This window comes from Nocardia uniformis NBRC 13702, assembly GCF_001613345.1.
In the GTDB taxonomy this organism is placed as follows: Bacteria; Actinomycetota; Actinomycetes; order Mycobacteriales; family Mycobacteriaceae; genus Nocardia; species Nocardia uniformis.
Map to the genome: position 1 here is coordinate 1 of NZ_BDCE01000033.1, position 115,343 is coordinate 115,343.

72 protein-coding genes and 3 pseudogenes (1 of these 75 running past the window's edge) are annotated in these 115,343 nt (G+C 66.0%); 14 read left to right on the forward strand and 61 right to left on the reverse strand.

Annotated elements, in window-relative coordinates; all coding sequences use genetic code 11:
- Window positions 1–11 precede the first annotated feature (11 nt).
- Window positions 12–4,037: a type VII secretion protein EccCa gene (gene eccCa / locus NU1_RS09005; RefSeq protein ID WP_067519316.1), complete on the reverse strand. Its 4,026-nt coding sequence runs from the start codon at window positions 4,035–4,037 to the stop codon at window positions 12–14.
- Between the two features lie 172 nt (window positions 4,038–4,209).
- Here eccCa (NU1_RS09005) and eccD (NU1_RS09010) point away from each other — a divergent pair, with 172 nt between their 5' ends.
- Together eccD (NU1_RS09010) and mycP (NU1_RS09015) are read left to right on the forward strand one after the other, a co-directional pair.
- On the forward strand, window positions 4,210–5,670 hold the full coding sequence (eccD, locus tag NU1_RS09010) for a type VII secretion integral membrane protein EccD (protein ID WP_067519317.1): 1,461 nt from the start codon (window positions 4,210–4,212) through the stop codon (window positions 5,668–5,670).
- A gap of 13 nt (window positions 5,671–5,683) precedes the next feature.
- On the forward strand, window positions 5,684–7,096 hold the full coding sequence (gene mycP / locus NU1_RS09015) for a type VII secretion-associated serine protease mycosin (RefSeq protein ID WP_067519319.1): 1,413 nt from the start codon (window positions 5,684–5,686) through the stop codon (window positions 7,094–7,096).
- Window positions 7,097–7,236: 140 nt separating this feature from the next.
- Here mycP (NU1_RS09015) and eccB (NU1_RS09020) read toward each other — a convergent pair whose 3' ends face one another.
- Window positions 7,237–8,718, reverse strand: a complete 1,482-nt coding sequence (gene eccB, locus NU1_RS09020; protein WP_067519321.1) for a type VII secretion protein EccB — start codon at window positions 8,716–8,718, stop codon at window positions 7,237–7,239.
- Between the two features lie 147 nt (window positions 8,719–8,865).
- Here eccB (NU1_RS09020) and eccE (NU1_RS09025) point away from each other — a divergent pair, with 147 nt between their 5' ends.
- Entirely contained in the window at window positions 8,866–10,521 is a 1,656-nt protein-coding gene (gene eccE / locus NU1_RS09025; protein WP_245720017.1) for a type VII secretion protein EccE, read from the forward strand.
- Here the strand turns inward: eccE (NU1_RS09025) and NU1_RS09030 are convergent.
- From NU1_RS09030 to NU1_RS09040, 4 genes and pseudogenes are all read right to left on the reverse strand, one after another.
- Complete coding sequence (locus tag NU1_RS09030; protein ID WP_067519323.1) at window positions 10,509–11,069, reverse strand: NADPH-dependent FMN reductase; 561 nt, start codon at window positions 11,067–11,069, stop codon at window positions 10,509–10,511. The two genes, eccE (NU1_RS09025) and NU1_RS09030, sit on opposite strands and share 13 nt — an antisense overlap.
- Window positions 11,070–11,099: 30 nt before the next feature.
- Window positions 11,100–11,897, reverse strand: coding sequence for an NAD-dependent epimerase/dehydratase family protein (locus NU1_RS44460; protein WP_157552068.1), 798 nt, complete (start codon window positions 11,895–11,897; stop codon window positions 11,100–11,102).
- Window positions 11,898–12,302: 405 nt separating this feature from the next.
- Window positions 12,303–12,566, reverse strand: a pseudogene (locus NU1_RS44465) (NAD-dependent epimerase/dehydratase family protein); the annotation flags it as partial.
- A 181-nt stretch (window positions 12,567–12,747) separates the two neighbouring features.
- A complete protein-coding gene (locus NU1_RS09040; protein WP_067519326.1) occupies window positions 12,748–13,563 on the reverse strand; it encodes an S-methyl-5'-thioadenosine phosphorylase in 816 nt (271 codons plus the stop codon).
- Window positions 13,564–13,691: 128 nt separating this feature from the next.
- Here NU1_RS09040 and NU1_RS09045 point away from each other — a divergent pair, with 128 nt between their 5' ends.
- On the forward strand, window positions 13,692–14,030 hold the full coding sequence (locus NU1_RS09045) for a metal-sensitive transcriptional regulator (RefSeq protein WP_067519328.1): 339 nt from the start codon (window positions 13,692–13,694) through the stop codon (window positions 14,028–14,030).
- A gap of 51 nt (window positions 14,031–14,081) precedes the next feature.
- Here the strand turns inward: NU1_RS09045 and NU1_RS09050 are convergent, their stop codons facing one another.
- The 16 genes from NU1_RS09050 to infA form a co-directional block, all read right to left on the reverse strand.
- The gene (locus tag NU1_RS09050) at window positions 14,082–15,056 is read right to left on the reverse strand and encodes a nitrilase-related carbon-nitrogen hydrolase (protein WP_169815025.1); all 975 of its coding nucleotides are present in this window, start codon (window positions 15,054–15,056) and stop codon (window positions 14,082–14,084) included.
- Between the two features lie 89 nt (window positions 15,057–15,145).
- Complete coding sequence (locus NU1_RS09055) at window positions 15,146–16,138, reverse strand: AraC-like ligand-binding domain-containing protein (protein WP_067519332.1); 993 nt, start codon at window positions 16,136–16,138, stop codon at window positions 15,146–15,148.
- An 89-nt stretch (window positions 16,139–16,227) separates the two neighbouring features.
- Window positions 16,228–16,545 (reverse strand): LLM class oxidoreductase, encoded by a 318-nt coding sequence (locus NU1_RS44470; protein ID WP_443093778.1) that lies wholly within the window; start codon window positions 16,543–16,545, stop codon window positions 16,228–16,230.
- A gap of 88 nt (window positions 16,546–16,633) precedes the next feature.
- A complete protein-coding gene (locus NU1_RS44475; RefSeq protein ID WP_443093779.1) occupies window positions 16,634–16,918 on the reverse strand; it encodes an LLM class flavin-dependent oxidoreductase in 285 nt (94 codons plus the stop codon).
- Window positions 16,919–17,037: 119 nt separating this feature from the next.
- Window positions 17,038–17,892, reverse strand: coding sequence for a nitrilase-related carbon-nitrogen hydrolase (locus NU1_RS09065; RefSeq protein ID WP_169815026.1), 855 nt, complete (start codon window positions 17,890–17,892; stop codon window positions 17,038–17,040).
- Window positions 17,893–17,998: 106 nt separating this feature from the next.
- Window positions 17,999–18,985: an AraC family transcriptional regulator gene (locus tag NU1_RS09070; protein ID WP_157552060.1), complete on the reverse strand. Its 987-nt coding sequence runs from the start codon at window positions 18,983–18,985 to the stop codon at window positions 17,999–18,001.
- 229 nt (window positions 18,986–19,214) lie between these two features.
- Window positions 19,215–20,105 (reverse strand): AraC family transcriptional regulator, encoded by an 891-nt coding sequence (locus tag NU1_RS09075; protein WP_169815027.1) that lies wholly within the window; start codon window positions 20,103–20,105, stop codon window positions 19,215–19,217.
- A 96-nt stretch (window positions 20,106–20,201) separates the two neighbouring features.
- Entirely contained in the window at window positions 20,202–20,501 is a 300-nt protein-coding gene (locus NU1_RS09080) for a hypothetical protein (protein WP_067519339.1), read from the reverse strand.
- A gap of 30 nt (window positions 20,502–20,531) precedes the next feature.
- Entirely contained in the window at window positions 20,532–21,446 is a 915-nt protein-coding gene (gene truA / locus NU1_RS09085) for a tRNA pseudouridine(38-40) synthase TruA (RefSeq protein ID WP_084521118.1), read from the reverse strand.
- Between the two features lie 23 nt (window positions 21,447–21,469).
- A complete protein-coding gene (gene rplQ, locus NU1_RS09090) occupies window positions 21,470–21,967 on the reverse strand; it encodes a 50S ribosomal protein L17 (RefSeq protein ID WP_067519343.1) in 498 nt (165 codons plus the stop codon).
- A 52-nt stretch (window positions 21,968–22,019) separates the two neighbouring features.
- Window positions 22,020–23,078 (reverse strand): DNA-directed RNA polymerase subunit alpha, encoded by a 1,059-nt coding sequence (locus tag NU1_RS09095; protein ID WP_067519345.1) that lies wholly within the window; start codon window positions 23,076–23,078, stop codon window positions 22,020–22,022.
- A gap of 116 nt (window positions 23,079–23,194) precedes the next feature.
- On the reverse strand, window positions 23,195–23,800 hold the full coding sequence (rpsD, locus tag NU1_RS09100; RefSeq protein ID WP_067519346.1) for a 30S ribosomal protein S4: 606 nt from the start codon (window positions 23,798–23,800) through the stop codon (window positions 23,195–23,197).
- A gap of 24 nt (window positions 23,801–23,824) precedes the next feature.
- Window positions 23,825–24,238: a 30S ribosomal protein S11 gene (rpsK, locus tag NU1_RS09105; protein WP_067519348.1), complete on the reverse strand. Its 414-nt coding sequence runs from the start codon at window positions 24,236–24,238 to the stop codon at window positions 23,825–23,827.
- A gap of 9 nt (window positions 24,239–24,247) precedes the next feature.
- On the reverse strand, window positions 24,248–24,619 hold the full coding sequence (gene rpsM / locus NU1_RS09110) for a 30S ribosomal protein S13 (protein WP_067519350.1): 372 nt from the start codon (window positions 24,617–24,619) through the stop codon (window positions 24,248–24,250).
- A gap of 211 nt (window positions 24,620–24,830) precedes the next feature.
- The gene (rpmJ, locus tag NU1_RS40150) at window positions 24,831–24,944 is read right to left on the reverse strand and encodes a 50S ribosomal protein L36 (protein WP_084521119.1); all 114 of its coding nucleotides are present in this window, start codon (window positions 24,942–24,944) and stop codon (window positions 24,831–24,833) included.
- 96 nt (window positions 24,945–25,040) lie between these two features.
- Complete coding sequence (infA, locus tag NU1_RS09115; RefSeq protein ID WP_040804562.1) at window positions 25,041–25,262, reverse strand: translation initiation factor IF-1; 222 nt, start codon at window positions 25,260–25,262, stop codon at window positions 25,041–25,043.
- Between the two features lie 2,282 nt (window positions 25,263–27,544).
- Here infA and NU1_RS40155 point away from each other — a divergent pair.
- The 4 genes from NU1_RS40155 to NU1_RS09145 all read left to right on the forward strand — a co-directional run bounded on the left by NU1_RS40155 (window position 27,545) and on the right by NU1_RS09145 (window position 34,220).
- Window positions 27,545–29,026: a MinD/ParA family ATP-binding protein gene (locus tag NU1_RS40155; RefSeq protein ID WP_245720029.1), complete on the forward strand. Its 1,482-nt coding sequence runs from the start codon at window positions 27,545–27,547 to the stop codon at window positions 29,024–29,026.
- Window positions 29,027–29,218: 192 nt separating this feature from the next.
- Window positions 29,219–30,418: a DUF7373 family lipoprotein gene (locus NU1_RS09135; protein ID WP_067519356.1), complete on the forward strand. Its 1,200-nt coding sequence runs from the start codon at window positions 29,219–29,221 to the stop codon at window positions 30,416–30,418.
- Between the two features lie 2 nt (window positions 30,419–30,420).
- Window positions 30,421–32,301: a serine/threonine-protein kinase gene (locus NU1_RS09140; RefSeq protein ID WP_067519357.1), complete on the forward strand. Its 1,881-nt coding sequence runs from the start codon at window positions 30,421–30,423 to the stop codon at window positions 32,299–32,301.
- Complete coding sequence (locus NU1_RS09145) at window positions 32,298–34,220, forward strand: serine/threonine-protein kinase (RefSeq protein WP_067519359.1); 1,923 nt, start codon at window positions 32,298–32,300, stop codon at window positions 34,218–34,220. The genes NU1_RS09140 and NU1_RS09145 overlap by 4 nt, the downstream gene beginning before the upstream one ends.
- A gap of 42 nt (window positions 34,221–34,262) precedes the next feature.
- Here NU1_RS09145 and NU1_RS09150 read toward each other — a convergent pair whose 3' ends face one another.
- Entirely contained in the window at window positions 34,263–34,820 is a 558-nt protein-coding gene (locus tag NU1_RS09150) for a DUF4254 domain-containing protein (RefSeq protein ID WP_245720018.1), read from the reverse strand.
- Between the two features lie 141 nt (window positions 34,821–34,961).
- On the opposite strand from NU1_RS09150, the gene NU1_RS09155 reads away from it, so the two are divergent.
- Both NU1_RS09155 and NU1_RS09160 read left to right on the forward strand, forming a co-directional pair.
- Window positions 34,962–35,801 carry a GntR family transcriptional regulator gene (locus tag NU1_RS09155; protein WP_067519361.1) on the forward strand — a complete coding sequence of 280 codons (840 nt, stop codon included), beginning with the start codon at window positions 34,962–34,964 and terminating at the stop codon, window positions 35,799–35,801.
- Between the two features lie 119 nt (window positions 35,802–35,920).
- Window positions 35,921–36,376: a GNAT family N-acetyltransferase gene (locus tag NU1_RS09160; RefSeq protein ID WP_245720019.1), complete on the forward strand. Its 456-nt coding sequence runs from the start codon at window positions 35,921–35,923 to the stop codon at window positions 36,374–36,376.
- A 30-nt stretch (window positions 36,377–36,406) separates the two neighbouring features.
- Here the strand turns inward: NU1_RS09160 and eccCa (NU1_RS09165) are convergent, their stop codons facing one another.
- The 3 genes from eccCa (NU1_RS09165) to eccD (NU1_RS09175) are packed head-to-tail and all read right to left on the reverse strand — an operon-like array spanning window position 36,407 to window position 43,301.
- Entirely contained in the window at window positions 36,407–40,441 is a 4,035-nt protein-coding gene (gene eccCa, locus NU1_RS09165; protein WP_067519364.1) for a type VII secretion protein EccCa, read from the reverse strand.
- Window positions 40,442–40,458: 17 nt separating this feature from the next.
- A complete protein-coding gene (gene mycP, locus NU1_RS09170) occupies window positions 40,459–41,883 on the reverse strand; it encodes a type VII secretion-associated serine protease mycosin (protein WP_084521122.1) in 1,425 nt (474 codons plus the stop codon).
- Complete coding sequence (eccD, locus tag NU1_RS09175) at window positions 41,880–43,301, reverse strand: type VII secretion integral membrane protein EccD (protein ID WP_245720020.1); 1,422 nt, start codon at window positions 43,299–43,301, stop codon at window positions 41,880–41,882. Before eccD (NU1_RS09175) ends, mycP (NU1_RS09170) begins: the two co-directional genes overlap by 4 nt.
- A 207-nt stretch (window positions 43,302–43,508) precedes the next feature.
- Here eccD (NU1_RS09175) and eccA point away from each other — a divergent pair, with 207 nt between their 5' ends.
- Together eccA and eccE (NU1_RS09185) are read left to right on the forward strand one after the other, a co-directional pair.
- Window positions 43,509–45,347, forward strand: a complete 1,839-nt coding sequence (eccA, locus tag NU1_RS09180) for a type VII secretion AAA-ATPase EccA (RefSeq protein WP_067519368.1) — start codon at window positions 43,509–43,511, stop codon at window positions 45,345–45,347.
- A 23-nt stretch (window positions 45,348–45,370) separates the two neighbouring features.
- A complete protein-coding gene (gene eccE / locus NU1_RS09185; RefSeq protein WP_245720021.1) occupies window positions 45,371–47,188 on the forward strand; it encodes a type VII secretion protein EccE in 1,818 nt (605 codons plus the stop codon).
- 106 nt (window positions 47,189–47,294) lie between these two features.
- On the opposite strand, the gene eccB (NU1_RS09190) is transcribed toward eccE (NU1_RS09185), so the two are convergent.
- The 13 genes from eccB (NU1_RS09190) to NU1_RS09250 form a co-directional block, all read right to left on the reverse strand.
- The gene (eccB, locus tag NU1_RS09190; protein ID WP_067519369.1) at window positions 47,295–48,803 is read right to left on the reverse strand and encodes a type VII secretion protein EccB; all 1,509 of its coding nucleotides are present in this window, start codon (window positions 48,801–48,803) and stop codon (window positions 47,295–47,297) included.
- 34 nt (window positions 48,804–48,837) lie between these two features.
- Window positions 48,838–49,626 (reverse strand): ESX secretion-associated protein EspG, encoded by a 789-nt coding sequence (locus NU1_RS09195; RefSeq protein ID WP_067519371.1) that lies wholly within the window; start codon window positions 49,624–49,626, stop codon window positions 48,838–48,840.
- Window positions 49,623–50,648 (reverse strand): PPE domain-containing protein, encoded by a 1,026-nt coding sequence (locus NU1_RS09200; protein WP_067519373.1) that lies wholly within the window; start codon window positions 50,646–50,648, stop codon window positions 49,623–49,625. The genes NU1_RS09195 and NU1_RS09200 overlap by 4 nt, the downstream gene beginning before the upstream one ends.
- Before the next feature lie 6 nt (window positions 50,649–50,654).
- Window positions 50,655–50,969, reverse strand: a complete 315-nt coding sequence (locus tag NU1_RS09205) for a PE family protein (RefSeq protein WP_067519374.1) — start codon at window positions 50,967–50,969, stop codon at window positions 50,655–50,657.
- Between the two features lie 27 nt (window positions 50,970–50,996).
- Window positions 50,997–52,340 (reverse strand): hypothetical protein, encoded by a 1,344-nt coding sequence (locus NU1_RS09210; protein WP_067519376.1) that lies wholly within the window; start codon window positions 52,338–52,340, stop codon window positions 50,997–50,999.
- A complete protein-coding gene (locus NU1_RS09215; RefSeq protein ID WP_067519377.1) occupies window positions 52,337–52,651 on the reverse strand; it encodes a hypothetical protein in 315 nt (104 codons plus the stop codon). Before NU1_RS09215 ends, NU1_RS09210 begins: the two co-directional genes overlap by 4 nt.
- Window positions 52,652–52,757: 106 nt before the next feature.
- A complete protein-coding gene (locus NU1_RS09220; RefSeq protein WP_245720022.1) occupies window positions 52,758–53,045 on the reverse strand; it encodes a YbaB/EbfC family nucleoid-associated protein in 288 nt (95 codons plus the stop codon).
- A gap of 24 nt (window positions 53,046–53,069) precedes the next feature.
- Window positions 53,070–53,435, reverse strand: a complete 366-nt coding sequence (locus NU1_RS09225) for a hypothetical protein (RefSeq protein WP_084521123.1) — start codon at window positions 53,433–53,435, stop codon at window positions 53,070–53,072.
- 72 nt (window positions 53,436–53,507) lie between these two features.
- On the reverse strand, window positions 53,508–54,296 hold the full coding sequence (locus NU1_RS09230; RefSeq protein WP_067519381.1) for an ESX secretion-associated protein EspG: 789 nt from the start codon (window positions 54,294–54,296) through the stop codon (window positions 53,508–53,510).
- On the reverse strand, window positions 54,293–56,050 hold the full coding sequence (locus tag NU1_RS09235; protein ID WP_157552061.1) for a hypothetical protein: 1,758 nt from the start codon (window positions 56,048–56,050) through the stop codon (window positions 54,293–54,295). Before NU1_RS09235 ends, NU1_RS09230 begins: the two co-directional genes overlap by 4 nt.
- A 368-nt stretch (window positions 56,051–56,418) precedes the next feature.
- Window positions 56,419–58,362 carry an HNH endonuclease signature motif containing protein gene (locus NU1_RS09240; RefSeq protein ID WP_067519385.1) on the reverse strand — a complete coding sequence of 648 codons (1,944 nt, stop codon included), beginning with the start codon at window positions 58,360–58,362 and terminating at the stop codon, window positions 56,419–56,421.
- A gap of 162 nt (window positions 58,363–58,524) precedes the next feature.
- A complete protein-coding gene (locus NU1_RS09245; RefSeq protein WP_067519386.1) occupies window positions 58,525–58,863 on the reverse strand; it encodes a DUF397 domain-containing protein in 339 nt (112 codons plus the stop codon).
- Between the two features lie 6 nt (window positions 58,864–58,869).
- On the reverse strand, window positions 58,870–59,736 hold the full coding sequence (locus NU1_RS09250; RefSeq protein WP_067519388.1) for a DUF5753 domain-containing protein: 867 nt from the start codon (window positions 59,734–59,736) through the stop codon (window positions 58,870–58,872).
- Window positions 59,737–59,963: 227 nt separating this feature from the next.
- Here NU1_RS09250 and NU1_RS09255 point away from each other — a divergent pair, with 227 nt between their 5' ends.
- Together NU1_RS09255 and NU1_RS41230 are read left to right on the forward strand one after the other, a co-directional pair.
- Window positions 59,964–60,167, forward strand: coding sequence for a hypothetical protein (locus NU1_RS09255; RefSeq protein WP_067519390.1), 204 nt, complete (start codon window positions 59,964–59,966; stop codon window positions 60,165–60,167).
- Between the two features lie 39 nt (window positions 60,168–60,206).
- Window positions 60,207–60,377, forward strand: a complete 171-nt coding sequence (locus NU1_RS41230; RefSeq protein ID WP_157552062.1) for a hypothetical protein — start codon at window positions 60,207–60,209, stop codon at window positions 60,375–60,377.
- A gap of 61 nt (window positions 60,378–60,438) precedes the next feature.
- Here the strand turns inward: NU1_RS41230 and NU1_RS09260 are convergent, their stop codons facing one another.
- The 22 genes and pseudogenes from NU1_RS09260 to NU1_RS09355 all read right to left on the reverse strand — a co-directional run.
- On the reverse strand, window positions 60,439–62,343 hold the full coding sequence (locus NU1_RS09260) for a serine/threonine-protein kinase (RefSeq protein ID WP_067519391.1): 1,905 nt from the start codon (window positions 62,341–62,343) through the stop codon (window positions 60,439–60,441).
- Window positions 62,340–64,217 carry a serine/threonine-protein kinase gene (locus tag NU1_RS09265; protein ID WP_067519393.1) on the reverse strand — a complete coding sequence of 626 codons (1,878 nt, stop codon included), beginning with the start codon at window positions 64,215–64,217 and terminating at the stop codon, window positions 62,340–62,342. Before NU1_RS09265 ends, NU1_RS09260 begins: the two co-directional genes overlap by 4 nt.
- A gap of 55 nt (window positions 64,218–64,272) precedes the next feature.
- Complete coding sequence (locus NU1_RS09270; protein WP_067519395.1) at window positions 64,273–65,448, reverse strand: DUF7373 family lipoprotein; 1,176 nt, start codon at window positions 65,446–65,448, stop codon at window positions 64,273–64,275.
- Between the two features lie 230 nt (window positions 65,449–65,678).
- The gene (locus NU1_RS09275) at window positions 65,679–65,990 is read right to left on the reverse strand and encodes a hypothetical protein (protein WP_067519397.1); all 312 of its coding nucleotides are present in this window, start codon (window positions 65,988–65,990) and stop codon (window positions 65,679–65,681) included.
- Between the two features lie 37 nt (window positions 65,991–66,027).
- The gene (locus NU1_RS09280; protein ID WP_157552063.1) at window positions 66,028–66,369 is read right to left on the reverse strand and encodes a WXG100 family type VII secretion target; all 342 of its coding nucleotides are present in this window, start codon (window positions 66,367–66,369) and stop codon (window positions 66,028–66,030) included.
- Window positions 66,370–66,435: 66 nt separating this feature from the next.
- The gene (locus NU1_RS41235) at window positions 66,436–66,651 is read right to left on the reverse strand and encodes a hypothetical protein (RefSeq protein ID WP_157552064.1); all 216 of its coding nucleotides are present in this window, start codon (window positions 66,649–66,651) and stop codon (window positions 66,436–66,438) included.
- 38 nt (window positions 66,652–66,689) lie between these two features.
- Window positions 66,690–68,021, reverse strand: coding sequence for a hypothetical protein (locus tag NU1_RS09285; protein ID WP_157552065.1), 1,332 nt, complete (start codon window positions 68,019–68,021; stop codon window positions 66,690–66,692).
- Complete coding sequence (locus NU1_RS09290) at window positions 68,018–68,332, reverse strand: hypothetical protein (protein ID WP_067519401.1); 315 nt, start codon at window positions 68,330–68,332, stop codon at window positions 68,018–68,020. Before NU1_RS09290 ends, NU1_RS09285 begins: the two co-directional genes overlap by 4 nt.
- Window positions 68,333–68,460: 128 nt before the next feature.
- Entirely contained in the window at window positions 68,461–68,775 is a 315-nt protein-coding gene (locus NU1_RS09295) for a YbaB/EbfC family nucleoid-associated protein (protein ID WP_245720023.1), read from the reverse strand.
- An 8-nt stretch (window positions 68,776–68,783) separates the two neighbouring features.
- On the reverse strand, window positions 68,784–69,098 hold the full coding sequence (locus NU1_RS09300) for a hypothetical protein (RefSeq protein WP_067519476.1): 315 nt from the start codon (window positions 69,096–69,098) through the stop codon (window positions 68,784–68,786).
- A 55-nt stretch (window positions 69,099–69,153) separates the two neighbouring features.
- Complete coding sequence (locus NU1_RS09305) at window positions 69,154–69,948, reverse strand: ESX secretion-associated protein EspG (protein ID WP_067519403.1); 795 nt, start codon at window positions 69,946–69,948, stop codon at window positions 69,154–69,156.
- Window positions 69,945–71,609 (reverse strand): hypothetical protein, encoded by a 1,665-nt coding sequence (locus NU1_RS09310; protein WP_067519405.1) that lies wholly within the window; start codon window positions 71,607–71,609, stop codon window positions 69,945–69,947. Before NU1_RS09310 ends, NU1_RS09305 begins: the two co-directional genes overlap by 4 nt.
- Before the next feature lie 18 nt (window positions 71,610–71,627).
- Window positions 71,628–72,416, reverse strand: coding sequence for an ESX secretion-associated protein EspG (locus tag NU1_RS09315; RefSeq protein WP_067519407.1), 789 nt, complete (start codon window positions 72,414–72,416; stop codon window positions 71,628–71,630).
- A complete protein-coding gene (locus NU1_RS09320) occupies window positions 72,416–74,359 on the reverse strand; it encodes a hypothetical protein (RefSeq protein WP_067519408.1) in 1,944 nt (647 codons plus the stop codon). Before NU1_RS09320 ends, NU1_RS09315 begins: the two co-directional genes overlap by 1 nt.
- A 232-nt stretch (window positions 74,360–74,591) precedes the next feature.
- The gene (locus NU1_RS09325; RefSeq protein WP_067519410.1) at window positions 74,592–75,320 is read right to left on the reverse strand and encodes a hypothetical protein; all 729 of its coding nucleotides are present in this window, start codon (window positions 75,318–75,320) and stop codon (window positions 74,592–74,594) included.
- Window positions 75,321–77,698: 2,378 nt separating this feature from the next.
- Window positions 77,699–78,406 (reverse strand): annotated as a pseudogene (locus tag NU1_RS44170) (4'-phosphopantetheinyl transferase family protein); the annotation flags it as partial.
- 2,517 nt (window positions 78,407–80,923) lie between these two features.
- A pseudogene (locus NU1_RS42705) lies at window positions 80,924–93,889 on the reverse strand (alpha/beta hydrolase); the annotation flags it as partial.
- 18 nt (window positions 93,890–93,907) lie between these two features.
- Window positions 93,908–94,426 carry a YbaB/EbfC family nucleoid-associated protein gene (locus tag NU1_RS09335; protein WP_245720024.1) on the reverse strand — a complete coding sequence of 173 codons (519 nt, stop codon included), beginning with the start codon at window positions 94,424–94,426 and terminating at the stop codon, window positions 93,908–93,910.
- Window positions 94,427–94,520: 94 nt separating this feature from the next.
- Window positions 94,521–94,835 (reverse strand): hypothetical protein, encoded by a 315-nt coding sequence (locus tag NU1_RS09340; RefSeq protein ID WP_067519413.1) that lies wholly within the window; start codon window positions 94,833–94,835, stop codon window positions 94,521–94,523.
- Between the two features lie 116 nt (window positions 94,836–94,951).
- Window positions 94,952–96,538: a hypothetical protein gene (locus tag NU1_RS09345; RefSeq protein WP_307643396.1), complete on the reverse strand. Its 1,587-nt coding sequence runs from the start codon at window positions 96,536–96,538 to the stop codon at window positions 94,952–94,954.
- 144 nt (window positions 96,539–96,682) lie between these two features.
- Complete coding sequence (locus tag NU1_RS09350; RefSeq protein WP_067519415.1) at window positions 96,683–96,964, reverse strand: hypothetical protein; 282 nt, start codon at window positions 96,962–96,964, stop codon at window positions 96,683–96,685.
- A gap of 93 nt (window positions 96,965–97,057) precedes the next feature.
- Window positions 97,058–115,343 carry the 3' portion of a WXG100-like domain-containing protein gene (locus NU1_RS09355; RefSeq protein ID WP_067519417.1) on the reverse strand. Its footprint extends 530 nt past the window's final position, so the window shows 18,286 of its 18,816 coding nt (coding positions 531–18,816); its start codon lies beyond the right edge, outside the window; the stop codon is at window positions 97,058–97,060.

The following is a 115,343-nucleotide window of genomic DNA, read 5'->3' on the forward strand; positions in this document are numbered from 1 at the left end:
AAGCCCGAAACCTACACAGCCGAAAGCCAACCGAGCTGAACAAGCTCTTCACTGCCGCGAGTCACATAGGTCCCACGGCCCGGAGGTTGTGGCGACGGACGCACAGAACCCATCAACACACCCTCGTCTCGGCTGCAGCTCATGATCAAGGCGGCAGAATTGAGTTCCTTCATACGGTTGAGGGTGGCCTCGTACATGGCGCGGCCCGCCCCGCCGGAGCGGCGGGCGATGATCAGGTGGAAACCGAGGTCGCGGGCGTGGGCCAGGTGGTCGACGAGGGCGTGCAGGGGGTTGCCCGCGGAGGTGGCGACCAGGTCGTAGTCGTCGACGATGACATACAGTTCGGGGCCGCTCCACCAGGAGCGGTCCCTGAGCTGCTGCGGGGTGACATCGGGGCCGGGCATGCGCTGGGTGACATAGGCTGCCAGGTCGGCCATATTCTGAGTGAATTGTGGTGCGGTGGAACCGTATCCGGCCTGATATCCCTGCGGAATGATGCCGAGCATGGTGCGGCGGTAGTCGCCCATGATGATGCGCGCCTGATCGGGCGTATTGGCCGCGCAGATGTGCTGCACGAGGGCGCGCAGCAGCGTGGTCTTACCGCATTCCGAGTCACCGACGATCAGGAAGTGCGGGCTGGCGTTGAAGTCCGCGTACACGGGGGCCAGCTCGGATTCATTGATGCCGATCGGGAAGCGCAGGCACTTCTCCGCCGGATCCGTTGCGGCGGGCCAATTGTCGGCCATCCGGAGCAACGCATCGACGGGCAGCCGGTCCGGCAGCATGCGCACTCGTGGCGCGGGGCGGCCGGGCGTGTGCTGGGCGATCGTCGCAACCGCTTCCGCCACACCGGTTCCCAGCGTCACCGGATCGGCGACGCCGTCGATGCGCGGCAGCGCGGTGAGCATATGCAGGCAGTCGGGCGTCATACCGCGACCCGGACGCCCCATGGGTACCAGGGCAGCGAATTTGCGGCCGAGGTCGGAGTCCATCGGATCGCCCAGCCGCAATTCGATGCGGGTGCCGATCTGATCCTTCAGGGCGGGACGGGCCTCGGGCCAGCGCGCCAGGGTGATCACCACGTGCACGCCGTAGGAAAGTCCTTGCCCCGCCAGATTCATGACGGTTTGCTCGAGCGCCTCGAACTCCTGCCGGAAGGTGCCGTAGCCGTCGATGACGAGGAAGACATCGCCGAAGGGATCGGAGTGCGCACCGGTCGCGGCGGGGCTCGCCGACGGATCCATGGCGCGAACGCGCCGGAACTCGGTCATGGATTCGATGCCGAGCTGCCGGAAGCTGGCCTCGCGCTGTCGCACTATGGTCACCATCTCCGCGATGGTGCGGCGCACCTTGTCCGCATCGAGGCGGCTGGCCACCGCACCCACATGCGGCAGCCCTTCGAGCCCGATCAGGGTGCCGCCACCGAAGTCCAAACAGTAGAACTGCACCTGTTCGGCGGTGTGCGTCAACGACATCGCCATCACCAGTGAGCGAATCGCCGTGGACTTCCCCGATTGCGGGCCGCCGACCACCGCCACGTGGCCGCGTGAACCGGACAGGTCCATCACCATGGGATCGCGGCGCTGATCGTAGGGCCGGTCCACAATGCCGATGGGTGCCCGCAGCGTCGCCACCTCGCTGTAGTCGCCGGTCAGCAGCGAGCGCGGAATAAGCTGATCCAGGGTCGGCGGCTCATCGAGCGGCGGCAGCCAGATCTCGTGCGCGGCGCGGCCCTGCCCGCGCACCCGGGAGACCAGCATCTGCAGATTGGAGATCTGTTCGGCATCCGGCGCGGGCTCATCGATCACCGGTTCGGGCGGAGCCGGAATATGGTCGATGGCACGGAAATCGACGTGGGTGGCGGTGAACGGGCGCGCGGTGGTGTCCACCGCTGTGGACGGTCCGCCGACGGTGGACTCACGGTGCGAACCGACGCCCGCATACGGCCCGGACACATACGCCGATTGGAAGCGCACAATCTCCCCGGAGTCGGACTTCAGGTAACCGCCCCCGGGATTATTGGGCAGGTTGTAAGCGTCCGGCACCCCCAGGACCTGTCGGGATTCATTGGCGGAGAAGGTCTTCAAACCGATCCGATAGGACAGGTGACTCTCCAGCCCCTTGAGCCGCCCCTCCTCCAGCCGCTGCGAGGCCAACAGCAGATGCACGTGCAGGGACCGGCCCAATCGACCGATCATGGTGAAGAGCTCCGCGAAATCCGGGTGCTGTGAGAGCAGTTCGGAGAATTCGTCGAGTACCACGAACAGCGCGGGCATGGGATCGAGATCCGCCCCGGCGGCCCGCGCCTTCTCATATTCGGACACATTGGCGAAATTGCCCGCGGCACGCAATACTTCCTGCCGACGATTCATTTCACCGGCCAGCGCATCGCGCATACGGTCGACCAGATCGGCCTCCTCCTCCAGATTGGTAATGATGGCCGCGACGTGTGCGACCCCCTCCAATCCGAGGAATGTCGCGCCGCCCTTGAAGTCGACCAGCACAAAATTCAACTGATCTGGTGAATGGGTAGCAATCAGCGAAAGTACCAGCGTGCGAAGAAATTCCGATTTGCCCGATCCGGTCGCGCCAATGCACAAACCATGCGGCCCCATTCCAGCTTCGGCCGCCTCTTTGATATCGAGCACCACCGGCAACCCGTCGGCCCCCACACCGAATGGCACCCGCAGTCGTTCCCGCCCATAGCGAGGCTTCCATGCCTGCTCCGGATTGAAGCCGCCGATATCGCCGAGTCCCAGCAGTTGCGCCCACGACGAGATGACCTCGCCCTCTTCACCCGCCTGTTCACCACCGCGCTGGACCACGGGCCGATAGGGGGCCAGCCGCCGCGCCGCCCGCTCCGCTTCCCTGGCGGTAATCCGGTCGATCAGCGCGAAGCGCTCCATGGTTCCGGCCGCCCCGCGACCGGAGCACTCACCGTTCTCCACCACCATCTGGATGCCACGCGAGGCGGCCAGGCGGGGCGCGTAATTGCACAGGTCGATCACGGTGACACCCTCGAAACCGGTCTCCCGCAAGGGATCCTCTTCGGCTTCCAGCAGCCCCCCGTCGACCACGATCACCAGCTGCACCAGATTCGGATCCGGCGGCTGATTGCGCGAGTATCGAACTCGGTTGTGCAGCAGGGGATACAGACTCGCGTGCGCCTGGCGAATCGACCCGTACACCATCCGTTCCGCGCCCACGCCGTCGCGCGCCTCCGGGTGCTGGGTATGCGGCAGCCACTTCACCCACTCCCATTCACGGGCGGTATCGGGACCACAGACGACGGCGACCAGCACCTGGTCCGGTCCCTGGAACATGGCCAGCTGCAATAACATCGAGCGCGTCATATCGCGGGCCTCGGCACGGTCGCCGCCCAACTGCACACTGGCGAAACCCTTGACGGCAATGGCGGTCGGCAGATCCGGCACGGTGGAGTGGGTACGCACGAAGCGTCGCAACGAGACCGCGGCAATGGGCTCCAATTCCTCCACCGGCCCGGTCTCCGGCGCGACCAGTCGGGTCGCCAGCCGCTGACTGCCCAGGCCGATACGGGCATGGCAGAAATCCTTATCCCCCGCCCGGCGCTCCCACATGCGGGTGGTGCCGGCCAACATCCAGATCAGGCCCGGCTCGGGATGGCTCCACTGGACCGCGGCGCGCTGCTGGGCGGCGGTTTCGCCGACATCCTTGCGCACCTGGTCCAGGTAGCGCAGGTAGTCCTTGCGATCCTCGTCCGCCTCGGCCGACTTCTGGCCCTTGCCACCCTGACCGGCGTACATGCCGACCATGGAGACCACCATCATCATCGGGAACATCAGGGCCATCGGATTGGACGCGATACCGCTGCCCGAGGTGAACAGCAGGACGACCATGCCGAGCATGCCGACCACCATGACGACCGGCATGAGTTTGGTGAACAAATTGGCCGGTATGTTCCGGGGGATTTCCGGCGGCGATTGCAATGTCACCTCACCACCGGGAGAACGCGGAATCTCCCGGCGCGGGCGGCGCTGAAACCGGACGGTGCTCATTCTTTTCGCCAACCCCCATTAAGGTTGTGACCAGCCTTGGAGTGCGGGCCTCAGTGTACGACCAGCATCCGATATGCCGTACGCTGCGGTCAGCAATTCTGCACATCACGGCGTCGCCGATGAATCGGCGTGTTCGCCGAAAAGAGGGTGAAACCGAAAGTTGGCTCCCGTCGTGACCAATGCGCGAATGGATCAGATCGACGACGCTCGCGGAACCGTCCGCGCGCCCGACCTCGCGCGTGTCACCATCCTGGCCAAACATACCCAGGTCGATATGGCCATTCCGCTCGATGTGCCGGTCGCACTCGTCATTCCCAGCGTTGTCGACATGGTCGCGCAGCACAATCGCACCAATGACTTCGACCATGACGATGAGGACTTCGAACCCCACGAGTGGGTACTCGCCCGCATCGGCGAACCGCCCCTCGCCAACTCGCTCAGCCTCGCCGAACACGGGGTGCGCGACGGTGAGCTGCTCATGTTGGAGAGCGCCGAACACACCGCTCCCACACCATTGTTCGACGACATCATGTACAACGTCGCCATTGCCGACGCCGACCACTATCGCGGGTGGACGCCGCGCACCGCGCGCCTGACCGGGTCGATTCTCGCGGTGCTCACCATGGGGATCGGCTGTCTCGGGCTGCTCGCCGCGCCCGATGCGGTACCGGGCTGGGTCAGCGGCGCGGTGGCGCTGTTCGTCGCCGTACTGCTGGTCGCGGCGGGCATGGTACTCAGCCGGATGTACCGCGATATCGATTCGGCGCTGGTGCTCGGCGGCTGCGCGCTACCGGCGGCATTCAGTGCGGGCATGCTCTTCGTGCCCGATCACTACGGCTGGCCGAATCTGCTGCTCGGCGCGGCGCTGACCGGTGCCACCGCCATCCTGGCCTGGCGGGTATCGGGCGTCGGCCCCGGACTGTTCATCGGCGTCACCACGGTGGCCGCCTATGCGGTGCCGGCGACGCTGATCGGACTGCTCACCGACCTCCCGATGCGGGCTATCGGCGCGGGCGTGGCCGGACTCGGTCTGGTCGGCCTGTCCCTCGCCCCGCGGTTGTCCATGCTGCTGGCCAAGCTGCCGCTGCCCCCGGTACCGGCCCCCGGCACGCCGATCGACCCGACCGAGGACGACCCCGACGACCATCGCGCGCTCCCATCCCTCGACGCGCTCCGCGCCAAATCGGAGCGGGCGCGAAAGTACCTGGCCGGACTGGTGGCCGCGACCGCCCTCGTCACCGCCGCCGGTGCGCTCACGGCCACCGATCCGACCAGCGACAGCAGCTACTGGCCCGGTCTGGCGCTGGCACTGGTGTGCGCGGCCGTGCTCATGTTCCGCAGCCGCACCTACGCGGGCGCGGAGCAGGCGGTCATACTCCTCGTCGGCGGCGCGGCCATTGTGCTGTCATTGCTGGTGGGCGCGGCATTCACCCGGCACCAGCCACTCGCCGTCTTCGGTGCCGCCGTACTCATTCTGGTGATCGCCCTGGTGCTCGGGATGATCGTTCCCAACCATCAGGCCACCCCGCCCATGCGACGCGCGATGGAACTGCTGGAGTACGCGTTCGTCGCGGCGGTGATCCCGCTGGTGTTCTGGGTGACCGCGCTCTTCGCACTCGTTCGCGGCCTCTGATTCGAGTTTCGATATGCCTCGCAATGCCTTTCGAACCCTCCGCCTGGTGGCGGCGACTTCGGTGATGGCATTGAGTGTTTCGCTCGGCACCGGAACCGCATACGCCGAACGGCCGCCCGTCGTGGATCCCGGCCTGCTGCCCGCCGGTGGCCCCGCGGCACCGCCCACCGAAACCGAACATCCCGCTAACGCACCGTGTATCAGCACCCAGACCGGCGGTGACGGCCCGACCATTCCACCGGCGCAGCGTTCCCTCGATCTGGAGCACGCGTGGCAGTTCTCCCGGGGCGCAGGACAATTGGTTGCGGTTATCGACACCGGTGTGGCCCACCACCCACGGCTGCCCGGGCTCATCCCCGACGGCGACTATGTGGCGGCCGGTGGTGACGGCACCGAGGATTGCGATGCGCACGGCACCCTGGTCGCCGGGCTCATTGCCGCCAGCCGGGTGAACGGTCAGGGTTTCGCCGGGGTGGCACCGGAGGCGCGGATCATGACCATCCGCCAGACCAGCTCCCAGTACCAGGCCAAGGGCGCGGGCCACGATAAGGGCCCCGACGATATGCCCGACGGCTACGGCAAGATCTCCGCCCTGGCCTCGGCCGTCCGCCGGGCCGCCGACGCCGGAGCCCGCGTCATCAATATTTCCCTGGTGGCCTGCCCCACCACCAGACCCGAGAGCCGTGAATTCGGAATGCTCGGTGCGGCAGTGCAGTACGCGGCCACGGTGAAGGATGCCGTGATCGTCGCCTCGGCGGGCAATACCGATTCCTGTCAGGCGAGCAATCCCGGTCTGGACCCGCTGCACCCCAACCGCGACCTCTGGGACAACGTCGTCTCCTACGTGGCCCCGGCGCTCTGGGACGACTACGTACTGTCCGTCGGCTCCGTCGATTCCTTCGGCCGGCCTTCGGAATTCACTGTCCCCGGCCCCTGGGTCGGGGTGGCCGCACCGGGCGAGAACATCATCTCGCTCGACCCACGTGACTCGGGCCTGACCACCGCGAAGTTCACCAAACAGGGACAGCGGGTCCCCTACAGCGGCACCAGCTTCGCCGCCCCCTACGTCGCCGGAGTAGCAGCACTCGTCCGCGCCCGCTTCCCGGAACTGAGCGCCCAGGACGTCATCGAACGTATCGAGGCCACCGCCCATGCCCCGGCCGAGGGCTGGAACCCCTACATCGGCTACGGCGCGGTCGATCCCGTCGCCGCCCTGACCGCCGAGGTCCCGAACCTGTTGCCCCCGAAGAGCCCCAGCGCCGCCGTGAGCGAGCAACTGCCCATTCCCACTCCCCCGCCGCCACCCGACCACACCGCCCGCAATGTGGCGCTCATCGGCACCGGGGTGATCGGCCTGCTGCTGGCGCTGGGTTGGCTGGCGTCATTCCCGCTGCGCCGCAAGCTGGGCATGCGCGACGATCACTGAGGCCGGGCGTACACGGACCGCGAAACCACCCCGCGACCCCGCACCGCACCCCATCACCCCGCCCCGTCACAACACCACCCCGCCACTCCACACACCACCCCGTCATCCCCGCGTGACGACACCACGAAGGGGACCAGCGCTCAGTTCTGGCTCCGCACCGGCTCTTTCGCCGGATTCGGGTCCGGGGCGACACCGTCGTGGGCGACCATGGCCGCTTCCCGGCTCAGGGCCGGTCCGGGTGCGAGCAGGCCGATGATCGGCCAGGGCGCGGGTTCGGGCTGCACCCGCTCCGCGTCCATACCGAGGGCCTTCGCTGCCTCCAAGCTCGAAATGCCGTAGCGCACACCGAAATCGGAGATGTAGAAGAGACTGTCACGGCGCTGGCTATCGGGCTCGATACCGGTGGCCTGGACGTAGGCGCCCGCGCCGGGCTTCATATAGAAGTAGTCCTCATTCGGGCCGGAGCCGTCGGCCTGGGCCGAGGGCACCAGGCGGGCATTGTTCGGGATCGGAACGGTGTGGCCGGTGAGGACGGTCAGTTCGGCCCGCATACTGCCGTCGGATTTATCCTTGGCGACCGGAATCGGTTGCCAGGACAGGCAATCCACGGGCTGGTCCTTGCCGTCGACAATAGTCGGGGCGGTCGCGGGATATTTCGACACCGGCAGGGCCGAGGAGACCGGGGCGGCGGTGCGGTCGGCCTGGGCGATAACCGTCTCGGTGGAAGTCGACCGGTAGGTGTTGCGAATAATGTCGGCGGTCAGCTGCGAAACGGGTTGCAGGCCGTCGGCCAGCACCACGTAGTACTTATCGTCGGTGCGCACCTGCACCACATCGCCGATGCGGTGATCTCCCAGCGGATAGCCGGGCACGCCACCCACGTCCGCGATGGGTGGCGGCACGATCGGCAGCACCTCGGGGATGGCATTGAGCAGGCCCGCGCTGATCGGGCGCGGGATCAGGCCGCGAATCTCGAGGGCATCTGCCACCGCACGATCGTCGGTATCCACGCGGGCGCGCTGATTGTCGTAGACCAGGAAGGTGGCATCGCGGCCCTGGACGAGCAGCGCTTCGCCGGACCCCAACGCGGAGGCTTTCTCTCCCAATTCCGGAGCACCGGCGAGGACCGACGTGGTGAGTTCGCGGCTGCCGTCATTGGACAGCGCATCGCAGACCGTCCAGGTGCGACCACGACCGCTGTCGTCGAAGTTCAGTGAGGCGGGTGCGCCCGGAATACCGATGAGCTGGCCGCGCGGTTTCTTGGCCAGCTCGGTTTCCTTCACCGTGGCCGGTTTCGCGGCCTCCCCCGCCGCCAGTCTCGCCGACGCCAGATTCAGCGCCGGATGCACCGTGCCGTCGATGACCACGTAGACGGCTCCGGTGTCCTTGCCGATGAGGATTTTGCTGCCGCCCATTTTGTCCTGCGGACGCAAGAGAGCTAATACTCCGCAACCAGCCAGGATCACCAGCGCGAGGACCAGTCCGACCGTAAACGCGCGCGTCTGTGAGCGCATCGGGTCGTGCAGCATTCGCACATCCCGGCGCACCAGAGCGTGTTCCATACGGCGGACCAGGAAGCGGTAACCGCTCACCTGCCAACGCGTAGTGGGTTTTGAAGGCATGAAAACTCCCCCGACCAGTCATCGAGTTCGTGCGAAACAGTACAGTTCCCGTGAAAGCCGATTCCTATCGCACCTGGTTATACCTGCACACTCGGCCACGCTATCTCGATCACCTCGGGGCGGCGGGCCCACTTTCGGTAGTTGGGGATGACGATGGCCGCATTCGGCGGGGCCGCAGCGCGCCCGCTCTTCGGATGGATCACGCTGCCGAGCCTGGTGGCCGCACAGCTGGTGGGCGCACTGCTCGGACTTGCCGCATGGGCGGCCGACGCGCCGGGGTGGGCAGCGCTGACGATCGGCGTGGTGACCGGGTTGCTACTACTCACCGCATTAGGCAAACGTCCAGTTTCGTCTTGGATCGGGACCTGGTGGCGGTATCGCCGCAATCGCGACTACGGCCTCGGCGATACCCTCGACTTTCCCGCCGCCGACGGCCGCACCATCGGCCTGTACCGCGACGGCAGCCGCGTGGTCGCGGTGGTGGAGGCGCTGCCGCCCAAGGGCGGACTGACCCGGCTCTCCTCCGATACCGTGCGGGCCTCGCATCTGCTGCCGCTGTCGGAACTCGCGCACTGCCTCGAACAGCACGACATACTGCTGGCCGGAATCGACATCATCTCGCACGGATACCGCAGCCGCTCCGGCACACCCGCCGGAGCCAGCTACGAGAAACTACTGGGACCGCTGCCCGCGACGGCGCACCGCACGGTGTGGTTGGCCATCGCGTTCGACGCGCGGCGCTGCCCGGATGCGGTGGCGCGCCGCGGCGGCGGACTCGACGGAGCGTGCCGGGTGGTGACCATCGCTACCGAGCGCATTGTGCGCACCCTCGACGATGCCGACTGTGCGGCGCGCATTCTCACCACACCGGAGACCCGGCAGGCGGCGGCACAGATCACCGGCGGAATCGATCCACGCGAACTGACCCAGCGGTGGGGCGGCGTCGAGGTCGGCAATGGCGTGAATATCGGTGCGGCGGTGGATCCGAAGCGGCTCGGCTCCGAGGTACTGGCGCGACTGTGGGTGCCACCGACGCGTGGCACCACGGTGGCGGTACGACTGCGACCCGGGCGATCGGCGGAGACGGTGCGGGTCGGTGCCGCCTGGCGGCTCACCATGCGGGAGCTGCCGCAGGAGCCATTACAGCGGCGGATGATCTCCATGAACGGCCGCCACCGCGATGGCCTGCTCGCGCAGCTGCCGCTGGCCACACCCGTCGTCGATGCCACGGTGCCAACCGACGAATTCCCCATCGAAGCCATCGGCGCACTGCAATTGCCGTCCGCGGGCTGCGGGCAGCTCCTCGGCTCCGATGCCGATGGTAGCGGTGTGGCGGTTCGCCTTGTCGGCCAGGGCATTTCGAGCGTGTACGTGGCCGGGGAGCTGTGGTTGGCGCAGCAGCTGGTCTTCCGTGCGCTGGCCGTCGGCGAACGCGTACTCATTCGCACCGATCGCCCGCACGCCTGGGAGCACCTCGCCACCACCATCGGCAATCCGGAGCGCCTCACCATTGCCGCCGAAACCCACCAGTCCGACGCCGATTTCACGGCCACCGTCGTCGACGGCGTACTGGCGCCCGCACCGCACGCGGGCATCACCACCCTCTACCTGACCGGCGATCCACTCGGCTGGCCCGGCTCCCGCCCCGACCTGTCCATTCGGCAACCCGGCGCTTCCGGCAACCGAATCACGCTGCGCACCGGCACCACCCGGGTGGAACTCACGCTGGTCACCATCCCCAGCGAGGCCACCTATATCGGCCGCCCGCGCGGGGCGCACGCGCTGACGCGTCAGCCGGGATAGGGATCAGCGGCCCGGGCCGCCCGCAATGTGCGTCCCCACCAAGCCAATTGACGCAACAACCGGTCGGCGGCATCGACGGCCGCACCGTCCTGTGTCTCCCCCGCGGTATCGAATTTCCGCTTGGCCTCGTGAAAGCTGACGGTCTCGCGCACCGAGACCATATGAATCTCCGCCACCACCTGCCGCAACTGCTCGACGGCGCGCAACCCACCCGACAGTCCGCCGTAGCTGACGAATCCGATTGGCTTGCCCCGCCATTCCCGCTTCGCGGTATCGAGTGCGGTCTTCAACGAGGCCGGGTACCCATGGTTGTACTCCGACGTTATCGCCACGAAAGCGTCCGCCGCCGCCACCCGCTCCCGATAGGCCGCCACCACCGCGGTCTCGGTCAGATCCACCGGCAAGGGCGTATCGGCGAGATCGATAACCCCGATATCGAACCGCGCATCCGCCCCCGCCACCCGCAGGAACCACTCCGCCACCACCGGCGCGAACCGCCCCGGTCGCGTACTGGCCACCATCACCTCGAGCCGCAGCGGATCATCCATGGCGCGAGCCTAACCCAGCGGTCAGCGGTATCAGCGGCGGTCGGCGGTGCTGGTGGCGTACGCGGCCAGGCCCTGGGCGGGGAGAATTCGGGGGGTGAAATTCAGGGCGTGGCGGGCGCGTTCGGGGTCGGCCACCAGGTGACGGACGTCGGTGAGGCGGTATTGGCCGGTGACTATGGGCTCCGGACCGGCGAGGGCCTTGGACATGATGGAGGCGACCTCCCAGACGGTGATGGGGCGTCCGGAGGCGATATTGAGCGGGACGAATCCGGGTAGGGCCCGCTCGACGGCAGCCACCGTCGCGGCGGCGATATCGCGGACGTGTACGAAATCGCGCACCTGTCCACCGTCTTCGAGAATGTGCGGCGCGCGACCGGCCAGCAGTTCGGCTCGAAACTTGGCCGCCACACCGGATTCCGCCGTACGCACGGCACCGCCCGCCGGATCGCCGTACACGTGGTGATACCGCAGCACGGTCGCCGACCCTCCCGCATTGGCCGCCCACGCCATCGCGTAGTTCTCCTGCGCCGCTTTGCTTGCCGCATACGCGCTTCGAGGCCGGAGCGGGGCGTCCTCCCCGATCGGCTCCCAGGTCAATACCTCCCCGGTGCGGGGCGCCCGATGGTCGAACATCGCCCGATCCAGATCCCGGCGCCGCCGCATCACCGGAAAGAACACCCCACCACGCACGCCGCGATACCGACCCTCGCCGTAAACCACCACCGACGAGGCCAGCACCAATCGCCGCACCCGGGCCCGCTCCATGGCCGCCAGCAGTAGCGCTGTCCCGACATCGTTGTGCGCCACGAAGACCGGTGCGCTCTGCATCCCCGGCGCGGACACTCCGGCCCATTCCGACCGGGTTACCCGCACCCCTGCGACCGGACGCTCCGTCCCGCCCTCCCCCCGGCCGCAACCACCCGCACCGTGGCTCTCGTCGCGACGCTCAGCACCGGGTCGCCCCGATACCTCGGCCGAATCCTGCTCTCCGGCAACTCCTTCACAATGATGCGCGACCCCGTGGGGCGCCGGTCCGACAGGTGACACATTCCGCCCACCCGATCGACTCGCCCCCTCCTGACCGTCCGCTCGGCGGACAATCGGCTGCGATTCGGGATCGGTGGTGTCCTGGGCCGCCCGATCTTCCGCTCCCGCGCCTTGCCCGTCCGACCGCAGCGCACCTTCCTGCTCGACCACCTTCTCATCGCGCCTGCCGAGTTCCGCAAGCCCGGGCGCGGGCACGGCCGCGGCGAGATGGCAGACCACGTCGACACCGCGCAGCAACTGTTCGAGCGCACCCGCGTCACGAATATCGACGACCGAAACCCCCTGCGGCGGTGACGCATCCGCCCCATGCACCGGCTCCGCCATAAGGTCGATCGCGATCACCTCATGCCCGGCCGCCCGCAGTGCCCGATGCACATGGGCCCCGATATACCCGGCCGCACCGGTCAACAACACCCGCGACCGCTCGGCCCGCACTCCACCCGCGCTCATAGCGTCCAGCCTAAGCGTCCGCGTCCGGGTGAACAGGGGACGAATGATGAGCAGCGCTCCGGCAAGCCGCCCCGCGTCGGGTCCAGAACTCCATCGCGGGATGACGTGTTTCGCCGCCGCCGACAGCAACAGCCCGGCTCGACCAATAAGTCAGACGGCCCCTAACGAATCGTGCAGCGCGCTACGGCAGTTCGAACGGCAGTGTCACACCGGTACCGGAGTGCACCCGGCAGCGGTCGCAGGTGTCGTCACCGTCGACGGCGGCCACGGCACCACGGACGAGGGCCTTGAAAGGCACCAGATTTCGCTCGAACTCGGCGAAAACGTTCGCGGCGCTCACGCCCTCGCCGGATTCCAGACCGGCATCCAGATCGGTAACGAGAGCAATTGCGCTGTAGCACATTTCGAGTTCACGGGCGAGCACAGCCTCCGGATGGCCCGTCATATTGACCAGTTCCCACCCCTGTCCGGCGAACCAGCGGCTCTCCGCGCGAGTGGAGAAGCGCGGTCCCTGGACCACGACCATGGTGCCGAAATCCTTGAGCGGAAGCTCCGGCACCGCGGCGGAGATGGCGGCGGTGCGCAGTTGCTCGCAGTACGGGTCGGCGAAGGCGACATGCACGCCGCCGGCGTCGAAAAAGGTCTGGTCGCGACCGGAGGTGCGGTCCACCAGCTGATCGGGGACGGCCACGGTGCCCGGGCCCCAATCGGCGCGCAGACTGCCGACCGCGCACGGCCCGAGGATGCGCCGCACACCGAGCGAGCGCAGCGCCCACATATTGGCGCGGTACGGCACGGTGTGCGGGGAATACTCGTGCTTGCGCCCGTGCCGCGGCAGGAACGCCACCGCCCGCCCCGCCACCTCGCCGATGGTGATCGGCGCACTGGGCGCGCCGAACGGGGTCTGCGACTCCACCGTGATCGCGTCGTCGCCGAAGAAGTCGTAGAACCCACTGCCACCGATAATGGCCAGCGTGGCCCGAGGATCCGAACTCATGCCCCGATTCTCGCGTACCCGCGCACGAGCGCCGGTGGCAGGGCACGGGTGGTGAGCCCGGAGGCACCGGTGTACCCTAGGGGGGTATTAATGGGCGAGGGCCGACGCGGCCGGGAACGAGGGCATCGATGGCCGACGACAAGACCACCACGACGGATGCGGCGGAGTCCTGCCACGACCACAGCACCCACGGCTACATCACCGCCAAGGACGACTACCTCAAGCGCCTGCGCCGCATCGAGGGCCAGTCTCGCGGCCTGCAACGCATGGTCGAGGAGGAGAAGTACTGCATCGACATACTCACCCAGGTCTCGGCGATGACCAAGGCCCTCCAGGCCGTCGCCATGGGCCTGCTCGAGGATCACATCAGCCACTGCGTCGTGGACGCCGCCGTCAAGGGCGGCCCCGAGGCCGAGGCCAAGATCAAGGAAGCCACCGACGCCATCGCGCGCCTGGTTCGTTCCTGAACAGCATTCCGGTCGTTACGGCAGGATTCGCATCGAGCCCTGCCGGACACGTCAGGCGCTCTCGCGACCGACGAGCCGCATCCGTCCACGTTCCGGCGCTACAGCCGCCGCCACATCCCGCCCCGCGCGGTGTCGGCGCACCGACACCTCTTCGGTCCGCTCCACAATCGGCCGATCGGGCCGCAATGATTCCCTGATCAGCTGGTCGGTCGGATCAATCTGCGATACACCGAGATTCAGGTCGGCGTAGAGGAAGCCCTCTTCATCCTCGGCGAGCGGCGTCGCCAATTCGGCTCCGTCCGAGCCGAAGATGCGCGCGAATCCGCCCCCGCGCCCCATTCGCGCGCCTATCCCGAGCACCGGCAGACCGGTGGCCCCCACCACCGCGCACGGCGCGAGGACGAATGCCCCGCCTTCGATCGCGTACAGGCGGCTCGCCGTGGTCGGGGCCGCGATCCCGGCCTCACCACCGGCGGCCAGAAACCCCGGCCAGGCGGCAATATGAATCTGCTGACCGTCGGCGCGCATGGCGCGAGTGAACAGCGGCCGCACATTCTCCTGCCCGGACAACGCGCCCAAACGTCCGATACGGCTGCGATGGACAGTGGGCAATCCCGGTGTGCCCGCACTGAATACGCGCCGCTCCTGACTGTTGAGCCCGGGTTTACGCCGCAGCGACAGCACCACACCGCTATCGTCGATCACAGCCTGCGTCATAAAAACGCGGCGGTCACTACGCTCGACGAATCCGAGCACCACGTGTAATCGATGCTCACGCGCGGCCGCGGCAACAGCGCGCATTTCCGCGCCGTCACGAGTCATCGCGTTGGCCCGGTAGTGCGCGGCGGATTCCGCGGCACCGCGCCCATCGGCCGATACCCACCACGGATAGCCGGGTACGAATGCTTCGGGGAATGCGATGAGATCCGCCCCCGCGGCGGCAGCCGCCCCGATGGATTCGACAACCTGTTCGATTCCGGCACGCAATTGCCATTTCGGCTCTGCTTGAACTACAGCAACCCGCACTTTCTCTCCCTCGGCAACGACAGCAACCCCCTGTCTGAATGCAATCCTTTTGCCTGGAGCCTTGTTACGCAATGCCTATCCGTGCCGACTTACCGACCGTCCGTGCCAGTGGCCCCAACGACACGGAATGCTGCTGGTGTAGTGCCCTTTTCAAGCCGGAAGGCCCGATAGAAATGCCGTTCGGTGAGGAAACCCGAGGCCGAGGCAACCAGCGATATGGGAAGCATAGGGTCTCGACCCAGCATTTCACAGGCGTTTTCGACCCGCATTCGCCGCAATACCGCCGCCGGACCCTCCTCGAAATCATCGAACACCCGGTAGAGGGTGCGTCGAGACATCAGACAGCCGTCAGCTATTCGATCCACAGTGAGGCCCGGATCGGTGCAGCGAACACGCATATAGTCCAGGACGCGTTGCCGGGCCAGCGCGTCGGAGGACTGTTCCGGGATTCGATTCGCCGCCGCGAGAGTGATGGCGGACGCCAGCAGATCCAGGGCGGGAACCGCCAGCAACGACACCTGCTCGGGTGCGCGGTTCTGCAATTCGGTCAGTTCCCGGAAGTAGCGCGCTACCACTCCAGCGGGACTGTCGCGGGAAATCGCGGTCGCCGTAGGCAGTTCCTCATCAGCGAGGCCGGTGAGTTCCCGGAGCCGACTCAGCGGCGCCTGCACGACCGCCATTTCCCACTCATCGGGAATTTCCCAGCGATAGGGCCGGGTGCTGTCGTAGAACACCATCGTGCCCGGCCCTACCTCGGCAACCCGACCGTCCTGATGCAGTCGCCCACGCCCCCGGAGCTGAATGGTCGCGAGTAGATATTCATCATTCGCGCGCGCTATCAATCCGTTGGTGCGACGCACCTCCTGTGGCGTCGATCCGATGGTGGACATATCCACATCGTCGTAGTGCCCCAGGGTGATCCATCCACGGAAATCTTCAGCGGGCAGCGGCGTAGAAGCGAGCGGCACATAACTCTCACTGAGTCGTGCATCCCACTGTTCGAAAACCTCCGCCGCCGAACCATCGGCGCCGGATTGCAGCTCGATCCGATCGAGCGCTGACCGCTCCAATTCCGCACTCACCTTGCACCGTATGTACTTCGATGATTGCGGAGAAGTCTGTCAGATCCCCGACTTCTCGCCTAACGGCCGCTCTTGCGATCCACTTCCGTTCACGGCTTTTCCCACAGAAGGGGCGCGAGCGCACGCAGCGTCGGCAACGAATCATCACCGAGAATCTGCAATGCCACATGGTCGGCACCGGCTGTTATGTGGTGAATGAGCTGTTCCACAACGGCTTCCGCGGCACCGTGCGCCACCACGCCGTCATAGAACCGATCACTACCCGGCGCGACCAGATCGGCGTCATCGAAACCGAGACGCCGCAGCGTCGCGACATAGTTCCGCAGACCCAGATAGAACTCCACCCCCGGTCGCGCGGTGGCCCGAGCGCGTACCGGATCGGCGTCGAGAACCACCTTGTGCTCCACCGCGAGCAACCGATCCGGGCCGAGAACGCCCCGGGCTTCGCGGGTGTGGTCCGGGGTGACCAGATACGGCAGCGCCCCGGCGGTACGGTCACCGGCCGCCGATACCGAGCAGGAAACGACCCGGATAGCGAGAGTCGATGCGGTGGAACGATTCCGCTACTTCCTTCGCCGGGGACGCCCAGACGTTCACGATGCTGGTCGCCACGGTGAGGCTGGTGGTGGCCGCGAGCAAATCTTCTACATTGGGTAGCTCCGCGCCGGGGGAACCACCCAGCCATAACGTGCCGTAACCCAATTCCTCGAGTTCATGCGCACCATCCGGAGTGAACTCGCCATAGCCGCGCCATACTCCGAATCGTCCAAGCTGTGTCATATCCGAACCGAACCCGCTTGCGCTCGCCCGTATTCCACCCAGCCTTATTCCACCCGAGAGTATTTCACTCAGCACCATTCATGTGCTGTCCCAATCTGTCCCACTCCCACCCGCCACCCTCATGCCGCGTTCTCCGCGGAGAGATCGAGTTCCAGCTCCGCGTAGAGAATGCCCTCCGTCCCGCCGGATAGGGGCGCGGCCAGTTCTTGCCCACCGGGCGCGTAGATCCGGGTATGTCCACCGGGCCCACGTACCAGACGCCGTGTCGGCTCCGATCCGCGTCGCTTCTCACTGCCCGCGACATCCATCACCGCGCACGGCGCGACCACGAACATGCGGCCCACTACCGCGTACCAGAGCGTGGCGGCGGTATTCACCCGCACGCCCCAGCGCACATCCTTGGCGACAATGAATCCGGGCCAGGACACCACGTGAATCTGTGCCCCGGCGCGTTGGAGGTCCTGTCGCGCGGGAAGCCGCAGTTGTTCGGAGCCGCCGTGCACACCGATCCGACCGATATCGGTGCGGAACACATACGGCTGCGCCCGATCGCCGCCGCGGAATACCGTGGCCTCCAGCGCGGTCTGCTCCGGTTTCCGCCGAATGCCGATCACGGTTCCGCGATCGTCGATCAGCGCCTGTGACATGTACAGCGCCGTGCCGCTGCGTTCACTGAACCCCAGCACCACGTGAATCCGATTGCGCCGGGCGGCGTCGGTAATGCGCTGGAACTCAGCGCGGCCCACAATCATCGAATTGGTTCGGTAGCGGGCGAAGAATCCGGGCCCCCAACTGACCGAGTCGAGCCACAGCCACCAGGGATAGCCGGGCAGGAAGGTCTCCGGAAAAGCGACCAGTCGTGCTCCACCGGCGGCCGCCTCCGCGATCAGTTCAACTACCTGTTCCACACCGGCTCGCAGGTCCAGCCACCGCGGCTCGGCCTGCACCGCCGCGATACGCACTTTCGAAAGCACCTCGCCTCCCCTCGCCACACCGTTGTTGACGGTGCCATCACCCTTCGCCAGGTGAGTGCCGAGGCACACCGACATCTCGTGCCGGGTTAGGGACGGTGCGTGCCGATCACTGTGGAGCCGCTGGGTTTCGAATATCCAGCCCAGACCGGAATTCGCCCGGAGTCATTCCGGTTTCCTCGCGAAATGCCCGGTAGAAATGTCGTTCGGTGCCGAAGCCGGAGGAAAACGCGATGGCCGACAGCGGACGAGTGGGATCGGAGCGCAACAGTTTGCGCGCGTGCTCGATCCGCATGCGCCGCACCAGCGCGGCGGGCCCGCCGAATCCGGCGCACACCCGATAGAGGGTGCGACGCGACACCAGACAGGCGTGTGCGACCTCGTCCATGGTGAGGTCCGGATCGGTGAACCGACTGCGCAGATAGGCGAGCACCTGCCGCCGCGTGAATACCGAATCCGTGGGCGCGGGCGAATTCTCCCCCGTCGCCAGCAGTACCGCCGACGCCACCATCTCTACGCATTGGGCACCGAGAACGCTTGCGGCCCGCGCGCTTTCCGCTGGCGCCAGTTCGGCCAGCCCGCGGAAGAATCCGGTCACCACCCCGAGCGCGCCCGTGGTCGGCATGGCGGTGGCGATGGGCAGATCGTCCCGGGCCAGCCCGGAATGCTCGAGCACCTGGTCCATCGGGGTCCGGACGATTACCGATAGCGCATTGTCGGTGGTCACGCTGGTGATCGGGCGACCACTTTCGAAGAAGGCCACCGATCCGGAATCGGTTTGCGCGCGACGGCCCTTCTGATCAGTCCAGTTGACGCCGTCCACGACGAAATTCACGAGGAAGTACTCCTCGCCGGACGCCTCGACCTGTCGTCGCGACCGCGCCACCCGCTGCGCGCTGGCCCGCATCAGGGTCACGCTCGACCGATCGAACTGGCTGTAGGACACCTTCCCCTGCCAGTGCCCCGTCACCGGCGGCTCGACCATCGCCGGAACCACAGTGTCGGCGACAATCGCCTCCCACTGCTCGAACGCCTGGCGCGGCGAAACGTCCGAGGTCGATACGACCTCGGCGGTGGCGGCAATCGGTTGGCCCACACCGGTATCTTCCCACCGAGTGGCCGTCAACTCCCACGAATCGGTCCGACGCTATGAGTTCGCTCGCAGCTTCGCACCCGTGTTCGGTAGGCATCGGGCGCAATAACGACATTCGAGGCATTTCCGACATAGGCCGAAAACTGATGGCAACTGCTTCCGCTTTCGCGCACGTCCGATTGCCCGCGACGCACCCCGACGGTCCCGCACCTCCGATACCAGAGGACGCTTTTCAGTCCGGTCGACGTCCGAACGGGACGGTATCGGTCACCCGGAACGCGGCCGGAGTCATACCCCGCTCGGTCCGGAACGCCCGATAGAAGTGCCGGTCGGTCAGGAATCCGGCAGCATTGGCCACGGCCGCGATCGACAGCGTCGTACGCGCGAGCAGTTCACACGCGCGCTCCACGCGCATTCGCCGCAGCACCGCCGCGGGGCCGCCCTCGAAGTCGTCGAAGACCCGGTACAGCGTGCGCCGAGACATCATGCAGCCCTCTGCTATTCGATGGACAGTGAGACCCGGATCGGCGCAGTGCGCGCGCATGTAGTCCAGCACCTGCTCGCGCACAAAGGCATCTGGGGTCGGCGGCGCGCTACCGGCGGCGAGGGTTACCGCCGAGACCAGCAGATCCATTGCCGGGGAGGCCAGTACGGCCGCCTGCTCCGGATCGGTGCGCTGCAGATCGGCCAGCCCGCAGAAGAATCGCGACACCACGCCGGTGGCGCTGGTACCCGGTAGTGCGAGGACGGTCGGCACATCATCGAGGGTGAGCCCGCTGTGGTCACGCAACCGGTCGAGCGGAATCTGCACGACGGCCTTCTGCCAGTCCCCGTCGAGGTCCCAGTGGTACTTGCGACCACTGCTGTAGAGCACCATCATGCCCGGGCCGAGCGCGGCGACCTGATCGCCCACATGCAGGCGCCCGTGCCCCTTGACGAAAATGCCCGCCAGCAGATGTTCGTCCTCGGCATCCGCGATCGCCCGATCGGTGCGCCGCACCCGCTGCGATGTCGAGCCGACCGCGGACAGTTCGACCCCGCTGTAGCTCCCATGACTGATCCACCCGTGGAACTCGTCCGGGTCCGACGGCGAAACGGCAAGGGGGAAGTACGTTTCGCTCATATGCGCTTCCCAGCGCTCGAACGCCTCAGTCGGCGATAGCTCCGCACTCGATCGAATCTCGACCTGGCGAATACTCGGCACGCACATGATCGCGCCCTACAGTTCCCCTCGCACCGTTGTCGCTCTGCGAGCGGTAACCGCGGCCGCAGTCAAAACCGCTGCGGCCAGAACCAATTCACTGATTATGAACAGCAGGAAATTGCCACCGCTGATACCACCGATGAGAATCGGCCCCACCAGCACCGGAATGAGCAGTACCCCGTAGGCACGCCAGATCTCGGCCCGCCGGGTGGCCGCGGGCATATCGACGGTGCGGCGCAGGGTCACGTAGACGACGACCACCCCGACGATCAGATAGATGATCACCGGAATGGCGTACAGAACGGCATGCAGCACGAACTACTCCTCATCCATCGGATACGAATATCAACTGCCACAACAACCTTCGGGACTCGGCACGGTCCGCATCTCACGGGTCTGCAGATTGCGAGCGGCCAGTTCCGAATCGGCCGGATAGTCGACCGCGATAAGACTCAAACCATGTGCGGGAGCGACGGTTACCGCACTGGCGCGCTCGCGCTCGTCGAGCAGTCCGGCCACCCACTCCGGGGTACGACGCCCCTCCCCCACCGCGAGAATCGCACCGACCAGGCTGCGAACCATGGACCAGCAGAAGGCATCGGCACTGACGTAGGCGGTGAGCAGATCACCCTCGCGCTCCCAGTCGAAGCGCTGTAGTTCACGCACCGTCGTCGCACCCTCGCGGCGACGACAGAAGGCGGCGAAATCGTGTAACCCCAACAGTTTTCGGGAGGCGATGCGCATGGCGTCGAGATCGACGCCGGACCGGCAGGGCACAACACCGCGCGCTTGCAGGGGCTCCGCCCCGTACGGCGCAGTGGTGAGCCGATAGGCGTAGTGACGGCGAATCGCCGAGAATCGCGCATCGAATTCGGGCGGGGCGGAGCGAACTTGCTTGACCCGCACGTCTTTCGGCAGAAACCGCGCCAGGCGGTGCACCAGTCTCGGTCCATCCACCTCGGCGTGCGTATCGAAGTGCGCGACCTGCCCCTCGGCATGCACACCGGCATCGGTACGCCCGGCGACGGTCAGCGCGATGGGCTCACGCAGCACCTTGCTCAGCGACTCCTCGAGCACGCCCTGCACGGTGCGCAGCCCGGGCTGCCGGGCCCACCCGGTGAAGTCGGTGCCGTCGTAGCTGATGTCCAGTCGTACCCGAACCGCAATGGGTTGCGGGGCCGCATCCTCCACACTCACAGCGATCTCCTGGTTAATATGAAAAAAGCCCGCCGACCCGGAGGGGACGGCGGGCTCTCTCATGGATTCGGAGAGGAAGCCTGAAATCAGGCGTCCTTCTTCTCCTCCGCGGCGTCCTCGGCCGGAGCCTCGGCGACAGCCTCGTCGGCCTTCTCCTCGACCTTGGCCTCGGCCGGCTTCTGCGAAGCGGCAACGCGGCGGGCACGATCGGCCTCGTTGGTCACGGTCTTCTCGCGAACCAGCTCGATGATCGCCATCGGCGCATTGTCACCCTTGCGGGGGATGGTCTTGATGATGCGGGTGTAGCCACCCTCACGACCATCGAACGACGGGCCGATCTCCGCGAAAAGGGAGTGGACGACGTCCTTGTTGCGGATCACCTTCATCACCTCGCGACGGTCGGCAAGGGTGCCGCCCTTCGCCTTGGTGACAAGCTTCTCGGCGTACGGGCGCAGCGCCTTGGCCTTGGACTCGGTGGTCGTGATCCGACCGTGCTCGAAGAGCGCCGTCGCCAGGTTGGCGAAGATCGCCTTCTGGTGCGACGCCGACCCGCCGAAGCGGGCACCCTTCTTGGGCTTGGGCATTGTGGGAATCTCCTGTGTCTAAGACCGATTCGGGGCGCCAACCCCGTACGGCCTAAAGCTGTTCGGTCTCGGCGTAGTCCTGCTCGCCGCTGTCGGTGTCGCTGAACGAGCCGCTATCGCTCCAAGTGCCGCTGGCGGCGTCGTAGCCGACGACGCTGGACGGATCGAAGGAAGCCGGGCTGTCCTTGAGGGACAGGCCCAGCGAATGCAGCTTGACCTTCACCTCATCGATGGACTTCTGCCCGAAGTTGCGAATGTCCAGCAGATCCGACTCGGTGCGGGCAACCAGCTCGCCGACGGTGTGCACACCCTCGCGCTTGAGGCAGTTGTAGGACCGCACGGTCAGATCCAGATCCTCGATCGGCAGACCGAAGGACGCGATGTGATCCGCCTCCGCCGGGCTGGGGCCGATCTCGATGCCCTCCGCCTCGACATTGAGCTCACGAGCCAGACCGAACAGCTCGACCAGAGTCTTACCCGCCGACGCCAGCGCATCCCGCGCGGAGATCGAGTTCTTGGTCTCGACATCCAGGATGAGCCGGTCGAAGTCGGTGCGCTGCTCGACACGAGTCGCCTCGACCTTGTAGGTCACCTTCAGAACCGGCGAGTAGATCGAGTCGACCGGAATCCGGCCGATCTCGGCACCCGAAGCCTTGTTCTGCACGGCCGGGACATAGCCGCGACCGCGCTCGACAACGAGCTCGATCTCCAGCTTGCCCTTGTCGTTCAGGGTGGCGATGTGCATGTCCGGGTTGTGCACGGTCACGCCGGCCGGGGGGACGATGTCACCGGCGGTGACGGTGCCCGGGCCCTGCTTGCGGACGTACATGGTGACCGGCTCGTCCTCTTCGGACGACACGACCAGGCCCTTGAGGTTCAAGATGACGTCGGTGACGTCTTCCTTCACACCCGGGACGGTGGTGAACTCGTGCAGCACGCCATCGATGCGGATGCTGGTAACAGCGGCACCCGGGATCGAGGACAGCAGCGTGCGGCGCAGCGAGTTGCCGAGGGTGTAACCGAAACCCGGCTCCAGCGGTTCGATGGTGAACCGCGACCGGTTCTCGGACACGACCTCTTCGGTCAGCGTCGGTCGCTGTGAAATCAGCATGGACTTTCCTCCTTCAGAGCACCCACCATTTGATGCTCACGACTTGGATTGCAGGAGGCCGCGGTTCTGAACTGAATACAGCACGGCGACCTCCTACCGACAGCGGCGTGAACCGCTTACTTCGAGTAGAACTCGACGATCAGCTGTTCCTGCAGCGGAACATCGATCTGCGCACGCTCGGGGAGCTGGTGCACCAGGATCCGCAGACGGCCCGGCACAACCTGCAGCCAGCCCGGGATCGGACGATCGCCGACGGTCTCACGCGCGACCTGGAACGGCAGCATGCCCAGCGACTTCTCCTTGACATCGATGATGTCGTACTGAGAAACCTGGAAGCTGGGGACGTCGACCTTCTGGCCGTTCACGATGAAGTGACCGTGGCTGACCAGCTGGCGAGCCGCACGACGGGTACGGGCCAGACCGGCGCGGTACACGACGTTGTCGAGACGGGTCTCGAGCAGACGAAGCAGGTTGTCGCCGGTCTTACCGGTCTGACGGTTGGCCTCCGCGTAGTAGCGGCGGAACTGCTTCTCCATGACGCCGTAGGAGAAGCGAGCCTTCTGCTTCTCCTGCAGCTGCATGAGGTACTCGGATTCCTTGATCCGCGCGCGGCCGTGCTGGCCGGGCGGGTAAGGACGACGCTCGAACGCCTGGTCGCCTCCAACGAGGTCGACACGCAGACGACGCGACTTGCGGGTAATGGGGCCTGTATAACGAGCCATTGTTCTGTACCTTTTCCTTCCCGCTTAGACGCGACGCCGCTTGGGCGGACGGCAGCCGTTGTGCGGCTGCGGAGTGACATCGGAGATCGTGCCGACCTCGAGGCCAGCGGCCTGGAGGGAACGGATCGCGGTCTCGCGGCCCGAACCCGGGCCCTTCACGAAGACGTCGACCTTCTTGACGCCGTGCTCCTGCGCCTTACGCGCGGCGTTCTCGGCAGCGAGCTGCGCGGCGAACGGGGTCGACTTACGCGAACCCTTGAAGCCGACGTGACCCGAGGACGCCCAGGAGATGACGTTGCCCGTCGGATCGGTGATGGACACGATCGTGTTGTTGAACGTGCTCTTGATGTGTGCGTGGCCGTGGGGAACGTTCTTCTTTTCCCGGCGACGCGACTTCTGAGTCTTCTTCGGGCCAGCGGCCCGGCTCTTCGGAGGCATGCGCTATCCCTACTTCTTCTTGCCGGCGACGGTCTTCTTCGGACCCTTGCGCGTGCGGGCGTTGGTCTTCGTCCGCTGGCCGCGTACGGGCAGGCCACGACGGTGGCGGATGCCCTGGTAGCAGCCGATCTCGATCTTGCGACGAATATCGGCCTGCACCTCGCGGCGCAGGTCACCCTCGACCTTGAGGTCCGACTGCTCGATGAAATCGCGCAGCTTGGTCAGATCTTCGTCGCCGAGGTCCTTCGAGCGCAGGTCGGCGTTGACGCCGGTGGCTGCCAGGATCTCCTTGGAGCGGGTCCGGCCGATGCCGAAGATGTAGGTCAGCGCGATCTCCATGCGCTTTTCACGCGGGAGGTCGACGCCCATCAGACGTGCCATATTGGCGGGTTCCTTAATTGTTGCGGAGGTCTGCTCCCTGTCCGTCCCCTCGTATGGGGCCCCGGCCTCCGAACCGGGGGTGAGTCGCTATCCGCCCCCTTACGGGACTCGTCGATAGCGACTGGCGCTGGGAGGTCTTCTGTGTTGCCAATCCGAACCGCGTTCGGTGCTTGGCGGTGCTGCGTGCGGCTCTGAGCGAGCCCCAGGGGGACTAGCCCTGACGCTGCTTGTGACGCAGGTTCTCGCAGATCACCATGACTCGCCCGTTACGGCGAATCACCTTGCACTTCTCGCAGATCTTCTTGACGCTCGGATTAACCTTCACGTCAGATCCAATCTGGGTCGGTGTCCACTGGCCGTGAACACAGTTTTTCCCCGGCCGGAATGGCCGGGGAAGATCTGGGGGTGGTCGCTTACGCGATCACTTGTAGCGGTAAACGATTCGACCGCGGGTCAAGTCGTAGGGCGAAAGCTCCACAACGACGCGATCCTCGGGCAGGATGCGGATGTAGTGCTGCCGCATCTTGCCGCTGATGTGAGCGAGAACCTTGTGACCGTTCTCCAGCTCGATCCGAAACATCGCGTTGGGCAACGGCTCGATCACTCGGCCCTCGACCTCGATGGCCCCTTCTTTTTTCGCCATATCCTCCGCGATCCCGGTGTTGGGCTGAACCTGGTTGGTTACAGCTCATATTCGGCTAGTTTCGTCACTGGTTGTCGTGCACTCCAGTCGACCTGATGCGATACTCACTGGACACGACATGTGGACATGCCAAACCACTGTGTAGATGCACCGCCGTGCCAGCTTACCGGTTTCCCCAGCTCCGGCCAAATGAGCCCCACTGCGGCTGCCCCGGCCTCCCCAGTGCCGACTGACGCCTCCACGGCGTGATCGCTAAACTACCGGCTGTCTGCAATCGTTCGGTCCAGATCTCAGGGGGACATGTGAGCCGAAACAACGACGGCCTCCCCATGCTGCCGCCGTGGCTCTCCGAGAGTGAGGTCACCGAGGGCGGCTACGAGGCCCCCGTCGAGAACCTCCCGCACGACGACCTCATCCCCGAGAAGAAGCGCGGCGGCCTCTTCGGCCGCCGCAAACCTCGCAAGGATAAGGACACCCCCGCCCCCGAACCGGACCCGATCGCCCCCACTCCCGTCCCGATCCCACCCACACCGGCGTGGAACGAACGCGCCCACTGGACACCGGGCGACGCGCACGCCCCGGAATCGGAACCGCCACCGGGCCTGCCGCAGCGTCCGCCCGCCACACCGCCGACTGCCGCGCCTGCGTCGCAGGCGCCCAGCCGACCTCGCTTCGACGTGCCACCCACACCGGGGAACGACCGGCCTCTGTTCCCGGCGGCCGATCCGCGTCGCGACGTACTCCCCGCACCGAACCCGGCGGCGTCCGGAAACGGTCAGCCGCCCGTTCAATCCGCTGGGACGCCGTTCGATCTGCCGCCCGCACCGCGAGGCGACGGCGGCCTGCCACCGGCACCGCACCTGCCACCGGCCCCCGCGCCCACCGCGAGCCAGGACTCCGCTCCGGCTCCCACACGACAGCCGGGCACAAACGAGCCACCGCTCTCTCCCGCGCGTCCCCCGGCTGCTGAGCCCGCACCGAACCCCGGCCGGGAAGCCGGTGGTCCGCCTATCCCGCCTGCACCGCCACGGGATAGCGCTGCTCCCCCGGCGCCGACCGCAGCCGCCAGTTCAGCCTCCACCTCCGCTCCTACTTCGAACCCGGCAACGGCTCCCCTGCCCGGTTCGGCACCAGCTCCCGCGCCTGCCTCGGGTCCGCCGCCCGGTACGCCCGCAGCGGGCGGTGAGCAGCAACCACGCCCAACCGGTGGTGGCGCGCCCCAGGGTGGACAGCCCCCAACTCTTCCACCGCGCCCGCCACTTCCACCTCGGCCGCCCATTCCGGATCCGCCTCCCGGCACCTCGCCCGTTGCGGGAGGGACCGACGCGGCTGACACGGCTTCCGCGCTCGCACCCGAAAGCCCTGAGCCGCAGCAAGATCGACCGGAACCGCAGCCCCAATCATCGGCGGATGCCGAGAACGGCAAGGCTTCGGGAGCAGGTCGACCCCCGGCCATTCCTCCGCGCCCTCCGCTTCCGGAGTCGCCCCTCGCCACCCCCGCAGCAGGGGCACAGCCGCCTGCTGACGCACCGACACCGGCGCCGCAGCCGCCCACCGACGCTCCCGCGCCCGCCAGCACTGCGGCCGCCCCGCCCCGCCCCGAGGCTCAGCAGCCCAGTCGACAAGCACCTCAACGGCCGGTCGACAACGTCTCCGAATCCGCGACTCCACCGGGATCACAGCACAATTCCCCACGCCCCCCAGCGCTGCCACCGCTTCCGGAATCGCCTGCGGCCACCTCCGAAACACCCGAATCCGCCTCAGGCAGCTCCACAACAGCGGCGGACAGCCCCCGGGGCCCCGAACAGTCCGCTGCCACCCGGGTACCCCCGTGGCGGACCGACAGCTCCGCCGCTCCTGCGGTTCCGCCTGCGCGGCAAGGCAATTCCGGCTTTCCCTCGGCTATCCCGAGGCAGTCGGCCATGCCGGATCGATCGCAGGCCGACGCGTCCAGCCAGCAGCCCGAGACCACCCCGGCTTCCCCGCCGGTTTCCGAACCGCCGCGATCCGGCGGTCCCGCGAATGGCATGGCGTCGTCGGCACCGGGCGCGACTGCGCCACAACAAGACGGGCAACTCCCGGACAACCTGCCGCAGCCCGATGCGGAGAGCCAGAGCGCCCAGGTAACCCGACGACTGGGCGTGACGCAGCCCCCGCCAAGCCCTACCACGCCGCAGGGTAATTCGACAAAGCCAACCCCCTCCGCCTCAGGCAATGCGGGTACATCCGCGGCAGCCGATGAGGCGAGCAGGGGTGAGCCGCACGGCGGTAGGCACCGGGCCGTGAATGTGCCGATGCCAGCCCGGCATCTGCCGCGGTACGAGGCGCAGCCGTCCGACGCCGCGCAATTCGACGCGTGGGCGGATCCTTCCCGCAAGCGAACCGGTTCGGGCGAGCAGGCACCGGCCGCGGATCAGCGCTGGTCCGCTCCCCCGGGAAGGCCGCTCGGATACCGAGCATCGACTTCTTCGCAGGGCACTCCCACAACGGGACCGGCCCGGCCTGGATTCGGGGATAGTGCCGCACAACAGAATCCGCGGCAAGAGCAGCCTGCTGCGGAGACCTCCGTTCCGAACCAACCCGCCGGATATCCAGCGGGCCAGCAGAACCCCCAGATCGGCCAGGAACATCCCGGCAGTCCGGCGAATCAGCCGCTCGGCCCCAACCCGTACGGTCCCGGGGCGAACCCGGGCCAGCACGGTGCGGGTCAGGCAGGCCATCAGCCGGGCGGTTTCCCGGCCAATCAGGGCCCGTACGTCGGCAACGGAGCCGGTCAACCGCAGCCCTACGGCGCACCCCCGCAGTACGGGAATCCCGCTGCCGGGCAAGGAAACCCGCCTCCCTCACTGGATAACGTGCCGGTGCGACGCGTCCAGAAGGCACCGGGCTCGGGCTGGCGGCGCGCCGTGCACCACATGTCCGGCGGAGCCATCAACCCCGGGATGTCCGCCGAGGAACGGCGACTGCAGGAATTGGTCGCTCGCATCCGCCAACCCGTCCGCGGCGACTACCGAATCGCGGTGCTGTCGTTGAAGGGTGGCGTCGGCAAAACGACCACCACCATGAACCTGGGTTCGATCTTCGCGTCGATCCGCGGCGACCGCGTAATCGCGGTAGACGCCAACCCCGACTTCGGCACCCTCTCCCAGCGAGTACCCCTGCAAACCCGCTCCACCGTGCGAGACCTCCTGCTGGACGAGCAGATCGAGCGCTACTCGGACGTCCGCCGCCACACCTCCCAGGCCACCAGCCGCCTGGAAGTCCTTGCCAGCGAACGAGACCCCGCCGCCTCGGAAGCCTTCAGCGAAGACGAATACCGCGCCGTGGCTCGCATCCTCCAACGCTTCTACAACATCATCCTCACCGACTGCGGCACCGGCCTGATGCACTCGGCCATGGCGGGCGTCCTGGATCTGGCGCACTCCCTCGTTTTGATCTCGTCCTCCGCGATAGATGGCGCGCGCAGCGCCGCCGCCACCCTGGACTGGCTCTCCCTGCACGGCCACGACCACCTCGTCCGCAACGCGGTCGTCGTCATCAACCTCCCGCGCCCGGGTTCCCCCAATGTGGGAATCCAACAGCTACGCGAGTACTTCCTGGCCCGCTGCCGCGCGGTACACATCATCCCCTTCGACCAACACCTGGCCGAGGGCGCCGAAATCGACCTGAGCCGCTTGCACAAGACCACAAAACGTGCGCTTGTGGAACTCGCCGCCACCGTCGCCGACGACTTCACCACCGATCACCGCCGCTATCGCGGCTGATACGAAACTGCCTGCGGGGATAGGAGAATTCTCGCCCCTAGCGATCAACCCGCATCCGCTCGACGACAAGTCACGCAAGTGGTCCGCTCTCGGTTCCGGTGTTAGATTGACGCCCGACCGCGCGGTATCCCGCCGGTTTCGTGCGATTTCGGATGTGCAAGTCCGTGGGGGACTGCGGATCGAGGGGGGCAGATGCGGTTCCGGTTCCACCGGCTCGCCGCGGTGGCGTTGGCTGCCGCATTGGCGGGCACGACGGCCGCATGCGGCGGAAGCGACAGTCCGACACCGAATTCCGGTTCGGCTGAGGATTTCGGGCCGTATTCGACGCAGCGCCCCGATAGCAGCTACGACAGCGGCACCAATCAGGCCCGCGGACGACTCGTGGAATCACTGCGATTGGGCGAGCACGTCGTATTCGGCAGCGAGATCGCCCCGGAGGTCGCGGTCCAGCGGTATGCCCAGGTTCCCATCGGTGAGCGCGGAACATGGAGCGGGGTGCAGGTCCACCAGATGCAGGCCGCGCTGCCCTTCAATCCCTACGGCGGCTTCGTTTCGGAAATGGCGGACACACCGTATCTCGCCAATCACCTGGCAAGTCCGATGGTGAAGGTGGTCCTGATCGCTTTCCCGGATGACTCCTCGGCCGCCGCCGCGGCCACGGCCATGGCAGCCTCGGATTTCGCCTTGAATAATGCCAACACGCCGGTCTCCGTGCCCGACCAGCCAGCGGCACTGTCACATTGGGTTCCCACATACGCCGATATCGGTAGCTGGATGGCCTACAGGTCGGTGGTGATTCACGTCATCGCGCAGGCCGAGGAAAATAATCTCGACCAGCTCACGGGCCTGCTGTCCAAGACCTACCAGGCACAGACACGGAAGCTGGCGAACTACCTGCCCGTCGCCCTCGACGAGGTGGAAACGCTGTCGCTCGATCGCGACAAGCTACTGACGCGCCTGGTCAATACCGCCGACACCATTCCGGACGCGCGGACGTTCGCGGTCCACGGCCCCAATACATTCGCGACAATCACCAGCACCGACCCTGCTGAGCTGGCGCGTGAATACGAGTCGCGGGGCGTGACGGCGGTCGCGGTATCGGACAACAAGTATCTGTACAAACTGCGTGATGCCGAGACGACCAAGAGCTTCACGAATCACCTGGCCGATGCCCCGACAGTATCGAAATACACTCGTATGGGCGGTATTTCGGGCGTCGAGGATATCGCATGTTTCCAGGCCACCGATCCCCATCCGACCGAGATGCAGGCGCGCCGTTACCGCTGTCTCATTCCGCACGAGAATGTGCTCGCCGAGGTATTCAGTGATCAGGAGACCGATGTGCGGCAGCTGGCCGCCGCGCAATACGCCCTGCTGACGGACGGTGAGTGAGCATGAAGGGACTGGGTACCAACGATCCACGCCAGCTCGGACGCAATCGCATGGTGGCCGTAATCGGCCAGGGCGGCATGGGCCGGGTATTGCTCGGTCAAGCACCCACCGGAAGATTGGTGGCGGTCAAACAGATTCACCGGCACCTGGCCAAGGACTCCGAATTCCGGGCCAGGTTCCACCGCGAGGTGCAGGCCAGCAGCCAGGTCACCGGCGCGTACACCGCGGCCGTGGTGGACAGCGACACCGAATCCGATAACCCTTGGCTGGCAACCGAATACATTCCCGGCTCTGCCCTCGGGACGGTCGTCGACGAGACAGGTCCGCTCTCACTGGGTGGCTTGCGCTTGCTCGCGGCCGGTTTGGCCTCCGCACTCATCGAGATCCACCGGGCCGGTTTGATCCACCGAGATCTCAAGCCCGCCAATGTCCTACTCGCCGCAGACGGTCCCCGCGTCATCGATTTCGGCATCGCACGCGCCATGGAGGGGGACGCCCAGCTCACCGCCACCGGCTCGGTCGTCGGCTCGCCTGCCTTCATGTCGCCGGAGCAGGCGATGGGTCAACCACTCACTCCGGCAGCCGATGTGTTCTCCGTGGGCGCGATTCTCACCATGGCGGCCACCGGTGAGAGCCCGTTCGCGGGGACCTCGACACCGCAGGTGCTCTACAACGTCATTCATTCCCCACCGGATACCTCCCGGGTGCCCGCACCACTGCGCGATATCGTCGAACGCTGTCTTGCCAAGGAGCCCGACCAGCGTCCCACCCCGGAACAGCTATTGGAGGCAGCCGGACAGCTCGAAGCCGAACCCGTGTGGCCGGGCGCGGTACGAGATGTGATCGACGAGCAGCAATCGGCCTCGAACTGGTGGGCGGAGACCACCGCGAAACACGCTCGGTACGAGTCCCAGATGGCCGGGCTGAAGGAGCGCCGGCGGCGCACCGTACGTTCGGCCGCCGCCGCGGTGGGCGCGTTGGTGCTATTGATCGGCACCGCCTTCTCCGCGCACGAACTGGCCGAGCAGGTAGGCCACGCGACACCCGCAACCGATCTGTCGCTGGCACTGACCGGTACACAGTGGCGAACGGTGGATCCTTGCGCGCTACTGGAGAAATCCCTGACGAGCGAGTTCGGCGCACGATCGGGCGACTTCTCCGATGGCATCGCGGGCACCTGCCGGGCGGACTTCACCGATTCCGCGGGAACCAAGCGAACCTTCGAAGTGGCGGTCGCGGGTCGCGATGTGCTCGGTGAGTACCTGTGGAGACCGACCGGAGCAGTAGCCGGGTGGCTGCCGATCTACGGACAGTTGAAAGATGGGGCGAGATGCCAACGCTCCGTGATCACCCAGAGCCGTCCGGCGGTCACTGTGGAAATCACCGCGAGCGAACCGGGCAAGCAAGCCGACGGCTGCCCGGCTGCCGAGCGAGGTCTGAGCGCCGTGGTCAACCGGCTGGCCCTCAATCCACCACAGCTGACCTTGCCCGAGAACTCCATTCGCACCCTCGATCCGTGCGCGCTGCTGGATAAGAAGCTGGTCGCCGAACTCGCCGGTGCCAACTCGTACCAGAACAGCCACCCGACGTACTGCTATTCGTCGGGCGACGATTACTACTTCAGTCTCACCCTGAGCGAGACGGGTCGGCCGGACAAGTACGGCAGAGGTGAGGAGACACAGCTCGACGGCCAGACCGTCCACATCAACGACAGTCTTCCCGACCTCGGCAGATGCGCACTGGCATATATGGCCCGACCCACCCGTGCCGATCAGGCGGAGGTCGTGACTATCAGCGTCAGCGGCTGGAACACAGAGGTCACCGATTCCTGCGATCGGGTCGAGCGCATCTTCTCCGCCGTCCTGCCCCAGCTGCCGAAATGACCATTCGACCGCTCACACCGGATGATCGGCCGCAGATCGGCCGGTATCGGATTCTGGGCGAACTCGGTTCCGGTGGTATGGGCAGAGTGCTGCTGGGCGTCGGGGCGGATGGCCGCCTCGTCGCCGTGAAACAGGTGCACGCACATCTGCTCCACGAGGTGGAGTACCGCGCCCGTTTTCGCCGGGAAGTCACTGCGACAACTCGGGTTTCGGGTGCGTTCACCGCGCCGGTCATCGATTTCGACGTGGATTCGCCGGACCCATGGCTGGCCGCGGTATTCGTTGTCGGATTACCCTTGGACAAGGCGGTGTCCGAGTACGGCCCATTGCCGGTGCCAGCGGTACGGAGATTGGCGGCGGGGCTGGCGTCTGCCTTGCAGGCCATTCACCAGGCCGGATTGATTCACCGAGATCTCAAGCCCGCCAATGTCCTACTCGCCGCCGACGGGCCGCGCGTTATCGACTTCGGCATCGCGTCCATATCCGAGAATCCGAGCGGGCTCACCGAAACCGGTTCGGTCCTGGGTTCTCCCGCGTTCATGTCGCCGGAACAGACACTCGCGGACCGGCTCACACCCGCCAGCGATGTGTTCTCGCTGGGTTCGGTGCTCATGATGGCGGCGACGGGCGCCAGCCCCTTCGCCGCACCGTCCCTCGCCTACACCCTGTTCAATATCGCGCATACCCAGCCGCAGCTGGAATCGCTGCCCCCGGAATTGCGTTCGCTCATCGAGCCTTGCCTGCACAAGGATCCGGCCGCCCGGCCGACCCCGGCACAGATTCTGGACTACCTCGGCGATCCGATGCAGCACGAGCTGCCGTGGCCGCAATCGGTTCATCACGAAATCGACCGGCAGCACTCGGAATTGGTGGCATTGACCGCCGACCCGAATGCGACTTCGGTCTTGCCGGGCGCGCGGCGATCCGCCCGCGTTGGTGCTGGCGCGGGTAACAACTGGCAACAGGGTGAGCGAGGCCGCGGCCGACGCACGATCGCACTCACCGCCCTGTCGGCACTACTCGTGCTCATGCTCGCGGTGACGGCCGCAGTGGTCTGGGTACGCGGTGGCGATGACACAGCCCAGGCCGCCCCGCAGGAACTGACCTTGGCCCAGTTGCGTGAGGTCGACGCGTGTGCCTGGCTGAAAAAAGCTGTGGGAGAAGCTCTGCCGGCGGATGTCGCTGGAGACTTCCCCACCGATGTGGCCGAGTGGAAGCTGCGGCCACACTCCTGGTGGGGTTGTTCATCGGTCCGATTGGGCGAGCGGTACATGTACTTCAGACCGGGTGCGCACCTGTACGGGATCTCGACGGCGTCGACCGGTGGCACGATTCCGAATGGCTCTTACGGAGCCGGTCAGCCAGTCATGGGGCGATCAGACGCCTACATGTGTGAGCGTTCGATCAGGACCGCCGGAGACCTGCAGTGGGGGCTGACCATCGAAGCGGGCTCGAACTCCTGTCAGCAACTCGACTACATAATCTTGCGTCTGGCGGCCGTCATAGATATTCCGCGGCTTTCCGACGCTCGAAGCTCACTGGCCTCGGTGGACCCCTGCGCCCTCGCCGATCCCGCCACACTCGGACCACTGATCGGAGCCCTGCCTGACCTCCCCTCGGCGTTCTCCGCGCACTCGTGCACGTGGGAGGGCTTGTCGTCGGTGGAAATCACCACGAACCGCAGTGCAGTCATAGACGCCGACGATCCGGTAATCGATCTCGGCGACGGGCGGCGACTGGTCGCGCCGAAGTCGACAGTGGCTTCGATCTGTAACCGCGAGTATGTATTCCGACAGATCGGCGACGAGTACGAGGTGATGGCAATCAAGGTGCAGGGCGGCGGTGACAATCAGCAGGTGTGCGCCGTCGCGGAATCGGTCGCCAGAACCGCCGTCGACAGGCTCCCAGAGGTCAAGTAGCTCGGCGGACGCCCGCACATGAAGTGCGGGCGTTTCGCCCACCTACCAGGCGGGCAACCGCCGCCGCCCCGCCAGCACATCCCGCACCAAATCGTCATAGGCGTCCGACAATTCAGCCAAATGATGCCAAGCGGAATGCAACATCTCATTATTCGCGTCAAGCGTCATCAACGCATGATGCGCACGCACCGAGGCTTCCGCCAGCCTGTCGATCACCGACCCGACAGTCTCGGTATGTAGAGTCGCACCCAGCCGATGTTGGGGCAGATTGCGCACGATCCAATCGTCGATCGCCATCACCAACTCGATGCGGCGTCGCTTGTTCTCGACGATGGAGGTGGGGTCGGTATCCGGCCCCGTGCCACCCCGGCCCACCAGGCGCTTCTCATGTAGCACCGCGAGATCGTGGCCGAACCACAGCAGTGGTCCACCGATGACACGATGCCCGCGGCACGCGCGCAGAAGTAGGTCGGACGGCGGCAATAGGCCCGCCGAGGGCGGAATTAGGCCTGCCGTCAGGGGCTGCGACTCGGCGTCCAGGTAACCGGGGACGTCGGGAAGCGCCACTACGACCGTATTGGATGTCTCCGAAACCGCCACGTTGCCTCGCGTTCATCGCTGACCAACACGCATTCAGGACCTTCATTACAATAAACCTCGGAACGCGGGTGTCAAGCCTCACACTGTGGTTCTGGCACGGGAGTAGACTTCGAAGCCTTGAAGCAACAACCTAGGAGCGCGATGGCCGACGGTCCGAGGTACCAACGGATCGCAGACCTCCTCCGCGAGGAGATCCGTGGAGGCAAGTGGAAACCAGGTGATCGGCTCCCGAGCCACAATGAGCTCGCCGATCAGATGCAGGTTTCAATCACCACCGCCCGCAACGCAATTCAGGTTCTGGTTGCCGAGAACCTGATCTATACGGCGACTTCCCGCGGCACCATCGTGCGCAGCCAGGAAGTGCTGGAATCAGTTGTCACCACCCATATACGCCCGGACCGGCCGCGCGCGTCGCACGACATCTTCGTCGAGATCGCTCGCGCCGCCGGGCGGGAGCCCTCTAAACAGTTCACCGCCCGCATGGAACCGGCAAGCGGGGAGGTAGCGCACTGGCTGGGCGTCCCGAAGGACTCCTGGGTGGTGGCGCGCACGGTATTCCAGTACCTGGACAACGAGCCGTGGTCCTGGGAGGTCAGCTTCTATCCGAGAGATCTCGCGGAAGCCACCGGTATCGACAGTCCACACGACATTCCGGAGGGCACCACCCGCAGGCTCGCCGATCGCGGACACCCCGAAACCGCCCATCGCGACACCGTCGCCGCCCGCCCCGCCACCGGCGAGGAGGCCGCCGTCCTCGGTGTCAGCCCCGGCACCATCCTGCTCGACCACCTGCGTATCGGCGCGAACCACGACCGCATCACCCGCGTCACCCGCCACCGATCCATCGCCGGCCGCAACCGCCTCGCCTACGAACTGGGCGACGACTCCGGTACCGATATGATCCGCCGCATCCTCGGCACCCCTCCCCCACCCGCCAATTCCCACTCCTTCGGCAACTCCCTGCTACCTGGCTCCCCATGACCCTCCGCATCCGCCCAGCGCGCCTCGATGACCTAGGGACCATCTGTAGGTTCCGACTTCAACGCACGACGTGGCTGGCGGCCCGCGGCAGTGACCAATGGACCCGCAAGGGCCGCGGCTTGCCGATCGAGATTTTCGCGCGCTCGGTCTCGCAATCGATCGGCAATGGCGAAACCTGGATCGCCGAGATCGGCGGCGAGTCCGCCGGAACCATCACCGTGAACGACCGCGCCGACGAAGGCCTCTGGTCCCCAGGGGAATTGGCCGACGCGGTCATCGTGCACTTCGCGATCGTGAATCTGCGGTTTGCGGGGCAACGGGTGGGACAGGCGCTGTTGGCACATGCGGCTTCTGTTGCGCGAGAAAGGCATCGAAGGTGGGTGCGACTTGATGCGTGGACCACCAATGATGGGCTACACAACTACTACCAGCGTACGGGTTTCCGATTTGTACGCGTCGCCGGCCCGGAGGCAACCGGACCGTCGACAGCGTTGTTCGAAAGACCTACCGCCAGTTGGGTTCCGCGGGGCCCGATGCAGGTTCCCGCGCTGTCGTATCCGGAGCTACTCGCGTGATGTGGTCGACGCCCACAATGCGCGATCGGCTCACAACATCTGCGGCGGCGCGAACGCCACCTGCACCATCTCGAGGTCACGAGTTCGCGAGATCAGCGTGCCGCGGCCCGGCGGAAGCTTCGATGCCCGCACGTCGCCGTACAGCTTGCCCTCGTCCTTGGGCGCGCTCATGAGTATCGCGTCGACCGAGAGGTCCTTCAGCGTGCCGAGAACCTTGTCGTAGAGCGCTCGTGCCGCACCGCCGGAGCGGCGGGTGACCACCAGGTGCAGGCCGATATCGCGGGCCTGCGGGAGGAAGGGCAGCAGCGGTTCGATGGGGTTGCGGCCACCGGTCACCACCATGTCGTAATCGTCGACCACGACATAGATCTCGGGGCCGGTCCACCAGCTGCGGTCACGCAACTGCTGCGGCGTGATATCCGCTCCCGGAATGCGCTTCTGCAGGTAGCCTGCGACTTCCTTGATCATGTCGAAGGAGGTCTGCGCCGAGGTCGAATATCCGGCCAGCTGCTGGCCCTCGATCAGGCCGAGCATGGTGCGCCGGTAGTCGATGAGGATGACGCGCGCCTCGTCGGCGGTGGAGTTCTCCGCCACGCCCAGGACGATATTGCGCAGTAGCATCGTCTTGCCGTGCTCCACATCGGCGAATGCCATCAGGTGCGGCTGTGCGTCGAAATCCAGGACCACCGGCTCCAACTCGTTCTCGCCGAGTCCGATCGCGACACGGGTGCGGCCGAGTTGGATTCCGCGCTCCCGCACCGCGGCCAGCACTTCCTCGCGTGGGATCTCCGCCGGGAGCATCCGCACCTCGGGGGCGCGGGTGTACGGATACAGCTCGTTTAGCTGCAGTTTGGCGCTGCCGACACCCTCGGACAGGGTACTCGAGTCGGAGTCGGAGTCCAGTCGCGGTAATGCGACCAGCATGTGCAGCTTCTCCTTGGTCAGACCCCGGCCGGGCCGACCCAATGGAACGAGATTCGCGGTGCGGCGGTCCATTTCGGAATCGGACGGATCACCGAGCCGAAGCTCCAGCCGGGTTCCGATGAGATCCTTGACAGCCGGCCGGATTTCGGCCCATCGGTTCGCGGCCACCATAATGTGGATGCCATATGACAGCCCCTGCTGGACCAGTGCGTTCAGCGCCGGCTCCAGCTGGTCGTACTCGCCGCGGATGGTCGCCCACCCGTCGACGACCAGGAATACATCGCCGAATTCGTCCTGCGACAACGGATCCGCGGCCTGCTGGGCCGCGGACAGCTGATGCAACGCGGCCTTGCGCTTACGGAATTCGTGAATCGATTCGATTCCGAGGGCACGGAAGCGTTCCTCGCGCTGCCGTAGCAGGGCGGCCATCTCGGCAATGGTCCGTCGTACCCGGTCCACCTCCATTCGGGTGGCGACCGAGCCGACGTGCGGCAGATCGGCTAGACCGGTGAGGGTGCCACCACCGAAATCGAGGCAATAGAATTGCACCTGCTGCGGAGTATGGGTGGCCGCGGCCGCCATGATGACCGTGCGCAGCGTCGTCGACTTACCGGATTGCGGACCGCCGACGACGGCGAGATTTCCCTGCGCTCCAGCCAGGTCGATGATCAGCACGTCACGTCGCTGCTCGTACGGCTTATCGATCACACCAATCGGGAGCCACAGCTGACCGTGGCGGTTGGCAGGCGAACGCCAATCCGGGTCGGGCAGTAGCATATCCACAGTCGGAGACTCGTCCAATGGCGGCAGCCAGACCTCGTGCGCGGGGCGGCCGTGGCCCACCAGACGCTTGACGACCACCTGCAACAGGCTGTCGGGAACACCTTCGTCCGCGGGCGGCGGTGGCGGCAGCAGGTCCAGCGGATCGAGCGGGTTCTCCGGTTCGGGCGCGGGCGGCAGCTCCACCGACGCCGCGGTGAAGACGCGCGGCACCTCGATCGCCGTGCGCCCACCCACCCGCCGAGTCGCGCGCGGCGCGACGTACGGCCCCGACACGTAGGTTCCATTGAACCGCAACGGGTCCGAGGCATCGCTCTTCAGATAGCCCGAACCGGGAACCGACGGCAGGTGATAAGCGTCGGTGATTCCCAGCACGGCGCGGGATTCATTGGCGGAGAACGTGCGCAGACCGATTCGGTAGGACAGGTGCGCGTCCAGTCCACGCAGCTTGTTCTCTTCCAATCGCTGCGAGGCGAGCAACAGATGTACGTGCAGGGAGCGGCCGAGTCGGCCGATCATGACGAACAGATCCGCGAAATCCGGTTTCTGCGAGAGCAGTTCGGAGAACTCGTCGATAACGATGAACAAGGCGGGCAGCGGGTCGAGCTGCACACCGGCCGCGCGGGCCTTCTCGTACTCGACCACATTCGCGAAATTGCCCGCGGAGCGAAGTAGTTCCTGCCGACGGTTCATCTCACCGGCCAACGCGTCCTTCATACGGTCGACCAGATCGAGTTCCTCCTCGAGGTTGGTGATGACCGCGGCGACATGAGGCAGTGGTTCCAGACCGAGGAAGGTGGCGCCACCCTTGAAGTCGACCAGGACCAGGTTGAGCTGGTCGGGCGAGTGCAGGGTGACGAGCGAAAGCACAAGTGTGCGAAGGAATTCCGACTTTCCGGAACCGGTGGCACCGATACACAGACCATGCGGGCCCATGCCGTTCTCGGCGGACTCCTTGATATCGAGTTCGACAGGCGTCCCGTCCGGCGTCACACCGATCGGCACCCGCAGGCGCTCGCGACCGGCACGCGGGCGCCACACCTTGGCCGCATCGATCTGCGCCGCGTCCGGAACCTTCAGCAGCGCCATCAGACCCGGGTCGGTGGTCGTGGTGTTGTCGCCGAGGTTGACGATCTGCGCCGCGGTGGCAATCCGGTACCGAGCCAAGTTGCGGGCGAACGCCTCCGCCTCCGCCAGGTCCACCTGATCAGTGGTGGCGAACTTCTCGGTGCCGGCGGCACTCTTGGCGAATACGTCGCCCCCGGCGGCGACCAACTGCAGCCCGCGACGCGCACCGAGTCCGTTCTCGGGTGCCGTCAGATCGATGACCGTCACCGAATCGAGGCCGGATTCGCCGACGAGACGTTCGGTGCCACTCACATAACCGTCGTCGATGATCACGACCATATGGACACGGCCCTGTGTCGGTTGCGGATTGCGCATGAAGCGCCCGCGCTCGAGTAGGTCGTCCGCCAGTGCGGTCTCGAGTTCCGCCAGGGACCGGTAGACCATGCGCACCGAGCCCATACCGTCGCGTTCCTTCGGATGCTGCAGGTGCGGCAGCCATTTCGCCCACGACCAGGTCTCGCCGTCCGGTTCGGCACATACGATCGCCACGGCCACGTGATCGGGACCGTGGAATGCGGTGAGTTCCATCAGCATCGAGCGCACCAGCCTGTGCGCATCCTCGGTCGGACCTTCGACATTGATGGCGGGGAAGGCACGCAGCGACACCGCGGTCGGCAGATGGTGCACGACGGAGTGTGTACGAACGAACCGGCGCAGCGCCACGGTGGAGACCGGCTCCAGATCCTCCAGCGGGCCGGTTTCGGGCCGCGCGAGTTTCGTTGCCAGACGGTGGGTTCCGACGCCGACGCGGACGTGACCGAAGTCCGGGTCGTTGGGCCGCCGCTCCCACATCCGCCGAGTGCCTACGAGGGATGGCAGATCCGCCGGTTCGGGATGGCTCCACACCAGTGTCTCGGCCTGTTTGGCACCGGTGCGGCGGACATCCTTGCGGATCTGGTCCAGATAGCGGAAGTAGTCCTTGCGGTCTTCATTGAGCTCGCCGGCGTTCTTGTTGCCGCTGCGACCGGCTCCCATGAACATGCCGACCATTGACATGAGCATCATCATCGGGAACATCATCATGAATGGATTGGCGAAGAGATTTCGCCCCATCATGACCATCATGGAGATCATGCCGACAACGGCGACCACCATGATCACGGGCATGAGCTTCATCAACAGCGGCGTCGCGACCGGACGGGGAATCTCTGGTGGGGCGGTCAGAGCGACCTCGCCGCCCGGTGCGCGCGGCGGCGCGATACGGGGCCGTCGCACGAAACCTTCGGTAGCCATGGATCTTTCTCCGGTCGTTACGAGTCGAGGTCGGGCAGCAGATCGCTGTCGCGCTTGCGGCGGTACGGAATCGAAATGGCGAAACCGATTGCCAGCGTGGTCAGACAGGCGATGGACCCGATTGTGGCGACGAGTCGCGGGAGGCGTTCCGGTCCCGGCGGCCGGATGGGTTCGGGAAAGGCGCGAGGTACATCGGCGCCGGAGCTCACCGGTTGGTCGGGCAGCTGGTCGGTGAGCGCCGCGACAGGATCGATCAGTCCGTGGCCGATACGGTCGTCGCGTCCCGGCCCAGGGCCGTGCGCGGTGTGGGTGATCCGGTCCATGACCTGCTGTGCGGTCAGCTCCGGAAACCGGGCTCGAATGAGCGCTGCGAGCCCGGCCACGTACGGCGCGGCGAAGCTGGTGCCGTCGATCGTGGACATGCCCTGCTGAGTCGGCACCGCATTCACCAGCCCCGTACCACCGGGCTTGCTGTCCAGCGAGACGATCTGGCGGCCGATGGCGGCAACACCGATCCAGGGTCCATACAGCGTGATATTCGACGGACTCCCGTCGGACTCGACCGACGCGACCGACAGCACATACGGGCTGAACCAGGCCGGACTGGCTACGGTCTGCACCTTGCCCCACCCGGTCCCGGTGTTCTGAGTGCCACAGGCGGAGCCTTCGGACAGGTTCCCCGCGGCGGCGACAACGACCACATTGCGTTCGTAGGCGTACTGCACGGCAGCGCCCAGCGCACCGTCCACCATGGTGGATCCGGCGGTGGTACAGGCGACTTCGGAGATGTTGATAACCGTGGAGCCCATATCCACCGCGCGCACGACCGCCGCGGCGAGGGTCAGTACATTGCCATATCCCGAGGTGTCGATGGCGCCCGGTTCTTCACCTCGGCGGCTCTCCTTCGTCTTGTAGGCGAGGCTGAGCTGGCGAATGGTGAGAATCTCCGCATCCGGCGCGACACCGGCGAAGGCGTCGTCGGGGCTGGGCTGCGCGGCGATGATACCGGCGACCAAGGTGCCGTGGCTGTCGCAGTCGACGGTCCCGTCGCTGTCGGAGACGAAATCACCACCCGGCTGCAATGCGGGCAGGCGCGGATGCGGGTTCACCCCGGTATCGATGACCGCCACCTTCTGGCCCGCACCGCGACTGAACTGCCAGGCCGCAGGCAGATTGAGCACCCGCTGCGCGAGCGGTGCCTCGCGGAGCTGCCCACCCGTGAAGGTCGGTTCGGCACACACGGTCTGCTGTTCGGTCGGTTCCAGCGGAGCGGGATTCCCGCTCAGCGCCTGTGCGCTGCCGAGCGCACCCGGATCGACGGTCGGCGGTGCGACGGTGAGCACCGGCCGGGCGGAGGCAGGCACCACCGGGCCTGCCAGCGCCGCGCCGAGAATCGCTGTGGCGCACAGTGTGCGCACCCATGTCCCGGCGAGCCAGCTCATAGATTCCGGGCCATCGAGTAGATGCCCATGAGCCACAACACAAGCGGAATGATCGACACGATCAGCATGTATTCGAAGATCTCGATGAACCGCCGTGTCACCGGCGTCACCTCGATATGCGGGCCGATCACACCGAATCCTGTCGCACTCACCGCGAAGGCGAGCAGCAGTGCCATCGATACCAGCAGTAGATCCGAATCCCCCAGTGCCAACAACCCGATCAGCGACAGAAAGGTGACGCAGCCGCCCACGATCAGGGTGCTCGCCTGCGCGAGATCGGCATAGGCACGCCCTCGCAGACACAGCAGGATCGACACCACGACGGCCAGGGTGATGCCCTGCCACTTGGCGGCACCGAGCGGGTCGGCCGTCCCCAGCGCGCCGAAAATCGCACCCAGCGTAATGCCGATTACCAGGCCGGTCTGATAGTGGTTGGCGACCCGGGCACGCAGGCCGAGCCCGTGCGCCGAGGGCAGTGCGGTGGCACCGATGGCGCCGATACCTTCGAGCGTGGGCCGCGGTTCATGGTCGGCCGGATCGATTGCCGCACCGGCCGTGGGCACCGGCGGCACGGGCAGCCGCGCGAGCGTGGCGGCCAGGCGAGAGGTCATGGACAGCGCCAGCATCGAGACGATCAGCACGCCGGCGGCGATTTTCGGCAGTTCCGTGTCCCAGATCATGCGCACCGCCGCCGCGCCGCCGGCGAAGATGATGACCGTGACGACCGCGGTCACCACCGCGGCGCCCGCGCCGATGAGCCGGTAGCCGACGATGGCGACCAGCAGTGTGGCGGTCGCGCCGAGTAGGAGGTGCGGACTGCCGATCGGGCCGGGTACCGCCAAACCCGCACCCCCGAAGGTAAGCAGCAGCATGCACAGCAGCAGCACGGTCGCGGTGAGTTCGTCAGCGTATTTGCGGAGGGCGATCATGGCGGCCACCCCCGCGGCCACGGAACAGCCGAGGAGCACCGACGGTGCCACGAAGGTGTCGCCGTCGCCGCGAGCGAGCGCGGCGAGCAGCAATCCGAACAACACGGCGACGACTGCGGTGGACAGACCCACCCAGCGCGCCGAACCAGCGGACCAACCACGGAAGTCGGCGTCGGTGAGGCGTGCCACCGCATCGATCACGTCATCGAACAGCGCGGGCGCTTCCTTGGCGGTATTCGACCGCAGCACCAGCAGTTCGCCGTCGTACACCTCGGCGTCGTGCAGGGTTTGGCCCGATGCGATCACATCCCGGCCGAGTTTGGCCAGGGTCCAGTGTTCGGGTACCACCACCGCTTCCCCATCCTCGCTGTCGGCGAGGCCGGGATTTCGTGATGCGATGAGTTTGACGAGATCACCGATGAATACGGCGATTGGGACGTTTGCCGGCAGGCCGACGTCGAGCTGGGTATTCCCCCCGATGACGGACACGCGGCACAATTCGGTTTCAGCGGCGCCCAAGCCACTGATCGACTGTGCTGTCACTTGTTCAACTACTCCTGCCTTCACATACAGTTGCCCACGCGAGGCGGGTAACCATAATGTATCCGACAGTGCGCTTCTGCGAAGATCGCACACCGTGGTGGAGATTGTGAACGAAAGATTAACCAGGATCGACGAATTCGGGGTTCGGCCAAAATGATCGATACTCGCCAGGCACAGCGCGCCTTCGACGCCGGTGTGCTGTCCTTGGGGCTCGCCATCGAAGGTCAGGAGTCGACCCGCGATCTCGAATACGCCAAGCTGGCCTTTCAGCGGGCAACGGAGTGGGATCCGACCATGTGCGACGCCTGGCTGGGCTTGGCCGCGGCCGGCGAGCTCACCCAGGATGTGCTGTACAACCTGCACAAGACCAGCACCATCTCATTGGGACGCGAGCAGCGGCGGATCGGTTTGCCGCCCCGCGCCCTTGCCGGGCGATTCTTACCCGGGCTTTACATCGACTATCCGCTGTCGAGCTTCACCGAAGTCTGGCTCGCCTACGCGGCGCACCTGATCGCCGACAAGCAATACGACGAGGCCGAGCGGGTGCTCGACGAACTCGACCAGCAGCGACGCCAACGTCGGCTCGACAATCCGGAATACGAGATTGATGGCCGTATCGCCAGTTACATGCGTGGCCTGCTGCACTACAACACCCAGCGCTGGCCGGATGTCATGGTCGTGCTGTCCGGGTCGGCCGAATGGGAGGATCCGTATCTGGCCGCCGGCGCGCATGTGATGGTCGGTACGGCGTGTGCGCAACTGGGTCTGTTCGGCGAGGCGATTCGCCGGATGGAACAGGCCGAGAACGGTCCCATTCCGGCCGCGCGCACCGCCGCCATGTTCTGCCGCGGCCTCTGCCTGCGCGAGACCGGCGCCGCCGATGAGGCCCAGGCGATGTTCGAGCAGGTGTACTCGCAAGCACCGGATTTCGATGCCAATACCGCGGCCATGCGTGACCGCACCTATCGCATCACCATCACCTCCAAAGAGGTGATCGAGGCTCGTACCGACAGGTGGGATCCGGCCTCGGCTCCGTCACTCGCGGAGAAACAGAAGGCAGAGAACGTCGATCGCGCCAAGCAGATCCTGGCTGAGGCGCGTGCCGATCTGGACAATCAGATCGGGCTCGCCGCCGTAAAGAACCAGGTGGCCAAACTGCAGTCCAGCGTACAGCTGGCCAAAATCCGCTCCGAGAAGGGGCTTTCGAGCGCCGCCCGCGGCCAGCATCTGGCTTTCACCGGACCACCCGGCACCGGTAAGACGACCATCGCTCGTGTTGTGGCGAAAATCTATTGTGGCCTGGGAATTCTCCAGACCGAGAAGGTGGTCGAGGCCAAGCGCTCCGACTTCGTCGGCCAGCATCTGGGCTCCACGGCGATCAAAACCGATAAGCTCATCGACACCGCCCTCGACGGCGTGCTGTTCATCGACGAGGCGTACACCCTGATCCAGACCGGACTGTCGGGCGGCGACGCGTTCGGCCGCGAAGCGGTGGATACCCTGCTGGCGCGGATGGAGAACGACCGCGATCGGCTGGTGGTCATTATCGCCGGGTACGACGGCGAGATCGATCGGTTCCTATCCGCCAATGACGGTCTGTCCTCCCGGTTCGCCAAGCGACTCCAGTTCCCGTCCTATACGGCAGAAGAGCTGGGCGAGATCGGTCAGGTCATTGCGAGCAAACGAGATTCGGCCCTGTCCGACGACGCGATGGCGCTACTGGTGCGGACCTGTAAGCGGCTCTACGACATGGAGAGCAAGGACCAGAGCGGCCAACCGCGCCGCGGTGTCGATCTCGCTGGCAATGGCCGCTTCATCCGCAATCTCATCGAAGCCGCCGAAGAGGAGCGCGAGTTCCGACTCGCCAATGATGATTCCATCGATCTGCACGAGGTCGACGAGTCGGTGCTGATGCGGATCGAGGTGCCCGATATGCAGTCGGCGCTACAGACCATTCTGGCAACGCTCGGATTGACCGCCGCCGCAGCATGATCGGGTAACCGGGGGAACAAACAGTGGTGCACGACCTTCTCGACGAACGGGAAACCGACGACCGGACAACGGACGACCGCGGCGATATGTCCGGGCGACGGGAGCCGACTCCGCCGGAGCCCGCCACGCTGGGGACCGATGAGCTGTGGTTGTTCCGAGTGCTGCCGTTGCGGTTGATGATCCCCGTCATCCTGCTCGCTGCGGCGGCCTCGGTGGTGGCCGTCGCGTTCGACGCCCCATGGTGGGCAACGCTTCTCGCCGCCGCCGTACCGGTCATCGTCGGTCTGACCCCGGTGCGCGGTATCCCGATCGGATTGCGTCTGGGCAGCTGGGTGGCGTTCCGCTGGCGGCAGTCGCGCCGGAAATCGGATGCGGAGGTATCACTCATCGATGTGCCGCTTCCCGACGGTGGCAGTTACGGGCTGCGCTGGGACGGCACCCTGCTGACCACCATGCTGCGCATCGACCATCCGCCGGACTCGCTGACCCGTCTGCGCCGCGGCTCACTGAGTACCGACCAGGAGCTCCCACTCACCGAGATCGCTCGCTGCCTGCGGCAATTCGACATCGAACTGGAGTCGATCGACGTCATCAGCACCGGCACCAGAACCGCCGGCAATGAGGCCGTGCTGTCCGGATACGCGTCGAGCGTGGCTCCCCTGGTCCGCATGTACGACGAGATCCTCGGCCCGCTACCCGCCATCGCTCATCGAACGGTGTGGCTGGTGCTGCGACTGAACCCACTGGCCAGTGCGAAGGCGGTCGACAATCGGGGCGGCGGCGCGACGGGAACCCTGCGCGCAGCCGCGATCGCGACCCGGCGGGTAGCTAATCGCCTTGCCGCGCGGGGTATTACGGCATCGGTGCTCACCTCATCGGAAATGACCAGCGCGCTGCGCGAGCTGATCCGCGGCATCCCGGTCGCCGAGTTCACCGAGACGCCGAGTTCACTCGAATCCGATGGCATCCACCTCACCAGCTACCAGGTCGGCAGCGATCTGATCAATACAGACGGCCTGGCCAAGATCTGGGCCGTTCCCAGTCTGGCGACGACGCTGACGGTCCGGCTGCGGCCTTTGGCCGTTCGCTCGACCGACCCCGATCATCGGTCCGACCTCATCGAAGTGGACGCGCGGGTGCGCTACGACACTGCGCGAGAGCTGGATACCCCGCCCGTGGACGGTCTTCTCGAGCTCAAGCAACGGCAGATGTGGGCGCTACTGGACAGCCTGCCCTTCGGTACCCGGGAAAACCGGGCGACCGCCTATCGGGGCCCGGTGAATGCGCTGGCGGGAGCCCACGTGCCGACCGGCGGCTGCGGCCAGCTGATCGGCGCCGACGGCAGCGGCAGCGGCATCGCGGTACCGCTCATCGGTTCCGGTTCGCGCCGTATCGACATTGTCGGCAGCGTGGCGCTGGCACAGCAGGTGATCCTGCGGGCCATCGCCCTCGGCGCCGGTGCGGTGGTGCACACCGCCAGGCCGGGCGCATGGCAGGACATGGTCACGAATGTTGGTGCACCGCACGCTTTGTCGCTGGCCTCCTCGGTCACCAGCAGTGCTCGTCACAACACGTCGACAGCGCGAGCCCCGCATCCGGCCGCGACCGTCGTAGTCTTCGACGGCGTACCGGTGTCCGCGCCATCGGGCTCGGCGACCGTTGTCACGGTGCAGGACACGGTGCCGCAGAACTGGGAACCCGATGCGGATGTGACGATCATCCAGGACCCGGCCGCCCCGCACACCGTCACGGTGCACACTCCGGCGACCAAGACGACGGCACAGCTGGTCACTACACCGACGGAACAGCATTTCATCGGCGGAGCGTACGCACGGAGCTGAGCGCGAACGCGGTCACCGAGGCTCGAAGCGAAATCGCCCGTGTTCCAAAGTAGCTGTCCGCCAGTTCGTTTCCCGGCCGCAGCGACCACGGCCGGGGTCGGCTGTCTCAGGTACCAGTCGGCAGGGTATCCCGGCTGATCAGGGCCTCATCCTTGGACAGTGTGGGGCCGGGCACCATCTGGCTGATAATCGTCCAGGGTGCCAGCCGGGGGTCGCCCAGTCCGAGGATCTGAGCGGTCTCGAGATCAGGGACGCCGTAGCGGATTCCATTGTCGGCCACGTAGAACATGCTCCCGCGCCGTGGGCTGCCGGGTTCATTACCGGTGGTTTGGACGAGCTCACCGGAGGCGGGGCGGATATACACGCTGTCGATCCGGTCGCCGATACCGTCGGAGGTGGCCAGCTGGACGGGCTTGGCGGACTCCGGTAGTGGCAGGCGGGTTCCGATGAGCATGGAGATCGTCGCACGGTCGGCGGAACCTTCGGCCACGTCGGGATCCATCAGGCCGACGCCGCGGGCCTTCGACCACTGCATACAGGCGACCGGGTTCAGACTGTTGTCGATGATCTTCGGAACGGCACCCGGGAATTCGTCGACCGGCAACTGACGCACCGGCGCGATACCGTCCAGCAGATCCGGCGGTACGGACTTGATCTCGCTCATACCCTGCGAGTCGTCATTGCGGATCAATTGTGCGGTGAACTCGGAAATACGTTGCACCCCATCGGCGAGTACGACATAGAGTTCACGCTGACCGGAGTCGTCCAGAGCCGTCACCTGAATGATGCCCCCGACCGGAACGGAGCTCAAACCACCCGGTCCGGGCTCACCCTTGCGATCGATACTCGGGGGGAGCAGCGGCGGCACTTCGGTCGCCGCGTCCAGCAGTCCGGTGGTGATCGGCCGCGCTCCGTGCGCCGCCAGATTGAGCGTCCGTCGCACCACCGAGTTCTCCGGGTCGATCTCGGCCCGCTTACCGTCGTACAACAGATATGTCTTGTCGCCCTTACGAACCAGCAACGCCGAGTCACTCTCCGCTGTCTTGATCCGCTCGCTGAGCTCCAGCCCGCCCGCGATCACCGTGGTGGTCGAACCGGACGAGTCGTCCGCGCTGCCCGATGATGACAGCTTGACCGTGTCACAGAGCGTCCAGTCGGAGCGGTCCCCCTGTGAGGAGCCCGGCAACGCCGCGGGCGCACCCGGGATTCCGAGCATCGGACCACGGGCCGTCGAACCGAGCTTGCTGTCCTTGACCGACGTCGGTGATTCGCTACTCCCGGCGACCAAGCGCGCCGACGCCAGGTTGAGCACCGGATGCAGAGTCATCTTGCTCTCGTCTTCTTCGTCTTTGACGACGACGTAGAGCGCACCGCTTTCCTTGCCCATCACGATGTTCGCGTCACCGATCGAACCCTGGGGCTTCAGAAACGACATAATCGCCGCACCGGCCACCACCAGCAGCCCCAGCACCGCACCCGCGATGAGCGACCGCGTCTGCGAGCGCATCGGATCGTGCAGCATGCGCACATCGCGACGGATCAGGGCGTGGTCGAGCCGTCGCAGCAGAAAGCGGTACCCATTGACCTGGGCACGCGTGGTCAACTGTGCTGGCATGAATCCTCCATCTCCCGTTGCGGGTGGCCGTGGTCTACGGCAGCCACCGGCCCCCGGGCAACGACTCGATGAGCGCCGAAATCGCCTGTGCGATTCGATGATCGGTACCAGGCGTCAGCGTGGACCATACCTGCTGGTCGGATGCGAGGCCCGAGGCGGCCACAATCCGGCCCCGGGCGGTGTCGTACACCACGACACCGCCCGGGGAGCGGTCCGTCAAACCGTCCATATGCGAGTAGGCGACCACCTCGGCATAGGTGTGGCAGGACGCGAGCGCGAGGCCATAGCTGGTCGCATCGCGATCATTGACGCCGAGGCCGTACACGGCGTCGGTGTAGTCCTCCGACTTCGTTGCCGCGTCCAGGCGTTCACTCAGCTCGGTGGCCAGCGCACTGAAGCTGGCCACCTCCGCGGGCGGACACGGACCCAGCGCCTCGAGAATCGGCCGTGCCAGCGCGGTACCCGATCCATCGGACCAGACCGAGCGAATGTCGATACGGTCGCCACGGCGGACCGCGACCGCGTGCCCGTGTCCACGCCGGGCCAGACACACGCGCAGCCGACTGTCATCGCTGAAGGCGCGCACCGCCAACTCGATATCCGGTTGCGCCAGTATGTGCAGCGCATCCGCGGTCTCCGCGTTCACTTCGCCGTGGTGGTCGAGGACCCGGGTGTCGGTCAACTCCGCGACCGCCCGCTCCTGCGCCGCCGCCCATTCGCGATACGAATCCTGTTGCGGTGCAATCGAAAGCACCAGCGGCAGCGTCTGGATATCGAGCCGGCTCGCAAGTGCGATCACACCGTCGTTGGTGAGTGTGATCACGTCGCCGACTCCTCGGCGGTGCCGGAGCCGGTGCCATGAGCGGGCTCGGTCTCGGCGCGCCCCGCATTGATCGCGATATCGGCCGGCACCCGTTGCGCATTCGGATCCAGACCGCCCAGCACAGCCGGCGCGACATGCATGCCCGACGTCAGCCCTTCGCCCTCACCGGCCGGTGCACCGATCGGGCTCATGCGGGGAGTGTGATCTTCGATGGACTGCCCGCCACCGCGTCCCATTCCGGCGGGACCGAGCGGCATCGATGAACCCGACTGGACTGTGCTCGAGGGTGCGGCGGTGACCGGTTGCACGGGCGTCGCCGACACCTGGGTAGTGCTGCGGCCGCGATAGTCCGTCTTCACCCGAGCGATATTGATCGGACCGATACCGCCCGGGATCCCGCGACCGGCCGGAGATTGATTCGCCGGTGCGCCTTCCGGTGTACCAGCGGTCAGAGCTTCGCCAGATGTCACTACCGGCGGAGCCTGATGCTGCCACGGTGTGGCCAGCGATTCCGTTGCCGCCTCGTAGGTGCGCATTACTCGCGAGGCCACCGCTTTGGCGGCGTCGGCCTGGCCGTCCACCTGCGCGATCTTGCCCAGCATGGGGGCGCCGAGCGCAGTGCCCACCTGTTCCAGCGTCTTCTGCAGATCGTGAATGGCTTCGACCTCACCCGCGTCGGGCATGGCGAGCCTGGCGATTTCGTATGCGGCCGCATGGGTTTCGGCTTGGACGGCATTACCGGCCGCAGCGGACGCGGAGGAGGCCAACCAGTCGCGCAGGGCGCGGACGCGCTCGACCACCTCCCGGCCACTCTGCGACTCCCACGCGCTGTCGAGCAGACTCAAGATCCGCTCGTACTCGATCGCCGCTGCCGCGAAACCCGCGCTCAGACGCGCCCATGCGAGACCGGCTTCGGCCGCGGGCACGGCACCGACACCCGTCACCAGGTCTCGGGCCAACTGCTCCGGCGGCCTGGCTTCCCAGACCGTCTCGGTAAAGCCGGGTTTCGTCGGTTCCAGCATGCTCGATCAGACAGCGAAATCCGCGACGCTGCGCTCCTCGGCCTGACCGAAACGCGCGGACTGCGCGCGTAGGGTCCCGGCCAATTTGCGCAGCTCGTCGACTCCGAGTCCGCCTTGTTCCTGAAAGCTCACGGCGACCGCGTTCAGCGTGCCGGAGGCACGGACGGACACCTCATCCGCACCGGCGGGCATGAAGGTGAGCTTGGTCTGCTCATCCTGCAGTCCACCGATGAGACGGTCGGCTAGCTCATCCAGTTGCGTCGCGACATCGTTCGCTGCCACCGGATCAAAACGCACGCCGTCGAATTCATTCGCGACCATGTCAATCCTCCTGTTACACCCAGTTTTTCAGAGCGTGAGTTCTTTGTCCGGCGGTTCCTGCAGATCATCGAGCGCACCGACGACCGGCATCGAAACGCCCTCGATCAGGCCGACCACTTCGTCGCCGTGTGATCCGGTCACCAGGTTGGTGTTGGTGGTGCGGTCGCCGGAGGCACCGGCGTCGCCCGCACGGCCTGCCGCACCGCTTCCGGGCATCATGCCCGGCGAAGTTCTGGTCGTCTGTGCCTGCGTGCTCTGGTTCGACGCGCGGCTGCTCGGCGAACCGGATGCGGGACTGCCGTCACCGAGGCCGCCCCGGGCTCCGCTCCAGTTGCTCAATTGCGACGGCGACCCACCACCGGCGGGAACTCCACCGATCAGTCCGCTGGGGCCGCCACCACCGCCACCATCGCCGCCGGTGTCGGTCGACTTGTCGTTCTTGTCTTTGTCTTCGGTCTTCGTACCGGTCGGCGTGGTAGTCGGTGTCTGTGTGGTCGACGGGCTGAGGCCGCTGAGGAGTTGCTGGCCGGTGGAGCTGATCTTGCTGACCGCATCCGACCCGGCGGATACCACCGAGGTCCCTTTTTCCACGACCTTCGCCGCCACCGTCGGGGCGATACTGGTGAGTGGTTGCACCGCGGTGTTCACGGCATTCGCCAATGCCGCCGCATTCGAGGCGAGTGGAGCCCCGGCGACCATGATCTTCGTTCCGGCGCCGGCGATCTCCATGGTCTTCACGGTCAGCTCACCGCGCGTCTTGGCCACCACGACACCGGCTTCGGCCGCCGCCTCGGTCGCCAGTCCGATCATGAACGGCAGCCCCGCCGGAGTGGGGAGCAGCGGCGCGGCCGCGATCAGCTGGCCGATCAACTTGGCGATAATGCCGGTGACTTCCGCGTACCCCTGGGCGACGACACGCTCGGCATCGAGCAGGATCAGCTTCTGATGCTGGCCCTGCGCGGCAACGTTGAGGGCATCCTGCTGCACCTGAATGCTTTTCGCCTGCGCGGCGACCGCGGCGTCACCCACCCAGCTGGAGCTGACCTTGCTCATCGCCGAGGAACTCTGCGACGCCGCCGAGGTCAGTACGTCGGCCACCGACGACAGCAGTGTGGTGGGGTCGAACCCGCTACCCAAACTGCCCGATCCGAATCCGGTGAGCAGTTCGACCACCGGCTCGATCAGCGCCGTCGGATCGATCGTGGGCAGCGCGGGCAACTGCAGTTCCGGCAACCCCGGTATTTCCGGGAGCTGCGGCAGTTGCGGCAGCCCCAGATCGCCCAGCACATCCGTTACCGGACGGTCCAGGAATGGCCCGGCCGCAGTGCTTCGCAATGCGTCCAGGACCGTCGGGTTCGCCGTATCAGTCACAGGATTGTCGACAAGAAGTTCGCCGCCGAGGACACCTCATTGGCTCCGTAGGTGCCGACAGCGGCGTACGCGCTGGCGGCCGTTCCCCCGTGCACAGCCGCGATCTCGGCCGAGGACAGCAGGTAGTTGCCCTGCGCTATCGCGAACGCGACCAGGAAGTCCTGGCCGATCAGTCCGAATACCGGCACGGCCGTGGCCATTGCGGTAGCCACATCGGCGGCTGCCGCCCCCGCCACCTGCGTGGCTATCGCCGCCTCCGTGCTGCCGTACGTAGTGATAGCGCCAAAGTCCGCTTCCACGATACCGGCCATGATTCCCTCCCGGAATGATCGATCTTGTAGAACATTACAGACGCGAAAACGACTGTGCCAGAGTTCAAAGCGTAAACAGTGCTCTAAGGAAGTGTTAAATGGACGGTTAAAGAGCCAGCTCGGCGGTGTACTCGTTCACCAGCTCGGCGCGCTGCTCGAACGCGACGCGCGCCGCCGCCGCGGCCGTCTGCACGACGATCCGCTCGAGCTCATCCGGGGTCAGCCGCGAGATCCCGCTGGAGAACGCCAGATCTTTCAACGCCCCATTTCCGTCGACCTCCACGGTGACGACGCCATCCTCGGACGTCTCCCGCCCCCGGACGGCCGCCAGTCCATCGCGCAGATCCTGCATCCGATACAGCTTCTGCTGGACTCGCGCCTGCAGCTCATCCATCGACCCGACCATGTGTCCCCCTCCTCACAAAGTCCGGAGCCAGCTTCGGGGCTCCATGTCGTAATCCAGCTCCTCGGCCTGTTCCAGCTGTCGCACTTCGGCTTCGGTGGGCAGGCCGGTCAAAGCCAAGGTGGCAGCGCTCGCGCCGGCCTCTTCCAGCTGCTTGCGTTTCGCCAACCCCGCGCGATTCGCGGCGCGCTGACACAACCGCAGCACCTCGTTCGCCAAGTGCGCCGGATCCCGGTGCAGTTCCGACGGATCGACCCGCAGCGCCACTGGCAGACCTTGCTCGGTGGTCCGCACCTTGATCGTCCCCGTCAGCGAGATCGCCGTGACCGTGGGCCATTCCGCCGGTGCGGAACCAGCACTCACCGCCCCCTCATCAGCCATCTACAGCTCCCTCCCGAACCTACGTGTAGAGATACCATAGGGCAGTCGGGAACCGCCAGCCACTTCGAGTATTCACCGACGCTCTGCCTTGATAACTCGAATGACATCGGCGATACGAACATTGATCATCGAGATCAGGCGGGCAGAGTCGACGGAAACAGCCTTCCACGGTGCGGCATGCCCAATGGCATACCTACCGCTATCGGGCAGGTCTCGCCACTCCAACCGGTGTCGGCTGATTCCTCGCGGACCGAATAGGGATTCCCCTTGAATCACGTCGATCGTGCCCATTACCTGCGGTGTCGTACGCAGAAATCTCGTGGACAGCGCACCAACCCGCTCCTCGGACACGACCCCGACCGGCGAACGGCCGTAGTCATAATCGATTTCGTCACACGTCGCCGCAGGTGCGGTCAACGGGATTTCTCCGAGCGCGCCGGCTTCGGCGGTCGGCAACGCACCGACCACTACATCGGGCAGCGCGAGCGGATCACATTCGGATACAGTGAACCCACCACCGTGCGAATGGGTTTCACCTGGCAACTGGGTGATGAGAAAACCGCGGCCACCCTTGCGAGCTGCCAACATCCTGATTCGACCGTCCGCTCGCTCCCGATCGCGCCCATCCCAACCATTGACGACAATCCGAATGTCGGGATTCACCACGAATTTCAGGACATCAGCGAAGTACCCGTCGCGCATCCCGCTCAGCCGTTCGGCAGTTTCGCGCTTCTCACGCAGGTAGTCGTAGTAGAGCGGCGTCTTACTCAGGAAGACGAATGGTTCCGGCAGAAAGTCTTTCGCGAGCTGTTCCCACAGGACAACAAACTCGAGATCCTCGAACTGCCAACTGCGGGTCACTTCTCGGCTACCGGTGTCACCGCGGCAGGAATGTCTCCCACGACCTCGTCTAGATTTCGGACGGAATCGAGATAGCTCGCCCGCTGGGCCACCTTCTGCTGACCCTGCCCGGCGCCGGCCGCTCCCATGGGGGCACCACCCATCGGCATCGCCGCGGGCGTTGCCGAGCCCGAGGCCAACCCGGCACGCGATGTCGATGTGGTCGTCGAATTCAACTCTTCGGCAGCTGCTGCGCGCGGGAACAACTTCGAGGCGAGCGTGTCCTGTGTCTGCGTGCTGACCGGGCTGCCACCGCCGGCGCCGGTCGGGCTGGTCGAACCAGGTGAGAGATTGGGATTTCCAGCAGAAATCAGGGAATTCTGATCGACCGGACTCTGCTGCTCCTCTTGCGGTGTCTGCGCCTGAAGAACCTGTTCCACAATGTCCTGCGCGGCCGTAATCCCTTGCGTCACCGCCTGCTGAGCGGCCTCGATGCCCTTCTCGACGGCGGTCGCGGCCTGCTGCGCCAGGGTTTGAATCGCCTGCGCCAACTGCGTCAGATCGGTGTCCTGCTGCTCGGGATTCGTGGTTTCCGGCCGCTGCTCCGGTTCGGTCGGAGTTTGCGGGCTGGACGGAGTTGTTGGGGTAGACGGCGTGGACGGTGTCGGCGGGCTGGTCGGGTGCTGCGTTCCTTCACGCTGAGAGGTGGGCGATTTGGTATTGCCCGGCTCCTGCGGAATGCCCGCGGTAGTTCCGAATGGTTTCGGAAGCGTCCGAAGGTTGCTGTTGTACTGGATAATTCCAGCGCAATAATATGTTTCGCAATTCTGTTGGTATTGCGCCAAATTCCCAGCACCGATCTCACTGCCGGGCAGAGCCAGGCCGGTGAGCGACGGAACGCCACTGTCCGCGGACGTGGCTAAACCCGGCTGACCCGTAGCGGGTACCGCTAGACCTGGTTGTCCCTGGCCCCCAGATGAGGTCGGCGCCTGACGCGTTTGCGGCATGGTGGCCTTGGTGGATTGCAGCCATTCAGCAGCACTCGTCAGATCCGTGCCGATCGAGGCCATCATGGTTGCGAGCGTTGTCCCATCGCTTACGCACCTGTTGACAGCACCGACGGCCTGGCTTGCCGAAGGTCCCGTCCACCCCTCCAGAAGTTTGTGCTCACCGGTTACCGTGTTGAATTCCTCGAAGGCGCTACGGATTTCGCCGGACATCCAGGTCCAGCGGCTTCCGGCCACCGACGCGATGGCGGCATTGACGCTCTCCCCCAGGTCGAACAGGTTCTCCCACTGCTTCTGGTACGGGTTTTCCGGCTGCACCGCCCGGCTGTCGTCCGGCATTTGATACGCGGCGACTCCATAGATATCGCTGAACGCACCATTACTCGGATTGGGTGCGGAGTCGGAAATCGTCACCTTGCCGGGATCCGGCGGAGCGGCTATCGGCGCGCTCGCCGTCTTTGTCATAGATATGTTCACAAAGTCATCGACGGACGAATCTTCAGCGGCCGGAAACGCTTTGGCGGCGAATTTGAAAGTGTCCGCCATATCCCGCACAACGGTAAGGTGCGAACCCAGGATATCGCGGAGCTGGCCCGCCAGGGTGGAGTACTCGTCGGCCAGCTCGGCCCCGGACGGGAATCCGCCCGCCGGGCCGGCGAACGGACTCAAGCCGGAAACATCAGCCACGGATGCCTGGACAGCGAGTAGGTGACCGATCAGCGCGCTACATGCGTTCAGCGCCGTTGTGGCCGACTCCACGTTGAACATGAGCGTCTCCGAGCCCACATTCGCCTTCAGGACATCGAATGTAGGAGCGCCTTCGCTACTCACTGGAACCCCCCGATCATTCCACTACGTCATCAGTCTCGCCCGGGGAGAACTCGCTCACCCGCGATCCGAGAACCCGGGGCGAGCCCCACTATGAGCCGCCGAATGCCACCATTGAACTCGGCTGGCCGGTTGAACACGTGCCCGACCGTATCATGACGCGGCGGGGGGCGCCTTGGGCGTTCTGCTGGCTCGACCTTCGTCATCCCGGCATGCTTTTGGCCGGGATCCACGCCACGAGGTGCTGTGCCAAATCGTGTGGATTCCGGCCAAGAACGCGCCGGAATCACCGGGGGGGCTGTGCAGTATCAGAAGGGTGCCGCTGCGGCGTCGACATCAACTGATGGATTGCGTGTACCGACGACCGCTCCGATCAACCGTGGGGTACCGGGTTTGGTGGTGGCGCTGCTACGCCGCCGTTCGCCAGGCGGTACATAGACGTGAATCAACTCGGCTAGCGCGTTGACGATTCTGCCGGGATTCAGTAACGGTTCAGCCAATTCCGGATCGGGTACCTCGGCGGCCGGTGGTATCGGGTTGTGCGGGAACAGGAACTTCGCCCCTTCCGGGCTGGTGGTCACCGAAGTGCCCGTGGGTGTGCGCCATTCGACCCGACGGTCCGGGTGATGAATGACCGACCAGCCGTTTCGCCCGTGATCGGCGAGAGTTTTGAGCCGGTGGTGGCGACGGCAGAGGCAGCCCAGATTCGCCGCCGTGGTCGGGCCACCGGAGGCAGGGTCATGGTGATCGAACGGGCTCTGGTGGTCGAGATCGGTGGCTATCGCCGGAGTCCGGCAGCCTGGTGCACGGCAGATGCCATCGATCGCTCGTACTCTCGCGGCGAGCGACAGGGCAGGCCGATACCGCAACTCCGCAGCATCGACAGCAGAGGGGGTTGGCCCTGCCCCGCCGTCCCCGGTGATGTCAGAGCTTCCCAGCCGCGCCGAAACGGCAGCGTTCCCCGGCTGGGAAGTAGTAGACAGCGAACCCGCCCCCGAAGTCGTCACCGCAGCAGCGCTCCCCGACCGAGATACGCCGAGCAGCCGACCGCCCGCCGCAGCCGCCACGACAGCAGCACACCGCGCGTCGACCGAGGCAGACGAGTCGGACACGTCAGGAGATCCGGAAGCACTGCCCGCGTCCAGCCCGGCGGGTCGCGGACCGACCACTGAAGTCATCACCGCCGCAACGCACTCGACGTGCGCTGCGCCGGACAGCGACCCGACCGCCGAAGTTGTCTGTGCGGAGGCACATTCCACGTGCGATATCGCACGGTGTGAACCTCCCGAGAAAGTTGTCACCGCGGAAGCGACAGACATGCCGAACCCGCTGGCGGCGTGATCGTTTTCGGGTACAAACTGAAAACGAGCGTGACGAGCGATCTGGCGGGCCAAGTTGGCATCGATGGCACCGAATCCAGCCAGTAGACCCGGATTGTCCTGTATGCCGATCAGGGTTTCGGCGGAGACGCCGACCTGCACCAGTGCGCGACGTGCCGAATTCGCCGGATCCGGAGAGCCGGTGCGCGGGCAGTTGCCGCGCTCGCACTGGCAGGTGAGCCGCCCGCTGCCGTCGGCGAGCGCGATGAGTGCGTCGGCGCGGCGCTGATTCATCGACCGCGGATCCGCACCGCAGCAGTCGGTGATCGCCATCTCCCGCAACCGCTCGTACAGCGCCCACCCACCGGCAGCGGGCAGCACCCCGTCCAGCAGCGCCGTCCCATTATCAGCGGCCTGGACACTCACGTATCGCTCCTGCTCCGCCTCCTTGCGCCTCCGCACGGCACCGGCGGGGTCGATCTCCAACAGCCACTTGCGAATCGCGCGCCGCAACCGTGCGGGATCGTTTCGTGCGGCGTACTCGACGATCCGCTCCTCCAGGGCCTCGACCAACTCATCGGGGGCGTTCACCAGCGTGTCGTGAATAGCCCGGACCCGCGTCAGATCCACCCGCCCCCGAGCGAACGCCGCCCGCGTCAACGGCAACCGCTGCTCCAACCCGAGCCCCAATGCGATCAGCCCGTCCGCATGCCGCTGCGAAACATGAAGGTTCACACCGATTTCCGTGGCCGTGGACTCGCCCGCATACCGGGCGGCAACCCCGAGTTCGATCTGCTGCGCCCGCCGCATGCGGTAGAGCCGCGTCATCAACGCAACCTCCTCCGCCTGCCCCACCGCAACCCGCGCATGCACCGCCTCCAGCCGCTCAACCAGCTCGTAGCTGGTGAGGTCAAGCTCGGCGGAATCGCTCATACGTTCGATCTTATTCGAGCCGCCCCCGACACGGGAGGCCGATCACACGACATGCCGAGCTAATCTTCAGCGATCATCAAACGGGGGTCCAGATCAGTTCGCGCACACAGCCTTCGACGCCATCCGGCCCGCTCAGGACATCCTTGATCCGGACCTACCGACTCACGGGCGATCGAATTGCCCGTTGGCCACGCCTTTCGCGAACGCATCCCACTCAGCGGCGTTGAACAGTAGTTCCGTGCCATGAGAGTCAACGAGCGCGGCAGAACCGTCGTCACCCAATCCAACGGTCAAGACCTGGTCGACACGACCGGCTGCTCCAGACAAAACGAGCTCTAACACCCCTGACCACTGGCCATTCGAGACGGAAATAATCGGCTGGCATTGAACACGCCCGGCGTACTTGCTGTCACGGATGAGCACGACATCATCGCGGAATGCGACCTCGACGCACGTCTTCTCCGCACTACTGAACGTCGATTTGAACCAGGCCACTCGCATGATTAATTAGACTATCCGACTTGCGATCTCATCGATCAGCATCAACGACTCCTCGCGACCGAGCGAGATCGTGAACAACTGGCGGTACAGGTAGTCCAAGGCCTCGACCTTCGCGCGATCCTCGGTCAGCTCGCCGTAGATGGCCGTGTCCAACCAACCCACCGTTGGCAGACGGGTGCTTTCGAAGTCCAACAGATGGAATGTCGCGACATTGAGGCCAGCAATCGAATCCCGGGCATTGAACGGGATAACACGCAGATCCAAGTTGTCGTCATACTTCTCAACCATCTCGCCGAGATGCCGAAGTTGGTTGCGCTGCACCTCAGGTCCGCCAACCTCCTGCATCAGCGCGGCCTGACCGATGATCACGGACAGTTGAAGCGCGTCGGGTCCGTCGAGACGGCGCTGACGCTCCAAGCGAGCGCGGACGCGCTGGTTCACTTCGGTGGGCCGTGCGGTATAGACGATCGACGACATCAACGCTCGAATGTAGTCCTCGGTCTGCAGGAGTCCTGGGATCACGCCGCCTTCGACACTGCGGATACTCCGCGCACCGTCTTCCATGCCATAGAACCGCATCTGACCGTCGTCAAAGAGCGCGGAATACCCACTCCACCAGCCTCGTTGCCGCGCGGCCGTTCGAAGCGCGCACAGTTCCCGCTGCTCGTCCGGCTCGAACTCGAGCAGTTCCATCAGGATCTCGAGTTTGCCCTCACTGAACATGCCGCGGTAGTTCGTAACCTGCGACCAATAGGCCGCGCTGATATCCAGAGCCTGCTGGATCGCGCTCGCCTTCACCCCAACTGCCTTGCCCTGCTCACGGATTCGGAGCATGAGCTCCCACCCCGCCACGGTAGGAGATACGTGGGCCATCGCGAGCTCTCCCTCATTGGAAGTCGCTGAACTATGTCCGATTTACCGTACAGCACAGGCCACAGTGACCACCACAGCCTATTGAGTACTTAACTTAAGTGCCGTAGTCTTCAATGTGTCGTAGCCCACACTCTGATCTCCAATCGTCCGCGGGGCAGGTCGCTCGGCCGCGCTGCAGGCAAGAGCCGAACTATCCGCACGACAGTCCAATTCGGGGAGGTACCGCAATGTTCGAAACGTTGAAGGTGGGCATCTGGGCCTGTGTCGACGACGAATGTCCGATTCGACTCCTGCTTCATCCCGAAGACGACGCGGCCACACTCGTGTTCGGCGGTCCCGATGGATTCGAACTCTTCCTCAGCGAAGCAGCGCTGCGGAACCTCTTACAGGTGGGCACCGATGGATTGAGCCGCCTGACCACCAGACACTGACAACACTACGATGCCAGCCGAAAACACCAGGAGGTCAGCATGATTGGAGAACTGCTGTTCGTGCTCCTCGGCACAGGATCGGGGGTGACGATCGGCTGGATCGCCGGTGCCGGGCGTACCCGTGGGGCTCATACCGCCGGGAATACTGTCGCCGACATCCGGGCCCGCATCGAACGAGAAGATCAGGGACGCTACTGGCTGCTCGCATAACGGATGCATACTCACGCGGGACTTGTTCTCGCGGAATAGTTCTGGTCGGCGAGCGGCAGTGTCAGTTCAGCTTCGGGAGCTCGGGGATCAATTGACGCATGACCGATTCGCCGGTGACGCAGTTGCCTTCCTGGCCGCCGCTCCCACCGGAAACCGAAACCGTCACCGCTTCCCGCTGATCACCCACCTCCTGATAGGTGTAATAGAGGGTGCAGACACTCGTCGTTACCGGCTGCGCCTGGACGTCCAGACTTGTTCCATCCCCCAAATCGATGGAGCGCTCAACGGAGAGGTTGTTGAAGCGACGCAACTCTATTTTGACCGGTTGTGAACCCTCCCAGACGCAGGAGTGAGCGGAGAACTCCGATGGCTTCTTTGGAATTGGGCCTGTTGCGTCGTTCAAGAAGTCCCATGAGACAAGTCCGCATGGGTCGACCACGGCCAGCGAAGCGGAATCTGTAAGCGCGGGAACCGTATCCCGCGTGGACATCAGCCGGGTGAGCACATGATCAACGAGGCCGCACCGCTCCTCGTCGCCATTAATTCTGACGCTGACGCCCCATTGTTCATCGATATCACTGAGATTTGCTGCACGTGCACAATACCCGGCACCAGTCGTCGCACCGAAGATCGCCAGGCCATCAATCTCCTGACCCGTTGGCTTGTAGAACTGAAGATTGTCTCCCGCCTCGACGACCATCTTTCCACCGGCTGTCTCCGCCTCGCATCCCCAATTCCAGCTCGTGGAAAACTGCCAGGTGGATATGTCGGTTGGCCATCCCGAGCCATCCGGTACTGACCCGTCCAGAGCCTGTCGCAGCCAGGCGCAGGTGTCGGCCTCCCTGAGTCGAGTAAGCATCGAGCCATCCGCTTCTGCCCCCATCGGATCGCCGCTCACCCGACCCCATGCGATGCCCGCGACTACCAGCATTAACACAGCCAAGGCCGCGAATACGACCTGGCGGGCGACACGTCGCTGGGCGGAGGTGGCATCTGGCTTGGCCTGCCCGGGTCGCAATCCCGCAGACCTGGTCGTCGTTGACCCCAACATGGAAACCACTTGCGTGGCATCGGGGTTCGCCGTCAGCGCAACCAGCTCGCGAGCTTGCTGGTCGATGGCTCCGTGGATCGAAGCCGGCCACGGCATCGTCTGCTCAGACAGTCGGCCAATGTGCTCGAGGAACTGCGCTGGAGTAGGCCGGGCACGCGGGTCCTTGTGTAGACAGGGCTGGACAAGCCCGCGCAGCTCCGGTGGAAGTGGCTCCAAGTTCGGAGCGGTGTGCGCGATATTGAACAGCGTGTAGGCCAGTGATCCGCCCACGAACGGGCTCGCCCCTGTAGCGGCCATGAACAACAATGACCCTAGGGAGAACATATCGCTGGGATACGAAACCGACTCGGACAGTGCCTGTTCCGGCGACATATACGCCGGGGATCCGACTGTCGAACCAGCTTCGGTGAGGCCACTGGGATTCTCGGTCAGCAATGCGATGCCGAAGTCGATGACGCGCGGACCGTCAGCCGTCAGCAGCACATTGCCGGGCTTCAGATCGCGGTGCACCAGACCGGATCGGTGAATCTCCTGCAAGGCCACGGCGAGACCAGCGGCCAGCAGTCGGACGACCGGAATCGGCAGCGGCCCATTCTCCTGGACTGCTTTGTCCAGCGGCATGCCGACCACGAAAACCGAAGCCAGCCAAGGTGTGTGGCCATCGACATCGAAGTCGATCACGGGTGCGGTGAATGCGCCGGACACCCGCGTGCTGGCCGATACCTCCCGGCGGAACCGTGCCCGATACTCCGGCTCGTCCAATAGGTGGGCATGAATCTGTTTGATCGCAACGAACCGGCCATCTGGCCCAATGCCGAGCAGAACTCGGCCCATACCACCGGAACCGAGTACACCGAGTACACGATACCGGCCGATGACCTGCGGATCATTGGCGACGAGCGGCTGAACAATCATGATCTCGGCAGCCTAGGAAGCACGTCGGCAAGTACTCGCTCAGCCTTTTCGCAGGCGTCCGGTGCGTCACCGTAGTTGTCGATGGTGAACGTCACGATCTCGGCGCGTTTACCAGTAGTTGGCCGGACCATATGTTCTAGCGCACAGGATGATTGATCCACCTGGCGTTCATCGAAGTAAACCGTATAGTCGCCAATCTGAACGGTGGCAGGCGATATGAACGAGCTCGTCAGGTCAGGGCGTGTACGCTCCACCAGCTCAATCTGGAAGGAAGAATCGCTACCGTCGACAGTGCATCGGCGGGGTTCGACGCTGCGCTTCGCGGGATCGCCCGCTACTGAGAGAGATAGCTCGGAATCCAACAGTGAGCAGGGGTCCAGACGCAAGATTGATTCCGGAAGTAGTTTTCGCATAGGCACATATACGAGCAATCGTTCGACAACGGCCCGGAATGCCTGGTCAGCATTCGCACAATCGCTGTAGTCCAGTGCATACACCCGCATCAGTATCATGGCTCGAGCGCCGCTCTGGTTAATTACCGAACGAACGCACTCACTACCGTCATCCTTGCCGAGAATCGGTGCCCAACCGACGGTTTCGCCGGTAGGGTTCAGGCTATCCTCGGAATACCCGGACGATTCGCCGACCTGGAGGACGTATCTGAGCTTCCGCTCGGTGTCGTCAGTGATATCGGTCCCGCAGCCGATACTAGATTGCGCCAAATCGCCAGTTCGGGCGCCGAACTGGCCAGCGACCACCGTATCGAGCAACTCGCAAGTATCGATCAGCCGCAGCTCTTCCGGCGTCAGAGCAAGTGAGGGGTCGGTCATGGGTTCCGCATACCCCGGCAGCCGTGCCCACTGATAGACGGTGACACCTGTACCCGCGATGACAAGCGCAGAAACCGCCGCAACCGCCACCGCACGTAGCGTGCGTCGACGGCGCTGACGCATCCGCTCCAAGCGCTCCTGCTGATTGGCCTGCTTCGCGGCCGTTTCCACCCACCATTCGGCATCGGCGCGGTGCTCGGCGATTCGATTCAGCACAGACTGCGGCCAAACTGGTTCGGCGGGAATGCGACCGGCCGCCTCCAGCAGTTGTCTCGCGGAGGGGCGCTTCGCCGGGTCCTTTTCAAGACATGCGGCAACCAGGTCACGCACAGAAGGTGGCACACGTTCGATATCTGGTGTCGCTCGTATCACGCTGTAGAGAATCTGCGGCGTGGAATTGCCGGGGAACGGGCTGGACCCGGTTGCCGCCATGGCCAGGATCGCTCCTACCGAGAAAACATCCGCGGCCTGTGTCAGGTCGCGGCCCTCGGCTTGCTCCGGGGACATGTATGCGGGTGACCCGATCACTGAACCGGTCGCCGTCATCGTGGAGTCACCATCGAGGCTTCGGGCGATACCGAAGTCGATGACCCGTGGTCCCTCCGGGGTGAGCAGTACATTGCCGGGCTTGAGATCTCGATGCACGAGTCCCGCCCGATGGAGCTCCTCGAGTGCCAGAGCCAGTCCGACCGCCAACAGCCGTAACCCGCCGAGATGCATGGGACCGCAGTCATCGATCACCGCACCGAGATCCGGCCCCGGAATGTATTCGGTTGCCAACCAAGGAGTTTCGGACTCGGTCCCGCTATCCACGACTGCGGCCGTATAGGCCCCGGTAACCTGACGACTGGCCGCCACCTCACGTTCGAATCGTGCATGGAATTCAGGATCGTCGGCCAGGTGCCGGTGAATCTGTTTGACCGCCACCAGTCTTCCGGTCGGCGTGCGACCGAGTAATACTCGTCCCATTCCACCCCGGCCGATGACAGCGAGCATGTGATTGCGTCCGAGCCATGGCGGATCCGCTGGCGTCAGCGCCTTCATACCGTTCCTCCTGCGGACTTCCGCTCCGTAGCACCGACCAGCATCGAGCCTCGCGTCACCGTGCGTCCGCCATAACTGCGTATTGGGCGGCGGCCATCCAGCGAATGTTGGTTTCCTGATTGCTGTACAACTGCGCCACCAGGTCGCCACGGACGACAATGCAACGGAAGCGGCGGGCTTCCAGCGACGGGGATGGAACTGTTGCCTGAGAACAGGTCACAGAGGGGAGATTTCGGACGCCGCGCATCGGCACGTACTCCGATTGGCCCCGCTTCCCGTCCAAGTAGACAGAGAGACCAGCCGCTGCAGCGCTGTCGCGCGTTCGATATAGGAACTTGTTGTGGGAGACACCGACTGCGGTGACCCCCCTGGCCTCAAACTCCTGGATTTCGGCGGCAGGATTGTCGATCATCACGGCGAATGCGCGCGGCCCATAGATGGCGAAGGTGTAGTCATCGGGCGCGTAGTCACCTGTCTTGACCAACCGTGGCAGCAGTTTGTCCGGATCCAATGGCAGCGTAGGAATATCCCCAACCGATGTGGCCGTGAACGATTCGAGTTCGGCCAGTTGCAGTTGGTAGGTTCGTGCCACCATGTCCGTCAGGCGGTCGAGATCCGGCTCCGGCAACTGGGCAAGAATGCGGATTACCAGCGATTTCCAGGCCAGCCAGCTGCCCACGGTCGGTACGCCAGGCTGCCAGTGGTTGAGTGCCTGCGGATAGCCATCCAATGTCACCGGCGTATTTTGCTCAACGGTCTCGAAGTCCTCGCGTGCCATATCTCGTGCCGCAGCGGCGGCCGTCTGGTCGTCGGGGAAAGCAATGAGAGAGACAGCCAGGAACTTCTCTTGCCGATTTCCATCGGCATAGGGTTTGCTTGCGGCAAGTGCACTGAATCCTGCTACGACGTCAAATTTTTCCAGGGCCACCCCTTGCGGTCCGGATAGCACGCCGGCGATCACACCGTGGTGATCGGCGAGCGGCCCACCACCACGCCCGACCGTCAGGTCCGGGTCGATATCGCTCGCCTGGACAACCCTTTCCCCAAGTCTCAGCGATTCCGCCAGGATGCCACGTGCTCGGCTGGGCTGGTCGTCGTAGTCCCCATCGATTCGATGTGTTGGATAGGGGCCGTAATCCAGTGTGCTGCCGGCATTTCCGCAGGATACCGACAGTCCCACCATCAGCAGACCAAGCGCCGCGGCGGTGAATCTGTTGAATAGGAACCGCATACATCTCTCCCCCAGCCCACAAGTCTTCTCGACAGTGGGCACGTGCACCAAAAGCTTGCGCCGACCCCGAGCGAGCTCAGACCGTGGTGAACCTAGCACCGGGCCGACAAGAACTCCATCCGAGAACGTCCCACAACTCCGGTGAGAGTTGATGGCTGACGCCAATCAGCCCGCTCACCCCACATTTGTGAGGGAAGCGGGCCTATGGAGCTACCGTGAGGCTGGGGTCGTCAGGCTCCCCTGAAGGCGCCTTCAACGCCCTTGTCAGCACTCTTAGCGTTGATGAGCGCGTTGCCGACCGCCTGCTCCAGCTTTCTGACGTGGCCGATGGTGGAGTTGGGATCCTCTCCATCTGCCCGGCCGAACTCCGCGTCAAAGGCGTTCTTCGCGATGGTGAAGCCAGCGAGACCTTCGTTGCCTTCCCAAGACTGCTCCAGCTTGGTGGCGGCATCGAGCAGTGCGGCCGCCTGCGTCTTCAGCTTGCCCTCAACGCCGCTCAGCGACTCCTGCAGTTCAATGAGAGCAGCTTCGTTGTACTTCATATGTCGAATCCTTTCGAAACTCTACGCTGATCTTGAATTACAGGTTGGTCAGGTGCGGAGAAGAAGCCCGGTCGTGGGTACCAGCGGCGTTCTTGAAGAAGTCCTCGTTATCGGCTTCCATCGCCTGGTACTTGGTGTTGCCGTCACCGACCGTCTCGGTCATCTGGTTGAGGATGCCCTGGAGCCGCTGCGCTTCGTCCTCCCAGCTGCTGGCCACTGCGTCGAACGCAAGGTTCGCATCGCCCTGCCAGCCCCGCTTCACAGCACCTGCAGCCTCCGTAACCTCGTTGATCGTGATCCGGACCGCGATGACCGCGTCGGCCATCTCTTCTTTGGCAGCGTTCGCCTCGGCGCCTTGGAAATTAATTTCACCACTCATGTTTTCCACCCTCCTGTGGTACAGCCTGATTTGTCACGTAAATTTTCGTCGTAATCCTGCACAGAGCTAGGGCATCCACCCTCCTCCGTCCACAACCATCGAATTCGCATACGCGACGCGATGATCGGAGCCGGGTAGAGAATGGGCCCAGGCTTGTTGGTTCGGAGTGACCGCGCCGTCCCCCGGATCCGGCTGCGGGATGACCGCGAATACCAGTAACCGTGGCTGTACGCCGGACAGCGTGATTGCTGTCGGCCAGCCCTTTCCGGTTTTCTTCGTCATGGCACCCCCCGCGCAGAGATCATAGCGTGTCCTACCCGTTACAGGGCGAGTGCCTGATCCGGGCGGTCGTCTCCGGCGGCGTCTGCGGCGGGTTTGGCGGCGCCCACCACGGGCATTGCCGCCCTGTCTATTTCGCCTACTACCTCGTCGCCGTGTTGTTCGGTGACCAGGTGGGACCGCACGCTGTCGTCGCCGGAATCCCCGCTCGCGCGGGCCCCGCCCATGGCGCCGCCCATCGGCATCATGCCGCCGCCCATACCGGCACCGCGCATGGCGCCGCCGCCGTTGGAGTTGGTCGGAGACGACGCTGGCGCACCGGCGCTTGCCGTGCCGAGGGGGCCGTTGCTGACTTGTCGGCCGCCGCCCCATTCGGACAGTGGGCGGGCCGCCGCTACTGCTCCGGCCGCGCCGCCTACTCCACCGATTCCGCCCGCTATCGGCGCACCGAGCGTGCTGTCGGGGCTGTCGCCGGGTGCCTTATCCGAATCCTTGTCGGTGTCAGTCGGATTCATAGCGGTATAGGCATCGGAGATGGACTTGATACCGGTTGTCGCGGTACTGGCCAGGGTCGGCAGGATCGACATCAGCTGCGACATGATCTGCGACGGGTCGACGCCTGTGGGCGCGTTGGTGACCGGGACCTTCTGGCCGGTGCTGGACATCTCCGCGCTGTGCACGGTGAGTTCACCGCGGGTAATGCCGATCACGGTGAGTGCTTCGGCAAGTGTCTCGGTCGTGGCCGCCAGTAGGAACGCCTGGCCGGGCGGGGTGGCGATGAACGGGCCGGCCGCGACGACCGAGGTCATGTACTTCGCCATAATCGCCGACATCTGGGTCGCCCCACGGAACACCGTGCCGGAAGCGGAGACCACGCCGGCCGAGGTCGCCGCGCTCTGCGTGGCCACCGCCGCGGTGTCCTTGCTCGCTTCCGCGCTCTTGTCCGCAGCGGCATTCGCGCCCATGCCCTGCCAGAGGGTCATCGCCATCTGCAGTACCGAGGTACCCAGGGTCATGGCCGTCTGGAGTCCGGTGGATACCTGCGAAAGCAGTTCGGCCGGATCTACCGCCGTATCAGTGGCTTTCACTTCATCGCCCGTGCCACCGTCACTGGTTTGAGCAGGAGCCGCCGCACTGGGAAGCACACCGGTGCCGAAGCTGCTTGCCAGGTTGGTGATCGGCTGCAGGAGCGCTGACAGGTCGAGCAGCGGGAGCGGCGGCATTTCCGGCAGCGGCGGGAGCGCGGATAGGTCGGGCAGCTGTGGCAGGCCCATATCCTTCAGCACATCGCCCACCGGTCGGTCGAGCATCGGCCCGACCGAACTCTGCCGCAATAGGTCTGCAACGGTCTGGTCCAGGGGTGCGTCCATCATTGACGACCGATCGCACCGAAATCGGTGACCGCTGTGTCCTCACTCATTCGATATGCGCCGGCTCCTTCGTACGCGGTCACGGCGGTAGCCGCGTGCACGATGGCGAGTTCGCTCACCGACAACAGATTATTCGCCTGCGCGACCGCGAAGGCCGCCAAGAAGTCTTGGCCGATCAGACCGAATACCGGCACAACGGCCGCCACGGTCGCAGCCTGATTGGCCGCACCCATGGTGCCCACATTCGCCGCCATCACTGCGGCAGCGTCGCCATATCGGCTGATCGCTTCGGGGACTGCGACGATCTCATTCATCGAAAACCTCTGTCACGCAATTCGATCAAGGTGTTTGCCTGTCAATGTATCGGATCATCCGCCCAATTGCCTGGCCATTGGCTGGAGATCACGCGAAGGGCACGTAAAGAATCGGTGACATACCGAAGTCAGCCATTCCGTCGTACCTGAGTCTGTGTCTCGGTGGCCTCCTCATTGAACTCGGTAATCAGTTCACCACGCTGTGAGAAGGCCTGCGCCGCCGCACGATTAGCGGTCTCCACCAGCACTTCCTCGAACTCCCGCGCCGATAGCCGCGTGATCGCCGAGGTTAGGTCCAGGTCGCACAGAGCGCCGTTCCCATCCACCTCAACTGTCACGGAACCATCGGATGAGACCTCCCGCACCCGAATGCGGGACGTTTGCTCTCCCAGCTCCCGCATGCGGTGCAGCTGGCGTCGTGCCCGGTCTTCCAGTTCATCCATCGCCCGACTCATACCGACCACAACCAGCTTTCCGGTTCGACGTCGTAGTCCTGCTCCTCGAGCTGCTCCTGCCGGGCGACGTCCTCGGGCTTCGGCAGCCCGGTCAGCGCCAGCATCTCGCTCGGCACACCAGCGGCCTCCAACTGTTCCCGCCGGGCCATACCCGCCCGGTTCGCCGCCTGCCGGCACAGTCGGAGAATCTCTCCCGCAAGTTCGCCGGGATCACGTCGCAACTCGTCGGCTTCGATATTGATGCCGGTAGGCAACCCCTGTTCGGTGGTCTGGACCGTGATCGAACCGGTCCGTGTCGTTGCTGTCGACATGAGGCCCTCATCCATCGTTGTCGTTACCGGCCAGTATAAGTCTGCACAGCGAGCCTTACACACGTTCATCCTTGATCGCCTGTACTACCTCCGCTACCTCTGTATTCACCAGCGCGGTAAGCCGTTTGACATCGACTCCGATGGCAATCGGCGGGTCGTCCCCGGTGATCGCGTATCTGCCGTCATCGGCGACATCACGCCACCGCAGCCGACGGACCATGACACCACGCGGACCGAATCGCGAACCGCCCTGGGCGATCTCGATAATCCCAGAGCCGGTTGTCACCGCTCGTACGAAGGACTCGGCGCGCTCTCGATCACGGTCCTCGGTCAGCTCGTGAGCAATCGAGCGGCGCGTGTAGTGGTCCTGGTCATCCCCGGCACGCGGCATGGCAATGTGGCCCGCCCGCCCGGGGGACGCGTCCGGCAGCGCTTCGACCACGACCGGACCGAGCGCCAAGGCGTCGCACTCTGTAACGATGTATCCGCCGCCATGCCACACGGTTTCGCCGGGCAGTTGACGCAGCAAATAGCCACTATCGCGCCGGCGAACCGCAAGCAGGCGAATGACACTCTCCGGGTTCGCTCTATCGTCGTCGGCGTTGCCGTGGACCACGATCCGAATGTCCGGATGCGCCACTGTCTCGAGTACGTCGTCGAAGGTCGTGCCGAGCCGGTCTCGCAGGTGTTCCCTGGTTTCGTTCATCTCCCGCAGGAGATCGTCGTAGCTGTCGGTCCGACTGGTGAATACGAACGGGCGCGGAACGGTGCGCTCCCGCTGTGGTTCCCAGGCGACGACGAACTCCAGGTCGGTGAAGCGCCAAGTCCGCCCGGTCCCAGCCACTGTCATTGATCGACGATGGGCCGCGACACTACCTGCGCCCCACCGATGGCGTCATCGAGGTGTTCCTCCGAGTCCAGGTATCCGGGACGCTTGCGGGACTTCTCATCCGCGCCACCGCCCGCGCCCCGCGCGGGCGCGCCCGCCGCACCGGGAGTGCCGGGCATCCCCGCTGTCGAAGCCAGGCCGGCACGCGCCGCGGTCGCGGCCATTTGGCTGGCGAGATCCGCTCGGGGAAAGGAAGCCGATGGTTTGCCGAGCGGACTCACCTGACCGGCACCACCGCCACCCGAACCGCCCTGCGCGCGTGCGGGTGTCACCGACGCCGGGGTCGTCCTGCCCTGATCGCCATTCGGTGTGGAGGTAGGCACCGCACCCGGCGAGGGATCCGTGGCCGACTGCAGCGCGTCTGTTGCCGCACTTGCCAGATCGCCGAGGCCGCTGGTGGAGTCTCCGGCTACCGCGTCGCTCCCGGGCGACTCTGTGCCCGACAGCGACGAGTCTCGACCGGACAGCGACGGTAGCGACGCCCCGAATGTTCCGGCGCCGGAACCGAAGCCACTGCCCAGCCCGGTTCCTGTTCCGGTTCCTGTTCCTGTTCCTGTTCCCGAACCGTCGCCATCCTCCTTGGGCGGCGCGACCGGATTCACCGGGACAGTGAGCAGTGGAATCGCCCCGGCCGATTCCACGATCGCCGGAGCGTAGATGCGGTCGATGACCGCCCTACCGTCCTCGAGCGTCTCATCGGCGTCGGTGCCCCAGTTCTCGGGTTCCTCGGCACAGCCCGCCTCCGACAGTTCACTGGCAAGCAACCGTCGCCACTGTGCGACGTACACCAGACCGTCACTCGCCGAAACCAACTCGTACGACAGGTTGTTGGTGGAAGTCACGTAGGCGGCGGACGATTCCCTGGCCGTGTCGGCACCGTCGCCCTCCCAGTTCTCCTTGGACTCGTCCAGCGCCTGCCTGAGGCTCCCGAGCTTGGTGTTGAGCGTCGTGCCCATCCAATACCAGATGTCTGCCGCATCCAGGATCGAGGTGTTGTCGTAACAGGCTTCCCGGAACTGGTGCAGATCCTGTGCGGAGAACATCACGCCGTGATCCACCCCGACGCCCGCGGCCGCCTCCGCGTCGAAGGCCACCGACCCGGCCAGCTGATCCGGCGACCGAAGTCCTTCCAGGGGCTTGTCGTCCGACATGGTGGTCGGCGCGAAGTAGCCCTCCTCCAGGGCGTACTGGACGCCGAAATCGTTGATGCGGTACAGCGGCGTTTCCAAGTTGTACTCGAGAGCCTGCTCCGCCTGGGTCTGTAAGGCACCCTGATCGGTGACGATCGCATCGAGGTCCGCGATGGATTCGGCCTCAGCGCCCTGAAAAGCCTTGCCCACGTCGATGAATGCGCGTTGCATATCGCCGAGGACGTTGACGTGTTCGTCGAACCGGTCCAGGGCCAGCGTGCCGCGGTCGGTAAACGCCTGGGCCAGATTGACACCGGAGGGTTTAGGGCTGAATCCAGTGAAGGCGGGGAGGTTTCCGCCTTCCTTCTTGATCGCCAGCACCATGCCGAGAAGATCGCCACAAGCCTGCGCCAGTGTGCCGGCGGTACCGGGTTCGATCCGGATATCACCGCTAGCGGCAAGCTCTTTCCAAGGATTGGTTACACCGTTCATTCGTTGCGCCCCTCGTACCTACAACGTTGCGCGTTCATCCTTGATTGCCTGGACCACAACCGCAATCTCATTATTGATCAGCGAAACCATGCGTTTGACATCGACGCTGTGAGCAACCGGAGGATTGTCGCGTACGACAAGATAACGGCCGTCGTCGACGACGTCGCGCCATTCGAGACGGCGAATCACCCGCCCTCGAGGCCCGAACCTCGAAGTGCCCTGGGCAATCTCGATACCGCCGACTCCAGTGAACGATGCCTGCGCGAACCGCTCGCCCGCATGGCCGACCGGATTGTCGAAGGAGTCCCACAGCATGGATTCACCCTGAACCATGTGATCCTCGCCGTCCACGACCGCAGGCAATTGGATATTGGATTCGCGACCGGGCTTCGCCTGCGGCAGTTCGGCCACCACCACTTCGGCCAGCGCGAAGGGATCGCACTCGGTGATGGTGAAATCGCCTCCTTCATCGGCATTCTGACCGGGAAGTTGCGTCAGGACGTAGGCCGAACCACCACGCCGTACAGCATGCATCCGGATACTGCCCTTCGGCTCCGCGCGGACATCGCCATTCAGACCACGGACGATCAGGCGGATATCGGGTCTCGCGACGACATCCAGCATCGCCCAGGCAGCGGAATCCATGGTGGCTTCCAGTCGTTCACGGACTCCCCTTTTCTCCCGGAGAAAGTCCTCGTACCAGTGTGTCCGGCTTCGGAAGATGAAAGGGCGCGGTAGCAGGTTCTCCTTCATCGCTTCCCATCCGACTACCAACTCGAGATCGGTGAATGTCCAGGTCGGCCGCATCAGTCGTTCTTCTCGACCACAGGCTTGACGACACGCAGGGCGTCACCGATCGCCTCTTCGAGATGTTCGGTGGAATCCAGGAACGTGGGTCGTTTGTGCTCCTTGCCGCCCTCACCGCCGGCGCCCCGGCCGGCCGCACCCGCGGGCCCTGGTGAACCCGGCATCATGCCGGGGGGCATACCCGCGCGGGCGGCACCCATCGCGGCACCCGCCGCAGTCGTACTGAGCCCGGCACGCGGGAACAGCTTGGACGCCTCCATAGCTCGTGCGGCCGGTGCGCCACCGCCACCGCCGCCCAGTTTCGGGTCGAGACCGGAGAGACCAGGCCCTCCCGGTGTGATGGGCAGACCGGCCAGCTTCTTCGCCGCGTCCTGCGCTGCCTGCTGCGCGGCTTGTTGTGCGGCTTGTTGTGCGGCCGACAGCGCTTGCTGACCGGCAGACATGGCCGACTGCACCGCCTGTTCCGCCCCGCTGCCCGCGGACCCCGAACCCGAACCGTTCTGATTCCCCGTCCCCTGATTCTGCTGCTGCGCCTGGCGTCTCGCCGCTTCGGCTGCCCGGAGCTGTTGTTCGGCCCGCAGCTGTGCTTCCCGCCGGGCCGCCGCGGCCGCCGCATCGCTCGCGGTCTGCCTGCTCGCGTTGCTGGCGGGGTACTGACCGTTGGGCATGCCGCCGACTGTCGGCGTGAAGGCCGGCATAGTCGAGGGTCCCCCTCCGCCTGGGGTTCCGCCGGTCATGGAGCCGCCGCCACCACCGTTTCCGTTTCCACCGTTTCCGTTGCCGCTCTTGTCTTTTTCGTCGCCCTTTTTATCCAGTGAAGGCAACGGTGGAATACCCGCGAATGACGCGATCGGCGACGGTAAATTCGGAACAGAATTGGCCGACTTGATGATTCCCTGTGTGTAGGTCTCATCCATATTCTTGCGGTACTGCGGTGTCGGATCCTCATAGAGGACTGGCACCTGTGTGCCGCCGTAGGTATAGCCCTCTTTGTGTGAGTAGTGGCCACCCTCGGTCGTGAAGTAGCCGGTCTCCGTTCCCGCAGGGTTCTTACTGTCCTGCGGCATGCTGACTCGTGTCGCTTCCAGCCAACCGGCGGTATCGGCGAGGCTTCGCCCCGTCACGTCCATACCCTCTATGAGGCCTGGCACACTCGTCAGATAGCCCTTGATAGCGGCGACCGCAGCCTCCTTACCATCCCCCTTCCACTGATCAGCGGTTACCGAGTTCATCAGGTTGGAGAAGTCGGTGAAGGCGGTATCGACTCGCCCCGACAGCCAGACCCAGGAGTTCGCCGTGCCCAGAACGTAGGTGGGCTTCATGTCCTGGCCGAGCTGATACAGGGTGTCGTAGCTCTGTTCGTACGGATTGACTCGCCGAACCGTATGATCCACGAAACTCTCGTGATCCTTTACCTTCTCGGACTGTCCCCGCACATCGTGTGCTTCCGGAGGCTTGCTGCCCTTCCACTCGGGCACATTGTGCTGGTTCTTTCCCTCAGCTACGCCGGGGAGATCGAGGGTGGCTTGGTTTCCACCCGTCATAATGGGCATTGCAACGTCCTCATCGAAAGCCTTCGGCTTCTCGATATCGGCGAACATGCTCTCGTTATCGTTCTCGGCCCCCTCCATCGTCTTGCCTGCGGCGACGAAGGTGTCGATCATGTCATTGAGGATGTCTCGATGTTCTTTGAGAATCGTCCCAGCGGTTTCGGCGGCCGTGTTGAACATGTCTGCGACCGCTATTCCATCGCTGAGCTGCGAGAGCTGAGGCACGTCGCCGTTCACTCCGATATACCAGTGCAGCGCCTGTACCGATTCGAGGAGCTTGACTGCGGCAGAAGCCGCGTCGTGCGCCACCTGGGGCTCGAACTCCAGCAGCCCTTCCGACGCTCGCTCACTGATCGCGGGCCACGGATTGACTGCGCTATCACCCTCGGCCATTCGTTGTGCTCCTGATCTATCTCGGGGTACATCGGGCTGCCATGCCCAGCCGTTGCTGCTCTTCCCATCCTGACACGAAAAAGACCGAGCCGTAACGCTGATGTGATGGCTCCGCATCAAGTAGGCGACGCGAAGCCGCCCGGGCATGGTCGGCTACGGCGGCGACGACGAATCACATACCGGCATAACGGAGTTCCAACTCAGCGTGAACGGTTGGTTCACCATCGAGCGCTCAGGCGCTCTCGTCCACGAAGCGGTAGTAGGTGGACCGGCTCGGCCGGAGCAGAGCCCGCATGAACGTCTGCCCCGATGACGCGGGTATCGGGCCGGTGGCGGCGGGGATGCCAGTTGTGAAGTATTCCCATGCCAGCGCGCCCCATTCGGCATCGAGGACGGTCAGCGCGACGCCATCGGCAGGGCTCCAGGTGAACTCGGCGACCTTTTCGGGGCGCAGGTCGCGAGCGTAGGAATACAGGGCGATACGGGTTGGAGCGGGCGGGCTCGCGGGCTGCGAGGCGGTAGGTATGGGGAGGATGCGGGTGCGGCGGTTCGGGTCCGCCAGCACATTGCTGATGAACAGACCGAAGTCGAAGTCCTCCGGCTCTTCACCGGACATGCCGAAGTTCGGGTCCTGGCGCAGTTCGGTCAAGGAATTCGGGTAGTCGAGCCGATACGTCCGCTGGGGCGTAAGGATCAGCAGGCCCGCGCGGTTGGGATCAATCTGTTCCCAGTGCACTTCGGCGTCCGGGTCGTCGAGAGCGATGATCTCGTCGTCGACGCGCAGTAAGAGGCCGTCTGTGCCTCGATAGAACACGGCCGGGTCTTTCGCGCCCAGTTCGCCGAAGTATCCAGCGGGTTCGGTCCCAGCGGGTAGTTCCCCGCGCTCGAATCGGCGCAGGGCACCTGTCTCGGGATCGAAATCCGCTACCTGCAAGTGCTTTTCGAATGAGTACACAATCATTTGTTCAACCCCAGATCACCGCCGCCTGGACGTTTCGAACCATCGATTATCTGCGCCCAACTGAGTCCCTTTCGACGCAGGTATTCCACCGTCGGCCCGAGTGGGTCGCCGTACTTCTCCAGATTGCGCGCTCGGATCCTACTCGCCTGCGGTTCCGGCGTTTCGCCCTTGTAGAACTCGCCGATCTCGCGTCGCTCCTGCTGTAGCGCGCGGGCGATCTCCTCCTCGCTGGCGCCCTCGGCGATCAACGAAGCTTCGTACGCCGTCAGCGCTTCCACCTCTGCGATGTAGTGCTGCCGTAGCGACGGCAGATGCGCGGTATTCGGATCGCCGGTCGGTTGCTCGAGTGCCTCGGGCGAGCGGTCGTGCGGCATGCGAGGAGTGAATTCGTGCCCGTACGGTTCAGTGACCGGTGCGCTGTGGGTGCCGGTCGGATCGAATTCGATCACCATCCGCCGGTCGGGTTGCGAAACCGGGTGCGACGCCGGCTGATCGATGCGATTGCGGGCGCTGGCCTCACCGGTGTAGAGGTAGTTGCGGTTGCCCGGACCGGAGAACTCGTGATCCTGTACGACCCGGAAGGCAGCCCGGATTTCCGGCGACATTCGCCGCACCGCCTCCATGAGCAGGTCACCGCGAATATGTCCGCGGTCGCCCGGCTCGCCACCGGGCGTCGCCGGTTTCATATCCCACTGGATCTCGACCCGACCGCCTGGCGCGAGCACCGTGTTCAGGGTGCGTACCAGTACCTCGTATGCCGAATCATCGAGGCGGGCACGCACATTGTTGACGAAGACACGGGCGACACCTTGATTGTCATCAGTGTTCAGGACCGCGCCGATCGAGAGCATGTCTCCGAATACAGTGACCGATCCGGGCGGTGTGAGCGGTGCGGGATCGAGAATGCCGAGATCGCGGCGACGCTGCGCGGCAAGGACATACGTGTCGGGGAAGGTTTGTAGCAGCAGGCCGCCACCCCTGCGGTCAGCGGTCGGCAGCATCTCCGCGCCGAAACCGCCACGGCCGTCACCGATTTCGATGGTATGACCGCCCTGGGCGGCTGCGGGTACCGCAGGCCGCGGCGCCGAAAGGTACACCGGTTCATTGCGGGCCGCGGGGAGCCGATGCTGTGGCTGGGGTCGCGACAGCACCTCCACCAGGGAGCGGCCATCCACCGGGCGGTGGATTACGGCCACGTATTCGACATCCAGGCCGAGTGCGGCGGCGGCTTGGTTGGCCCGGTCGATTCCACGAAGGAAGTCGTCCACGGTCGTCTGCTCGCCCACCTGGTGCCCGGGCCCATCCTGACCCAGTTCCACCCGACCGGTGGTGTGGTCGAGGACCGCGGCCGTCAGATCGGGGCCGACCGCGAAGGTCGCGGCGGCGTGCCGCGTACGGCCGATATCGATCAGATCACGCACCCGCTCAGGAAGATTCGGCGAATTCTCGAACTCCGTGATGGCCGCATCGAGCGCGGCGAGTCGCTCCGGTCCGGTCAGCCACGGATCATTGATGGCGGCATTGAGGCGATCGAGTTCGCTGTACAGGATTTCACTGGGCACGAGCCGTCGCAGCAGCTCGCGGTCCGGGCCGCCGAAGATCGGATCGAAAATGCGGCGGGCCAGTTCCTCGCGCATGCGGCCGTGCAGGGTGAGCGACTCGGCCCGTCGGACATCGAGTCCCTCCTCGCCGGGCAGCGCACCCGACAATCGATCGAGGTGCGCGGCACGCGAGGCCTCGTAGTCCGCGATGGTGAGGTCCGGGCCGAATCCAGGTCGATGGCCCATTGCGCCGGTCTCTTCGAGTGCGAGCCAGCGGGCAAGCGGCGGAGCGTGTTCGGTGAGAGCGGCACGCCAGTCCCCGACATCCGGGTGACGGTCGAGCCAAACGACCAGGTCCGCGAGGTCGCGCCACAGGCCCGACAGCTCATCCAGCCGAGACGGATCGAAGCGTGCCCGATCCAGATGCGCCGCAATCACTTTCAGCTCCGCAAGCGGGCCTGAGAGCACCTCTCCATGGGGAGATCCCGCGACTTCGGCCAGTCGGCTGGCAACTGCTCGTGCGACGTCGATATCCCGCACCTGCGGCGACACGGTGAGGTCATGGCCGCCATCGGGGCGGTTATGGACCGCTGTCACCGAACTATCGGCCACCGGCCCGATTCCGACGTGCACTTCGCGGCGATCCGGCAGCACGAAGCACTGCTGCTCCCGATTCCACCGCATACCGTCCGGAATGACAATGCGCAGGTTGTCGAGGATTTCGGCGCGCAGGGTGCCCGGTTCGAGGTCGGGCAGTTCGGGCGCACGGAGTCGACGGGTAAGCGCTGCCGGTTCCGTAGCAGGGGTGTTGATCTCGGTATCGGCCGTCGGCTCGTGCGGCACCGTGACGGCGGTCAGTATGAACCCGTCCCGGACCACGAACCGGCCCGTCATCTCGGTCAGCGGCGGCCCGGAGTGGGTGGCGCCGTCGACGAGCAGGCGGACATGGAAGGTACCGGCCTCGGGATCGAAGGTCAGGTGTGCGTCGTGGAACCCGAGGTAGCGACCAGTGAGCGGGAACCATGCCTTGTAGACACTCTCCTTGGCGCTGAACAGCACCCGGTCCCAGTGCACCCCGCCCTGCTCGCCGACCTCTTGGAGCCAGGCCAGTTCCTCCGGCAGCGCGGCCGGGGACAGCGCGGCCTCCGGGAGGGCAGCGTGGTCTTCGGCGTCGATGCCGATCGACCGCACCTCCCCCGCGTCGGCCACCGCCGCGGCGTAATAACCCTCCTTGTGGGTGATACTGCCGACGACACCGTCCGGCCAGATCGGTTCTCGCTTGGGCCCTCTGAGGACCGGCACCTCGGTGTGTCCGAGACTGTTCAGTGCCTGCCGGGCGGCGGTGCGCGCCTGAGTGATCTCCCGCAGGCGCTTGTCCGAAGTCTTGTCGGTGACAAGTGCTTCGCGCTCTTCGGCCAGCAGGGTCGCGTTCGGATCCCGGCCGACGATCTCGGCGGTGTGGATTTCGGCCTCGGATAATAGCGTTCCGATGGCGCCGGGACCGCCGTGCACTCCGAGGCCGGGCCAGGCTTCACCGGTGATCATGCCCTGGGTCTGGATCTCGTGCAGTCGTTCGAGCATGCCGTCGATGGCGTCGGTCTCGATATCGAGGCCCTGCATGAGCTGCCGCAGCGTCCCGGCGTCCAGCGCCGAGACTCGTGCCATAACCGCGGAATCCAGCGTCTCGTTCAGCGCCGACAATACGAACGGCGACCGGATTCGTCCGATCAGCGCGCCGTCGACGTCGTCGGTGAAGGTGAACGACTCCGGGCCCTCCGGCAGCACGTCGGTGTTGTCGAACAGAATCAGGTGCTTCGGGGTCGAATCGGCGTCGGAGGGCGGCGGCAGTGTCGCCCAGTTCGACGGGTTCCGATCGATGTGTCCGGCAAGGTAATCCAGTACCGCGGCCAGTTGCCGCTGCACCGTCGGGTACTCCTCGATCGGCACGCCGGGCAGGTGCGGGACGAAATCCGTCAGCGATCCCAACCCGTGCGGCCCCTGCCACAGCCGGACCCGCGGTACCAGACCGGCATCCAACAGCAGGTCCAGCGCCGACATCGCCGCTTCACGGCGAGGGAGCCCGGAGGATGGAATCTGGTACATCTCCATCTCGCCCGGGTCGAGATCGGTTCGATAGACCCGGCGGGTACCGTCGGCGAATTCGACCCGGAACATATTCCCGAAGTCGTCCATCTGCTCGGTATCCGTCACCGGACCCAGCGCCGCCAGTTCGGCGGGACTCATAATCCATGGCAGATGGCCGGATGTCTCGGCACCGTCGCGGGATCGCCCTGCCGCACCGGGACTGTCACCGGATACGGAATCGGTCACCGCGGAAGGCGGTGTTTCGTGGAACTCGAACCAGATCGTCTTGGCGAATATCGCGCCCGGGTGTACATCCACGCCCGTGACATGGGCGAACATTTCGAGGAACTGCATACCTCGACCGGAATCGTCGTCCAGGCCAGCCTCGCGGCGTTCCGGCACGGTCGGGTTCTCGTCGGATACCTCGACCCGCAGCACGCGCTGTCCGGGTTCGCCGATCACGGTCACCACGAACTGGCCGTCGGTTTGGGCGTGCCTGGGTACGTTGCCGACCAGCTCGGACGTGAGCAGCACGGCGAGGTCGAGCTGGTCCGGGTCGGTCCAGTCGGCCATGAGATCCCGGATCGTCTGCCGCGATTCGGCGAGGCTGTCGGTATCTCCTTGCACGATGGGAATTTCCACGCGGTGCACGGGGCCACCCGGATCGACTCCGGCGGCATCAGCGAGGGCACGCCAGGCAGCGGTGACTTCCCACTCCGCGGCATGTCGCTGGATGTAGGCGGTGTCCAGAGCGTGTCCGGCGGCCAGGATGTCGGCGATATCGGCGCGGTCCTTCGGCCGTCCGGTCACGAGTTTGAACAGCATTGTGTCTTCGACCGACATCACCCCGTCGACAGCGCGGTCCAAAGCGCCGTGCCGGAGCGGAGTTTCGGCGACCAACAGGTCAGCGGAAACCCCGTTGCCGTGCACACGGACCTGGTAGATATCACCATCTTCATCGGCGACGGTATCGACGCGGTAGCCGAGCGTGGTGAGGCGCTCGGGCAGATCGCCGAGTTCTCGAATGGCGAGGTCAATATCGATGGTCGGCCGCGGTTCCGCGCGATAGACGTTCGCGGCATGATCACCCAATGCCGCTGCCTCGCAGCCGAAATCACGTAGCTGGTTGATGAATGCCGCGACATCGTCGGGCAGCGGTCGCCTCGGCGCAGCCTGGCCGCCCGGATCGGTCGCGCCGATCCCGACCTCGATCCGGTCGGGGCTGGGTGCGTGTTCGGCCGTGGGGCGGGCGGGTGTGCCGTCCGGGTGGTAGACGACGGCGAAGGTCGCCTCGGTGTCGCGGGTGGGGCCCCAGGTCCGGAACGGTTGTGTCCGACCGGTTTCCGGATCGTAGACATTGATGCCGTCGGCATCGTGGGTGATCAGGTAGGAGTGTGCGCCCACACCGTGTTCGTCGACCGGGCCGACCAAGCGGTCCACCACCAGAAGCGCTGCGCCCTCGCCCAATTCGTTGAGCAGTGCCTCGTAGTCGTTGTGCGAGTCGAACTTCTGTAGTCGTCCACCCGCGGCGTCCTCCAGTTGCCCGGCCGTCATACCGGCTGGACCGGGCGGAGCATCGGGCGGGTTGATCGCCTCGTGGCGGAAGCGGTCGAATAGCCGGTGCAGATTCCGCCACGCGCAGGCGTTGTACGGGGCCGGGTCGGACACCGGGTGGGTGAGCCCGTCACCGGCGCCGCGTGGGACCAGCACACCCTGGTCGAGGTTGGAACGGTCCAGGTCCAGCCATGCCGCACCAGTGATCCGGCCATTGTTCTGGACCTCGGCCAGCCGGGCCAGCACCCCGTCGACCGCTCCCCGCTCCAGACCCAAGTCGAGCATCATGGATTCGACCGCTGCCGGGTCCAGCGCGCGCACGCGGGCCAGGACCGACCGTGGCAGCCGGTGGTCCAGTGCCTCGAGCACGAACTCCGACAGCATGCCGTGGCGATCGAGAGTACCGGCGTCGGCGGGCATGAATTCGGGCGGCTGGCTGAAGGTATTACCGTCGACGGGGGCGGTCTGACCGTGATCGATCGGGACGATGCCACCGGTTTCGGAGGTGAGGTAGTTGCTTCGGTTCCGGTCGCTGGCCCCGGAGATGTAGTCCAGCACGGCCATCATGGCGGCCTCGTCGGCCGTGTACTCCGCGGGGCGGCGGCCAGGGCTGGTGCGGGATACGAACCGCATGAGCGAGCCCGGACCGTGTGAGCCCTCGAACATGACGGTGGGGGGCACCAGACCGAACCGGAGCAGTCGGTCGAGGCGGTAGGTGAAGACCTCACGGGCCGCCAGTCCGGACGGTGGGACGCGCAGCCGGACCGTGTCCTCACCCGAGCCTGGCTTGTACACCCACACGCTGCCGTCGGCGAATTCCACCCGGAACGCCTGGTGCACATGCAGATGCGGGCTCAGTGGCATGACGTCGACCACCGGTCCGCGATCGGCCATGGCCTGCTCGTCGGCGGCCCATGGCGGGGCGTCGGCGGGCCCCACGGCGGCGGATCCGTCCGTGGACCGCGCGGTGACGGAAGTGTCAGGGCCGGCGACTTCGGGCTGCGCGCCGCGCGTGAATCGACCGAGCAGGCGCCGCCACCCTGTCGGCTTCTGCTTGTCCGGCACTCGCGGATCGGTGTCGCCGGGGTCCGGGGTACGGGTGGGCGGTCCGACTTCCCCCGGCTGCTGTCGTGTAGTAGCAGTGCTGGTTTCGGGCGGACCGGCGGCGAGTGCGGCCCATTCCGCCGCGGTCTTGACATCGGAGATCTTGCCCGGCCACGCGGCCTTGGTGATCTTGCCCTCGGATTGGATCTCGCGCAGCCGGTCGACCGCGCCTGTCACCGCATCGGGTTCGATTCCTATCTCGGTCAGCATGGCCGCGAACTGTTCCGGATCGACACCACGCACCATCCTCAGCACATCCGGGTCCAGTGCGGTGCTCAGATGTTGCGCCACGAACCCCGAACGGATGCCGGGTTGCCCGGCATGCGTCGGGAAGGTGGTCTCATGGTCGATGGGAACGACCCGGCCGTCCGGACCGGTGAGGTAGTTGAAGCCATTGCGGTCGAGGTTCGCCCCGACGTAGTCCAGCACGGCCATCATGTGCTGCTCCGGCGTGGTGTAGCCGGAGACGGGCAGCCTCGGCGTGGTATCGGCGACGAATGCCTGGAGCGAGCCCGGCCCGCGCGGTCCGTTCCACAGGATGGTGGGCGGAACCAAACCGAATCCGAATATCTGAGCCATGCGGTAAAAGGCGGCTTCACGGATGGGCGGCCCCGACGGCGGAACCGATATACCGCCCGGTGCATGGCCGGTCAGCGGCTTGTACACATACACGCTGCCGTCCGCGAATTCGACGCGGTACACGGCATTTCCATGTCCGCTGTCGCCGCTGGCGATCAGGTCGATGCTGACCGGGTCGCCCTTATCGAGAATGGACTGTTCCAGCTCATCCCATTCTCGCCGCCCGACGTCCGGGTCGAGTTCCGAACGATCGCCCGGGGGCCGCTGCTCCGAACGTCCCTCTTCCGACGGGGTCACGGGGTCGGTCGCGCCGATTCTGGTGCGCGGGCGTGCCTCGGTATCGGCCGCATCCGGGACGAGCGGGTCAGCGGCGACGCCGAACCTGTCGAAGTAGAGCGCCCAGGTGCCGCGCACGTCGCGGTGTGTCCGCGGCGGGAAGCCGTGCGGCTGGGCCACCATGAGATCGCGAACCACGATCGTACTGTTCTCATTGGACAGCACATAGGCGTGTGCGCCGACACCGTAACGGTCTGTGCCACCGTGGTACTCGTCGACGACAATGGCCTGTGCCCCATCGCCGAGGGTGCGGAGCCGGTCAACGACCGCCTGGTAGTCGTCGGCCGGACGCAGGCGCCCACCGGCGTGCTCTTCGAGCTGACGCGCCGACAAGCCGTTCGGACCCACGGTTTGCGGCACGGTGATGGTGGTACTGCCGGTGCGCGCCTGAAGATCCGCCAAAGCCCATGGGGCACAGTCATTATTCGGCTCCGCCGGTGGTGGCAGCTCCATACCCCGATCGGACAGCACCGTACGCAGCAGATCGGGACGGTCGGTAATGAGTTCGGCCACACCGAGATCGATAAGCCGGGTCATATCGGCGCGACTGTTCACCGTCCACACCGAGACCGGTAGATCGCTAGCCAGGCTCATGAACTCGGGGGTGACCATGCTGCCGTCGGGTGATACCACGGTGGCGCCGGCGGCGCGGGCGGCCCCCGGAATATCGCCGCCGAAGGCGTGCGGCCGACCCAGCCGCTGGGCGAGCATGCCACGCAGGCGATCGCGGACCGATACACCCGCGTCCCGGCCGTTCATCCACGCTGGCGTCGCGGTGCGCGGGCTGATGAGTGCGACCCGATCCAGCGGCGGTGTCATCGAGTCCGGCAGCGCCGCCGCCTCGGCCAGCACCCGCCAGTCGAAACTGCGCATCCGGTACGGGACGCCGTGGCTGTTCATGATCTCGGCCGTTGCCAGCACCAACTGCCTGACCCGTGCGTCGCTCCACGATGGATCGACCTTGATTTCGACATCGAGGGTGACGCCGCGCCCCGCCGCCAGTCGTGCCGCCTCCTCGAGGCTCGGAATTCGGCTGCCACGCAGGGGATCCTGCGTATCGGCGAACCCTTCGTGGGTTACGCCGGTGTCGAGGGTTCGGATCTGATCGAAATCGAGATCGCCGATCGCCTTGCCGACGTACGGATATTCGCGATCGTTCGGTCGTACCGGGTCGGTATCGCGTGCGGTGCCGCCGTCGATGTTCTGGTCGTGGTGGATGACCGGAACACCGTCGCGGGTCATGCCCACATCGAGTTCGATGGAGTCGACGCCGAGCCGCATGGCATTGTCGAACGCGCCGAGGGTGTTCTCCGCCCACAGCGCGCGCCCACCGCGATGCGCCGTGATCCGGGGTGGCTGCGGCGACTCCGGTGCCGACGGGTCCGCCCACGGAGGCAATGGCTCCTGCACGCGCGCCTCGCGCACATTCTCCGGGTCAACGGTCGACCAGAACTTCACTCGCTGTCGCAGTGTCTTCTTGGGGCGAGCGGGCGCGAGTGGAAGACCGTCGCCGCGCCCAGCGAGAACCTCGGCGACATTGTTGAGCGGTTCGGTGGGGATTTCGGCCGAACCGTCGTCGTACTGGTAGTACCCCCGGTGGGCATTGACCAGACCCGTGAACTCGGGCCGTCGCGGCAGCTCCGATTCGAATCGCCGGGCTCCGAACTCCTCGACCGTCGGGTCGACGCCGAGCCCGAGCTTCTTCACGAAGCGAAGTACCCGGTTGGTAATACCCGGGGCCGCCCCACCGAGACGACCGATCGGGTCCGCGGTCGAGGTGGCGACGTAGAGGTTCTGCGCACCGAGACCGAAATCGGTCGCGTGTCGCATGGGCCCCGCGCCCGGCGACGCCAACAACACGACCTGGTTCACAACACCCGCCAGGATGCCGCCGACTGCCGACCAACTGGTGGTCGGCGTGCCGTAACTGTGGCCGACGACCCGGTGCTCCGGCAGCGGTGGGCCATCGGTGGCCGCCAAATAGCCGCGCCGGGAGGCGAATCCGGTGACATCGCTGAGCAGCCGCAGACCACCCTCGCGGGCCTTGTGTGGTTTGGGGGTATTGGCGTCGATATCCGGTGTCTCGTAGCCGATCCAGACGATTCCGGCGATGTTCTTGTCGGGAGCCTTGCGCATGGCGGCTTCCCGGAAGTTCCCGACCCAGTTCAGATAGCCGCCCAGCTTCTGGACGGTGGTCTTGATACCGGGCACCAGCCAGAAGACCGAATCCGCGGCGTCGATATCGCCGATTGCCACAATGGCCCGGCCACGGCTACCGAAGGCGGTAGCGTCGTAGGACAGCACACGCACCTTCGGCTTGCCCGGCATGGATTGTGCCTGTGCGTCCGCATCGGACAGTGCCCTGCGGGTGTCGATCAGGTTCGCGAGGTGCGCGCGCTCGTCGGGGGTGAGTTCGCCCGGGGTGAACAGACTTTCGATCACCCCGCGCCCGGGTCGGCGGCGGGCCAGGAATGCCTCGAAGTCTCGGGTCATGCGCAGCCTGTTGGCGCGGTCGCGGACCTCGGCGGGCAGACCGGGATTGGCGGCGATCTCGTCCGGCAGCACCAGCGGAAGCGCAGCCCGCTCGGCGTCGGTCAGCGAGTCCCACCACCTCGCCATGCGGTCGGCGTGTGTCCTGGACGCCTCCGCAAGCTCCCGCGCGTTCGCCTCATAGGCCGCTACCTCCGCCGCACGCTGGGCCTTCGCCGATAGGCCATGCTGTTTCGCCGCTGCGGCCGCGTCCTGGGCTACCCGGGCGCCACCGCTGGGATCAGGCGGCAGCAGGTCGCCGGGTGTGGCATCGGGTGCCAACGTCGCCAGTGCGGCACGGGCGGCCGCGTCCTGCCCCGGGGTCGGCTGGACCACGCCGCTGCGAGACATGGCCGGGTCGATCGCCATATTCGTAGTGCGGCCATGGATTTCGGTGCTCTCGTGGGCACCGGGCCGGTGCGTTTCCAGCGTCACCTGGTCGCCGCGTCCGGTAGCGATCCGCGCGAAGTTCGCCAGTGCCTCGGTCGGGGTGGCGTGGCTGCGGTCCGTGAACCAGAAGTACTGGGTACGTTCTTGCAGTCCGGCGACGAACCGCGGATCGGCGGGTAGTTCGGCCCTGATCCGGACCGCACCGAAATCGGCTGTTGCCGGGTCGATTCCGAGGAACTGACGGCGGCCCGAGCTCAGGTCATTCGTATTGTCCGCGCCCCGCCAGGCCAGGCGGTCCACCGACGCCGTGGCCACATAGACGTTATCCGCGCCGATGCCGAAATCGGCGGCGCGGGTGACCGGTCCGACGCCGGGTGAGCCGACCAGGGTAATGCTGGCCACCTGCCCGGCCAGGAGGCCATTCGCCCCCGCGTGGCCGAGCAGGGTCGAGCCGTAGCCGTGGCCGAACAGGTGGATGCCGACTTCGGCGGTGCCGCCGTTCTCGGCGAGGAACCGGCGAGACGCATTGAATGCCACCACATCCCGCCACAATCGACGGCCGCCGTCCTGAGCCGGTCCCTGCTGCGCATACTCCGCCCACTTCCGGCCTCCGCTGGGCGCGTCGTAGCCGAGCCAGGCGATGGAGGCCACCCGCTGGCCGGGGGCACTGCGGGCGGTCGCGTCGTAGTGGTTACCGGCCGCCGTCAAGCTCAATGGCATGGTCTGCATGGTTGTTTCCAGACCCGGAACCAGACAGGACACCGAATCGGCGGCATCGATATCGCCGTAGGAGATTATCGCGCGGCCGTCGCCGTAGAATACCGTCGAGTTGTACGAAAGTAATTGCACCGGCGGAGATCCGGGCAGGTCGATTGCCCGCCGGTCGGCGGCGGTCAGCATCTCCGTCATGGCGATGAGATTGCTCAGCTGCTGCTTCTGCTGTGCGTCGAGCGTTTTCAGCAATTCCTTCAGCGGCGCTGGACGTTTGAAAACCATGCCGGGCTGCTTCTCGGTATCGCCACGCTGTACTGCGCTGCGACCGTTGCCTTCGTTCACGTCCTGGTCGGACTGGAACAGCAGGCGCAGCAGCATACGATGCTTGCCGTCGTCGAGGTCACCTGCGCGGGTGCTACCGAAGAGCCGGCGGCGCAGGTCGGGTGAATCGATCTGCGAGCCGAGGCTTCCCCATTCGCGCCGGATCACCAGTCGAAGTGCGTCATTGCGAGTCTTGGCCGGTATGCCATCGGCATTGCCGACCAATTCCGGGTAGGTCCGCAGCACCGCCACCTGCTCGGCATCACTGAGCGACTGCCACCAGCGGGCATTGGCGGCGGTGTGCTCGGAGACGGCCGTGATGTCGCCCGCCGCGTAATCCGGGTGGACGAGCAACTGTTGCGGCGCGGAGCCGGGATCGAGACCGACCATTGTCGCGCGGCGGTCGAAAGCCGCCCGGGCGACATCTCGTTCCCGCGTAGTGGTCCCCGGATCACCCGGCAGCACCGTGCCGGAATCGGTGGCACCCTCCGACAGTGTTCGGAATCCGTGGGTGCCATCGGCGATTCCAGCCGTAGCGGCCGGATCGGTCTTGGGAGCGCCCGCGAGGGCGCGGCGCAGCACGGCCGGATCGCCCTCACCCGGCCGATGCTGTTCGGTCGTGACCGCATCTGCCCGGCCCGCGGCAATGCGACCGAAGTTCGCCAAGGATTCGGTCGGCCGGGTCCGCGCCGAATCGACGAACTCGTAGTACTGCTTGTGATGCTTCTTCGGATCAGAAAAGCGCTGTGTATCAGGGAATTCCGAGGCCACGCGGCGCGCACCGAAGCCCTCGACCGACGGGTCGATACCGAGACCGAGTCGCGGATTGGTGCGGTTGGCCCCCAACCAGGTAATCGGATCGGTGGACATGGACGCGACGAAGACATTGTTCAGGCCGATACCGAACTGGGCCGCATGCCCGATCGGCCCCGCGCCCGGCGAGGCGGCCAGGGTGATGGTGCCGACTTCGCCGGCCAGGCGACCGTCCCGACCCGCGAAACTGGTCGTGGTGGAACCGTAGCTGTGGCCGTAGATGTGGTTCACCGGCAGCGGCGGACCATCCTGGTCGGCGGCCAGCGCGCGAGTCGCGTTGAAGGCGGAGATATCTCGGGCCAGCAGAGTGCCGCCCGCCTCGGCCTGGGTGGTACGGAAGGCGTCCGAGAAGCCGGCGGGCGCGTCGTAGCCGAGCCAGGCGATGGATGCCACCGAGCCGTCCGGATTGCTGTCCAGGGTGGCCTCGTAATGGTTGCGTGCGAATTTCGCGTTCCACCACAGTTCCTGGAGCTTGGTCTTCATACCCGGTACATGCCAGGACACCACATCGGCGGTATCGACATTTCCGAAAGCCAGCACGGCACGGCCCTTGCCACCGAAAGCCGTTGCGTCATAGGACAACAGGTGCACCGACGGAGCGGCGCGGTCGCCGCGCTGGGTGACCTCGCGGGCCTGGCGCTCGGCGTCGACCAGTGCGGCGACCGTGGTCTCCAGATTGCGCAGCTGCTGCTGTTGTTCCGGGCTGAGCTTGCCGAAGTCGCGGCCGCGCAGGTCGGTGAGGTCGCGCACCACGGAGAGTCGGTTGGCCTGATCGCGCACCGTGGCGGGAATACCGTCGGCATTGCCGAGCACCTCCGGGTGCACCGCGAGCACTGCGCCCTGCTGCCGCAGGCTCAGCGACTGCCACCAGTGGGCATTGGCCAACGCCTGCGCACGCGCGGGTGCGGTGGCGTTGTCGTCGGAGTAGTCACCGTGCAGCAGTAGCTGTTCGAGCGTGGCGCCGGTGGGCTGCCCGGCCGTCTCGGCGCGCCGGTCCATGGCCCGTTGTGCCACCGTCCGGTCAGCGTCGGTGGGATGCGGGTCTGTCGGCAGTACCGAGCCTGGATCCATTGTCGGAACGCCGGTTTCGGCCAGGTCGGGCGGAGCTTCGGTGTCGGTGCCGCGGTGACCGCGGGAGCCGTCGTCGATTGCCGCGGTGGCCGCGGGATCGATCTTGGGTACGCCACGTAGGACGCGGGTGAAGACATTCGCGTCATCGTCGCCGGTGCGACGGGGCTCGCGGGTGGTGGTGTCGCCGAGACCTGCTGCGATGCGGCCGAAGTTCTCCAGCGCCTCGGTGGGTACGGTGCGCGATCCGTCGGTGAAGTCGTAGTACTGGGTGTGAATCTTCCTGGGGTCCCGGAACTTCGGGAGGTTCGGGTATTCGGCGGTGACGCGGCGCGCACCGAAGGCCGCCGCGGCGGGATCGATACCGATACCGAAGATTCGGCTGAACCGTCCGGCCTTGTTACCACCGATCCAGGTGACCGGATCCGACGCCAGGCTGGCCACATAGACGTTCTGCGCGCGAATACCGAACTCGCGGGCGTGATTCACCGGCCCCGCGCCCGGTGAAGCGGCCAACGTGATGGTGGCGACCTCGTCGCGCAGCCGTGCGCCCGCTCCGGCGGCACTGGTGGTGGTGGAGCCGTAACTGTGCCCGAAGACATGGTTTGTCGGCGCGGCCACCGCACCGTCTCCGGCTCGCGCGGCACGACCGGCATTGAAGGCCGCGATATCCCGGGCCAGCAGCGCGCCGCCGGTCTTGGCCGGACCCATCGTGAAGGCCTTCAGTTTCGACGTGGGTGCGTCGTAGCCGAGCCAGGCGATGGAGGCGACCGAACCGTTGTATTTGCCCGCCGTCACCTGATAGTGGTTGCGCGCGAAGTCGAGGTTCCAGGCGAGCTTGCGCAGGCTGGTCTTGACGCCCGGTACATGCCACGACACCGACGTGGCGGTATCGACATCGCCGATGGCGACCACGGCGCGGCCTTTGCCGCCGAAAATTCCTGAGTCATAGGACAATACGTGCACCGGCGGGGACGATTCACCGGTGTGCTGGGCGACCTCGCGGGCCATACGGTCGGCGTCGGCCAGGGCGGTGACGGTGTTCTCGAGATTCGCCAACCGCTGGAGCTCTGTCTTGCTGAGCTGCTTGACCGGACGATCGCGCAGGTCCGCGAGCTCGCGTTCCATAGCCAGGCGGTTGGCGCGGTCGCGAATGTCAGCCGGGATGCCGTCGGCGTTGCCGATGATTTCCGGATGGACCCGAACCAGGACCTCCTGGCTGGTGGACAACCTGCCGGTGGGCTCGCCGGGCGGGTGCAGCGAATCCCACCAGCGGGCGTTCTCATCCGCCCGGGTGCGGGCGTCGGTCATCAGATCGGTATCGGGCTCGCCGTGCAGCAGGCGGGTCGGGGACGCGCCCGGTTCGAGCTGATCGAGGGCGGCCTGGGCGAGTGCTCGCTCATCGGGGGTGACGGGCCGATCCGGGGGCAGGGCACCCGGTTCCGGGGGTGCCACGTCGGGCAAGCCCAAATCCGGTTCGGATACGGTTGTATCCGGGTCACTGGGTGTGGGCACCGGAGCCGAACCGTCCGAGACCTCTGCGTCATCGTCGGTCTGGCCGACCCGGCTGCTGGGACGAGGGGCACCGTCCGTACCCAAACCCGAACGCGGGCGCAGTAATTCGCCGTCGGCACCGTAGAACACACCCCAGGTACCGTCGACATCCGGCGCGTTGTTCGGGTCGAATTCGAAGGGCGGCCCGGTCCGCGGGTCGTCCACCATGATCTTGCCGGTATCGGGATCGTGGTACATGACGTAGCCGTGCGCGCCGACGCCGTGCTCGTCGACCGGACCGCGCTGGGCGTCTACCACCAGTACCGCAGACTTGCCAGCCAGGTGCTTCAGCCCATCCGCGATCATCTGGTGTGCCGAGCGTTTCCGGGTTCCGGTGACCGGAGTCAGGTCACCTCCGGCGGCGGCCTGGAGCTGCTGCCAGGTAACACCGTCCGGACCGACCGAATCCGGGTCCAGCTGGGTAATGGCAGGGTTGCCCGTGTGCGCGGCGGCGCTCCACGTCGCGGTCACAGCGCAATTGTTCTGCGCCGGTTGGGGCGCGGAGGCCGGGTCGGGGGCCGGACCGGCATACGGTGCGGAACCGACCTGGTCGGCGGCTATGACGTCGAGGCGGTACATGGCACTGGTCGGTACCCCCTGCGGTGGCTTGTCCCGATTCGGAACCGCCGGCTCGACCAGGCCGAAGAGGCCGGGCACATCGGTCGCGACGTGCAGGCGCACGTTGTTGCCGAAATGCCCCGCTTTGATATTCGGAGCCTGGTCGAGACCCGTCATGACCACATCGCCGGCCAGACCGCTGAGCCGTCCCTTCGCACCCGCGATTTTCGCCACGTCGATGCCGTAGTGGTGGGCGAAGATCTTGATCGTGGGTTTTCCCGCCGGGGAATCCGCGCGCAACGCGTTCACGGCGGCGATATCCCGCACCAGCAGTCCAGCTCCCGACCGCGCTCGGGCCAGGCCGGTCACCTGTGTTATGCCCTTGCGGCCGGCGCTGGGCACGTCGTAGCCGATCCAGGAGATGGTCGCGATCGTTTCGCCGGGGCGCGCCCGCCCAGCTGCCGCGCCGTGCTGGGTCATGGCCCCACCGAGTGGTGTACCGAGATTCGCGACGGACTGGCCACGCCCCGGCACATGCAGGGACACATGGGTCGCCGTGAGAACATCGCCGATTGCCACGACAGCGCGGCCCTTGCCGCCGAACGCGGTCGAATCGTAGGCAAGCACGTGCACATTCGGCGTCGAGGGCATGGCGGCTGCCGTCGCCTGCGCCTCGGCGAGCGCCCGCACGGTCGCGCGGAGATTCTTCAGCTGCTGGCGCTCCGACCGGTCGAGCTCGCCGCGGCGGCTGAGCAGATCCGACAGCTCGCGCGCGATCTGTAGCCGGCTGGCCTGGTTCACTGCGGGCGGGTCGATACCTGGCGCATTGCTGATGACCGCGGGATGCACCCGAATCATCGCCTGCTGCTGTTCCGGGGTGAGCGAGTTCCACCACTGCTTGTTCGCGGTGGTCCGTTCCTCGGACTTGGTAGCGACATTCTCGCCGTCGGGGTTGGCGTGCAGCAGATCCCCGGCCCTGGCATCCGAATGCAGTCGCGCCAGTGCGACTTTCGCCAGATCACGCTCGGCACGGGTCGCTTGTGAGAAGTCTTCCGGCAACACCTGGGGCGGGTCGGTCCGCCGCCCGCTCTCGGAGTCGGCGTCGCTGACGGCGTCGGAATCACTGTCGGAATCACTGTCCGGCGCGGCCGGCCGTCCGGAGTCTGCCCGTACCGGACCGGCTGCCGGGCTCGGGGCAGCGGGCGCGGGCGGGACGGGAGCCAGACCGTCCTTCGGGGCCACTCCGGTATCGGCGTCAGAGTTGGGGTCGGTATTGGTATTCGCTTGCGAGACTTGCGACTTCGCGCCATCGGTGGTGTCGACGTCCGCGGGGAGCGCGGACACCCCGTCTTGATCCGCACCGGTAGTGGTATCGGTGTTCGCGCGTGGGGGCTCAACACCGGTCGTTCCGGCCTGGACGGGTACGGCGGGATCAGTGCTCGCACCGACGGACGCGGATGCTGCCGCGACACCAGCAGTAGGCACAGCCGGTTGCGCGCTTGCTACCGGATCTCCCACTGGGGCAGTCGGTGAACTTCCGGCTTCCGTTCTGCCAGAACTAGTTTCGCCTGTCGCCGTCGTCGGAGTGCTGACCCGCGGTTCTGTGGCGGGGTTGACTGGTCGGCCCGGGCCCGACGTCGCCGGATTGGAGGACGAGGCCGACGAGGTGGTGGGAGACGACCCGGTCGCAGCATTGGTGGCGGGCGACGGGGTCGCACTGGAGGCCGCTGCGGCACCGGCGGGAGCACCAGCGGCGGCCGGCGCTCCGGGCATGGCGGCTCCGGGCATGGACGACCCCGATGTGGCCGGGGTTCCGCCAGGCTGAGTACTGGCGGTGGGTTCGGATCCCAGAGTCGGTGTGGAACCGCTCGGCGATGTGCTTCCCTCCACGCCGCCACGGCTGCCCGCACCAGCGTTTTCACCCTCGGATTCGCCGGTGGGCCCCCCGCTGCGGGAGTCGTTCGATCCAGTGGGGCTCGAATCGCTTGCCCCGGACTGTGAATCGCCCGAGGTACTACCACCCGTGTCACTCGAACTGCCAGAGTTCGAACTATCGCCACGGGAGTCGGTCGATCCGCTGGAGCCGGAATCGGACGGATTACCCTGCGAGGAGCCGGAATTCGAGTTGTTCGAGCCGCTGTCGGATGTGCTCGAACTGCCACTGTCAGCGCCGGAGCTGCCGTTTCCACTGCTATCGCCGCGGTTGCCAGCACCTGGAGCGGCCGCCGGGGCGTCACTCGATTGCGCCCCACTGGACGGCGTGCTGCTCTGGTTGTTGCCGCCGGTTCCCGAGTCACCGGCCGGGGAGCTGCCATTGTTTCCGGCCGGAGTGGTCGAGGTGCCACCGTTCGCGGACGAGCCACCATTCGACGAGTTGGACGCGCTGTTATTCGGCGACGAGCCATCATTGACACCGACGTTCGCGGGGTTGTTGGCACCGATATTGGAGTTGGGCTGCGGGTTGTTGACGGGCATCGGCCCGCCGCCGTAGTCCGACATATTGCGGTAGCCGTAAATGCCACTGGGACCCATACCGGACAGTGCGCCGCCGGTGAGCATGCGCGGATCGAAATCCCAGTTGTCGGTGATCAATCCGGTGGCCACGTACGCGCCGCCCGCACCGGCCAACCCGGCGCCCGCGCCGGTAACCAGGCCTTTGATGGATCCCTGGAAGCCGCTGTCTCCCAGGGGTGTCTTGTTCATGAGATTGTGCATCGCGTGGCCGCCGGCACCGCCGGCCGCTCCGGCCCAGGCGGAGATCTGGGCGTTCTGTTTGACCGCCCCCCAGTCGATCTTGTCCTGGTAGCCGTCGTCCACCAGCATTTTCTGCACGACCACTTCCTGCGAGGTGCCCTGCAGGACCTCGACGAAGGCCTCCTGCACGATCTCGTAGACGAAACGCGTCACGAACCGCTTGGCAGCCTCGGAAACCGCCAGCCTGGCCAGCAGACTCCCGATAATGCGCTGCAGCAGCCGGCCCATCCACCGAAAGACGAGCTGGGTCCTGGCAATCGCGACAGCCTGCACGAACGGCCCACCCGGACCGGCAAGCCAGGCGTACATCAGTTCACCGAACAGCCAGCCGAGGGCAAAGATGCCATTGAGCTTGTTGGAGCGAATCTGCCCGGCGAACTGAACCGCCGCGTCACCGGCGTCGTCGTAGCCTTTGGCCAATTCCTCCAGCGCCGAACGGATCTCCTTGAGCGCCTCATCCATCTGCTCACGACCCTCGCCGGCCGGATAGGCATTCTTGGTCGAAGCGGCGGCGATATCGGCGTCACCGACGATGTCGGAGCGAATCTGGTCGGCGAGATTGCGCAACGTCTCGCCCATCTGCTTCTGCAGATCTTCGTTACCGTGCGGCCAGTCGGTACCCGCCACCCATTCCAGCCACTCCAGCCAGGGCGGGATCATTATCGCCATAGTCGAGCCGACCTCGCGTCACCAGCTGGAATCGGTGACTCCCCGAGCCTGTTCGCGCTTGCGATGGTGTTCGTACTGCTCGACATCGGTGAACGTCATGACCGGATCTGCCTCGTCCTCAGCACGTTCCGGGGATCCGGGTGCGGCGAGCGATACCGGTGGTTCCAGCGGAACCTCGGCATCGAGATCTGGTAGCCCCTCGATCACATCGCTGAGTTTCGGCAATCGTGCCCGCTGGTCGATCAGGGGTGCGGTGAGATCGGCGGTCTTGCGCGCCACTTCGGCGGCGGCGGCCTGCGTGGTCCGGGTGAAGGTGCGGGCGAGTGCCTCGTAGGTCAATTCGTCTATGTCGGAGGAGAACTTGGTGTCGATGACGACCCCATTGGCGTTCACGGTCACCGTGACACGCTTATCGGGCGAGGTCGCGCTGGCGGTGAGCTGTACCCGCTGTCGCTGTGCTTCCGCTACGGTGCGCATCTGTTGCCGGAAGGTCTCCAGCAGATCCGACATCTCGCCCGACGCGCCCTCGTTCACCATTTCGAGCCCTCATCGCCAGCCGGCCGCACCGGCATCCGCACCATGTTCTTGTTCCAACTCAGCCGTTTCCAACCAACCGTGCGCTGGCTCAGCGCTACGTCTGGAAGCCCAACGTCCCGGCGTCTTCGGCGTTGTCGAGGGCCTTGGCGCCGTTGTACTGGCCCTTTGCCTGCTCCTTGTACGACTCGGCCATGCTTTCGGCACCCTCGATGAGGTTCTTCATTCGGGCGTTGAATCCGTCTGGGCCTTCGGCGAATTGAGCGCCGAACTTGTCGTCTCCCCAGGCCGCCGTCCCGACTGCGAAGGCATTCTCCGCAGCACGAATGATCCCGCGCAAGCCACCTTGGACGGCCTCATTGTCTCCGGCGGCCGTGCGTAGCTTCTCCGTGTACACCTCGATCTCGGACATGCTGAACCTCGCGCGCTCGCTACAACATTCGGAAGTCGATCATTACATGAACAAGCAATGACCGGGAAGCGAACCCGAAATCTTAATTACCGACCGGTAACTGATCTCGCCTGCCATCAGGCCCCGACCGCGCCGTGCCGCTCGGCGAACCGGCGCTCGAACTCAGCGATGTACACCGAGGGGGCGACCGATGACGAGGAGTGCTCCAGCACACCATCATCGGCGACGTAGAAGATGGCCCGGCCGATGGAGATCTCGTCCGGCTGTGTCGGGACGTACACCATCCAGCCCACGTTGATCCGGTCCGCGCGAAGGTCTTCGGGCGGATAGCCGGTGGTGTCCATACCGCTGTCTCGAATGTGGCGACGCACCCGGGCGATGGCCTCCTCCTCCGGCATAGGTTCCGGGGTCGTCATGGTCACTCCGGCCATGGTGAGCTGATAGAACGCGCCGTCGATATCGAATCGCTCGGTATCGCTGAAGGCGTCGATCAGGGTCTCCCGGGTGACCACACCCACCTCCGCCGCCGAAACCAGGGTGGCCACCGCCGCACGGTGTTGCTCGGTCGGTTGGTCCGCGATCAGGCCGGATAGCAAGTCCACCACGGTATCCGCGGTCCATACCCCGGGCATCGCACTGGCCAGACCGACCGCCGCCGGTGATTCGCCTCGATACCAGCGGCCACCCTCCCACCAGTAGCAGAATGACAGCAAACCATTGGCGGCACGCGGATTCAGTACCGGGTTCGCCACCCAGTCCGGAGCGCCGGCGTAGAACTTCGGCATCGGCCCGCCGCCGTTGTACGCGGCCTCCAATTCCGGCGCGTCCCACACACCTCCGGACAGCACCGCTCGGCCACCGGGCAGCGCGTAAAGTGTGGAACCGCCGCGCTTCGCGCCTTCGAACCACCCCAGTGCAGGCAGAACCCTTGGGCCCCATTGCGATCCAGCGGCGACGAAGCCAGCCGCGATGACCGACCAGCGCGCCCACATTTCCGGGAATGCCGGGAAATCGCCCTCGGACACCGTCGCCTGGGCGCCCGCTTCCCGATCGGCTCGAGCCTGAGCCGCTGCCTGCTGCGGTGTGCGTGTCTGCTGTCCCTCGTGCTGAGTGTAGGCGGCGAGCCATACAGGTAGGCGGCGCCGGGGATACTCCAGCAGATCCGCGCGATAGGCCTCCGCCGGGAACAATTGATCATCCGGGAAGGGTTCGTCGCCGTAGTCGTAGTCGACCTCGATCTGTCCGGTATTGGTCAGCGACAACACCAGTCGCCACCAGGGGCCGTCGCTCATTCGCGCCGACAAATCCCGCTGTTCCCGGGCCAAGGCCAGCGCGCTCTGGGGTGGCTGGACGCGGACCGTGCTCTGGCCGTCGGAGAAAAACACCTGTACTACTTCGGCGGCCACCGTGAACGCGAATACCGCATTGAGCTGCTGCCAACCCTGCGGACCCGCCGCCGCCAGCTCGCGGGCAATGCTGTGCGTGAGTTCCCTTGCCTGTTCGGCGATATCGACGTCGGGTTCGGACTCCGGCTCCAGCAGGGTGAAACCGACATCCGGATCATCACCGGCCTCGACAAAGCTCTCTTTGAACTCCCGCATGAAGTCGGCGTCAGGGTCCTCCACCCCGGACGCCGTGGCCGGTTGTTCCGGCTCCGGAACCGGAACCTGGTTGTCGCGGGCCTCGTCGTCTGGTCTGGTCACGCTGCAGCAGTCTCCTCATCTGGGCACCCGGGCACCGCCGATTCACTCCGGTCGCGGCGACGCCGTCACGCGAGAGCGGTGTCCTCGCCCATCCTGGCACAGGACCGCTGGACGTATCCGGCCATTCCCGGTGGTCCCGGGTAGCTAGCCCTCCTCGGCTGCGCGGCGTTCGGCGATCTTGCGGGCCAGTTCCACATGCCAGCGTGCGGCATTGCTGCCGTCGAGCTGTCCGGCGAAGGCTCTTCGCGCAGACTCCACGAGCTCCTCGGTGACATCCGGGTAGGCACGTGCGATCACCCACAGTGCCTCCTCGGTTTCCTCATCCAGCCCGGTCGCTGTGCGGACCCCGCGCCCGGCCGAGACATCGCCCAGCACCGATTCGAAACTGCGCCGCAACTGCTGATCACTCGGGCGTCCTGAACGCACGTCTACCCTCCTCACCTCGTGAATTACTGTCAGAGTTCCACATTGCGGCCGAGTTCGCGTCGACCGGTGACGAACGGTCCGACGCACCCTGTGTCATTTGAACATTTCCGTCCGCCGGATCGGATCGGCCAGCACATCGCGAATGAGCAAACCCATATCGAGATCCCCGCCGATCGACTGATAGCCGATGTCGAAGACCACCGCATCGCCCGCGGTAATCGCGAAGCGCGCCATACGGCGCGCAGTGTGCGCCCAATGCACCCGCACCGCCGGATCATCCAGATCGATCACCCATTCTCCGAGCCGCAACGCCAGCCTCCCGGCAGCCCGGTAGAACACCGCGCGAATCTCACCCAGGTCACCGAAGACACCGCCGAGCTGGCGAACGTCCATGGGCATCGCCTGCAACCTGCCGGTGGTCGGATCGAAACTCGCGAACGCACCGAACCCGGTGTACGGGCGCACCACGATCTCGCCGTTCCTGTCGGAATTATCGATTCCATTGGTACGGGGACCATTACCGCGCTCGGCAGGTCGTCGGTGGTGCGCACCGGGGGCTGCTCCGGATTGCCCCGGCGGCATGGGCGGCAACGGCGGCATGGACGGATTCGGAGCCGAGCCCGAATGCTGCGGATTCGGCCATGACGGCTGTTGAACCGCAGGTCCATCCGGGTAAGTCGGCGCGCCCGGCGGCGCGGGCGGGTTCGGCAGACCCGGAAAATCGGGTAGTTCCGGCACGGACGGCACCGGCTGATCCGGAACCCTGGGCGGGTCCGATAAGTCCGGAAGCCCGGGCGGTGGCGGCAAATCCGGCAACTCGGGTGGCTGTGGCGGTCGCGGTATCGGCAGGTCCGGCGGGAACGGCACGTCAGGCAATTCAGGTTGCGGTGGCACCGGCACGTCCGGGAGTTCCGGCGGCAGCGGCGAGCCCGGCAGATCGGGCAGGTCCGGCTGTGGCGGCTGCGGTACCGGCAAGTCCGGCGGCAATGGCACGTCAGGCAATTCAGGTTGCGGTGGCACCGGCACGTCCGGGAGTTCCGGCGGTGGCGGCGTGCCTGGAAGATCGGGCAGGTTCGGCGGCAACGGCAGGTCTGGCCACTCAGGCGGCTGTGGGCGCTCGGGTGGCGTGGGCGGTTCCGGCGACGCAGGCGGCTCCGGGATTGGCCAGGGGCCGGGGGGCATGGGGGCTATGTGTGGGAAATCAGGGAGTTCGACCTCGAATTCATGTGGGGGGTGCGGGATGTGGGAGCGGTAGCCACGGGTGCCGGTTGGTTGGAGCGGGTTGTCAGGTTCGAGCGAGGGCGTAGTACCGGAATCCGGCGACCGCCGACGGCCCGGGCCCTCGGGATCGAGCCCGGTTCCATCGACGAATGCGGCATGGGAATTCGACTGCTGCGCAATGGCGTCCAGCAACGTCCAGTACAGGACCTTGGCGGGTTCGCTGGCGACCTCACCGTTCAGCTCGACATCGGTGAACGCCTCCGCGAGTGCCTCATGGGCGTTGAACCTGCCCTCGTCCCAACCGTAGAAGCTCAGCTGGTGCCACCAGTCGTGGAAACGCTGTACCTGGGCGGGGTCGTCGACGTCGATCGCGGCGTACGTCTGCTCGTAGTGGTCGAACAGCGCATCGAGGGCACCGGCGCGAGCTCGCTTACCACCGGCATGGTCCAGCGCATGGCCCAGCTCGTGCACGATCGTCGAGAACACCGGGCGCGCACCGGAACCCGGCACTATGCCATTGGCTTCGTCACGGCGCAGCCAGCGCGCGAACTCGGCTGGATCGCTGGCGAACGACTCGTTCAGCACGATCCGGTCGGTGTACAGGCTGCCGTCGTCGGCGAACGCGGGCCACGCGTGCGCGTAGACATCCGGATCGTCGGGGATGGGTCCGATGACTATCCGCCGCAGGTCGATGATCCCGTACCGGGTCAACACATCATCGAGGGCACGGGCTACCTCGCGTAACACCTCCGGATCGACCCGCGAATTGGCGAAGCCCTCGACCTCCAGACCGAAATGCTCGCGCAGACGCTGTTCGATCTCGTCACGGTCCAGGGCCGACCACTCGTCGGCCGGGCGCGGCGACCAATCCGCGTCGGAGTCCGATGCGGCCGGACCGCCGGGATCATGTGCGGCAGCGGGCCGTCCGTCATCGGTGGGCGGGAGCTCATCGGCTTGTCGCCCGGTTCGGTCTTCCGGTGAACGGCGATGGTCGGAGGCGTCGATACGGGAAATGTGGTCGGAGTCGGGCCTGTTGTCCGAGGTGCTGCCAGGCGGCAGCTGCTGGACCTCACCCCCGCGATCAGGCACTCCGTGCGCGGCCGCCACCGTATTCAGCAAGCGGTACAGCACCGCGGCCGGCTCGCTCGCCGCCGAACCGTTCAACACCACATCGAGGAAGGCATCGGCCAGTGCTTCGGGCTTGTTGAGCCGACCGTAGCGGTCGGCATCCATGAAGCTGTATGCGGACAGTTGGGCAAGCCAGTCCAGGAGCGGTTGCATCGTGCCGTCCCAGCCGTATTTGTCCACGAAGTGTCTGGTCAGCGCGTCGACAACCATTCCGCGGCTGATGCCCTGGCCGTCGAAATCCAATACGTGACCGAACTCGTGGATGACAATGGCGTAGATCGGGCGCGTGCCGGTGCCCGGAATATGGAAGCCCCGCGCCTCGCCTTCTCTAGCTTCGGCCGCCCAGGCGTGAGGGTTCGCCGCCCAGTCGATATTCATCACGACCTTGGCGGTGCGGAGACGACCCGCATGGGTCTCCGGCCACGTATCCATGAATGCCGCCGGATCGAACGACGAACCGATCTCGACAGCCTGGAGGTGGGCGTCCGGGCGCAGGGTCAGCATGTCGTCGATCGCACGCGCGAACTCGCGCAGTACCTCCACGTCGACCCGCAGATCGTCGAAGCCCCGCACCTCCAGGTCCCAGCGCTGCCCAAGGAGTTCGGCGACCCCGTCACGATCCAGGGTGGACCACACATCGTCGGGGCGCGGCGACCAATCCGACTCGGGCACCACACTTTCAGAGACCCAGCCGTTGCCGTCGAAGAACTCCGGCCCCTCGTCAGTGCGCTCCAGCGGGTGCGCGTGAGCCGGATCGGGCACCGTGTCCCCGTCAGTATCGTCCGGGCGGGTGAATCGGACTGTGACGCCGACATGTTCGCTCGGCGGACCTTCCAGGGTCGTCCGATCGATGGAGACCTCGGTGAATCCGTACTGTGCCGCGAGCTGGCCGGTATGGGTGTACCGGGCGGCCTCCTCCGGCGTGAATCCGGCCTGCAGAGTGGCGTCGAAAGTGGCCAGGTTGTCGGTGAGCGTGCCGGGGCGGCCGAACCAGTTGCCCTCGATGGCCTGTACGCGGTCCCCGAGCGCGCGCATCGCATCGGCGAACATGACGGAGCCGGACGGTGTTTCCGGGCCCACCTTCAGGTCGAGGAACAGCACCCCGTCGGCACTGACGCTGGCGAACAGGCCGTAGTTCTCGTCCCCGCCGTAACGGTTGATGTAGATGGTCCCGGCCTCGGCGAGGAACCCGCCGCCAGGCACCGGAACCGCATCCTCCGGAAGTTCCGGCGCGGCCGCGTTTTTAAGTTCCGACAGCCGCTCCAGCATGGCGTCGTACCACTGTTCGCGGCCACGGGTGGCGAATTCCTGCCGCAGCCCCTCGAGCCGGCGGCGGATCGCCGCCAGTTCGGATGGGGTGAGTGTGTGGTCGACGGGGTGAACGGTGCCGTCGGGGCGGCGGTGCTGGAAGTGTTCAGCGAAGGGGCTCAGGGTATTTCCCGCCACCGTATCGTTTCCGAAGCTCAGGTGATGCCCGATACCGATCACCGTGTTGCCGGCGCCGAGCATCCACCCGTAGCCGTCCCGCCCAGGGGCCCCGGTGAGAACGTTGAGGAGTCCTAGTTCCCGCGCGCCCGGTTCGTCCAGGTACATCTCGTGCGCATTGACGAATTTGTCCGAGACCACCGTGCCGGACATCGGCTCCAGGTAGAGCACCGTCGACCGGTGGCGGTGCACCTGTGGAACATTGGCTCCTACCGCGCGGCCGACGAGCATGGCCAGCTCCTCGGCATCGGCGTATCGGGCATCGAGTTCGGCATCGCGCCGAGGGCCGGTGAGCATGATCACGCGGTCGAGCACCGTGCCATTGTTGAAGGTGATGCGCTCGGTCCAGCGTGCTCCGGCGGGTTCGCCGCGAACCTCGCGCGCGGCGATACCGGAGGCCAGAGCGTCGTCGACCCGGTCGGCGAAGGACCGCACGCCGTGTGCGACATCCCATGCGCGGCCATAGCTTTCGGCGTAGGACTCGCTGTCCGCCGGCCGATGGTCGGCCAGTACGGGCCGCAGCGCCTGCAGGCCCGCCTGGTTGGCAATACGGTCGAGCTCCGCTACCGGGGTATCGGGGATCGCGTTCTCGACATCTGCCCGGGCCGCGTCGAACGCGTCGGTGTAGATCTGCTCCAGCGGGCTCACGGGCAGGTCGTATCCGGCCGCGCGCAATTGCCGCGCCACCACGACTTCCAGTGCATAGGCGCGGCTTTCCGCCGCGACCATCCGGCGAACGTAATCCTCCCGCGAGGACTGCATCCGACGCTGAGCCGCGCTGACCGGATCTCTGTGTGCGATGTCGGCATGGATGGCGGCGTGCACCATGGCCAGCAGGTACTCGCCGTCGGTCATACCGGGATCGAGGACCAGGGTGTCGCGCGCCGGGAAGAACCGCGGGGGCGCATCGGAGCGGTGCACAACCTGAACGCCGAGGTCGTGCAGCGTCTGGCTGGCCCATTGTCCGGCGGGTAGGTCTGCCAGTACACCGAGCAATCGGTCAACGCGGGCAGCGGTCGCGGTGGCAGCGAGGAACTCCGGGTCGATTTCCGCCACCCGGTTGGTGGGGGTGGCCTGGGGGAGGTCGTCGGAGTCGACCCGCACCCGCCCATTGCGGTCGGTTTCGACGGCGATCCGCTCTGGTTCACCCGCGCGCGAAATCCGGTGCGCTGCTTCGGGATTCCGCGCCACCTCGTCCAGCACCCGCTGGTGTTCGCCCGGTGGCGCGGCGACCACGAGACGGTCCGGTGCGCCTGGGATGAGCGCGACGTGGTCACCGAGCAGCTGCCCCTCCGCCGGGGGCATGGCGGTGAGTACATCGCGGGCGGCATCGGCCGCCAGCTCATCGGAGCGCTGCTGCACTTCGAATCGCGCCAGCTCGTACTGGTCGGCGAGATCGGCCAGGGTGCGCAGATCATGGTCGAGGCGGCGCAGCTCGGGCGTCGTGTCGGCGGCGGGCTCATCCGATAGCTGTTCGCGTCGCTGGTTCGCGGCCTCTCGCAAGGAATTCGGGTCCGCCGTCGGGTCGAGGCCGAGCGCCGTGGCCGCATCCGCCAGTTCCGCGGCGGCTTGCTCCGTGCGCAGGCGCGCGGCCTGCTGCCGCAGCGCCGCGTTCCGCAGCCGGTCGGCGGCCTCCGCTGTCGTCGGCGAATGGGTGCGTGGGCCGTCTTCATCGACCGGGGTATTGAGCCGATCCCACGCCGCCCCGTAGAAATCGGCGTAGGTCTGTCCGCTGTCAGAGGCGAGGGCGGTGATATCCGCGCGAATGGCGGCCGCGGCCAGGTCGCGGGCGAAGGCGTGTGTCGCATCCGGGTCCATTGCCATGCTCGGGTCGCGGAGCACGAACGGGGTCATGGCGGCCTCCGACACACCGCGCGCATAGGTATCGAGATACTTCTGCTCGATCCGCCGGGTGTTCTCCTCCGCCCGGATGTCGTAGCCGAGGTCGCGCAATTCCTGCGCCAGCTCGATGCGGCGGATATTCGCCTCGACCTCTTCGTCGATCATGGCGCGAATGAAGGCGTCGCGGTCCAGGGTGCGGATTTCTTCGCGAGCACTGCGACCATCGAGCAGGTACTGGGCATGCACCGATTCGTGCGCCATGACCAGCGCCTGGCGGACGTGGTCGGTCCCGCTGGTATAGGTGACGACCGCCAGTTCACCCCGACGCAACTCACCGGCCCGACCATCCTCGTGGGCCAGATCGAAACGCTCGCTGATCGGGCCATTGTCCAGGAGGGCGAGCAGGCGCCGCCCCACCTCGGTCTGCGCGAGCAGGTCGCGCACCTGGTCGGCCGACGAGTCCAGCGATCGCACCCCAGGGGCTGCTGCGGACTGTGAATCCGGCTGTGCTCCAGCTGCATTCGGCGATGTGTCACCCCAAGCCGGGGTATCCAGCGCGCCGTCGACTCCAGGCGTGCGTGGGATGCCAGCAGAGTCGTCGGGCGTGTCGGTGTCAGGTGTCCGTGCGGTGCCGGATGACGGGGTGTCCGGCGGACTGTCAGGCCGACCGGCGGGTGGCGCACTCGGTTCGGGACCGTCGTCGTCCGGACCGTTCTCGATCTCCCGCAGCAGTTCATCGAACCCGGCATCGATAGTGCGCTGAACCTCGTCCAACCGCTCATTCGTCTGCCGCAACAACTCATCGAAACGCTCATCGGCCGCGCGGACACTCGCGTCGAAACGCGCCAGCGGATCAGCCGAATCCTGCTGCGCGGCAGGCGATGCGTCGGGTGACGCACTCGATTCGAGGCCCTCTTCGTCCGGACCGCTCTCGATCTCCCGCAGCAGCTCATCGAACCCGGCATCGATAGTGCGCTGAACCTCGTCCAACCGCTCATTCGTCTGCCGCAACAACTCATCGAAACGCTCATCGGCCGCGCGGACACTCGCGTCGAAACGCGCCAGCGGATCAACCGAATCTCGCTGCGCGGCAGGTGGTTCAGCGGACTGCTCCGCGACCTCCGGGTTGATATCGCCGCGAGTAACGGTGATCCGGCCCTGATCGTCGAAGTCGATGATCAGCCGCTGGACGGGCACGCCCTGGTCGGCGAGCTCGGCCAACTCTGAATGCTGTTGCCGCGCTTGATCCCACACCTGCGGTGCGTCGGTATCGGTCCAGCCGACAACCAGGATGACGGGTGGTTCGCCATCCACTACGCCCACTCGGTCGGTCACCAGGCTCGCCCCGGCCGTGAGCAGGGTGTCGCGTTCCATGGCCGTCGCCATGGCGCGATCCAGAATGGCGAGCCGATCGACGGCGTCGTCGAACCGGGTCGCGGCGGCCTCGAGCGCATCGATCGCGGCCAGGCGCGATGGCATGTCGAGGACGCGCATCGTGGTATCGCGCAGTCCTTCCACGGTGTCTGCCGCCCGCTGGCGGCCCGAGGTCACATCCGCCTCGTTCACCGGCAGTCCGACCATGGCGTCTCGCAGGGCGGCGAGGGCGGCGTCACGTTCCCGAACCGCCGCCGCGCTATCCGCGGCGAGAATATCCATGACCGCTCGGCGCTGCCGTGCCGCGTCGTCGAGCAGGTCCGATTCCCGTTGCAGCGCGGCGTCGATCCGCGCACCCGGATCATCGGCGGGCGGGGTCGGTGCGGGTGCGTCTTCGGTCGCGCGCCGCTGTCGCTCCTCGACCAGGGCGGCGAGTTCCTCGAGTTGCCGGGCGCGCTGGCGCAGCTCCGTACGTAGCTCGGCTTGCAGCCGGGTCAGCTCCTCGGGAGTCAGGCCCTCGTGCTTCTCGATCTTGCCGTCGCGGTATTCGCCGTACACCTTGGCGAGCTGCTCGGCGTCCGCGTCGGTGATATCGACACCGATGATGCGGGCCCAGTCCCGGCTGGCCCGTGGCGGTCCGGCTGGGTCGATGCCCGGCTGCCGCGTGGGGTCCGCCAGCGCGTCGGTGAATGCGGCGGGGTCGCCGACGATATCGCGCAGCTGCCCCGGGCTGTCTGCATCGGACACTCGCACCTCACCATCGCCGGCCCGGGGGTCCGCGGTGCGGTTGCCGCCCACATCCGTGTAGGGGTCGAGCTCGAGAAGAGCACGGGCGAATTCCTCGAGGGCCTGTCGTGCTCGGTCCGCATTGCCGGTTCGCAACTGCTGCGCGATCTCGTCGAAGAGCGCGCCGGGATCGATGCGCTTCTTGTCCGCGTGCGGCACATAGATGTGCTCGTTCGACTCGCGGTTCTCGCCCATCGCCGCGAAATGAGGGTCGTCGCCCATGAGGTATTTGCCCGGCCGCAGCAGTTCGGGGGCGATACCGAGGCGGCGGGCCAGTTGGTCGCGCGCGGCGCTGACCGCATCGGAATTTATGTGTCCGGACAGCTGCTTCGCGTAGGAGGTGAGATCCTGAATGCGCTGGCGCTGTGACGCATTCCGACGATTCGGTTCGGTGAGGGCGTCGGCAATGGCTTCCGGGGTCGGATTCCGCGGGTCGATTCCCAACCGGTTTGCCAGCCGGTCACGCGCGGCATTGATGGTGGCGAAGGTCTCGATATCCTTGGCGCTGCGAGCGAAGTCGGCGAGTCCCTCGACCTGGGCGGCCCGCAACGCGTTCGCGACCAGCTGGTCGGCAACGGTCCGCGCGAGATTCGGATCGGCGGGATCGATACCCAATTCACCGGCGAGGCGGTCCAATTCCGAACGCAGCTCGGCGGCCGTCCGGTCCCTGATCGGGAGGCTGTCGGTACCGGCGGATTCCGACGCGATATCGGGTACCGGCTGCCAGGGTGCGTCCCCATCGCGCAGCAGTGTCACATTCACGTCGTGGCCGTCCACCTCGCCATGGAAGTGCCGGACCTGCGGGGTGTCGGTCGTATCGACGTGCAGCTCCCCTGTCCGATCCACCCACGCGGCCCGGTAATCGACAATGGCGTCACCGTGATTGACCGCGTCCGCGAGATCCGGATGGGCGGCGAGGGTGTCGGCCAGCAGGCGGTCGCGATCGCCGTGCCCATCGAAGACGACGAGCCGGTCCGGCCCCCGGTCCGGGTCCGGCATTCGCACGACACCGTCGCCGAGCGGTCGTCCCCGGTGTGCCCCGGTCCATTCGTCGAGCAACTGCCGCATTCGCTCGGGGTCGGCATCGGCACGCAGATGCGGTGCCGCCACCCGCGCGAACTCCGCCAATGCGTCCGCACGGTCACCGATTTCCTGGCGCAACAGGTCCACTGTCCGCCGCAACCGTGCCTCGGACAGTTCCTGCTGGATCCGGATCACATCCGCGCGGTCGAGTCCGGCGAGGAGTTCCGCGCGATCGGAAGGATCACGGCCCGCCAGCAGTTCCCGGAGCTGTCCCGCATCCAAATCCGCGAGAATGCGCGCCAGCGTCGGCTCACCCATATTGCCCAGGAATGGTTCGAGCGCTTCCGGGCTCAGGCTCGACAGGTGCTCGGCCAGCTCCGCCGCACTCATGCCCGGGAAGTGCAGCCGGAAATCCGCCGGGTCCACCTGTGCCAGAACCGGATTCAGGACATCTGGGGGCAGGCCCGACACCAGCTCGGACAGGAAGTCGATATAGAGGTCCGAGAACAACCGAAGCCGTTGATCCTGGGGCAGATCCAGTAGCGCCCGCACCACTTCGTCTGCGGTCAGGTCGGTCAGATCCCGCGGACCCAGGTCGGTCAGGTCCACACCCAGCAGCTGTGCCCACACCGAACGCTCGTCCTGAATCTGATCACGACGCAGGGCGTTCTCGAAATGCTCTCGTAGCCCGTCATTTTCGCTGTCCGAGAGCTCGCCCTCCCGGGGGTCGGCCCAGTGTGGGCCCGGTTCGGCGCCATTATTGACACCGCCCCAGTGCAGCAGCGTTTGCCCGCCGTCCATGGCGACCAGTTCGTTCAGGAACCGTCCCAACGGGTCGTTGTCGTCAAAGGCGACCTCACGCAGGAACGGTAGGCGGGCGTCCTCGGCGATATATCGGCGGGCGGCCTCGGCCAGCCCCTCGATGGCGGCTGCCCGGCGCATCGCGCGGTACTCGTGCTCGGCGAGAACGCGCCGCACGGTTTCCGGATCTGTGTCCGGCAAGCGGATTCCGGCCGCGCGCGCGGCTGCGAGCAGTTCTTCATCCTGGGAGGTGCGCGCGATGGGCTCGGAACCATTGTCAGTCGAACGCGATGGGCCATCGGGATCCGAATGCGATTCGCCCGCCACGATTTCCGGAGTATTCGTACTGGGAAGTTCTCGGGAATCCGTGGCGGGGAAGAACGTGTCGTCGGGATCCATCAGCCCGGCGAGCTTCAGCTCCTCCTCCATTTCAGCCAGCAGGTCGGCATCGGCATCATCGATCCAGTACTGGTATTCGTCGCCATCCTCGTCGAGCACTGGAATGTGCTCGCCCGCCTCGTCCGGAGTCCGGCCCGTCGCCAGCCACCGTAGGAACGGAATTCGCCTCAGCAGATTCATGAGTGGGATGAGTTCGCGCTTCCTCCCCATGAGGAAGCCCTCTTTGGCGATCCGCGCCGGATTGAACGTGCCGCTGGCGTCCGGATCGGTGATACCCGCCATATCGGAGAGCGCCGTCTGGCCCTCACCGTCCCAGCCCGAACCGGACGGGTACTTGGGGTACGGTCCCCCGTAGCCGAATGTCGACGGGCTGAACTGCTCCCGAAGCTGTTGCCGCAGTAGGCCGTCGCGCTTCGCGATCTGCCATTCGATCTTGGCCAGCTCCCAGCGCTCACGCAGCGTGAATCTCTGTTTCGGATCTGCCAGCTTGTTCAGCAGCTCGGCGTGCCGGGTGTCGAGCCGCTCGGGGAGGTTATCGGGCCGGGGTTCCAGCACACCTTCCGACGGGTTGTCCGGGTCCGACACTCGTGGTGTGCCGTTCCCGTCGAGCCGCAGGGTGACCGGGATGCGCTCGCCGTCGACGTCGAGCACCAGTTTCCGGGTGTCGCCGGCCGTGGGGTCCGGCGGTACGGTGCGCGCGGAGTCGGCAAGCGCGGCGATATCCTCGGCTCGGCGCATTGTTTCCGCGCGCAGATCCGCCAGTGTGCGCGCGTGACTATCCGGGCGCAGGGCGCTCGAATCGATACTCAGCAGCTGTGCCCACCCGTCGCGGGTGGCGGCGATCTGCCGCTGGTGCACGGCATCGGTGGCGGCCTCGTGCCGGGCAATGCTGTCGGCGAGACCTTCGATTGCCCCGGCGGTCAACAGGTTCCAGTACCGCAGGTGCGCGATGGTCCGATCGATACTGTCCGGATGCACATCGGCGTCTGTCAGTCCCAGACGCCGGGTCAGATCGCTGGCGAGGTCGGCATCGCCGCGCACCAGAGTGGGTGTCGGATGCGGCTGCGGCGCACGATTTCCCGAGGAGGGGTCTGCGTCGCTCCCGGACGGCGACAGCTGCGCGACATCGGGTCCGGCGGTGATCGCGGGCGCGACGGTGGTCAGGTAGCCCAGCCCCATGGAGCGCAGTTCGGCCACTATGCGCTGGCGCAGTTCCGGATCGGCCTCACGCCAGAAGTCCTCGCCGCCGTGGAGCTCATCGACGGTCAGGGGATCGAAATCGTCCGGGTACCGCATGGTCGCGGCATTGTCGGGATCGTCGAGGAAACCACGGGCCCTGGCTATTTCGGCCAACTCCCGCAGGGTGCCGAGCGGATCCCGATTGCCCGCGAACGACGCCTCCAGGCCGAGTGCTGCCGCGAGCCTGCGAACGTATTCACGCTCCGCGTCGGTCAGCGGCACCGGATCGACACCGCCGTCGCGCACCTCGGGCTGCGCGAGGAACTGTCGAATGTCGTCCAGGGGGTCCCGGTTGTCGCGGGGCCGTCCGTCCGATCCTTCGGAATCGCCTGCCCCAGAGGGTGGTTCACTCGGCGGATCGGTGGGGCCGCCGTCTCCCGGAGGCCCAATCGGCGGCTGCTGGGAGCCGCCGTCGGCACCGGGTACGGTCGGCGGCGGGGCACCGCCGTCCGCCGACTTATCACTGCCGAACGGTTCTCGCCCCTGCGACGGCGTGGGCGCGCCGGGACGTTCCGGACCGGACTCCGGCGTCTCCAACTCGAGGGTGTCCACCTCCGACGTGTCCAGCTCGACCGTGTCCACCTCCGACGTGTCCAGCTCGACCGTGTCCACCTCCGACGCCTTGTCCTGGCCGGACTGATCAAGTTGCGGCGCAGTGGGTTCGGCGGTGTGCGGGGGGAGCGCGCCGGTATCGCCGCCATCGGATTTCGGGCCGGAATCGGAGGGCGGGCCAGCCGGGGTGGGCCCGTCCGGGGGGTCGGGCGTCGCGGGTCCGTCGCCCGGTAGCCTGCCCTGTTGGGCGAGGCGATGGAACTCTTCGGCCAGTTTCGCCAAGGCACTGATCTGATCCGCCCGGTGGCCCACCTCGTCGCGCAGGGCGTCGACGGCGGCGGCGAGATCGGCAGGGCTGAGGCCTTCGTGCTTGTCGATTCGGCCGTCCCGGTAGGCCTCGTAGACCTTTCGGAATGTCTCGTTATCGGTGGCGGCCAGATCGACTCCGACAAGTCGTGCCCAGTCCGCACCCGACTGCGGCCGGGTAGTCGGGTCACCGGCACCGGGCGACGCTTCGTCCCCGTTGCGCGCCTGCGCGCGGGCGACGGCGTCGGCCACGGCGCGCGGAAAATCGAGGGGATCCCTGGAGGGCGTGGCATCGGCGACGATGTCGCGCAATCCCGACAGTGCGTCGGTATCGTGGACGGGCGCTTCGGCATCGGCATTGCGCGGGTCCGCCGCGCGGTCGCCGCGCGGCACCTCCGAGTACGGATCGACGGCCATGAGGGCGGCGGCGTATTCGGCCAGCGCATTACGCAGCAGCCGGGGATCGCCGTCCTGTTCCAGGTCGAAGATGAGTTTGCGCAGCTTCGCCGCGTCGAGACCGGACGGGTCCGGCTCGAAGACAAGTCGTCCCGCTTCGTTCTTGACGTACTTGTCCGGGAACAGGTCCTCGGGTTTCACACCCAGTTGCCGCGCCAACCGGTCTCGGGCGGCGTCGACAGCCGCGGCATCGACGCCGCGCAGCTGCTTGGCGTAGGCCGCGATGTCCTGGATCTGTTGGATTCGCAACGCTTTCCGCTGCGATGCGTCGGTGAGACCGTCGGCTATAGCCCGCGGTGTCAGTTCCGCTTCCGATAGGCCCAGGCGCTGCGCCAGCGGAGCCCGCCGCTGGGCGATGTCGTAGAAGGTCTGAATATCGTTATTGGTGCGGATGAAATCGGCGAGCGCCTCGATCTGGCTGGCACGCAGGGCGTTGAGAATTTTCTGTAGGGCGACGGTGTCGGTCAGCCGCTCCGGATGTACACCGTCCGGGCTGATGCCCAGGTCATCGAGATCGAGACCGAGTTCTCGCGCCAGTGCGCCCATTTCACGCAGCAGCTCCTCCGGTGACCGCGGCATTCCGGCATCCGGTACGGCATCGGGATCGGGATCGGCACCGCGATCGCGCGCGCCGTCCGCGGCGGCGGGCATATCGGAGACCGGTTCGACGGTGTGCGGCACCGCCCGCCAGTCGCCGTCACCGTCGCGGACCATTGTGACGATCAGTTCTCGTCCGTCGAGGTTCTCGCGGTGGTGGTGAACCCTGGGGGTGTCGACCTGATCGAGGTGGGTCTGGCCGGACTCGTCGGTGCGGACCTGCCGGTAGTCGACTTGGACCTCACCATCGCGCAGGGCGGTACCGAGATCCGGGTGCGCGGCCAGGGTATCGGCCAGCACCTCGTCGCGGCCTCGGGCGCCGTCGATGACAACCAGCAGGTCGGGTTGGCCCTCCCCCAGCGGAATTCGGGCGATCTGATCGCCGTACGGTTCCCCCACGCCGCTCGGGTCATCGGCGCGCGCCAGCACGTCGGCCGCCGCGGCGGCGAAATCGGCGAGCCCCGCTGCCCGGTCATTGTTCGCGGCGCGCAGCCGGTCCAGGGTGGGGTCCGGGTTACTCGGATCGATGTCATTGATGTCGAGGCCGAACATCTGTGTCCACGTGGATAATTCATCCACCAGCTGGTCCCGGCGCAGGGCGTGCTGGAAGTACGGCGGCAGGCCGTCATCGCGACCGAGCTCGGGATTCTCGCCGACCTTGTTCCACTCCGGCAGCGGATCAGCACCATTGTTGACACCCGGCGTACCCCGCAGTCCGGGGTTTTCGCCCATGGCGTTCAACAGGTCGTGGACGAAATGGCCCATCGGGTTGTCGTCGAAGAAGCTGCGCGACACCTCACCGATCGGGACGGATGTACCGCTGCGCCCGTCGTCGTTGGCGCCCGGCGTGCCGTCGGCGTCCCGCCAGGAGTAGGGGCGGCTGACCTCCTCGTGCAGACGGCGGGCGGCATCGCCGAGTCCTTCGATCGCGCCCGCCGCGCGCAGAACGCGGTACTGCTGCTCGTCGAGCACCCGGCGGACGGTTTCCGGATCCTCGTCCGGCAGATCGAATCCCAGGCGGCGCGCCATATCCGTCAGCGACTCGTCCGCCGGCGGCGCATCGGGTTCGGGGAGCGGCTCCACTTCGGTGGACTGCTCGGGAATCGGCGTCCGATCGAGGCGGGCGGCCTCAGCGGCATCGATCAGATCATTGTCGTAGAGGCTGTCGATAATCCGTTCGCGCAGTTCGGGATCGGTGGCGGTGTTCAACAGATCCAACAGACCGGTTCTGACATCCTCCGGAGTACTGAGATCATCGACTGCCAGATCGACGAGTATGCGGCGGCGCAACTCTGCGTCCGAGACCGAACTCAACAGGAGTTCGAGATCAGCGCGCGCCTGCTCCGGTGTGGTCAGCCCGTTTTCGAGAGTAGTGACAATCCCCTGGCGGACAGCATCGGGATCACCATCGGTAATCCACGGTTGGTACTCGTCACCATCGGAGGTGTACAGCGGCATATGCTCGCCGGCCTGCGTCGCGATACGGCTGGAGAGATGTTTGAGGATCGGGATGTTCTCGCGGTTCTGCCAGAAAGTGATGGACTCCTTGAGAATTCGGACGACATTCGGGAATTCGTCGCCCCCACCGGCAGCCGGGTTCTCCCGGACCACCGGTCCCTGCGGTGGGGGCGCCGGTGGAGCTGGAGTGGGATCGGGACCGACAAGGTCCGGGGCATTGACGACCGCATCGCGCAGTGCGGTCTGACCGCGGCCGTCCTCACCGGAACCGGACGGATACTTCGGGTTGTCGCCCTCGTGGCCGCGGATATATATCTTGTCGCGCAGCCGATTCCACATTCGACGTAGGGCCGATTCGCGCTTGGGGGTAGTGGAATCCTCTGAGCTGGTCCGGTTCTCGCCATCACCCGGGGTGACAACACGCCAGCGATGCGTGCCGTCCGGAGCTAGGCGCACGGGCACCGACTCGCCGTCGATATCGATGGTGGCGTCGGTGGTGTCATCGCCCGCGGGCGGCAGGATATCGCTCGGTTCGAGCACCGAGGAGTCGTCGGAATCGCTATCGGGCCGCGGTTTTCGAGGTGAGCCGTCATCGGCTGGTTCATCGGGAGACGCGGGTGGGACGGGCGGTTCCGACGGCGGCTTCTTCGAGCCACCGTCGCCCGCCGCGGGCACCACCTGCTGTTCCGGACTGGATTGCTCCTCGAGCTGATTCCGGGCTACCGGCCCTTCACCTCGCACCACGGGCAGTGCCGACTCGTCGCCAGCGCCCGAGGAATCGAGATCGCTCTCGGCGCGCGGCGTGGCGGGTGCTACCGGTTCGCCGACACCTGGCACAGGCGTCCGCGACTCATCCGCATCCACTTCGGGCCGCGACACCTTGTTTTCATCGGGCCCGGATTGCCGCGACTCATCGCCATCGGGCTGGCGCTGACGCGTCTCACCTTCATCCGGCAGCGGCTGGCGCGACTCCTCCTCGTCACGCTGAGGCTGACGCGACTCTGCTTCATCGGGCAGCGGCTGGCGCGACTCCCCGTCAGGCTGCGGCTGTGGCGACTCCTCGTCACCTGGCCGCGGCTGCCGTACTTCACCCTCATCAGACTCGGGTCGGCGCGACTCACCTTCATCCGGCTGCGGCTGCCGCGCTCCGTCCTCGTCAGGCTGGGGCTGACGGGTCTCTTCTTCATCCGGCCGCGGCTGCTGCGGCTCTTCGTCGGGCGCGGGGGGCGTTTCGTCATCCGCGGCGTCTTCTTCGAGGCGGCGCAGTAGGGCGCGGGCGTAGTGTGCGCGGGTTTCGTCGGTGAGCGCATGGATTGGTTTGCCCGCGTTGTCGAAGAGGAGTGCGTGGGTGGTGGACAGGTCCTGCGGAATGGTCGGTGGGAAGGGCTGTCCCGCATCCGCGCCGGGCTCGCGCACTGTGATCCGGCCGTTTTCGTGGACCATCAGGTAGGGGCGTGGTGAGGCTCCATCGGCGGCGGAGTCGACCACCAGCGCGAAGATGCGATCGTCCTCACCACGACGGCGGCGGTAGGCGCCCTCGTCGCGCATGCGCTGGGCCATGGCGTCATGGTCGGTGAACCGGCGCATTTCGCCACCCGCGGCGAGGACAAGTTCCTCGGGATACATGCCGTCGGGGCCAACCGTACGGTCCGGGACCCGGATGGACTCGCTGTCGGTGGCGGCTTTGATATCGGCGAGGGCCTGCTGGGCCGGACCACGACTGTTGCGGTCACCCTCGGTCCGTGAGTCGTCGTTCGTCCGCGAATCATTATCGGTCCGCGAGCTGTCGTCCGCGCGCTGGTCGTCGTCTTGTCGCTGGTCGTCCGGCCGCTGATCACCGTCCGACGAGGTGTCGTCGCTCGGATTTTCGTTATCCACCCGGCGATTGGTGGACTGACCAGTGGTCGGGCCGGCCGGGGTCGACGGATCCGGGGCCGACGGGGCTGGGGCGGGAACGGGCGGTACCGGGCCGGGATCGGCGAGCAGGCTGGTGTCGTCTTCTTCGGTGGTCCGGCGCGGCGCCACTTCCGAATCGGTGGTGCGGGCCTGCACATTACTGGACGGTTCCACCGGCGATATACCCGAATGAGGCTGTGCCGCACCGGCTCTCGATGCGTCGCCGACATTCGTATCGTCTGAGTCGGAATTCCTGACAGCTGTGCGCGAATCGCCGTCGGACGGGCTTGCCGGGGTATCCGCACGCTGTTCGCCGGTGTGGGTATCCGAATCGTCGGGCGTCTGTTGCTGATCGGCGCGTGACGCGTCACCGAGGGGCGTGACAGCGGGTGCCGGCGAGACACGCGCCGGTGGCGAGGTGCCGGGCTGTGGCCGCACCTCACCGCCACGCGCGGGAGCAGCACCGCCGGTGGCGGCACCTGCGGTGGCCGCAGGTGCGCCGGTCGTACCCGCCGGTGGTATGGCTCCGATCGGAGGCGTGAGTCCAGTCGAGGTGCCCGCATCGGCCGGTCCGGCCCCCACGCGCGAATCGACGGCCGGAGTCGTACTTGTCGGGGAATCCGTTGTGCCGGTGACATTGTCGGTAGTGGAACTGGAACCCGAAGGGTTAGCCTGCGGACCACCGGCCCGCGGTGCGGCGGAATCATCGGAGCCCGTCGGGGTGTCGGCATCCGTCCGGTCGGCGGATCGCCCAGGGGCGGCCCCGGATTCACCGGTGCCGCCTTCGCCCTCGCCGGTACTGCGCGAGCTACCGTCGCCGTCGGCCTCCCCCGTGGTCCGCGCGCCGCCGCTGTCGGCCTGCCCCGGCGTACCCGGATCGGCTGTCTGGTCGGCACCCGGCGCATCACCGGGCCCATCGCCGACGCTCGGTGCACCGGCCGGTGAATCACCGGGACCGGCACCATCGTCCGGCAGACCCGCCCGCGAATCACCAAGGGGGGCACCGGCATCGGGCCCTGCACCGGAGCCTTGCTCACCTGTCCGCGCATCACCGGGTGCTGCGCCATCATCCGCACCCGGCACGCCTGCCCGCGTATCGCCGGGTCCGGCACCCGGGCTCGGGGCATTCGCGCGCGATTCTCCGCCGTCATCGCCGGCGCCCGGTCCCCTACCGGAGTTCTGGTTACCCGAATCTCCCGGGCTCTGATTTCTTCCCGGATCGTTGCTACCACCGGGATCATTGCCGCCGGCCTGACTCGGCGGCGGGGCCGAGCCGTCGGGGGTGGGGTCACCGAGCCCCCCGGGCGGCACTCCGGGCAGATTTCCGATACGATTCAGGCCACCCAAATCTGGTGTGGCCCTGTAGATGTCGGGGTATCGACCGTGGTAGTACTGCGTCGCCTGCGCTTTGCTCGCACCGGTGAGAGCACCGCTCAGTACGCCTGCCGGCGCCGCCCCGCCCAGAATCGAATGCCAGTCGGTGGCCGCGTTCTGGAAATTCCCCCACGACTCGTCCCAGCTCTTGCCGTGCACCAGGGTATCGAGTCCGAGCTGGGTCGCGGCCCCGGCGTACACGCCGACGGTGCCACCCACCAAGCCCGCACCCGCACCCGTGAGCGCCCCCGACATCCAGGGCTTCATCCGGTTGCCGAGCCAATCGCCCATCTTGTCGCCGATCGGCCCGGCCGCGGCACCTCCCGCCGCGGAACTCGCCGCCGCCACGACAATCTGATCCAGGTTCAAGTCCTTGCGATGGTCCTGGGAAATCTGCCAGGCCTGAATACCCACTTCCTGGCCGACTCCGATGGCGAAGTCG

Excerpts from the sequence above, each read along its gene's own strand:
- NU1_RS09280 (WP_157552063.1), bottom strand. The coding sequence starts at position 66,369 with ATGAGTGGTGAAATTAATTTCCAAGGCGCCGAGGCGAACGCTGCCAAA.
- NU1_RS09215 (WP_067519377.1), bottom strand. The coding sequence starts at position 52,651 with ATGGCCGGTATCGTGGAAGCGGACTTTGGCGCTATCACTACGTACGGC.
- NU1_RS09310 (WP_067519405.1), bottom strand. The coding sequence starts at position 71,609 with ATGAACGGTGTAACCAATCCTTGGAAAGAGCTTGCCGCTAGCGGTGAT.
- eccCa (WP_067519316.1), bottom strand. The coding sequence starts at position 4,037 with ATGAGCACCGTCCGGTTTCAGCGCCGCCCGCGCCGGGAGATTCCGCGT.
- NU1_RS09220 (WP_245720022.1), bottom strand. The coding sequence starts at position 53,045 with ATGGATGAGCTGCAGGCGCGAGTCCAGCAGAAGCTGTATCGGATGCAG.
- NU1_RS09320 (WP_067519408.1), bottom strand. The coding sequence starts at position 74,359 with ATGGCCGAGGGTGATAGCGCAGTCAATCCGTGGCCCGCGATCAGTGAG.
- truA (WP_084521118.1), bottom strand. The coding sequence starts at position 21,446 with ATGAGAGAGCCCGCCGTCCCCTCCGGGTCGGCGGGCTTTTTTCATATT.
- NU1_RS09245 (WP_067519386.1), bottom strand. The coding sequence starts at position 58,863 with ATGCGAGTGGCCTGGTTCAAATCGACGTTCAGTAGTGCGGAGAAGACG.
- NU1_RS09265 (WP_067519393.1), bottom strand. The coding sequence starts at position 64,217 with ATGAAGGCGCTGACGCCAGCGGATCCGCCATGGCTCGGACGCAATCAC.
- NU1_RS41230 (WP_157552062.1), top strand. The coding sequence starts at position 60,207 with ATGATTGGAGAACTGCTGTTCGTGCTCCTCGGCACAGGATCGGGGGTG.
- rpsD (WP_067519346.1), bottom strand. The coding sequence starts at position 23,800 with ATGGCTCGTTATACAGGCCCCATTACCCGCAAGTCGCGTCGTCTGCGT.
- eccA (WP_067519368.1), top strand. The coding sequence starts at position 43,509 with ATGATCGATACTCGCCAGGCACAGCGCGCCTTCGACGCCGGTGTGCTG.
- NU1_RS09325 (WP_067519410.1), bottom strand. The coding sequence starts at position 75,320 with ATGATTGTGTACTCATTCGAAAAGCACTTGCAGGTAGCGGATTTCGAT.
- NU1_RS09260 (WP_067519391.1), bottom strand. The coding sequence starts at position 62,343 with ATGATTGTTCAGCCGCTCGTCGCCAATGATCCGCAGGTCATCGGCCGG.
- NU1_RS09335 (WP_245720024.1), bottom strand. The coding sequence starts at position 94,426 with ATGGTGAACGAGGGCGCGTCGGGCGAGATGTCGGATCTGCTGGAGACC.
- NU1_RS44475 (WP_443093779.1), bottom strand. The coding sequence starts at position 16,918 with ATGACACAGCTTGGACGATTCGGAGTATGGCGCGGCTATGGCGAGTTC.
- NU1_RS09045 (WP_067519328.1), top strand. The coding sequence starts at position 13,692 with ATGGCCGACGACAAGACCACCACGACGGATGCGGCGGAGTCCTGCCAC.
- NU1_RS09225 (WP_084521123.1), bottom strand. The coding sequence starts at position 53,435 with ATGGCTGATGAGGGGGCGGTGAGTGCTGGTTCCGCACCGGCGGAATGG.
- mycP (WP_067519319.1), top strand. The coding sequence starts at position 5,684 with ATGCCTCGCAATGCCTTTCGAACCCTCCGCCTGGTGGCGGCGACTTCG.
- NU1_RS09200 (WP_067519373.1), bottom strand. The coding sequence starts at position 50,648 with ATGCTGGAACCGACGAAACCCGGCTTTACCGAGACGGTCTGGGAAGCC.
- NU1_RS44460 (WP_157552068.1), bottom strand. The coding sequence starts at position 11,897 with ATGCAGAGCGCACCGGTCTTCGTGGCGCACAACGATGTCGGGACAGCG.
- NU1_RS09145 (WP_067519359.1), top strand. The coding sequence starts at position 32,298 with ATGACCATTCGACCGCTCACACCGGATGATCGGCCGCAGATCGGCCGG.
- NU1_RS09140 (WP_067519357.1), top strand. The coding sequence starts at position 30,421 with ATGAAGGGACTGGGTACCAACGATCCACGCCAGCTCGGACGCAATCGC.
- NU1_RS09285 (WP_157552065.1), bottom strand. The coding sequence starts at position 68,021 with ATGATGGACGCACCCCTGGACCAGACCGTTGCAGACCTATTGCGGCAG.
- eccCa (WP_067519364.1), bottom strand. The coding sequence starts at position 40,441 with ATGGCTACCGAAGGTTTCGTGCGACGGCCCCGTATCGCGCCGCCGCGC.
- NU1_RS09340 (WP_067519413.1), bottom strand. The coding sequence starts at position 94,835 with ATGTCCGAGATCGAGGTGTACACGGAGAAGCTACGCACGGCCGCCGGA.
- rpsM (WP_067519350.1), bottom strand. The coding sequence starts at position 24,619 with ATGGCACGTCTGATGGGCGTCGACCTCCCGCGTGAAAAGCGCATGGAG.
- NU1_RS09315 (WP_067519407.1), bottom strand. The coding sequence starts at position 72,416 with ATGCGGCCGACCTGGACATTCACCGATCTCGAGTTGGTAGTCGGATGG.
- NU1_RS09030 (WP_067519323.1), bottom strand. The coding sequence starts at position 11,069 with ATGGATGATCCGCTGCGGCTCGAGGTGATGGTGGCCAGTACGCGACCG.
- mycP (WP_084521122.1), bottom strand. The coding sequence starts at position 41,883 with ATGAGCTGGCTCGCCGGGACATGGGTGCGCACACTGTGCGCCACAGCG.
- NU1_RS09300 (WP_067519476.1), bottom strand. The coding sequence starts at position 69,098 with ATGTCGACAGCAACGACACGGACCGGTTCGATCACGGTCCAGACCACC.
- NU1_RS09205 (WP_067519374.1), bottom strand. The coding sequence starts at position 50,969 with ATGGTCGCGAATGAATTCGACGGCGTGCGTTTTGATCCGGTGGCAGCG.
- rpsK (WP_067519348.1), bottom strand. The coding sequence starts at position 24,238 with ATGCCTCCGAAGAGCCGGGCCGCTGGCCCGAAGAAGACTCAGAAGTCG.
- NU1_RS09295 (WP_245720023.1), bottom strand. The coding sequence starts at position 68,775 with ATGGATGAACTGGAAGACCGGGCACGACGCCAGCTGCACCGCATGCGG.
- NU1_RS09240 (WP_067519385.1), bottom strand. The coding sequence starts at position 58,362 with ATGAGCGATTCCGCCGAGCTTGACCTCACCAGCTACGAGCTGGTTGAG.
- NU1_RS09155 (WP_067519361.1), top strand. The coding sequence starts at position 34,962 with ATGGCCGACGGTCCGAGGTACCAACGGATCGCAGACCTCCTCCGCGAG.
- eccB (WP_067519321.1), bottom strand. The coding sequence starts at position 8,718 with ATGCCTTCAAAACCCACTACGCGTTGGCAGGTGAGCGGTTACCGCTTC.
- NU1_RS09305 (WP_067519403.1), bottom strand. The coding sequence starts at position 69,948 with ATGACAGTGGCTGGGACCGGGCGGACTTGGCGCTTCACCGACCTGGAG.
- NU1_RS09095 (WP_067519345.1), bottom strand. The coding sequence starts at position 23,078 with ATGCTGATTTCACAGCGACCGACGCTGACCGAAGAGGTCGTGTCCGAG.
- NU1_RS09270 (WP_067519395.1), bottom strand. The coding sequence starts at position 65,448 with ATGCGGTTCCTATTCAACAGATTCACCGCCGCGGCGCTTGGTCTGCTG.
- NU1_RS09250 (WP_067519388.1), bottom strand. The coding sequence starts at position 59,736 with ATGGCCCACGTATCTCCTACCGTGGCGGGGTGGGAGCTCATGCTCCGA.
- NU1_RS09040 (WP_067519326.1), bottom strand. The coding sequence starts at position 13,563 with ATGAGTTCGGATCCTCGGGCCACGCTGGCCATTATCGGTGGCAGTGGG.
- NU1_RS09255 (WP_067519390.1), top strand. The coding sequence starts at position 59,964 with ATGTTCGAAACGTTGAAGGTGGGCATCTGGGCCTGTGTCGACGACGAA.
- rplQ (WP_067519343.1), bottom strand. The coding sequence starts at position 21,967 with ATGCCCAAGCCCAAGAAGGGTGCCCGCTTCGGCGGGTCGGCGTCGCAC.
- NU1_RS09290 (WP_067519401.1), bottom strand. The coding sequence starts at position 68,332 with ATGAATGAGATCGTCGCAGTCCCCGAAGCGATCAGCCGATATGGCGAC.
- NU1_RS09135 (WP_067519356.1), top strand. The coding sequence starts at position 29,219 with ATGCGGTTCCGGTTCCACCGGCTCGCCGCGGTGGCGTTGGCTGCCGCA.
- NU1_RS09275 (WP_067519397.1), bottom strand. The coding sequence starts at position 65,990 with ATGAAGTACAACGAAGCTGCTCTCATTGAACTGCAGGAGTCGCTGAGC.
- NU1_RS09235 (WP_157552061.1), bottom strand. The coding sequence starts at position 56,050 with ATGTTCAACGTGGAGTCGGCCACAACGGCGCTGAACGCATGTAGCGCG.
- eccE (WP_245720017.1), top strand. The coding sequence starts at position 8,866 with ATGACGATGGCCGCATTCGGCGGGGCCGCAGCGCGCCCGCTCTTCGGA.
- infA (WP_040804562.1), bottom strand. The coding sequence starts at position 25,262 with ATGGCGAAAAAAGAAGGGGCCATCGAGGTCGAGGGCCGAGTGATCGAG.
- eccB (WP_067519369.1), bottom strand. The coding sequence starts at position 48,803 with ATGCCAGCACAGTTGACCACGCGTGCCCAGGTCAATGGGTACCGCTTT.
- NU1_RS09075 (WP_169815027.1), bottom strand. The coding sequence starts at position 20,105 with ATGAGCGAAACGTACTTCCCCCTTGCCGTTTCGCCGTCGGACCCGGAC.
- NU1_RS41235 (WP_157552064.1), bottom strand. The coding sequence starts at position 66,651 with ATGACGAAGAAAACCGGAAAGGGCTGGCCGACAGCAATCACGCTGTCC.